Below are 113,092 nucleotides of genomic sequence, written 5' to 3' on the forward strand. Positions count from 1 at the left end.
GACGGAACGCGACCGAAAACGTCCGCCTGCCCGTCGCAGTAATACCTATCGGCGTAGTCATCATCGTCCAAACTCCGATCCCCGCGCACTGCACCAACCTGTCTCACGATCAGGCTGGCAGAGAACGCGCTGTACGCGCGCGAGTTCATCGCCGGGAGCGGCTGTGTCTCAGGCGTACAGGCGCGCGAACGGATGCCGCCGGGGCGGCGTCTGAAGACACGCCGCCGGCGCGGGGCAGGAGCGCGGGGGTCAGGGCAGGAGCGAGGACTCCCCGCGGCCCCACGCGGCGAGCATCTTCTCGGCCGCGAGCTCGTCGAGGTGGTCCAGCGCACGCATCCCAAAGACGACATCGGACGCCAGGTGCGGCTCCCGGCGCAGCAGATCCCCCACCACGTCGTGGCGCATCACCTGCTCGTGGACCGCGTCCGCCTCGACGTGCTCGGCGTAGAAGTGCACGCACTCCTGCGGCGCCCCCAGCCGGTGCAGGCCCGCGACGAGCCTGGCCGACCCCGGGGACGAGGTGATCTCGATGGCGGCGAAGTGCCCGATCGCCGCACCACGCAGGGACCGGTGGAGGCCGATCAGGGACATGAGATTGACGGTCGAGAGCGTCTCCGCCGACACCCTGTCCAGGTACCCCAGGTAGGTGGGGTCCAACCCGGCGGCGCTCATGAGGTCCGCCCACAACTGCTGGTGCACCCGCTCGCCGCGACCGCCACCGAACTCGTCGAACTCCACGGCGACGAACGAGGCCTTGGCCTGACCCTGCAGGCGCGGGATGGTGAACGCGTGGGGGTCGCCCTCCTTGAGGTGGTACAGCGACCGGTGTGCGAAGTACTCGCGCAACTGGTCCCAGGTGCCCTCCTCCTTGAAGTACCAGGACGGACCCGTGCCACTGGTCGCCTCCACGGACAGGGCGTCCATCTCGGCCACCGCGTCGTCGCCCGGCTCGACCGCATCCCGCAGATGGTCGAGGAACGGCGTCTCGAGCGCCCGCCGCAGGCGCAGGACCTCAGGATCCCATTCCAGGTCCGCGTCCACTCCCGCGAAGCCCCGGTAGTGGAGCTCGTACAGCGTGTACAGCGCGAGCTGCAGGTCGCGGCCGAGCGGATCGGTGTCCGCGGGGACGTCCGGGAGTCCGACGGTACGACCTGACGACAACGCCGTGACCACAGCCTCCGAGAGCGGGCCGCAGGCGGAGGGGAGCGACGGAGCGAGAACGGTCGGGGGCGCGGTCATGCCCCTTGTCTACCCGCTCGTCCGGTCATCATCCACCTCACGAGGTCCCGGCACCGTCGTCTCCGAGGGGCTTCCGGCGGTACGCGGCGCCGTCGCGCTCGTCGCCATCGCTGCTGGCGTCGTCGCTGCCATCGCCGCCGTCCCCGCCGCCGTTGTCGCTGGCGTTGTCGCTGCTGGCGCCATCGCTGCTGGCGTCGTCGCTGCCGTCGTCGTCGTCGCTGCCGTCGTCGTCGTCGCTGCCGTCGTCGTCGTCGCTGCCGTCGTCGTCGTACTCGCGCTCGATCCGCTCCTGCTCCTGCTGTTCCTCACGGTCGCCGTCACGGTTCTGGTAGCTGTCGAACATCTTGCGACGTTCGTGCCACCGCAGGCTGTAGGTCGATTGGCGGACCACGTCCTCGTCGTCGAAGTTCGACCCGAGCGCACCGGCGAACGCACCGAGACAACTGGACAGCCAGGCCAGGTGGACGTAGTCCGTGACATCGACGGGCCGCTCGAGCTGGCTCCCGAGATAGCCGGCGTCCATCACGACGAGTGCGAGCAGGAACATGGCCACCAACAGGCCGAGGTACATGAGGCCCACGCCGACCCCGACCGTCAGCACGGTGGCCGCGTTGTCCATCCTGCGATTGCCCGGGGTGAGCTCGTCGTCGGCGCGGGTCCACAGACCGTTGCGCAGGATGAGCCAGGTCACGAGCGTGAGAACACCCAGCACGCTGATCAGCAGCAGCCGGAGCGGGTGCAGCGCCACCGCGAGGGAGGCGATACTGCCGTAGAAGATGCCGAAGGCACCGGTGCCCGCTCCGGCGGCCACGACGCCGGACAGTGCCGTCACCATGCGGGTGGGTCTGTTGTTGAGGACCATGCCCCCGAGCAGCCGCACCCTGCCCACGAACCCGCGCTTCTGTGCAGGGGGGAGGCCTTCGGTGCCGGGCAGGCCCAGCCCGTCCCGGTCGGTGGCCGCACGCACCAGCCGCAGCGCGAGCGCCCTCACCTTCGCCCGCACCCGGACGACCCCCAGGACGGGCACGCACACCAGCGCCGCGGAGGTCGAGCCGCTGACGTCGTACAGATCCGGTGCGCCGTCGGAGTGGGTGACGAGATCGGTCAGGTAGACCACGAAGTCCCAGTCGTGCTGCTGCAGGAGTCGGGGCGCGTGCTCGGTGAGCCGGATCTCGCCGTCCGGACCGAGCGGGAGGGTCTCCTGGTCGACCTCCACCCGCCACCGCCCTCCCAGTTCGCGGCACAGGTCGTCGGCGAGGTCATCCGCGATGGCCACCGCGATCCTGCGGGGCACCCCGGGGTCGGCCATGAGTCCGACCGTCGCGCACGACCCGGCGTCGGTCGCTGTCTGCTCGTCCACCCCCGGCCCGTCAGTCCCCGCGATGGAGTCGCGCGAAGGCGTCGAGGATCCGGGCGCCGTGGGGCAGCGCCGCCTCGTCCAGGACGAACCCGGGATGGTGCAGGTCGGTCTCCTCGGACTCGCCGTTCCACACTCCCAGCCGCAGGTAGACGCCGGGGATCTCCTCGGTGTACCAGGCGAAGTCCTCACCGCCACTGGACTGGTCAGCGGTGCCCACCCCGTCGGGTCCGAGGATCTGTTCGACCGCCGCGGCCGCCAGCTCCGCGCACGTGTCGTCGTTGACCACCGGGGGCACACCCTGGACGTAGTCCACCTCGGCGCGGACGCCGTAGGTCCGGGCGATCGACTCCACGGCCTCACGGACGACCGGCTCCGCTGAGGCCCACACGTCCCTGTCGGCGCTGCGAAGGGTGCCCCACAGCTGACCCGAGTCGGGGATGACGTTGGGCGCGGACCCGCCGGCGCTGACCGAGGCCCAGGTCAGGACCGTTCCCGAGCGGGGGTCGATCGTACGGTCCACCACGGCCGTCACGCCGGTGATGATCTGCGCGAGGGCGAAGACCGTGTCCTGGGTCTCGTGCGGCCGGGCGGTGTGCCCGCCGTCCGAGTGGACGGTGATGCCGATCTTGGCGTTGGAGGAGGTGATGGCGCCGCCGGTCACGCCCACCTCTCCGACCCTGCGGTGCGGGTCGCAGTGCAGGGCGAGGATGCGGTCCACGCCGTCGACCACTCCCTCCTCGACGCAGTCCTTGGCGCCGCCCGGCATGGTCTCCTCCGCCGGCTGGAAGATCAGGCGCACCGGGCGCGGAGGCGGGTCGGCGACCAGCATCTCGGCCGCCCCCAGCAGCATCGCGCTGTGGCCGTCGTGTCCGCAGGAGTGGCTGACGCCGTCGACCTCGGAGGAGAAGGGCTCTCCGGAGTCCTCGCTCATGGCCAGCGCGTCGATGTCCGCGCGCAGCGCCACCAGATCCGTGGCGGTCGCACCGTCGGCGGCCCGCACGTCGCACCACAGACCGGTGCCGAGCTCGAATCGTCGCGGCTCCAAGCCCATCGCCCGGAGCTCACCCTCGATGTAATCGGTGGTCCGGTTCTCCTCGTACGACAGCTCCGGGTGGGCGTGGATGTGGCGCCGCCACCCGATCAGCCGTCCCTCGAACCCGTCCGCGTCCCGGGGGTCATCCTTCTTGCGTCCGAACACCGAACACCTCCTGACAGAAATCCACCACCCGGTCCCCGAGCAGTTGCCTGTTGGCCAGTTTCACGAACTCGTGACCCTCGTCCTCGAAGAGCAACACGTCCACCGGTACACCGCGGCGTCGCAGGGACTCGACCGCCTGTTCGGTCTCACTGAGCGGGACGTTGGTGTCGTGTGCACCGTGGACGAAGAGCACGGGGACGTCCACGTGGTGGTACCGGCGCAGGGGCGAGGCCTCACTGAGGAGCTCACGTTCCTGCAGCGGGTTCCCGTACTTGGGGTAGGCGGCCGCGGCGATCCACGGTTCGGTGGTGCGGAAGAAGGTCTGCAGATCGCTCATCCCACACGCGGCGATTCCCCCTCGCCACCTCCCCGGATGCCGGACCAGGGTCGCGTTGACCAGGTATCCGCCGTAGGAACGTCCCGAGACCACAGCCCTGTCCGGGTCGGCGATCCCCTCCTCGACGAGGTGCAACAGGGAGTCCTCGACGTCGTCTATCCCCGCGAAGCGGCCGTAGCGGTCGTCGGCGTGGCTGTAGAAGCGACCGGACCCCGTGGACCCGCGCACGTTGGGGGCGAAATACGTCACGCCGATGTCGAGGTACCGACGAGCGATGTCGTTGTACCCCGGCCGCGACTGGCCCTCCGGGCCGCCGTGGAGATGGACCACCGTCGGCGTGGGCTCATCGGAGGGGTCGGCCCGGTAGAGCCACCCCGAGAGCTCGAGGCCGTCACGGGCGGTGAAGCGCACCAGGACGGGGGCCGGATCCGGCTGCTTCGGAGGCTCCCCCGTCCACCTCCGCCTCTCGACGTCGTACATGACGATGCGCGGCGGCTGATCGAGGCTCTGCACGGTGAGGGCGAGCAACCGGCCGTCCGCCGTGAGCGTGGGGGCGGAGGCGACCACCTCCGGCAGCGGAGGCCGCGCGATGGTCCGGGGCCGACTCTTCCGCAGGTCCAGCACCTCGATCTCGGACAGTCCGCCCCGCACGTTCCACAGCAGGACCGCCGTCGAGCGGTCCAGGCTCACCTCCACGCGGTCGAGATCGGCGTCCTCCCGATAGGCCACCTTCCAGGACTCCGTGCTCTCCTCGTCCGCCTCCACGGCGAGCAGACCCATGCGCTCCGCGGAGTGATCGCTGCGCACGAGCATCTTCATGGGCCGGTTGTCACTCCCGGCGTCGAGGATCACGCCGGCGTCCGTGGTGGAGCCGGTGTCGACGGGCAGCAGCGGCCACCATCGGCCGTCCGACACGATGCGCAGAAGTTCCCGGTGTCCCCTGGCGCCGACCCGGAACAGGGCGGCCCCGTCGCGGGCGTGGACGAGGGCGCCGCCCATCCGGCGGTCGACCATCGTGCTCTCCCCGGTCTCCGGGTCCACGAGCCGTCCCTCGGCCAACCCCTCGGAGTCGAAGGCGGTCACCGCCAACAGGTCGCCGTCCCAACAGACGATCTGCACGGTCGCGTCGCTCCAGGTGTCGACCGGATAGACGTTCTGGTCCCCGGGGTCAGTCGTGACCAGCCAGATCCGCTCCCGCTCACCGCCGTCGGGTGCGACCTCGCAGGCCAGCCATCGGCCGTTGGGCGAGTAGGCGACGCGGCGGACCGGTCCGTTGACGGGCAGCACCACGTCGCGCTCGGGCCCGGCGCCGTCGAGGCCGCCCAGCCCGAGTGGCCGCTGGACGGCCCGCGGGTACCCGGTGCGCTCGGTGACCACGCACGCCAGCATCGACCCGTCCGGGGACAGGCAGGGCGAGGTGGTGTGGCGGATCTCGGTCGTTCCCCCGGCGGCGTCGTCGGGTGGGCCCGCGACGCCCAGGGACCCGGTCTCCTCGGTGATCTCGGTCGTGTCATGCACGGTGGATCCAGGTGTCCTTTCCCCCGCCTCCACTCGAGGCGTTGACGACCATCGTGCCCGCCGGTGCCACGCGTGTCATTGCGACTGGCGGGGCGGAGGCGAGGATCTCCCCGGAGTCGCCGGGACGGAGCATGACGAACGCCCGCATGTCCACGTGTCGGCGCTGGAGCTCGTGACCGTCGAACGTCGGCAGGGTGGACAGGGACTGGACCTCCTGTGCCACGAAGCGCTCGCCGTGCCGCCGCAGTTCGTCCCGCCGCTCGTCGAGCTCGCGGGGCGAGCACTCGGGGCCCACGGTGATGCCGGATCCCCCGTACCCGTCGATCGGCTTGACCACCAGCTCACCCAGGCGGTCGAGGACCTGCCGACGCTGCTCGGGATCGGAGCACAGGTAGGTACCCACCTGTCCGATGAGCGGCTTCTCGCCCAGGTAGAAGTCGATGATCTTCGGCACGCGCGCGTAGATCGCCTTGTCGTCCGCGGCACCGTTGCCGGGTGCGTTGACCACGGCCACGCCGCCCTCGGCCATCGCGCCGAGCAGTCCGCGCCGCAGCACGCTGCCGTCCGCTCCCGTCGAGGACAGGAGCATCTCCTCGTCCATACGGACGTAGAGGACGTCGACCGGGGCGCGCTCGTCACCCTCGACGCGCCACAGTCTGCTGTCCTCGCACACCAGGTCGTCCGGGGTGAGGAGCGGTCCGCCGATCGCGGCGGCCACCTGGCCCAGGTCGAAGGCCTCGAGCTCGTCGTCGGCGATCACCACGGCGATCGCCGGGTCGTCGACGCCCTCCGGCGCGGCGGCGCGCAGGGTCTGCAGCACCATGTCCAGCCCGGCCCGCGGGTCGTGGACCTCGGATCGCGCCCCGAACTCGGGGAACCCCTCGGTGATCCGGTCGCGCAGCGCGACCGCCATGGCCAGGCCACCCGCCATCCGGAGGTTGTCCTCGAGCACGACCCATTCACCCGGGGCGGTGGAGACGAGGTCCACCCCGCACACCGGAGCGTGCAGCGCACCTTCCGGGACGGACCGTCCGGTGGGGCGGAAACCCGGCGCCCGTTCGAGCGCCTCTGCGGGGACCACGCCCGCGCGGGTGATCTCCCCCGGCCCGTAGATGTCCCTCAGGAACAGCTCCATCGCCCGGGCACGCTGCTCGATCCCGGCCGAGATCCGGGCCCACTGGTCCGCCGGGATGATGCGGGGGACGGCGTCCAACGGGAACACCTGCGGTTCGTCCCTGCCGTACACCTTCAGGGTCACCCCGAGATCGCGGAGACGGTCGTCGACCTTCTCCTTGCGCTCGCAGAGGGTCCCGGGCCCGAGGTCGGAGACGGCCTTGAGTACGTCCACGTACTCGGGGCGGGGTTCGCCGTCCTCGGTGATCGCCTCGTCGTGCACCTCCTCGGTGACGGCCTCACCCAGGGGCGAGTACGAGGCGAGCATGGAGCGCATGTCACGGTCGTCCGCCACGTCGCGGGGCCGGATCCTGTCGACGGTCTCCGCCAGCAGGACCGCCACCACGTCCCCGCGCCTACCGCGGCGGCGGTGGGCGGCGCGTTGGCGGGTGGCCGAGGTACCGGATCCGCGGATCCCGTCGAGGAGCTCGTGGACGAGGTCGAGCTCTCCCCCGGCACCGAGCTGGTCGGTCAACTCTTCCACCAGTTCGTTCACCAGGTCCGAGGCGGGACGCGGGCGACCTGTGTGCGCGTCCACCAGGTCGCCCTCCAGGCCCGAGCGGGCCGCGCGCCAGTACGCCGCGTCGAGGACGACGGGGGAGGGGTCCTCCCAGCGTGAGTCGTGGTGGTCGCGCTCGGCGAGTATCCGGTCCACCGTGGCCCGGAAAAGTGCGGCGACGACGACGAGGGTGTCCACCGTGCTGCAGGAGTCACACGCCCACAGTTCCACCCCCGCGCCGTCCCTGGACGGGCGGATGTCGACGTCGATCGACTCTCGGTCCACCACCACCCCGGTGTCGACGAGCGCGTCCTCCACCGCGAGGACGCCGTCCGCGGTGTCGGTGGCGAACGCGGTGAAGTGTGCGGGTGACCATCGGGCCTCGAACGTCCGCGTGGAGGCGTAGCCGGAGTCGGTGCCGTCGGCCCAGTAGGGAGAGCTCGCGGCCATCGCCAGCAACACGGGGGCCACGGGGACCGCTCGCCGGGCGACGTACTGGGCCTCGTCGGCGTCGGCGACCTCGACGACCACGCGGAACCTGGCAGCCGCGCGGGTCTGGGACTCCCGACCCGGCGCGGGGTGGGGCTCCTCGGGGGTCGGGTCGAACTCGACCCCGGGGGACGCGAGCGAACCCGCCGCGACGACGCCGGTGCGGATCCCGCCCCCTGCCCGGGCGAGCCGGGCGCGTGCGCGGCGGAGGGCCTCGCCGAGCTCGGCCAGCCCGGTGTGCGCCCCCACGTCCGACACCAGGAGCGCGCCGTGCCGGGCCGAGGTCACCTCGCCCGCGGTGTCGTGGTCGGTGTCGCCTCCCGCCTCATGCGCGGCCGCGAGCACCTCGGGCGCGCGTCGTACCGGTCGTCGGGTCCGCAGGTCGACGAGGTGGAGCTCCTCGTCGATCCTGATCCATCGCTGTCCGTCGGTCATCGAGCCCACGCTAGGGGAACCCGTCCGGGTCCGCACCCGCGCGGGCGCCCGCCTGGTCAGCGCATGATCCACGTGTCCTTGCCGCCGCCCCCGCGCGAGGAGTTGACGATCAACGACCCGGCGGGGGCCACCCGGGTGAGGCCGGCGGGGACCGCGTGCGCCGTGGTCCGGCCGCCCTCGCGCCGCAGGTGGGCGAACGCGCGCAGGTCCACGTGCCGCCTCTGCATCCGGGTCCCGTCGAAGGTCGGGAGAGTGGACAGGGCCACGACCTCCTGGGCGATGTAGCCCTCGGGGCGGGTGAGCAGGTCCTCCCGGCGCGCGGCCAGCTCGGCCTCGGAGCACTCCGGTCCGATCGTGATCCCCAACCCGCCGTATCCATCGATCGGTTTGACCACCATCTCCCCCAGCCGCTCCAGGACGAGGTCCCGCTGGGTGCGGTCCGCGCACAGGTAGGTGGGCACCTGCTCGAGGACCGGCGACTCCCCCAGGTAGAAGTCGATCATCGCCGGCACGGAGGCGTACACGGCCTTGTCGTCGGCCACCCCGTTCCCGAGGGCGTTGGCCACGGTCAACCGTCCACCGGCCAGGGCGTCGAGCAGTCCGTCCCGCAGCGGCACCCCATCGATGCCCGGCGAGCTGAGCAGCATGTCCTCGTCGATCCGGGCGTAGACCACGTCAACCCGGTGCAGGCCGTCGGCGGCTCTGCGGTGGAGTACACCGTCCTGGAAGATCACCTGATCGGGAGTGACCAGGGGCAGGCCCGCCCGACGGGCGATGAGGCGGTGTTCGAACCACGCCGAGTCAGACGATCCGGAGGACATCACCACCACGTTCGGGGGGTCCCCCGCCGCCGGTGGTGCCGCGGCCTCCAGCGTCTCGCGGATCATGGGGAACGCCTGCTCGGGCGAGTGCAGGTCGAAGTCCTCCAGGACGTCACCGAACAACGACGCCGTCATCTCGCGGTGGGCGTGGGAGAAGGCGATCCCCGACGGCACCCGGACGTTGTCCTCGAGCACCAACCACCGGCCGTCGTCTGCGCACACCAGGTCGATCCCGCAGATGTGTGCCCGAATCCGGTCCGCTCCCAGCACCCGCCCGGTGCCTCTGCGGTAACCCGGGGCGCGGTCCAGAGCCTCGGGGGCGAGGTGCCCCGCGGCGATGAACTCCTGATCCCCGTAGACGTCGTCGAGGAACGCGTCCAACGCGCGGGCGCGCTGTTCGATCCCGGCGGCGAGAACCTCCCAGACCTGCGGTGTGATGATCCGGGGGACGAAGTCCATCGGGAACGCGTGTGGTCGTTCCTGTCCCGTGACACGGAACGTCACGCCGGCCATGGAGGCCTCCTGCTCCGCACTCACCTGCCGCGCCCGGAGCCGGATGGTGCCGATCCGCTCCAGGGTCGACAGGACTGGGGCGTACGCGGGCCGCGGCCGCCCGCCTGCCTCCACCGCCTCGTCCCAGCTGGGGTCCGCGTCCAGGCCCTCGATCGGCAGGTAGACGCCGAACAACCGGGCGTGCGCGTCGGGCACCGGCGAACGGGGGCCGCTCGTGCCACCCGTCTCCACCACGAGCAGGTCCACGATGTCGTGGACGTGCGCCCGCCGTCGGAGCGTCTGCCGTTGCCGGAACGCACTACTACCGTTGTAGAGCGCGTTGTTCACGAGGGCCCGCACGATGTCCAGGTCGCCCGTCGCGTCCAGCTGCTCCGCCAGGGAGTCCACCAGGTCCGTCACGACGTCGGCCGCCGGCCGGGGCCGGAACGTCACCGGATCCACGAGCGATCCCTCGAGTCCGGATCGAGCGGCGCGCCAGAGAGCCGACCGGAGTCTCGTCTCCACCGGGGCGGAGGGCTCCGCGCCCGCGGCGAGGGCGGCGGCCTCCCGCTCGACGAGCGCGCGGAACAGCGTGGCCACCAGCGCGGTGGCGTCCGCGGACGGGCACGCGTCACACACCAGGATCTCGACCGACCGGCCGTCCGGGCCGGGCTGGATCCCGAAGCCCACCATCGAGACATCGGAGATCACCCCGCTGTGCACGAGGTCGTCGACGAGCGCGTGATATTCCTGTGCCGAACAGACGCCCGCCACCGGCGCGGTAGTGGGCCACTGTGACGCCGCGACGGACCGGCAGCTGGCGTATCCCGAGTCCGATCCGTCGCGCAGGAACGGCGAGCTCGCGGTGAGCGCCAGGAACACCGGCAGGTGGTCGGCGATGCGACACGCCAGACGTACCGCCTCGTCGGTGTCCACGGCATCCACGCGGATCCGGGTGCCGCAGTAGATCTGGTCACGGGCCAGGTATTCGTAGTCGGCCAGGAGTCGGCGCATCCGGGGGCTCTCGTCGACCAGGGACGCCCCCGGGGGGACGAGCGGGACCGCGCCCGCGGCCGCCACGGTGAGGCCGCACCCCTCACCCGCTTCGCGTAGGCCCTCGCGCACGTCGTGCAGGCCGGCCCGCAGGTCGGAGGCGGTGTGGGCGGGACGCGTCCGCGTCCGGATCACACAGCTGCGCACTTCCTCGGCGACCACGTCCCCAGGACGCCGGTCGAGAAGCTCTGACGCCCCGGGCGCGAGTTCACGACTCTCCGTGTCGAGGACGTGTAGATCCTCCTCGATAACCGCGGACCTGAAATCGGGTTCCATGAAGAAAATGTAGTGCTGACGCGCGGCGTGCACATCCGGTCGGGATGTGGAATGGGTCTCAGCGGGCCCGCCAGACTGGAGCGCGCTTCTCCGCGAATGCCCGCGGCCCCTCAACCGCGTCCTCTGACGTCATGACGGTGATCATCTCCGTGTCGTTGACCCGCCAGCGCTCCTCCTCCGACGCTCGGGCACCGTCACTGATCCCCAGCGCGACGCGCTTGCTCGCCTGCACGGCCAGAGGGGCGTTGGCGGCGATCACGCCCGCCAACTCCATCGCCGCGTCGAGCAGGTCGCCGGCCGGGACGACCCGGTTGACCAGGTGCAGGTCCAGGGCGCGGCCGGCAGTGACGGGTTCGCCGGTGAGGATCATCTCCATGGCCACCCGGTGGGGCAGCTGTGCGGGCAACCGGAACGCACCCCCGGCGGCGGCGATGAGCCCACGTCTGACCTCAGGCAGACCGAAGACCGCGTGGTCGGCGGCCACCACGAGGTCACACGCCAGGGCGATCTCGCAGCCACCGCCCAGCGCGGTGCCGTTGACGGCGGCGATCACCGGCACCGAGACGTGGTGCTGCATCATGCCGGCGAAACCCCACTGGCGGTTCTCGGCCGGGAAGATGTCCTCGCCGCGGGAGATCGCCTTGAGATCCGCACCCGCGCAGAACGACTGCTCCCCCGACCCGGTGAGCACCACCACCCGGATCTCGGGGTCCGTGTCGGCCTCGTGCAGGGCCCGGCCGAGCAGCGTGCTGACCTCCCCGTTGACGGCGTTCCGGGCGTCGGGGCGGTCGAGGGTCACGAGCAGCACGTGGTCGAGGCGCTCGGTGTGGACGGCAGGGCGGGTCTCAGAGGAGGTCATCAGCCCAGTCTCACCCGGCTCATCCCGCTCCGCAGGGCGTCCGGCCGATCCGAGGCGAGGTACTCGTCGCCGGCGAGCCCGATCCGATCAGTCGTGTGGTCAGTGAATCGGGCAGCCGACCGGTGTCGATGGCGTGGCGTCGTGGTGGTCGTACGGCGTGCCCAGGATTCCCTGGCGTGCGGCGGCAGCCCGGGAGGTCAGGACATTGACGCGCCAGAACCGGTCACCCCTGAGCGCACGCCGTCGGAGACGTGCGTCCTCGAATGGCAGGGCGTCGGTGATTCGGTTCATCCGGACATTGAACCTGGCCACCACTCCGATCAACCGCACCCACCGAGCGATCGAGATGTCGTGCACCGGTGTGGTCGCGATGAGGGCACGTACTGCGGGCTCACCGCCGAAGTAGGCCATCATGCCTAGCAGGGGGCCCACCATCGAGCGCCCCTTCAGACTCAGCCGGCCGCCCTCGTCGGAGAGGTTGGCCGCGGCAGCCCCGGACATCTCTGCCGTCGCCTCGGTCGGGCCTCCGGTGTACGGCAGGAAATGGTTGAGTACTTCGATAGCGTCGTTCGCGGTGGTGGGGATGACGTCCTCGCTGACGCCGAAGACGTATGCGATGTGCGCCCAGTAGATCCACGCGTCGTCCAGATCCGATTGCGAGTACTTGCGGCCGTGTCCCTGATCAACGAGCATCGGCAGGACGCCGAACGAGATCGCGCCCATCAGCATCGCGGTGCACGAGATCGGGCAGCCGTCGCGATCGAAACTCTCTGGTTTCCAGGATCGTCGGAGTCCGGCGCGGACCTGTGAATGCATCAGGCGGACCTTCACGGTGTCCTTGAAGACAGGGGAGTACCGGTCCATGGCGCTGGCGCGGGTGACGTTCCAGAACCAGGTGTAGGTCTCGAACATTCGTCTCTGGTAGTCGTTGATGAACCTGCGCGTCGTGCCCGTGGCTGTCGAGACGTCGTTCCCGACGAAGGTCGCCAACGCGTCCATCACCGCCATGCCCGTCTTGCCTGCGAACGACACGCTGATCCACAGTTGGCGCCCACGCTCCCACCGCTCCGGATCGTGCCACGCGGGTGGGTTGTCCAGGCTGGCGACCAGTCTCTCGAGCTCCGGCGGCGGATCGACCACAGCGTCGATCCCGTTGTCCAGGGCCAGTTCGAGCATCCGCCGGCCTTCGGCCATTCCGATTCGGCGGAATGCGTGCACCACCTCGTCCATCAGCTCGTCGCCCTGCCATTGATGATCGGCCACCAGATCGATCAACGGCGACGGCGACGCGAGCCGCTCTCGCGGCACCATCGGCTCGATGAAGCGGCTGCGCGATGCGTCCCACAACTCATGGCTCTCCGTCGACCGCTCCGGCCACGGCCTCAGTGGCATGCCGGGCCGGTAGTAGTAATCGAATGAATGAGGGGAGCCGACGGGGTCATGTGTCGATGTCGACATGGCGTCGTCTCCCTCGTTCGTCCACTCTCCGGTGCGAGTGTGACCGGAATCCTGTTCAGGCTATTGCTGAGTTCTGCTCACCTTCAACTCGGTTATTGACTTTGCCCACAGGAACTGGTGGCCTTGACCAATGCCCAGTTCAGCCCGCCATAAGCCTGTCCAGAAGCGATCGCAGGCCACGATCGAGAAGATCCTGGACACAACTGCTCGGCTTTTGATCAGCAACGGCTACATCGGTTTGACGACAAATCAGATCGCCTCCGAGGCCGAAATCGGAATCGGCACGGTCTACCGGTACTTCGCCGACAAGAACGAACTGCTCATCGCGCTCCGCGATCGCACCAGCGCGGAGATGACCGACGAACTGACCGGAGTGGTGACTTCCTCGTTGTCGTTCGAGCCGACGGTTGCAGTGCGTCAGCTCTTCGCGCTTCTCGTCGAAGCAGTCGAACACAATGCGGCCATCATCAATGCGCTGGCGAACGAAGTGCCGATGGGCCTGCAGGGCAACATTCTTCCCGAGGTCGAGGGTCATTTGATGCGCCTCGGCCGGCACTTCCTGGCGTACCACCGCCCCGACCTGTCCGAAAACGAGGTGTCCGAACTGTCCTACATCGGTGTCACTGTGGGGTTTGCTGCTGCCATGCGAATCGGGGTGAAGCGCGCACCCCACATGGACAGGCAGCGCCTGATCGACTGTGCGGGTGACGCACTGACAGCCTGGATCGATCCGCAGCGTCAGCGCGTCCCGACGCCTCGGATGCCGCGGTAGTTCCGGACGCGCGCCAGGAGTCGGGCCGGGTGTGCTGCGGCTCTGCTCACCATCCCGCGGCCCGCCACTCCCGGCACGCACCTCCGCACCCACCCAGTTCGTTGACGTAGACCGCCGGCATGATCGTGCCCTGCGAGTGCCCCACCAGATCGACCTTCTCCGCCCCGGTCGCCCCGCGAACCCGGTCGACGAACTCGGCGAGCTCGGCCGCCCCTGCCGGTTGAGGAACGTGCCGTGGACGAGGACCACCGGCCGGGGTCGTGCTTCGGTCGGTTCACAGTCCCAATCGTTGGTCGCCGGGTGCTCACCGAGCGGGTTCTGGACCTCCGCGCGCAGCCCGTCGACGAACGAGGCCGGCACGGGATGCGGTCCGCGGGCCGTAGGCGCGGGTAGCGGTGCAGTGCCGGCGACCGGTGCGGGGTGGGCGGGCGGTGCCGCGACGGCGTTCCCGGCCGTGGACGGGACGACGACGAGGGCGGCGGTCGCGGGCGAGTGCGATGCGCGATGCTGTCAACGGCTCTCCTGAGGTGGGGGCGACGCGATCACCCCTGTTGGGCAATCTCCCCCGCCTCGGATATATTTGATTTCGATTATCGGCCGGGGTCCCTCGGTCGTCGGCGATACCAGGGAATGAGGTGGCGGATATGCCCGCAACACGACTCGCGCAGCGTCCGCAGCTCTCCGAGGAGGTCGCGGACCACGTCCGGACCCGGATCATGAGCGGCGAGGTACGCCCGGGCGCCTTCATCCGGTTGGACGAGACCGCAGCCGCTCTGGGCGTGAGCGTGACCCCGGTCCGCGAGGCCCTCCTGACGCTCCGCGGCGAGGGGCTGGTGGACCTGGTCCCCCGGCGCGGATACCTGGTCTCGCCGATGAGCAGGCAGGATGTCGAGGACATCTTCTGGCTCCAGGCACAGCTGTCCAAGCGGATCGTCGACCGCGCCATCGCCCGTTTCGACGCCGCCGCCCTGGACAACCACGCCCGTCTGGTGGAGGACTTCGAGGCGGCCGCCGTGATGGATGATCCGGATGGTGTGGTCGGCGCCCAGTACGCCATCCACCGCTCGATCAACCGGGCGTCGCAGTCCGACAAGCTGTCCCGGTTCCTCAACAACGCGGCCCGCTACATGCCGTACCGGCTCTACGCCGAGGATGCGGACTGGCGTGCCACCGCGCTCGAGGACAACCGCCGGATGCTCGAGGCGCTGCGTGCCGGCGACGTGGAGACCGCACACGCCGTGGTCGACGCGGAGTACTCCAACGGGGCCAGACTGCTCGTGTCCCATCTCGAGCGCGCCGGGGTGTGGGACGAGAGCCACGACGCGACGCCGGTCGCGCGGGACTGACCCCCGGGCGACCGGCCCGTGACGGGGCGGCCCGCGCGACCGCGTCCCGTCACATCAGCGGACGACCCGTTCGCAGGCGCCACTTCAGATCCAGCAGCAGCACCCGGTAGGTGAGCGTCCGGACCGAATGCGGCAGCAGTCGGTTCGCCGCCGCGGTCGCCGACAGGAACCGCTCGAACCGGCGCTGGTCCCGCGGGTCCCACGCCAGCCCCAGTGCGTCGCGGAATTCGCGGTGCAGGAAACCGGTGGTCACCCACTTGTTCAGCCGCCCGAACAGGGCGGTGGTCGGCTGCGGGAGCATCCGCAGTTCGGTCAGACCCACCAGGTGCTCGCGTACCGAGTCGTCGAAGCGGATGCGGGACTTGCCCTCGCTCCAGTAGTCGTCGAACTCGGCGCGCGTGGCCGGCCACTGCTCCGCCCGTACCTGGAGGGTCGTCCCCAGAGACGGTGCCGAGCGGTAGAAGGCCTCGCGGTCGGACTCGGTCATGGGGCCGTGCAGCCACTCGAAGACGTCCTCGAATCCCACGTACAGACAGGCGGCCACCCACATCTGCAGCTTCGGGTCGACCGCGCTGTACCTGACCGGACTGTCGGGCGTCGAGTGCACCCGCCGGTGGATGCGGGTGACCTCCTCGCGATACACGCGCTTGTCCTCGTCGCTCCCCAGGGTGGCCACCGCCAGGTACTGGAAGGTCGTCCGGGCCCTCTTGAGCGGCCGCTTGTAGACGTTTCCGGTGTCCACGCGGCTCTCGCGTACGCCCCAGCCCACCTCGGGCCACGACAGTTGCATGATGACGTTCGCGACCCCTCCGGCGGCCCCGATCGAGTCGAGGGCGTCGGGGAGCGCGGGGGGAGTGTGACGTTGGGTCGGGCTGGCGGGATTGCGGTGCAGTTCCGTGATCACGGGATCGTTCTCCTCGGGGAGTCGGTGCTCTTCGGGCGGGCGGTCGGCGGGACGGGTCAGGCGAGTTCGGCGGAGTCGAGCAGCCACCTGTTCCCGTCACGGACGAGGGTCACGATCATCCGGCTGGTGTCGACCCGGCCCTCGGGGACGGTGACGTTGCTGATCTCCTGGTCCAGGAAGACCAGGACCACTGCGCTCTCCGGGTCGACGGACTCCACGGCAGAGTGCGGGACGGTCCCCACCGAGGTCCCCTCCCCGCTGCTGAGCAGCTCGCGAAGCCCGTCGGAGACCTCGCGGTACCGCTCGGCGAACTCGGGGGTGGCCTCGGCGGTGACCGCGTCGAGGTTGGCGTCCACGTCGGTGTGGTCGTAGGACGCCAGTTGCACCACCAACCGGGAGGCGTCGTCGGCCGCGGTCCGGCGCAACTCGTCCTCACGGTGGTCCTGCCACACCAGATACCCCAGAACACCACACGCCACCAGGAGCGCCGCCACGACCGCAGCACCGAGCAGACGCCCGGCCCGTCCGCGACCTGACCCCTCGTGGGCCGAGCTGGCCCGTCGGCCGCCGGGCCCCTGTTCGGCTCGGCGGGTCACCGGATCGTCGTCCGGGGTGTCGTCGTTCCAGAGGTCCTCGTCGCGGGTGTCGTCAGCCGCCATCACGCAGTCCTTCCATCATCGCGAGCCAGTGCCCGGCGATCTCCCTGCCGGTGGGTATCAACAGCGGGTCCTCGGCCACGTCCGGTCCGATCACGGTGCCGGGCTCGGTCGCATTGACCAGGCCCTCCGCGTCCGGCCTGGGCGCAGCCCGCGAACCGCGTTGGGCCAGGTTCTGCCCGGGAGGGCAGTACATCCGGAGGTTCGTCACAGGTGGTGACTCGTCGGCCACGTCCCGCGCCTCGTACGGGTACACGCACACCGGCCCCTGGGTGGCGACCAGCTGGAAGTCCGCACGCCCGTCGCGCACCGTCCCGGCCAGGGCCCTCAGGCCGCGTTCGCCCTGGGTCAGGCCCTCTTCCCAGGCGGGACCGCGATCGCGGAACACCGGGGTGACGACGAGGGAGTTGGCGAGGAGCCCGGCCGCGGCCTCGCGGTTGGTGTCGAGCAGCTGCTGCGCCCGCAGCATCGCCTCGGGGGAGCGGTCGAGCAGGTAGACGAGCGTGTCCTCCCGCCGGGCCAGCTGACCCGTGACGTCCCGGGCCACCGAGGCGGCACCGGAGATCGGGGCGTCCCGCCCGGCGAGCGCGCGCACGGTGACCAGGCCGTCGTCGACCAGTCCTCGCAGCGTGGGCGCCCTCTCCGCGAGGACGGCGGTGAGTCGGGCGGTGTCCTCGAGCATCACCCCGAGCCGCGGACCGTGCCCCTCCAGCGCCGTGGCCACACTGTCGCCGACGGATTCCAGGGCCGCGGGATCGATCGCCCGCAGCGAGACCTCGATGCTGGAGATGAGGTCCTCCAACGCAGGGGGTTGCTCGTCCTCGGGCACCGAGAGTTCGTCACCCTCGGCGAGGTAGGGGCCGGAGTCGGATTCCGGGCGGACATCCAGGCGGTTGTCACCGAGCGCCGTGCTGGTGACCACCCGCGCGTGCGAATCGACGGGGATACGTACCCGGTCGATGATCCGCAGCCGTAGCCGGACCCCGCGGCCGTCGCTGTCGAGGACGGCGTCCTGGATCTCGCCGATGTCCACGCCCCGGTAGGTCACCCGGACCCCGGGACCGAGCCCCCGGGCGTTCTCGACGTCCGCCACCACGACGTAACCGCCGGCCACGTCGGCGTCCTCACGGACGTATCTGATGCCGTAGCCGATCGCCACCACGGAGATGAGGGCGAAGACCAGGGCCTGGATCACGACGAGGCGGTTCACGGTGCACCTCCCACGGGCGGCAGTGCATCAGGCGGTCCGGTCGCCCCCGGGGGCAGGGGCCGGCCCGCGCGCGCCTCCCCTCCGGTGCCCAGGGCATCGAGTGAGCCGGGCAGGTCCAGTGCTCCGTCGAACATCAGGTGATCGCCCCTGATCGCGGTGTCGAACCTCTCGACGAACTGCTGGAGCACCTCCAGGGTGGGGGCCACCTCGTCGCCGAAACCCGCCATGTCCCGCAGGAGGACGGTCAGCGTGCGTAGCGACGGCGACAGTCGGCCCTCGGTACCGGAGGTGAACTGCTCGACCTGCACCGTGAGGGCGGTGGTCGTGTCCATCAGGGCGGTGATCGTCTCGCGGCTCCGCGCGGCCTCGGAGACGAGGTCCGCGGAGACCTCGAGGCCCCGGTCGATGAGATCCCGCCGCTCGACGAGCGACCGGTTGACCCGGTCCAGTGCGACGACCGTCCGGTCGATGTCGTCCCGATGCGCCTCGTACAGTGCGAGCGCCCGGTCACCGCGGTCACGGATGCGGTTGATCTGGTCACCACGGCCGTCCAGAGCCACCGTCAGCTCCCTCATCACCGACCCGAGTTGGTCGATTCCGCTTCCGTTGAGCAGCAGTCCCAAGGCGGCCAGGCTGGACTCGAGATCGGGACCGACCGCCGTCCGCTCGCGCGGAACCAGTCGGGTGTCCTCGAGCAGAGCACCGGCCCCGGCCCCCTCGGGCGGGGTGAGCGCGATGAACGGGCTCCCCAGCGCCGTGGGCAACCGGATCTCGGCGAACACGCCGGCGGGGACCGAGGAGTCGCCCTCGAGGCGGACCCCCACCACCGCGTCCGTCCCGTCGGTCTCCACGGCGCGGACCCGCCCCACCAGGCGCTCGCCGTAGCGGACCTCGGCTCCCGGGGCCAGGCGGTCGGCACGTTCGAACCGCATCTCGATGTTCGTCGACCCCTGCCCGGTCGACATTCCGAGGGGCACGGCCTGGAGGGCCAGCTGAGGGGTGTTCAGCGCCACGAGGCCCGCCAACCCCAGCACGACCACACCCAGAAGGGTGACCGCGGTACGGGTGAACTTCATGGTTCATCCACCCCCCGTGATGCGCTCGAGGGCGCCCGCGATCCCGAGCGGGTCACCCTGTTCGACCGGGAACATGAGCGGGTTGGTCAGTCCCGCACCCGTGCACAGCGGGAGCGGGTGCCGGGCGCACAGCTCGCGGCCGCGAGCGAAGTGCGAGATGTTGGAGGAGATGTCGAGGCGGATCCGCGCACGACCGTCGGGGCCGACCGAATTCGCGAGGTTGCCCATCATCACGGGGTAGAGGTCGAGAAACTCGGCGAAGTCGGTGCGATGCCGTGCGAAGAGTGCGGTCACCTCACGGGTGGAGGCGGTGGTCTCCGTGAGGTCCCCGCCCCGTTCGGCCACGATCCGGTCCACCTCGTCGAGGATCACCCGCAGGTCCTCGGCGGGTGCTGCCACATCGATGTCGTCCTCGCGGAGCTGACGCCCGAGGGTGTCGAGTCCCAGGACGAGTTCGCGCATGGTCTGATCCCGGCCCCCGGCGGCGTCCATCAGGACGGCGAGATCGGATACGACGACGTCGAGGTCCTCAGCGCGCTCTCCCCCGACCGCCGAGACGGTCGACAGGTCACGGATGGCCCGGCTGAGCTTCTCCCCCCGACCGTCCAGTGCCTGCGCACCGCGGTCGAGCGCGTCGGCGACCTCCCCGGCCCCGGGGGCGAACGCCGAGCTCAACGTGTCCAGGCTCGAGACGAACTCGTCGAAGTCCAACGGCGACCGGGTGCGGTCGACCCCGATGACCCCGCCCTCGGGGAAGGTCGGGCCGCCGTCGTACGCGGGGGTGAGCTCGACGAACCGGTCAGCGATCACCGCCGGGTTCATCACCACCGCCCCCACCTCGGCGGGCAGGGTGGTCCCCGGGTCCAGGGTCAGGTGGACCCGCGCCACCGCGCCCGCGGGGTCGACCTTCTCCACCAGGCCGACCTCGACCCCGGAGATCCGTACGTGCGACCCCGCGTAGACGCCGTCGGCGGAACTGAACTCGGCGACGATCCGGACGCGATCGTGACCTCCGCGGGCACCCGACAACAGGTACGCGAGGAACAGGACGGCCACTACGACCAGCACGAGGACGATCACCGCCCTTGTCCGACTCAGTTGCATCCGTCGATCACCCCCAGTGCGCACAGTGCCGAGTCCGGGATCGGACCGGTGGGCGTCGCGACATCGGTCCACGGTCCGTTGCCCGTGGCGTCGGTGACCGAGCGCAGTCCGGGCGGCATCCTGGTGAGCACCTCGTCCATCACCGCGATGTTGCGCTCGTAGGTCTCCGAGACCGATCGCATGTTGACCAGCAGCCGGTCCACGTCGTCACCCTCCTCCTCGAGGAGCACCCGCACCCGCGCCGACAACTCCTCGAGGGAGTTCACGAGTGCGCTGAGTGCGTCGCGTCGCTGCGTGAGCACGGAGACGAGCACCCGGGCCTGTGAGGTGAGTGCACGGATGCTCTCCTCCTGGGACACCAGGACACCGGTGAGGTCGCGGGTGGTGAGGACGACCCGGGACATCCGTTCGTCCTCGCGGGCGAGTAGCCCCAGTGCGGCCGAGACGTCGTCGACCGCGCGACCGGTCCCCTCCGGGTCCTGCGGCAGGACCCGGTCGAGGTTGGCGATCATGTCACTCACGGCGTCGGTGTCAACGCCCTCGGCGAGGTCGGTGATCGCTCCGCCTATGTCATCGATCATGTAGGGCGAGGTGGTGCGCTCGATGCCGATGCGCCGCTCGGGCCCGAGGTCACCGCCCCCGAGCGGGTCGACCGCGAGGAACCGGTTGCCCAGGATCGATCTGAGCCCGACGGTCGCCGTGCTCGCCTCCCCGAGCGGCTGGCCGCGGTCGAGCCGGAAACTGACGATCGCGTGGGGGCCATCCAGGGCGAGGGAATCGACGCGGCCGCTGGGAACCCCGGCCACGAGCACTGGATCTCCTGACCGCAGTCCCCCCGCGTTGGCGAACTCGGCGGTGTAGTGCTCGGTCCGCAGCACGTACCACAGGCGCGGGAGTGCGACGCTGGCCGCGAACACCGCCAGGACGAGCAGGATGGAGACGGAACCCACGAGCACCGTGTTGCCGCGGCGCCCGTGCCGGGGGTCCCTGGCCAGGTCGAGGATGCTCTCCCGGAGGACGGTCACCGTCCGCGAGCCGAACCGGCCCTGCGTGGTGTCGTGTCGTTCGCGGGTCATCGGCAGGACCCCGAGTTCCGGTAGCCGAACAGGCTGGTCTCCCAGTCATCCCACGTGACGGTGAAGTTGCACATGTACAAGGCGAGGAACCCGCCCTTCTGGCCGGTGGCGTTGACCTCCCGGGCGAAGACCAGGGCCGCCGCCATGGCGTCGTCGAACGCGGGGGTGTGGGGGATCCACCCGTCGGTCGTGAGTCGGGCCGCGTCGATGCTCGCGCGCAGATCCGGTTCGGTCTCCCGGAGCATCGCGGCCAGCGTGGCGGTCGACCGGTCGCCGCGTTCGATGAGGAGTGCCAGGTCGTTGCCGTCCCCGTCCGCGAGGGCTCCGGAGACCATGTCCAGTCCCCGGACGAGCCGCTGCAGGTCCTCGCCGCGGTCGGTGAGGGTCTCGTTCAACGCGATGACGTTGTCCGCGAGTCGCGTGTACACCTCGTCCCTGTTGATGATGTCCCGACTGAGCAGGGCGAGGCGCGAGAGCAGGACGTCCATGGACCCGGGTTCACCCTGGAATGCGGCGACGACGGTGCGCGAGAGCGAGTTGACCTCGTCGGGCCGGACCGCCTCGAACAGCGGCTTGAAGCCGTTGACCAGCGCCGTGAGGTCGACGGGCGCGGTGGTGTGCGACAGCGGGATCCGGGAGTCCTCGGGCAGCGACTCGGGGCCTCCGACCGACGGCCGGCCGTCCTCCGTGGGGTCGAGCGAGAGATACCGGATCCCGAGCATGTCGCCGTAGCGGACCGACGCGCGCGCGCCGAGGGTGACCGGACTGCTGTTCTCGATCTCGAAGTCGACCACGGCGATGACCTCGCCTCGGGGTCCGAGCTCCCTCTCGACCCCGAGCACCCTCCCGACCCGGACGCCGGCGACCGTGACCTCCGAGCCGGGCCCCAGTCCTCCGACGTCGGTGAACTCGGCGCCGTACACCCGCGCGCCCCACCCGATCGGCACCCGGAGTGTGTTGACCACCAGAACGGTGCACAGCACCCCGAGGAGGCAGTAGACGAAGAGCTGCAGAGCCGGTCCGGTACCGCGACGGGCGTTCATCGGACCGTCACCTCCGTACCCCGCACCAGGGGACCCAACATGGTCCACGCGGCGGCGTCGGGGCCGGGGCCCGGCCCGGCCACGGTCTCGCCCGCACCGGGCTCGGGCACGGGCGAGCCGGGCTCCGAGGCGGCGGCGTCCTGGAGGGCACGGAGCACGTCCCGCTCGGCGGCCGCGTTGACCGTGAGCCCCGGGTCGCGGTCCGCGTCGGGGGCTCCACCACACGTGGATCCGGCCAGGTCGGGGTACCGCGGGCAGTCCTGCGGGCCGTAGGGCATCGGGTCCGCGAAGGACGGCACCGCGGTGATGGCGAAACGTCCCGTGGAGAACGCGGCCGAGCCGGCCTCGCCCATGGGACGCAGCGCGTAGAGGGTCCGGACCACCCCGTGCGGGTTCCGGGCGGTGCGGTCGAGGACGACACCGGTGTCCCGGACGAGGGTGATCGATCCGGAGACGGTGCGGTCGGCGAAGGCTGCCCCCGCGCCGGTCACGGCGAGGCCAGCGTCGAGGAGCGCGGACAGCGAGCCCGGGCGGTCGAGGACGATCCGGGACAGCCGCGTCGCCTCCCGGACGGTGTCGACGAGCTCCGGAGCGGCATCCGCGAGATCCTCGGCGAGGTAGGCGATCGCAGCAGAGTCCCCGGCGAGACCCTGCAGTGCCGGGTCGAGGTCCTCCCCCGCGCGGTCGGCGTCCTCGATCACCCGGCCCAGGAGTTCCCCGCGCCCGGAGAGCGCGCGGTCGAGGGCGGTGAGGGTCACCTGGAGACGGTCCGGTCTGATGGACACGAGGAGGTCGCTGGCCCGGGTGAACACGTCGTAGAGGAGGACGGCCTCCTCGGACCGGTCGGCGGGCAACCGGTCCCCGTCCCGCAGATGGGAGTCGACGCCGGCCCGTGTTCCGACCCCCGTCGACGGATCCGGCTGGACCAGGTCCAGACGGATGTCGCCGAACAACGTGCGGGGGACGGCGCGGACCACCACGTCGGCGGGGATCCGGTCGGCGTGGTCGGACGCGACCAGTATCTCGAGATCGGTCTCGGACTCTCCCGACACGCCGGGCACCCCGCCCTCGGAGCCGCGGACGTCTCCGACCTTCACCCCGAGGTGGTAGACGGGGGCGTGCACCGGTACCCGACCGGCCTGGCCGGGAAGACTCGTCGTCACCATCGCCCCCGTGTCGAGGGCGCCCGCGCCCCGGGCGACGAGCAGGACGGCGACGACGACGGCGACCACGGTCGCGATGAGACCGCGGACGGCCAGGGTCCGCTCCGGGATCGGACCCGGGAGCCGGCCCCTCATGAGATCCCCAGTGCGGGCACTTCGGGGACGAGGCCCCACAACGCGAAGGTCAGGACGATGTCGATGAAGCCGATGGCCAGGATGCTGGTGCGCAACGCGCGCCCGGCTGCGCGTCCCACACCCTCGGGACCGCCCGAGGCGTGGTAGCCGTAGCTGCAGTGGACGAGCACGATCACCGCGGCGAAGACCACCGCCTTGATGAGCGAGTAGACGACGTCCTCGGGACCGAGGGTGATGTGGAAGAAGTAGTCGTAGGTCCCGGCGGAGCCTCCGTTGACGTAGACGACGACGATGCGGGTGGCGACGTACGTCGCGACCAGGCCGATGGCGTAGAGCGGGACGACACAGATCATGGTCGCCACGAGACGGACCCCTGCGAGGTAGGGGACGGTCGGTACCGACATCGAGTCCAACGCGTCGATCTCGTCGGAGATCCGCATCGCCCCGAGCTTCGCGGTGAACCCGGTGCCGACCTTCGCGGCCAACGCGATAGAGGCGACCACCGGCGCGAGTTCACGGGTGTTGGCCATGGCGGAGAGCATCCCGGAGAGGGTGGTGAGTCCGATGAGGTCGAGGCCGCGATAGGTCTCGACGCCCACCATGACGGCCGCGACCGCGGTCATGGCCAGGACGATGCCGATCGTCCCGCCACCGGCCAGGATCGAGTTCGATCCGAAGCCGACGTCGACCACCTCACGGAGCACCTGCTTGCGGTACCGGATCACGGCGGTGGGGAGTGTGACGATCACCCGTCCGGCGAACGTGACGTGCCGACCGACCTCCGCCATTGCGCCGGCCACCCGCCCCAGGCGGCCGATGGTCCGGGTCGTGCGCACCTTCTGGACGGCCGTCGTGTCGACGACGCGGAAATCGCTCATGTCAGTACTTCCCGACCGACGGGACGATGACGCCGTACACGGTGGACATGACGGTGTTGACGACGAAGACGGTCACGAACGCCAGGACCACGGTCTCGTTGACCGCGTCCGCCACCCCGCTCGACCCGCCCCGGGCGTGGAGTCCCTTGAACGTGGCGATGAGCGAGGACACGACGGCGAAGGCGACGGACTTGACCATCGCCATCCACAGGTCGGACGGGCGTCCGTACGCGCTGAGCGTGGACAGGAACGCTCCGGCCGATTCACCCTGCCCGTAGACCTGGTACAGCAGGCAGGCCACCACACCCATCGCCGTGACGAGCGCACACATGACGACCGAGACCAGCATGGTGGCGAGGACGCGGGGCACGACGAGTCTCTCGATCACGTCGAGGCCCATCACCTCCATCGCCTCCACCTCCTCGCGGATGGTCCGCGAACCGAGATCGGCGCAGATCGCCGAGCCACCCACCCCGGCGAGCATGAGCGCACACACCAACGCGGACGCCTGGCCCACCACCACGAAGGCGACGACCGCGCCCGCGTACCCGGCGGCACCCAGGCGTCCGGCCAGCTCTCCCACCGACACCGCCACCAGGACGCCCACCGGCAGCATGAGCAACAGCGCCGGCACCGAGCTCACGCGGGCGACGAACAGCGCCTGGTCCCTCGTCTCGGGCAGCGAGAGCCGTCCGGTGACCACGGTGCGCACGCAACTGGCGAGCGTGAACACCGAGTAGCCGACGAGTGAGCCGATCTGACCGGAGAGGTCGACGACCGGGCCGCGGCCGGTGGGCAGGTGGAAGACCATGGTGATCCGGCCGTCAGACCCCGACGGAGCCGTGGTCGGAGCGCAGCGAGCCCTTGACCACCTTGCCGCTGGCGTTCCGGGGGAGCTCCTCGACGTGGACGAGGTGCTTGGGGAGCTTGAAACCCGCCAGCTTGTCCCGCAGCCAGTCGACGAGCTCGTCCAGGCCCAGGTCGGGCCCGTCCGACTCGTGCTGGGCGACGATCGCCACGGGGACCTCGCCCCACTTGTCGTCCCTGCGGCCGATCACCGCGACCTCCCGGACCCGGGGGTGGCCGGCGATGACGTTCTCCACCTCCGCGCAGTAGATGTTCTCGCCACCGGAGATGATCATGTCCTTCTTGCGATCCACCACGTAGACGAATCCCTCGTCGTCCATCCGGACGAGGTCCCCCGAGTGGAACCAGCCGCCCTCGAAGGCCGCGGCGGTCTCCTCGGGCTTGTTCCAGTAGCCGGACATGGTGGTGGGGCCGCGGTAGACGATCTCGCCGACCTCCCCGGGGGCGACGGGTTCACCGAACCCGTCGATGACCCTGGCCTGGACGGTGGGGATGACCTTGCCCACGGACCCGATCTTGCGCAGTGCGTCGTCGCCGTCGAGGGCACAGGTGATCGGGCTCATCTCCGTCTGACCGAACACGGCGCAGTTGAGCACGTCCGGGAACGTCTCCGCCATGGCCCGCAGGATCGTGTCCGTGGACGGGGCAGCACCCCAGGAGATGTTGCGCAGGACGAGGTCACGCGGACGGGCCTGCTGCTCCGCGCAGACGGCCTGCCACTGCACGGGCACCAGGAAGACGCTCGTGATCTGCTCCTTCTCGAGGGTGTCCAACAGCACGGCCGGGTCGAAGGCCTGCAGCGGGTGGACGACCGTCACGCCACCGAGCTGCAGGCTCGGGGCGATCGAACCGAGCGCGGCGATGTGGAACATGGGGGCCGCACACAGCGCGCGACCGTCGTCGTCGAACAGCCGGAAGACCCGGATGCAGGTGAGGGACTGCGCGGTGAGGTTCTCGTAGGAGAGCATCGCCCCCTTGGGCCGGCCCGTGGTACCGGAGGTGTACATGATCAGCGCCGTCGCGTCCTCGGGGACGTCGACCGTGGTGTGGGGGTCGCCCTCCTCCGCGATCGCCTCCGCGTACGTGGTCTGGCCCTCCGTGCCGGGCTCGCCACCGATGACGATGTGGGCGCCCGGCTCCTCACCGTGGGCCCGGATGGCGCCGACCAGGGGCGCCAGGAGCGAGTCGGTGATGACGACCTTGGGCGCGGCGTCGCTCACCAGGTACGCCAGTTCCGGTGGGGTGAGGCGGAAGTTCACGGGCACCGCGATGGCGCCGAGCCTGTTGATCCCGAGCACCGCTTCGATGAACTCGGGGTTGTTCAGCGTGATGAGCATGACGCGGTCACCCTGACCGACCCCGCGGCGGGCCAGCGCGTCGGCGAACCGAGTGCTGCGGTCGTGGAGCTGCTTCCACGTGGTGGACTCGCCGAGGTAACGCAATGCCTCGGCGTCGGGCATCATCTCGGCGTGGGTGGCCACCCACGTGTTCCAGTTGTTCCGACGGGCAGCGTGGAGTTCGGCGATCGGATCAGGGGTCGCGGTCGTCATGATCTGGCCTTTCGTGAGAGCGGGGTCGGCAGGGGCGGGGTCAGGAGAAATTCGGGCGGCGCTTCTCGAGGATCGAGGCGACGCCTTCGGCGAAGTCGGCGGACACCAGTAGCTCGCACTGCCCCTCGTGCTCACGGGCGAGCGCGGCGTCCAGCTCGGCGAGCGTGGCGCCGGTGACCGCACGCTTGGTCAGTTCCAGGGCACGTCGCGGGCCCCGGGCCAGTCGGCGGGCCAGCTTGGCTGCGGCGGCACGCAGGTCGGCGGCGGGCAGGACCTCGAGTGCCAACCCCACGTCCCGGGCCTCCTCGGCCGAGACGGCGTCCCCGCGCAGCAGCATCCGGGAGGCGACCGACCGGCCGACCGCCGCGGGAAGGAGCACACTGGCCCCCCCGTCCGGCATCAGGCCGATGTTGGTGAACGCGAAGAGCAGGTAGGCGTCGTCGGCCATGAGAACCAGGTCGGAGGCCAGGGCCAGCGAGACCCCCACCCCCGCCGCCGGCCCGTTGACCGCGGCGATCACCGGGACCGGGGCGGCGAGCACCGCGCGGACCAGCTCGGCGGCGCTGGTCATGGTGACGTCGGGACTGGGCGCGTCGTCCGAACCGGCCGCGTTCCCGATCGCCTGCAGGTCGGCTCCCGTGGTGAACGCCCCGCCCTCGCCGGCGAGCACGATGACCCTCGTGCCGGGGTCCCGGCTCTGCTCGGTGACGATCTCGACCAGTGCGCACACGGTCGGGTGATCGAGTGCGTTCATCCGGTCCGGCCGATTGATGCTGATCGTCGTCACGCCCAGGTCGTCTCGCTCGACTGCGACCGCGTCCCGGCCCGTGGCGGTCATCGGGCCGCCTCCGAGGTCGCGGCCATGCCCGCGAGCCGGTCGGAGATGATCGACTCGGCCTCTGCCATCATGCGGTCGACCAGCTCGGCCGCGGTCGGTACGTCGTCGATGAGTCCCTGGCACTGACCAGCCGACCAGATGCCGGCGTCGAGGTCGCCGTCCTCGAAGACCTTGCGCCCACGGGCTCCGGCGACCAGGTGCTGGATGTCGGAGAACTCCGCGCCGTCGGCCTCCTTGGCCACCACCTCGGCGGAGACGGCATTGGCGGCCACGCGCGCGGTGTTGTGGAGCGTGCGGAAGATGAGCTTGGTGTCGAGCTCGGAGTTGGCGACGATCTGCTGCTTGACCGACTCCGCCACCGGGGACTCGGCGGTGCACATGAACCGGGTCCCCATGTTTGCCCCGTCGGCGCCCAACGCCAGCGCGGCCACGAGGCCCCGGGCGTCGGCGATGCCACCGGATGCCAGCATCGGGATGGACAGCTTGGCCGCCGCGGCGGGGATCAGTACGAGGCCGGGCACGTCATCCTCGCCGGGATGCCCCGCGCACTCGAAGCCGTCGATGGAGACCGCGTCGACGCCGAGCTGCTCCGCCTTGATCGCGTGTCGCACGGAGGTGCACTTGTGGATGACCTTGACGCCCGCGGCGTGGAAGATCGGCAGGTGGTCCTTGGGATTGGAACCCGCGGTCTCGACGATCTTCACACCCGACTCGACGATCGCCTCGCGGTACTCCGCGTACGGCGGGGGGGTGATCGACGGCAGGATCGTGAGGTTGACGCCGAAGGGCTGATCCGTCATCTCACGGCAACGTGCGATCTCGCGGACCAGGTCCTCCGGGGTGGGCTGGGTGAGCGCGGTGATGATCCCCAGCGCGCCGGCCTCGGACACGGCGGCGGCGAGCTCGGCGCGGCCGACCCACATCATGCCGCCCTGGACGATCGGGTGGCGCACCCCGAACTCCTCGGTGAAACGTGTACGGATCACGGGTGAACCTCCTCGTAGGTGCCGCCCGAGGCGGCCTTGGACCGCAGGGACTCCGGCGGGGTGAAACGGTCCCCGTAGGCCGCGGCGAGCTCCTCGGCCCGGGAGACGAAGCCGCCCAGTCCACCGGGGTACTGGTCCATGTAGCGGGCCACCCCACCGGTCCATCCCGGGAAGCCGATGCCCAGGATCGATCCGACATTGGCGTCGGTGGTGGTCTCGAGCACCCCCTCGTCCAGGCACTTGACGGTCTCGATCGCCTCGGCGAAGAGCATCCGGTCGATGGCGTCCTGCAGCGGGATCTCGGTGGCCGGGCCGAAGGCGTCGGCCAGGCCCGGCCACAGGCCGGAGCGCTTGCCGTCGGAGTACTCGTAGAACCCCGTCCCGGTGGAGCGGCCCTTGCGGTCGTGCTCGTCGATCATCCGGTCCAGAACGATGTCACCGGGGTGCGGCGCGAGCTCGCGCCCTTCCGCCTTCGCGGCGGCCCGGGTCTCATCCCGGATCTTGCGGGGCAGGGTGAGTGTGAGCTCGTCCATCAGTGCGAGCACCGGGGCCGGGTACCCGGCCTGCGAGGAGGCCTGTTCGATGGTCGCCGGCGGCACGCCCTCGGCGAGCATGGCCATGCCTTCGCTGGTGAAGGTGCCGATGACGCGGCTGGTGAAGAAGCCCCGCGAATCGTTGACGACGATGGGCGTCTTGGAGATCTGCGCGACGAGCGCCAGGGCACGGCCGAGGGCGTCCTCGGACGTCTGCTCGCCCTTGATGATCTCGACCAGCGGCATCTTGTCCACCGGCGAGAAGAAGTGCAGACCGATGAAGTCCGCCGGCCGGTCGACGCCGTCGGCGAGGAGGGTGATGGGCAGGGTCGAGGTGTTGGAGCACAGCAGCGCGTCGTCAGCAATGTGCGGCGCGATCTCGGCGAAGACCTGCTTCTTGACCGCGGGGTCCTCGAAGACCGCCTCGATCACGGCCTGCGACCCGTCGGTCACCGCCGGGTCGGTCGTGGGGGTGATCCGCGCGAGGAGTGCCTCACCCTTGGCCTGTGCCTTGTCCCGGGCCTCGCCCTCGGCCGCGCGGGAGACGGTCTTGGCGACGAGCTTGGCCGAGTAGCCCTTACCTCGCTCGGCGGCGGACTGGTCGATATCCTTGAGGACGACCTCCATCCCGGCCTTGGCGCAGACGTAGGCGATCGCCGCGCCCATCATGCCGGCGCCGAGGACGGTCACCTTGGCGATCGGCTCCCGCTCGGCCGAGCCGTGCGCCTTGGCGAGACCGTTGGCCCTCTGCAGGTCGAAGAAGAAGGCGCGGATCATGTTCTTGGCGGTCTGACCGGTCGCGAGACCGGCGAAGTAGCGGGCCTCGATCTTCTGGGCGGTCTCGAAGTCAACCCCGGCGCCCTCGACGGCCGCGGACAGGATGGCCACCGGTGCCGGGTACGGCGCGCCCTTGAGCTGCTTGCGCAGGAGGGCGGGGAACGCGGGGAGGTTGGCGCCGAGTGCCGGGCTCGACGGGGTGCCCCCGGGCATGCGGTATCCCTTACGGTCCCACGGCTGAGTAGCGGCCGCGGGGTCATCGGCGTTGGCCGAGATCCACGCCTTCGCGGCGGGCAGCAGGTCGTCCGGACCGGCCACGAGCTCGTCGACCAGGCCCAGCTCGAGGGCCTTGCCTGGACGCAGGCGCTTGCCCTCCAGCAGGACCTCCATCAGCGCGGTGGACACTCCGAGCATGCGCACGGTGCGGACGATGCCGCCTCCACCGGGCAGCAGACCGAGACCGACCTCCGGCAGCCCGAGCTGCACGGCCGGCGAGTCGACGACGATGCGGCGGTGGGTGGCCAGGGCGATCTCGAGCCCGCCCCCGAGTGCGGCTCCCGCGATGGCGGCCACGACAGGCTTGCCGAGGGTCTCCAGTCGCCGCAGGGGCGCCTTGGCCCGCTCGACCGTGGCCACGGCCAGATCCGCGCCGTCTGCGGGGATCGACAGGATGTCGCCCAGGTCGCCGCCCGCGAAGAAGGTCTTCTTGGCAGAGGTCAGGATGACGCCGGCGATCTCGTCGGACTCGGACTCGAGCCGGTCGACCGCCTGCTCCATGGACGCCAGGTAGTCGGCGTTCATGGTGTTGGCGCTCTGGCCTGGATCGTCGAGTGTCAGTACCACGACCCCGTCGGAGTCCCGGTCGTAACGGATGGTGTTGGTGAATTCACTGCTCATGATGAGGTGTTTGTCCTTCGGGGCTGGAGACCGGGGCGTCAGAGACGTTCGATGATGGTGGCGATGCCCATACCGGCGCCCACGCAGAGGGTCGCCAGGGCGTAGCGGGCGTCACGGCGTTCCAGCTCGTCCAGAGCGGTACCGAGGATCATCGCCCCGGTGGCGCCGAGGGGGTGGCCCATGGCGATGGAGCCGCCGTTGACGTTGATCTTCTCCATCGGCACCCCGAGGTCCTTGGCGAACTTCATCGGCACGGAGGCGAACGCCTCGTTGACCTCGAACAGGTCGATGTCGTCGATCGTCAGACCCGCCTTGGCCAGCGCTTTGCGGGCGGCCGGGGTGGGGCCGGTGAGCATGATCGTGGGCTCCGATCCCACGACGGCGGCCGAGACGATGCGCGCCCGGGGTGTCATCCCGCCCCGCTCTCCAGCCTCGGCGCTCCCGATGAGCATGGCGGTGGCCCCGTCGACGATCCCCGAGGAGTTCCCGGCGTGATGGACGTGATCGATCCGTTCGAGCGAGTGGTACTTCTGCAGGGCGACCGCGTCGAAGCCGGCCTGGTCGCCGATGGCGGCGAACGAGGCCTTGAGTCCCGCCAGATCGTCGGCGGTGGTGCCGCTCCGGATGTGCTCGTCCCGATCGAGGACGACCTGCCCGACTTCGTCGACCACCGGGACGACGGAGTTCGCGAAGCGCCCGGCCTCCCACGCGGCAGTGGCGAGTTCCTGGGACCGGGCGGCGAACTCGTCGACATCGCGCCTGGAGAACCCCTCCAGCGTGGCGATGAGGTCGGCACCGATGCCCTGCGGCACGAACGAGGTCGCGTAGTTCACCTTCGGGTTCTGCGCCCAGGCTCCCCCGTCGGACCCCATCGGGACCCGTGACATGGACTCGACGCCCCCTGCGACGACCAGATCCTCCCACCCCGCGCGGACCTTCTGGGCGGCGAGGTTGACGGCCTCGAGCCCGGAGGCGCAGAAGCGGTTCTCCTGCACGCCGGCCACCGTCTCCGGGAACCCGGCCGCCATCGCCGCGACGCGCGGCAGGACCGCTCCCTGTTCGCCGATCGGCGAGACGATGCCCATGACGACGTCCTCGATCTGGGCCGGGTCCAGGTTCACGTTGCGCTCGACCACCGCGCGAAGCACACCGACGGCGAGGTCGATCGGGGCGACGCTGTGGAGCGAACCGGTGGACTTTCCTCGTCCGCGGGGCGTCCGCACCGCGTCGTAGATGTAGGCCTCGGGCACTGACATGGGTGGGTGTTCCCTTCCGCTGCTGTTCCGGTCCGTGATGACCGCTGCGCGATTGGCGCAGATTCGATCACATATATCTGTGAATTCGGGTTTACTATGACCTCTACGAAACCTGTTGTCAAGATCACACGACGATCCCGCGTCCGAGAGTCCGGTACCCATGACCTCCCCTCCCGTCGGTCCGCCGCCGCCACTGCCACCGCCACTGCCGCCGGCTCCACTCCCGCACACGCGGCGGGCGGAGATAGCACTGGCGGCGGCCGAGGAGTTCGCCCGCCGCGGGTACCACGCGACCAGGGTGGATCACATCGCGGAAAGCCTCGGGGTGACGCCCGGTGCGCTCTACCGACACGTGCCCGGGAAGTACGAGATGTTCACGGACGCCACCGCCCTGCTGATCCGAGATCTCGACGCCGCGACCACCGTCTCCCCCACCTCGGACGCGGGGACGGACGAGCTCGACCGCATCGTCGACTCCGTCACCCGGACGACGCTCAACCACCGGGGCCGTGCCGCGTTGTACCGATGGCAGGTGCGGTACCTCGCTCCCGACGACCGCGTGGCGGTGGAGGCGGCGGGGACCCGGATACGACGACGGGTGGCCGACGCGGTCCGCGCCCACCGGCGCAGTGCGGGTCTCGAGGACCCGGGCGGAGCGGGCTCCTGCGCCGCGGCGATCCTCGCCTGCGTCGCCTCTCTCGCGACCCACCGGATCGCGGTGACCGAATCGGAGGCGGTGGGGTTGATGACCTCGATCGCCCACGACCTCGCGACGGCGTCCCCCGGGCAACTCCCGGCCCCGCGCGCACCCCGCCGGTCCACTCCCGAGTCTCCGACGGCCGCCCCTCCCCGCCTCCGAGGAGGGGCGGCCACTCGCGAGGGCGCTATCACCGCGGCGATCGAGCGGTTTCATTCCTCCGGCTACGACAGTGTGACGATGGAGGCCATCGGGGCCGACGTGGGCGTGGCGGCGTCCGCGCTGTACCGACACTTCCCCAGCAAGTCCGCACTGCTCACCGCTTCGGTGGACCGGACCGCCGCCCTGGTGGGGGACCTACTCGACCGGCACTCCTCCCTCCACTCCGCGGGTTCGGAACCCGCCGAGGTCCTGGGGGATCTGCTCGACCAGTACGTCACGATCGCGTTCTCACACGGCCCGGAACTCATCCTGTACCACTCCGAACTCGGGGCACTGGCTCCCGAGGACCGGCGACGGATCCGCTGCGCGCAACGCCGTCAGCTGGACAGATGGGCCGGGCTGGTGCTCGACGCCGCCCGTGCGCGGACGGGGGTGGACACCGACGAGTCGACGGCCCGGATCCGCGTCCAGGCCGCCCTCGCGGTGGTGCTCGACGGCGGTCAGGGCACGGGTTTCCATCCCGCGGCCGCACCCCGGTTCGGCGAGCTGGCCGGGGTCACCCTTCTGCCCGGGTGACCCCGGACCCCGTCAGCCGGTCTTCTGCGACACCGGGCAGTCGCCCACCCGGTCACGGGGCTGGATGGGGCACGCGCCCAGGTCAGCGGGCCTGTACCCGTTCGGGTATCCCGGGTAGGTCCGGTTCTCGGTCGCACCGGACCCGAGCGCCCGGCGACGAACCGGGAGCCACCGGACCACCGCGGACCGGGCCCGAAGCGCGGCGTGCGCGGCCCTGCGTCTCGACGGCGGTTGCCACGGGAAACCGAAGGCCCGGGTCATGTCGTCGTCGACGAGCGACAGGACCACCTTGCGGACCGCGGGCCGGACCGCCTCGGGATACCACGAACACATGAGCTCGAGCGTGTACGTGCCGATGAGCTCGTTGTTCCGGTCGTAGCGGAAGGTGCGTGCCTCGTAGTCGTCACGCCACCGGCGGAACTCCCCGATGTCTTCCGGGATGTCGGCGATCTTCATCCGCTGGCCCACGCCACGGTAGAAGTGGAAGGCCGCCAACCTCTCGTTGGGGTGCAGGCGCCGCCAACCGAACGCGTCGATCCACTCGAGCGGCTCGTAGATGAACGTCGACAGCACGTAGAGCATGTCGTCGCCTGAGATGTCGTACCGCGCGTGCTGGCGGTTGATCACCCGCAGCGCCTCTTTGCCCCGAGGTGAGTCGTAGCCGTGTTCGACCAGCTCCACCATCAGCAGCGCGGTGTCGTCGTAGCGCTTCTGGGGGTTGTCGCGGAACTGGCCGGCCTCCGCCAGCACCGCCGACACCGACGGGACGCAGAACGTGCGGTACAGCGCCAGCTCGAGCGCCCGCTGGTAGTCCCACGGGAATTCGTAGGAGGTGGTGATGCGGTGGATCTCCTCCGCGTCGGCGACCGGGTCGAGGGTCGAGACGAGGTCCCGCCAGTACCACCGCCCGGGCTTGAGCGGGACCTCGGCGGTGACGGGGTGTGCGGCGCCCGCGTCCGCTACCAGCTCGGACGGGATCGGTCCGAACACCCCGGGGACGGTGACCCGGCCCGCGTCCGCGGACCTCGTCGTCGTCGTGTCCCGGAGCTCCTCCGGTGTGCTTCTACTAGAGGCGGTGGCGGTCATCGGGCGATCACAGCTTTCCCTGGACGTTGGCCAGCATCCACTTGACCACCTTGATGTCCCGCGGCTTGCGGGTCATGGTCATGAGGTTGAGCGGAGCGGCGAACTTCTGGGCCGTGATGGCCTTGGGCCGGGAGAACTCCCGCAGCCCGTCGGCGCCGTGGATGCGGCCGAAGCCCGAATCGCCCGAGCCCCCGAACGGCAGCGAGGGGATCCCGGCGAAGGCCAGGAACGAGTTGACCGACACCATGCCCACGTCGAGCTTCTCCGCCAGCGCCAGGCCACGCTTGCGGTTTCCGGTGAAGATGGCACCGCCGAGGCCGTAGCGGCTGGCGTTGGCCTTCTCGACCGCCTCCTCCAGGTCCGCGACGGCGTTGATGACCACGGTCGGCCCGAAGGTCTCCTCCGTGATCGCCGTGGAGTCCTCCGGGACGTCGACCAGGACGACGGGCTCGACCATCCTGTCGCCGATCGACTCCTCGCCGCCGATCACCGCGGAACCGCCCCGGGCCAGCGCGTCCTTGACGTGACGTCGGACGATGTCGATCTGCGCCGGCAGTGTCATCGGACCGTAGCTGGAGGTCACCGAGGTACCCGGGGTCAGCGCCCGGACCTTCGCGGTGAACTTGTGGACGAAGGCGTCCCGGACGTCCTGGTGGACGTAGATCCTCTCGACACCGGCGCAGGTCTGGCCCGCGTTGCCCATGGCACCGAAGACCGCCTGGTCGACCGCCGAGTCCAGGTCGGCGTCGGCGTCCACCAGGAACGCGTCCTTGCCGCCACCCTCGATGACGACGGGGGTCAGCGTCTCCGCGCAGGCCGCCATGACCTTGCGGCCCGTCGCGGCCGACCCGGTGAACGCCAGCTTGTCCACGCCCGCCCTGCACAGCGCGGCGCCGGTCGAACCGTCACCGGTGATGGTCTGGAAGAGAGGCTGCGACGCGCCGAGCGAATCCCACACCTCGGAGAGCCAGACGCCGACGCCCGGCGTGAGCTCACTGGGCTTGAACACGACCGCGTTGCCGGCGGCCATCGCGTAGGAGAGGGTGCCCATCGGGGTGAACGCAGGGTAGTTCCAGGGTCCGATCGCGCCGACGACCCCGTAGGGCTGGTACTCGACGTAGGCCGCCTGGTTGCTCATGAGCAGTCCTGCGGAGACCGACCGGCGCCGCAGCACCTTGTCGGCGTTCTTGGCCGCCCACTCCAGGTGGCTGACGGTGAGCATGACCTCCAGGGTCGCGTCCTCGTCCGGCTTGCCGGTCTCCGCCGAGATGAGCGAGGCCAGCTCCTCCGCGCGGGAGGAGATGGCGCGTTTGTACTCGAGCAGCCACTCCCTGCGGCCGCGCGGCCCCTGGGCGGCCCACCAGCGGGCGGCGGCGCGCGCGCGTTCGACGGCCAGCGCCACCTCCTCGGGGCCCGCGACGGGGTACCGGGCCAGCACGGCGCCGTCGCGGGGGTCCAGGCTCTCGAAGGTGGGGCCGGTCTTGTCGGGTTCGGTCGTCGTCATGTGGATCCTCCTGATTACGATCACATATATTTGATGTACCGTACGGTGATACGGGCCACGTTAGTCCACCCTGCCCGTCACCGTCACCCCCTGACAGAAAACCGAGGCCAGAAGTGTTCGACATCCTCACCGAAGAGCAGCGAGACTTCGCGAAGTCCATCGATGACTTCTGCGCACGCGAGGTCGGCAGCGTCGAGAAGAGAAGTGAGCTCACCACGGAGGGTGGCACCCACTCGCCCGAGATCTACTCCAAGATGGCCGACCTCGGCTGGTTGGGCCTGACCATCCCCGAGGAGTACGGGGGCGCCGACGCCGGAGCCGTGGAGCTCTGCCTGCTGCTCGAGCACTCCCTGCGCGGTCTCGCTCCCATCGGCGGCATCGGCCCCACCCTCATCACCGCGGCGGCCTACCAGAAGTTCGGCACGGAGGAGCAGCGCAGGCGCGCCCTCGAGCTGGTCGTCGGTGGTGGCACCCTGTCCATCTCCATGTCCGAGCCCGGCGCCGGGTCCGACGTCGCGGCGCTGCGGTGCAAGGCCGTCCGCGACGGCGACGACTGGGTCATCACCGGCCAGAAGACCTGGTGCTCCAACGCCCACTTCGCCGACCGCATCCTGCTCGTGGCGCGCACCGATTCGTCGGGTGCCAAGCACGAGGGCATCACCATGTTCGACGTCCCCGCCGACATCGAGGGCCTGCAGATCACCGGCATCGAGACCATGGGCGGCAAAGAGGTCAACGACCTGTACTTCACCGACGTGCGCCTCCCGGCGGACTCGGTGATCGGCGAGGTCGGGGGCGGCTGGAAGCAGCTCATGACCGGGCTCAACACCGAGCGGCTCATCCTGGCCGCGATGCAACTCGGCGTGGCCCAGCGCGCCTTCGACGACTGCCTGACGTTCGTCCGCGAGCGGGAGCAGTTCGGTCGCCCCGTCGGTACGTTCCAGGTCATCCGCCACCGCATGGCCGACCTGGCCACCGAGATCGAGGCCACGCGCCTGCTGGTCTACGCCGTGGCCAAGAAGATCGATGACTCCGACCCCCAGGCACTGTTCCCCCGCGAGGCCTCGATGGCCAAGCTCAAGGCCAGCGAGCTGAGCAAGCGCGTCACCCTGGAGTGCATGCAGTCGATGGGCGGCTACGGCTACGCCACCGAATACGGCATGGAACGCCTGGTCCGCCAGGCCGTGGTGTCCACCATCTACGGCGGCACCAACGAGGTCCAGCGCGACATCATCGGGAAGACGTACGGACTGTGAGCACGACACACGCCGACGAGCTGACCGCGATCCGGGCCCTCGAGACCGTCCCCGCCGACCGGGTGGCGGCGCTCTGGGACTCGCTCGAGCCCGCCGGGATCGACGAGATCGCCGGGAGCCGCTGGCGGGGCACCGGCCTCGACACCGGGCACCCGATGTTCGCGATGCTCGGCCAGATGCGCTGGTGGGGCAAGGACTTCACCGACTCCCGCAAGGTGGACCCGATCCTGGTCACCGACGACTCCGGATCGGTCGTCCCCGACACCTCCGCCACGGGCGGGGGCGGGGCCTCGCTCTGGGAGGTCTCCTTCCGCGGCCGCCCGTGCGCGTCCATGGTGTACGACCGGCTGCCGGTGATCGACCACTTCGCCGTCGTCGATCCCGACACCCTCCTGGCCGTGATGAACGGACGGGGGACCATCAACGAGGGTGAGCACTTCTGGTTTGTCCTCGAACGCGAGAAGTAGCGCGAGCCGGGTGCACGGGACGGCGATGCGGACCACACTGGTGGGCATGACCCCAGAGATCGAACGCCCGGTCCGCATCGCCGTCCAACTCCAGCCCCAGCACGCGCCCGACTACGGGCTCCTGCGCGACGCCGTCCGCCGCTCCGAGGACGCAGGCGTGGACGTGGTCTTCAACTGGGACCACTTCTTCCCGCTGTACGGCGACCCCGACGGTGCCCACTTCGAGTGCTGGACGATGCTCGCCGCGTGGGCCGAGCAGACCGAACGGGTGGAGATCGGCGCCCTGGTCACCTGCAACACCTACCGGAACCCCGACCTGCTCGCCGACATGGCGCGGACCGTCGACCACATCTCCGGGGGCCGCCTGATCCTGGGCCTGGGCAGCGGGTGGTTCGAGCGGGACTACGCCGAGTACGGCTACGAGTTCGGCACCAAGGGGTCGCGGCTCGACGACCTCGGGCACTCACTCGAGCGGATCGAACAGCGCTTCGCCAGGCTCACGCCCGCCCCGACACGGGACATCCCCGTGTTGCTGGGCGGCGGTGGCGAGAAGAAGACCCTGCGTCACGTGGCCCGCCACGCCGACATCTGGCACTCGTTCGTGGACGTGGAGACCTACCGCCACAAGTCCGAGGTGCTGGCCCGGCACTGCGCTGATGTGGGGCGCGATCCCGCCCAGATCGAGCGCTCCACCGAGATCGGCGGCGCCAGCTCGCCCGACGAGGCGAAGCGACTCGCGGAGGACCTGCACGCCGAGGGCGTCACGTTGTTCACGGTGGGCCTCAACGGCCCGGACTACCCACTGGACCTGGTGGAGTCGCTGGTGGCCTGGCGCGACGGCCGCTGACGCCCGTCGGACCACGAACTCGGATGTCACTGGTTGCCGAACCCGGAGTCGCGAACCCGGAGTCGACCGTCCGATCCTCAGCTGACTACGACACCCACGGTTCCCGCCGCGCGACTTGCTTCGGGTTGACGACAATCCGAAGTCGGGGGGCTGTCTCAGTGGCGTTCGTGGAGCTGCAACTCGGCAAGCACTCCGGCTATCGCGAATCCCCCGGCGATTGCGCAACCCGCGATTCGAGTTCGACGAGGCAGATTCGCCGTCAGCGCGAATGCACCGGTATCCCAGACGTCGACCACGACTCCGGCGCGTAGCAACATGCGCACGGAGACCGGAGCGTAGCGAGTCGCGGCGAACAGCCCTCCGCCGATGTAGATCTCGCGGACCCCGAAGGTGCGAGCTGCTGCTCGGGTGGTTGCCAGAGCCGCGTCCGGCCCGGCAAGGAGCTCGTTCGCCTTGGCAGGGGCGATCATATGGGCGATGCCGATCGCGGTCCGTCCCAGTCCTACAACCTCGGGAAGGTAGGAGAGGGTCGCGCGGAGCCGGGATGATGTAGAAGCGAAAACCATGACACTGTTCCTTACGTTGTCTGTGCGGACCACCACGGTCTTGCGGCCATCGTCGTGTGTCCGTTCGAGCACTGCGGATCCCTCGTCTATCGCCCCTTCGAGGACGGTCGGTTCGCCGAGAGCCGGAAGAGGTCCGGCGGCACCATGAGCACCGAAGCGACACGATGGTGAGGCCGGCGGAATTCCCGGTCGACGAGGGAGCAAATCCTGCTACCCGCCCGTCAGTTGCAGGCCCCCTACGACGACCTTGGCCACGCGGTCGTAGTCCGCAGTGGTCAATTCGCGATCGCTGCCGTAGATGAAATGGTCGGGTCGAACGAGGAAGCCGTGTGCACGGGCACGACGCAATTGCCTCCCGAGGATCCCCTCAGTGTCGACGTAGTGCCCGCGGGCCACCGAGTGGGAGGCGATGGCCGACGAGTGCTCCAGTTTCACTTCGGCCACCCCGGCATCGGCAAGCTGTCGGGGAATCGGTGCCGCCGGGAGGCCGACCCACGTCCACTGGTTGTCCAAGACGGTGTCCAACCGAACTGGTGTCAGATCCGATCCGACCACCCAGGGCTGTTTGATGAACGTGCCACGGGGACTGCGTAGCGACGAGGAACGGCTGAAGAAGCCTTCATCGGTGCCCAGCTTGTACACCGGTTTGGGGCCCATTCCGGTGAGCCACGGGCCGACGCCGGGAACCTTGGCGACGAGGCCCGCCGCGGAGTCGCGGAGTCGTACCGCTGCGCTGTTTCCCAGCATGACTACCCCCCCGATCCCCAGGGAGAACTTTGTCAGCTGCTCCACATTCGTGCGACGCTCCGCTTCGTAGGTCGCCAACAGGTCCGGCCGCGCGCCACCGTTCACCACTGCGTCGAGCTTCCAGCACAGATTCGCCACGTCGCGGACCCCAGAAGAAACGCCCTGCCCGGCGAAAGGCGGCATGATGTGCGCCGCGTCGCCGGCCAGGAACACTCTGCCCTTGCTCCATTGTTCAGCCTGCCGGATATGGAAGGTGTATCCCCAGCTCCGATATATCTCGACCTTGTCGTAGTCGATACCGCGTTCAGCCAGAAGGCCGCGCAGACCGGCTTCGGTCTGCAACTGCTCGACCGTTTCCCCCTCGTTCACCCGGAACTCGACCCGGTGGTAGCCCATCGGGCACGGGCAGTCGACACCCGGCCGCTTCGGATCGGAGATGAAGGTGAAATCCAAGGGTGCGTCGACGGGCAGGTCGTACCAAGCACGCAACTGGATATCGAACCAGGGTTCCTCGATGTGCTTGCCGGGCAAAGCGATTCCCAGCATCTTGCGGATCGGGCTCGAACCACCGTCGCACGCGATCACGTATCGACCTGTGATGACCTGGGCGGGCCCCCCATCGACCTGACGGAGAGAGACCGTCACCCCGTCGCCGTCCTGCTCGAGTCCGACCGCGTCAAGGCCAGGCATCAGGGTGACGGTCGAATACCTGTCCATTCCTTCGCGCAGCACACGCTCCAGTTCGGGCTGATGGTAGTAGCACATGCCCGGCACGCCCTGGTCGCGACTCTTGGAGGAGGTCATCGACAAGAAGGTTCTGTCCCCGTGTTTGAAATGCACGCGGACATCCGATGACATCGTCTTGAGCATCTCGTCGAACAATCCGAGGCCCTGCCATACGCGGTGCGCGTCCTCATCTGAGGCGATCGCACGCTGCCTCGGGTAGATGGAGGTGTCACGCTCGATGACAGCGGTCCGGATACCGCGCTGACCGAGGAGGTTCGCGGCCGTCGCACCTGTCGGGCCCAGCCCGATGACGATGACATCCACGTCAAAGTCCTTGTTCGTCGAGCGGTGACGGTCGATGTCGCTGCCGGTCATGATCTTCCTCCTTGAAAGAATTCGTCCGGCACGGGCCGGGTGCGTGACTCAGTGCCGCACGCTGCTTGGTTCCGTTCACAGCGGAAGTCGTGGAGCGAGTTGGAGTGCTCGCCCGTGGAGCGAGCGGCGTGAGCGCCGCGCCCCTGCCGCAACCACCTTCTCGAGCACTGGCCCGAGCCTCCGTGCGCATTGACTGCTGATCTCATCATGTGTGACGATACCGTCACACTAGTCGGTCACGTGGCAGATTTCACTTTTCTCCGCAACGTCGTCGGCGATGGCGCGGCAGACTTCGACTTGGACGTAGCGCATTCCACCGCCCGCCTCTGACGACCCACCCGAGGAGTTCCCCCAGATGTTTTCCAAGGTGCTTGTTGCCAATCGCGGTGAGATCGCCATCAGGGCGTTCCGCGCGTCCTACGAGCTCGGAGCCTCGACCGTGGCTGTATTTCCGATAGAGGACCGAAATTCGGTTCATCGCACCAAAGCGGACGAGGCGTACGAGATCGGCGAGGCAGGCCATCCGGTCCGCAACTACCTGTCAGTGCCGTTGATCATTGACACGGCAGTACGCGCCGGGGCCGACGCCGTCTACCCGGGATACGGCTTCCTGTCAGAGAACCCCGAACTGGCTTCCGCGTGCGCCGAGGCCGGCATCACTTTCGTCGGGCCGACTCCGGATGTGTTGGAGTTGACCGGGAACAAGGCGCGAGCGATCGCGGCCGCTCGTGAGGCTGGGCTGCCGGTACTTGCGTCCTCGGAGCCCTCCACCGATGTCGACGCTCTGATGGCTGCCGCCGGCTCGATGACGTTCCCGGTGTTCGTCAAGGCTGTGGCGGGCGGTGGTGGCCGCGGCATGCGTCGCGTGACGGACCTTGCTGACCTGCGTGAGGCCATAGAGGCCGCCGCGCGCGAGGCTGAGTCCGCGTTCGGCGACGCCACCGTCTTCCTGGAACAAGCCGTGATCGAGCCTCGTCACATCGAAGTTCAGATTCTCGCCGACACCCACGGCAATGTCATTCATCTCTTCGAGCGGGACTGCTCGGTGCAGCGGCGGCACCAGAAGGTCGTCGAACTGGCTCCTGCTCCGAACCTGGATTCGGCGCTGCGGGATCGCATCTGTGCTGATGCAGTGGCTTTCGCGAAGCAGATCGGCTACTCGTGCGCCGGTACCGTGGAATTTCTCGTCGACCGAGATGGGAACCACGTGTTCATAGAGATGAACCCGCGCATTCAGGTCGAACACACGGTCACCGAAGAGATCACCGACGTCGACCTGGTGCAGTCACAGCTGCGGATCGCTGCCGGCGAATCGCTTGCGGAACTGGGGTTGCATCAGGACGACATTCGAATTCGGGGCGCAGCCATGCAGTGCCGAATCACTACCGAGGACCCCTCCAACGACTTCAGGCCCGACACCGGACGGATCACCGCGTACCGTACGCCGGGCGGTGCCGGCATCCGCCTGGATGGTGGCACGACGTTGGGCGCTGAGGTCAGCGCGTACTTCGACTCGATGCTGGTGAAGCTCACGTGCCGTGGACGCACCTTCGAAGATGCTGCGGCCAGGTCGCGTCGAGCCCTGGCCGAGTTCCGGATCCGCGGAGTATCGACCAACATTCCGTTCCTGCAGAGCCTGCTCGATGATCCTGACTTCCGAGGCGGACGAGTGACCACCTCGTTCATCGCTGAGAGGCCGCATTTGTTGGCCTCTCGCTCCTCCGGTGACCGCGGCACCAAAATTCTGAGCTACCTCGCCGATGTCACGGTGAACAAGCCGCACGGCGACCGGCCGAGCACGGTGTACCCCCAGGACAAATTGCCCGATCTCGACCTCTCCGTGCCACCGCCCGCCGGATCGCGACAACGACTGCTCACACTCGGACCCGAGGGTTTCGCACGAGACCTCAGAGACCAGAGGGCTGTCGGAGTCACCGACACCACCTTTCGCGATGCCCACCAATCTCTGCTTGCGACGCGGGTGCGAACGTCCGGATTGCTGATGGTGGCGCCGTACGTGGCGCGAGCGACTCCGGAACTGCTGTCCGTCGAATGCTGGGGCGGAGCCACCTATGACGTGGCGCTTCGATTCCTTCACGAGGATCCGTGGGAGCGACTGGCCGCGCTGCGCGAGGCGATACCGAACATCGCTCTGCAGATGTTGCTGCGCGGCAGGAACACCGTCGGGTACACGCCCTACCCCGAGCGCGTCACTACTGCGTTCGTCAACGAGGCCGCCGCCACCGGTGTGGACATATTCCGGATCTTCGATGCGCTGAACAACGTCGATCAGATGCGTCCTGCCATCGACGCGGTCCGGTCCACCGGAACGACCGTCGCCGAGGTTGCCATGTCGTACACCGGTGACCTGTCCGACCCCAACGAATCGCTGTATACCCTCGACTACTACCTACGGCTGGCCGAGCAGATCGTCGACGCCGGCGCCCACGTCCTGGCGATCAAGGATATGGCCGGACTGCTCCGTGCCCCAGCTGCCACAACGCTGGTCACCGCGCTTCGCAAGAACTTCGACCTACCCGTCCACGTGCACACTCACGACACCCCGGGCGGTCAGCTCGCCACCTACCTCGCAGCGTGGCAGGCCGGCGCGGACGCGGTCGACGGTGCATCGGCTGCTATGGCGGGAACCACCAGCCAGCCGGCACTGTCGGCAATAGTCGCTGCGGCTGCACACACCGATCACGACACCGGGCTCGACCTCCGAGCGGTGTGCGACCTCGAACCCTATTGGGAGGCACTCCGCAAGGTCTACTCGCCGTTCGAATCCGGGCTCCCCGCCCCGACAGGCCGGGTCTACACCCACGAGATTCCGGGCGGTCAGCTCTCCAATCTCAGGCAACAAGCCGTTGCACTCGGTCTGGGCGATCGCTTCGAAGCAATCGAGAAGGCGTACGCCGATGCCGACCGCCTGCTGGGCCGGCTGATCAAGGTCACTCCGTCCTCGAAGGTGGTGGGCGACCTCGCTCTTCACCTGGTAGGCGCCGGAGTGTCCGTGGAGGAATTCTCCTCGGACCCAGCGCGGTTCGACATTCCCGATTCGGTGATCGGATTCCTGCGCGGAGACCTCGGCGCCCCGGCCGGAGGCTGGCCTGAGCCGTTCCGCAGCACAGCACTCCACGGACGCAGTCCAGGCCGGGGCGAGGCGCCCTTGACATCGCAGGACGAAGCGCTTCTGTCGGGAACCTCAGCCGAGCGCCGAGATCGCTTGAACCATCTCCTCTTTCCAGGGCCGGCCAGGGAACTGGACGAGCATCGACACAGGTTCGGCGACACCTCGGGATTGTCCGCCAACCAGTTCTTCTACGGTCTGCGTCAGGGTGACGAGCACCGCGTCCGCTTGGAGAAGGGCGTGGAACTGTTGATCGGCTTGGAAGCGATCTCCGAACCCGACGACGCCGGTATGCGGACGGTCATGTGCATCCTCAACGGTCAGCTTCGCCCCGTGGCTGTGCGAGACAGGTCGATCGCAGCGGAAGCTCCTGTCTCCGAGAAGGCGGACCGTACCGATCCCTCGCACCTGGCGGCACCATTCGCGGGCGTGGTCACCATGACCGCAAGTGAGGGACAGACAGTGTCCAAGGGCGATGCCGTCGCCACTGTCGAGGCCATGAAGATGGAGGCGGCCATCACCGCTCCTCGCTCGGGAACAGTCAGACGCATCGCCATATCCGATATCGCCCAGGTCGAGGGCGGCGACCTCATCGCCGTCATCGCGGTCGGAGATACCACCGACCAGTCGTGAACTCCCGCCCCAGGCAGCCGCACCTGCGGTCATCACCACCGTCGTCTCGGCGGTCTACGTCGTTGCCCAGGGGTTGGCGATCTAGGCGAGCGGTGGTCTCACCCGCGGTTGACGGCGCGATCGGCGCGCCGCCACACGCGGAAGGTGTACCAGGACGCCCCGAGCATCAGGACCAGCACGAACGAGGCCAGCATCGACGGCCGCCCGGCCACGATCAGCCCGGCGGCGTTGACCAGCGCCAACACGGTGAAGAAGCCGACGAACCCGCCCAGGACCTCCAGCCGCTGCCGGGTCCCGAGCGCGTCGCCACCGCTGCGGGCCACGATCAGCTCTTGAGCCCGCCGGCGGTGAGGCCGGAGACGATGCGCCGCTGGAAGATCAGCACCATGATCACCAGCGGCACGGTCACGAGCGCTCCAGCCGCCATGATGGCTGCGTACGGCGGGGTGTACGGGTTGACGCCGGCGAACCGGGCGATCGCCACCGTGACCGGCTCCGTCGCGGTGGTGGACAGCTGCTGAGACAGCAGGAATTCGTTCCAGGTGATGATGAAGGCCAAAATCGCGGTGGTGAACAGCGCCGGGGCGGCGAGCGGCAGGATGATCTTGATGAACGCCTGGCCGCGGGTGGCGCCGTCGACGCGCGCTGCCTCCTCCAACTCCCACGGGAGGTCGTTGAAGAACGACGTCAGGGTGTAGATGGTCAGCGGCAGCGCGAACGAGATGTTGGGGATGATGAGCGCCTGGTAGGTGCCGATCCAGCCGATGTCGGTGAACAGCTGGAACAGCGGTGTCACCAGCGCGACACCGGGGAACATCGAGGCGGCGAGGATGATGCCGGTGACCAGGAACTTGCCCCGGAAGTCGACGCGGGCCAGCGCGTAGGCCGTGAACACCCCGAACAGCAGGGCGACGGTCGTGGTGACCGCGCCGATGATCAGCGAGTTGATGATTGCGCCCAGGAAGTCGTTCCCCGCGGAGGTGGACAGCGCCTCGCCGAAATTGTCCAGGGTGACGTGGGAGGGCAGCGGGTTGGCCGAGAACGCGAACTGATTGTCGCGGAACGCGGTGACGAGCATCCAGTAGAACGGCGCCAACCCCCAGATCAGGATCAGCACGGCGCCGACGTAGGTGCCGACGGTCCGGCCGAGGGGCTTGCGGGGCGCGCGGAGATCGTCGTTGTTCACGTCGCTGTGCGCGCCGGGGAGGGACGACGACGAGGTGGACGACCCCCTGGCCGGCGAGGAACTCGGTTCGGACGCGCGGTGACTCACCGGATCTCCTCCTTCTTGCCGGTGCGGTCCTCCACGACGTTGGCGCCCAGGAACCTCACCATGATGAACGCCACGGCGAAGATCAGGAGGAAGACCAGGGTCGATATCGCTGAGGCGCTGTTGAAGTTGCCCATCCGCATCTCGTTGACCACCAGCATGGAGATGGTGGCCGTGGGCGAGTTGGAGTTGGCCGACACCAGGATCACCGGCAGGTCGTACATGCGCAACGCGTCGAGGGTGCGGAACAGGATCGCCACCATGAGGGCGGGGCGGACCAACGGGAGGGTGATCTTCGTGAACTGCTGCCATCTGGACGCCCCGTCGACGCGGGCCGCCTCGTAGACGTCCCCGGGGATCATCTGCAGACCCGCGAGGATGAGTAACGCCATGAAGGGAGCAGTCTTCCAGGTGTCCGCCACGATGATGGCGATGCGGGCGTAGAAGGGGTCCGTGGTCCACGCGATGTCGGCGCCGAGGAGCTTGTTGGCGATGCCCTGGTCGGCGAAGATGAACGCCCACAATTTGGCGGTGACCGCAGTGGGGATCGCCCACGGGATCAGTACCGCCGCGCGCAGTAGCGAGCGGCCCCAGATGCTCTTACCCATGACCACGGCCATCGCGAATCCGAGCACGGTCTCGAGCGAGACTGTGGTGACCGTGAAGAGCATGGTGTTGCCCATGGCCGGCCAGAAGTCCGTGGCCGAAACGCCCGGTGGGCAGGTGACGGTGCCGTCGCCGGTCGGCGCGGGGCACGCCTGGGTGAGCCAGTAGAGGTAGTGCTTGATACCGACGAAACCGCCGGCGGAAAACATGCCGGTGGATGGATCCAGGCCGCGGTCGGCCATGAAGGACAGGTAGACCGCGCGGACGATCGGGTAGCCGATCACCACCGCGAGGATGACGAGCGCGGGGCCCACCATCCAGACCGGCCGCCAGTCGAACCTCTTGCGGACCAGCGGAGCGGGAGCTTTCTCGCTCGTCGTCATTCGTCAGCTCCTCGTCGGATCACGCCGGCCTCCACCCAGTGAGGCCGGTGGGCCCCGGAGAACGTTACCCGGGGCCCACCGGCCGCATGTCAGGAACCAGCGGTCACTCGGCCTGCTGGATCGCGGCGCTCATGTCGGTGAGCGCCTGATCGATGCTCTTCTGATCCTTGAGTGCGGCGTAGGTGTTGTCCTGGATCGCCTTGGTCACCTCCGGGTAGAACGGGGTGACCGGACGGGGCTCGGCGTTGTCCAGGGCCGCCTTGAGTGCGCCCATGTACGGGAACTCCTGCTGCAGTGCCTCGTCGTCGTAGATCGAGGACAGCACCGGGGGGAACGACTCCTGGGCGAAGCCCATCTGGACGTCCTCGGAGATGACGTACTCGAGGAAGGCCTTCACCGTGGCCTTGTTCTCCGAGTAGACGTTGATGGCGTTGTTGTAGCCGCCGAGGGTGGACTTGCCCGGCCCGTCCGGTCCGACGATGGGCGCGACGTCGAAGTTGCCCTGGACCTCCGAGGTGGGGTCGGTCTGGGCCGACTCGTACATGTACGGCCAGTTGTAGGCGTACATGGTGCGGCCGCCGAGGAACGCCTGCGCGGTCTCCTCCTCCGTGAAGCCGTCAGACTTCATGGCGATGACGTCGCTCTTGTAGGCATCGACCAGCGCGGTCAGGCCGGCGCGGGTCTCCTCGCTGTCGAGCTCCGGGGTCTGGCCGTCGTCGCCGACGACCTGGCCGCCCCAGCTGTTGATGAACTCGGTCGCCGCGACGGTCAGGCCCTCGTACTGCTTGAGCTGCGTGACCATGCAGTCGATCGCGGCCTCTGCGGCGGCGCCGCAGGACTCGACGAGCGCGCCCCAGTTGGCGGGCGCCTCGGGCTGGAGATCGGTGCGGTAGTAGAGGAGCTGGGCGTTGGTGTTCTGCGGAACGGCGTACAGGGTGCCGTTGTAGGTGGCCGAGTCGACCGCGGCGTCGATCAATCCGCTGGTGTCGACCTCGGTCTCGCCCTCGATCGGCTGCAGCCAACCGTTGGCGGCGAAATAGGCCGTGTCGGTGACGTCGAGCGCGAACGCGTCGTACTCCCCGCTCTCCGTCTGCAGGGACTGCACCAGCGTGTCGCGCTGGGCGTCCGCCTCGCCGGCGAGCTCGTGGAGGGTCACCTCCTGGTCGGGGTTGTCCGCGTTCCACTGCTCGATGACCGGGCGGAGCTTGTCGGTGTCGTTCTTGCCCATCGCGAAGGTGATCGGACCGACGCCCGAGGTGCCGGCATCCGCCTGCTCGTCGCCCTCTCCTCCACCGGAGGAACAGCCCGCGGATACCACCGCGACGATGGACGCGGCCGCCGCCGCCTTGAGGAACCTGCCGTGAACGGCCATGTGCCTTCTCCTACTGTCGTGTCTCGACTCCCATCGGCGTGTGCCGACGGTCAGTGGACCGGCATCGGTGTGACACGGGTCTCACTGAGGACCTGCTGAGCGTAACCCACGCGAGGGCGGTGGCGACGGACCATCTGCGTCCACGGCGCCGATTCCCCGTGACCCCCGCGCCGCGAGCGTTACGAGAGCCAGGTCACACGCGACACTCTAACAACAACAGATGTCGGGTTCGCGCGCACTCCCTGGCGTGGCGGGGAGTGACGGGGATACCCGCGTTCTCAGCGCAGCCGTGCCCCGGTCTCCACGTCGAAGAAGCGGACCTCGCCGTCGTGCGCCTCCAGGTGCAGGGTCTCACCCTTGCGCGGGTGGACGCCCTGTTCGGCGCGGTAGACCACCGGGTGACCGTCGTCGGTGGAGCAGTGCAGGTAGCTGTCAGCACCCAGCTCCTCGACCAGGTCGACCGTCACCCGCAGCCCGTCGCCGTCGGCGGCGATCCGCAGGTGCTCGGGGCGGACACCGACGGTCACCCGCCGGCCCGCCCCGGGCGGCACCGGCTCGCCGAAGCCCCGGAGGTCGACCCTGCCGTCCGCGACGGGTGCCTGGAAGAGGTTCATGGCCGGGGAGCCGATGAATCCGGCGACGAACGCGTTGACCGGATTGTGGTAGAGCTCGCGGGGCGTGTCGACCTGCTGCAGGATGCCGTCCTGGAGCACCGCCACCCGGTCCCCCATGGTCATGGCCTCGACCTGGTCGTGGGTCACGTAGATCATGGTGGTGTGCAGGTCACGCTGCAGTTTGGCGATCTGGGAGCGGGTGGCCACGCGGAGCTTGGCGTCCAGGTTCGACAGCGGCTCGTCCATGAGGAAGACGCGGGGGTCGCGCACGATCGCCCGGCCCATGGCCACCCGCTGGCGCTGGCCACCGGAGAGCTCTTTGGGTTTGCGGTCCAGGTAGTCGGTCAGATCGAGCATCCGCGCCGCCCGGTCCACCCGCTCGACGATCTCCGTCTTGGGCACCTTGGCCAGCTTCAGCGCGAAACCCATGTTCTCCCGGACCGTGTAGTGCGGGTAGAGCGCGTAGTTCTGGAACACCATCGCGATGTCCCGGTCCCTGGGTTGGGTGCCGGTGACGTCCCTGTCGCCGATGAGTATGCGCCCGGCCGAGACGTCCTCCAACCCGGCGAGCGCGCGCAGCGTGGTGGATTTACCGCAGCCCGACGGCCCGACCAGGACGAGGAACTCGCCGTCGGCGATCTCCAGATCGAGTCGGTCCACGCTACGCCGCGCGGCGCCCGGGTAGACGATGGACACGTTCTCGAAGGTCACCGAAGCCATGCGAAATTTTCCCTTCACCGGCGTCGAACGTGCCGGGCGATCCGAGATAGAGGGCGAACACGACGACTGTAGCGCCACCACTCCGTAGTTCACCCACACTGCGCGCACAGTTCATCCCCGCGTGTCCCCACCACGCCCGGCCCGTAGCCCGGGCTCCCTAGGGTCACAGCGTCCTCGTGCGCCCGCGCGGGGCCCACACGTCTTCAGGGAGACCCGTTGTCAGTCCGTCGTCTGCTTCCGCTCGCCAGCCCCGGCATCTCCAACCGTCAGCACGTGACCTGTCTGTACAAGTGCGGTGACCAGTGCGCGGCACCCGTCCCCAACACCAGTGACAACCCCTACTTCGGCGATGTCGCCACCGGGATCAGCCGCCGGGGCGCGCTCAAGGCCGCCGGCGTCGTCGCACTCGCCGTCGGCGGGGCCCACGCCCTCCCCGCCACGGTGGCCGCTCAGGGATCGCTGGGCACCGGCTCCGCGGGCGCGCTCGGGTCCTCGGGCGGCGGAACGCTCGATACCGGTTTCACTCCGGTGTCTCCCAACACCGCGGACGCCGTCACGGTCCCGGCCGGGCACTCGAGCCAGGTGGTGATCCGCTGGGGCGACCCGGTGATCCCCGGTGCGCCCGCCTTCGACTTCGAGAACCAGTCGGCCGCGGCGCAGGCCCTGCAGTACGGCTACAACTGCGACCTCGCGGTCCTGTACCCCATGGACGACCGCGACGGCCGGTTCCTGCTGATCGTCAACCACGAGTACACGACCGAGCCGTCGATGTTCCGCGGGTACGACCCGGACGCGCCCACCCGAGCGCAGGTCGAGACCGCATGGGCCGCACACGGGCTGACCGTCGTCGAGCTCGCGAGCCGCGCAGGCGACGGTGGACTCGACCCCGTGATGGGCTCCTACAACCGCCGCATCACCGCGACCACTCCCTTCGAGCTCCGCGGCCCCGCCGTCGGTGCGCTCACCCGTACCACCGCCGACCCGACCGGCACCCGCGTGCTGGGGACCCTCAACAACTGCGCCGGGGGACACACCCCGTGGGGGACCGTGCTCTCCGGGGAGGAGAACTTCAACCAGTACTTCGGTACCTCCTCCGGCGTCACCGATCCCACCCGGCTGGCGGCCTACAGCCGGTACGGCATCTCCGTCTCCACCTCCGGCCGCCGGTGGGAGGAGTTCGACGACCGCTTCGACCTGGCCGCCGAGCCCAACGAGGTCAACCGGTTCGGCTACGTCGTCGAGGTGGACCCCTGGGACCCGAACTCGACCCCCGTCAAGCACTCCGCGCTCGGCAGGTTCAAGCACGAGGGCGGCACCGTCCACGTGACCGCCGACGGGACCGTCGTGCTCTACTCGGGCGACGACGAGCGGTTCGACTACCTGTACAAGTTCGTCTCCAGCCGCAAGGTCGTACCCGGGCGGACCGCCGCGGCCCGGGCCCAGAACATGAAGATCCTCGACGAGGGGACCCTGTACGTGGCCACCTTCACCGGGAACTCCCCGGAGTCCGAGATCGACGGCTCGGGCTCACTCCCCTCCGACGGCGCGTTCGACGGGACCGGTGCCTGGATCCCGCTCATGACCGTGGACCCCGCCGGCAACGCCGTCTCCCACGTCACCGGCATGACCGCGGAGCAGGTGGCCGTGCACACCCGCATGGCGGGCGACGCGGTCGGGGCCACCAAGATGGACCGCCCCGAGGACGTCGAACCCAGCCCCACCACCGGCAAGGTCTACATGGCGCTCACCAACAACTCCCGTCGCACGGTCGACCAGGTCGACGAGGCCAATCCCCGGCATACCAACAAGCACGGTCAGGTCGTCGAGATCACCGACGACCACGCCGGAACGGCCTTCGGGTGGAATCTGCTGCTGGTGTGCGGTGACCCGGCCGCCGCCGACACCTACTTCGGCGGCTTCGACAAGTCCAAGGTCAGCCCCATCTCATGCCCGGACAACGTGGCCTTCGATCCGGCCGGCGGCCTGTGGGTGTCCACCGACGGCAACGCACTCGGGTTCAACGACGGCCTGTACTCGGTGTCCACCGAGGGACCGAACCGGGGCGAGACCAAGCTGTTCCTCACCGTGCCGGTGGGGGCGGAGACCTGCGGCCCGCTGCTGTTCGAGAACCGGGCGATCGTCAACGTCCAGCACCCGGGCGAAACGGACGGCGCCTCGATCGAGAACCCCTCCTCCTACTGGCCGGACGGCGGGACCTCTCAGCCGCGACCGTCGACGGTCGTGGCGTGGAAGGACGGGTTCACCGGCGGCTCCGGTTCTCTCGCGACGGGTTCCCTGGGCTCCTGATCGGTCATACGCGGGGCCGGTCAGACCCGGCTTCCCGGCCCCGCGTATGCGAGCCCTCGCTCGACGGTCGCGGCGATCGAGGCGGCGACGCCCTCCGGATCGTCCGACATCGGAACGTGCCCGTCGGCCGCGATCTCCACCCGTGCCTGCGGGAACAACCGCGCGGCGAGCTTGGCCTGCCGCACCGGCAGGACCAGGTCGAACCTCCCCCACCGGATGGTGATCGGCAGGTCCTCGTCGACCGGCGCGGTGAACAGGAACGTGCCGCGGTCTGCGCGTTCCAACACGGTGTTGGTGACGATCGCCTCACCGTCGATCGCCGCGGCCTCGGCCGGATACCGCCACGGCCTGGCGCAGAACACGCCCATCATCACCGCGCGGCCGGCAGCCCGCTCGGTGAGCGTGGGGATGTGTCGTCCCAGTTTTCCGGCAACCCGCTGCAGGCCGCGGAAGACGGTCACGGTGTAGCGGAAGTCCGCGTCGGAACGGAAGAACCCGGCCGGCGAGAGCGCGGTGACGCTGCTCGCCAATCCACGGGCGCCCAGCTCCAGGGCCAGGAAGCCGCCGAGGGAGTTCCCTGCGACGTGCGGACGTTCCCCCTCCGGCACGACCTCCCCGATGAGCTCCACCATTTGATCGATCATGTACTCGAGCACGTCGCCCGCGTCCGGGAGCGCCGCCGACTCCCCGTGCCCGGGCAGGTCCACCACCACCACCCGGAAACGGTCCGTGAGCAGCGGGACGACCGGATCCCACGCGTGAGCGCGATGACAGACGCCGTGGATCAGAACGACGGTGGGACCGGAGCCGGAGACCTGGTGATACAAACCCATGCCGACAGTATCCCCCACGGGCCCGGGATGACGCCCCATGACCGCGCGGGAACGTGCTTACATTCCACTCATGCGGCTGTGGGGGACGCGCTCGTCAGGGGGCACCGGATGGGCACTCTGGAATGAACCCTGCGGAATGGGCCCTGTGGAATGAACCCTGTGGAATGAACGCCGAGGAATGAACACCGTGAAACGGACACAGTGACATGGACACCGTGACGAGCGGCCTGGCGACGGAGTTCCGTCCCCTTCTCCTGCGACTGGACCTGCTGGCCAGGCGGCAGAGCACCCGGTACGCGCTCAGTCGGGCGCAGACCTCGATCCTGCACACGCTCGCCTGCCACGGCCGGCTCCGGATGAGCGACCTGGCCCGGTTGGAGAACGTCCGGATCCCCACGACCAGCAATTCTGTGACCGTCGTCGAGAGCATGGGTTACGTGCGGCGGGTGCCGGACGAATCCGACGGACGCGGGGTCTGCGTGGAGCTCACCGACTTCGGTCGCGCCCGCATCGACCAGGTGCTCCGGGCCCGCGACCGGGATTTCGCCGAGCAACTGTCCCGACTGTCCCGGGAACAACGGGAGACCCTCTCCGCGGCGGTCCCGGCCCTCACCGCGCTGCTCGACGCCTTCGACCGAACCGACACCACTCGTTGAGGCCCCCCGGGCGTCTACCGTTGCCCGGCATGAGCACAGTTGTCGTCACCGGAGCCTCCCGCGGAATCGGCGCGGCCACCGCCAGGGCGTTGCAGTCCCGACACGACCTGGTTCTGGTGGGCCGCGACACCGACGCACTGGACTCGGTGGCCCGGGCCTGCCGATCCGCCAGGGTCGTGACCGCCGACCTCACGACAGTGGACGGGGTCGCGCTGGCCGCCGGCGGGATCGACACCCTCGACGGGCTGGTCCACTGTGCCGGGGTCGCCGAGCTCAGCAGTATCGAGAAGTCCGACGCGGCCCAGTGGCGCCGCGCGTTCGAGGTCAACGTGCTGGCGGTGGTCGAGCTCACCCGGGTGTTGCTCCCGGCGCTCCGCGCGGCCCGGGGCCACGTCGTCGTCGTCAACTCCGGCGCGGGGACCACCGCCAAGCCGGGCTGGGGCTCCTACAGCGCCTCCAAGTTCGCGGCCCGCGCCGTCACCGACACCCTCCGCGGGGAGGAACCCGCCCTGCGGGTCACCTCGATCCACCCCGGCCGGGTGGACACCGACATGCAGCGCGCGATCATCGCCCGGGAGGGCGGGACCTACGACCCGTCGGACCACCTCGCCGCCGACTCGGTGGCCACCGCGATCCGGCAGGCGCTCGAGGCGAACCCCGACGCCCACCCGACCGAGATCGTGCTCAGGCCGAGACCCCGCTGAGAACCCCCGCGCGACCCGTGCCGTCGCGGTGACCCCGCCGCGCGAACCCACCGCCGCATAGGCGAAGGTGTCGTAACGTCAGCGGCACCATGACCGGCTCGGACTCCCCCCTGCGCATCACCGTCATCGGCGCCGGCGTGGTCGGTTGCTATCTGGGCGGCCGACTCGCCCGCCACGCCGACGTGACCCTGGTCGGGCGCCCCCACGTCCTCGACCCGATCCGGGCGGTGGGTCTGACAGTGGAATCGGGGGAGGGCGAGGGCGACCGGCTGCACGTACCGGCCGACGCCCTGACCCTGGCCACGACCCCCGAATCCGTACGGCGCTCGGACGTGATCCTGGTGTGCACCAAGGCCGGCCAGACCGCCGCGGCCACCGAGGAACTCGTCCCGTTCCTCCGGCCGGGCACGATCGTGGTGGGGATGCAGAACGGGCTGCACTCGGCGGATCAGATCCGGGACGGGGTGCGGTCCACGCCAGTGATCGCGGGGGTCATCCCCTTCAACGTGGCCCGGACCGGGCCCGCCACCTATCGCCGGACCAGCCGCGGTGAGATCCGGGTCGCCGAGCATCCCCTGGCCGCGCCCCTCATCCGCGTGATGACGGAGGCCGACCTGCGGGTCCGCGCCACCGACGACATCCAGGCCGTGCTGCACGGCAAGGTGCTGCTCAACCTCAACAACGCCGTCCAGGCCCTGTCCGGCCTGCCGCTGCGCACCGAGCTCCTGGAGAGGGACCTGCGACGATGCGTGGCGCTCTGCCAGATCGAGGCCAACCGGGTCTTCACCGCCGCCGGCGTGGTGCCACGGGTGCCCGTCGCGGTCCCCGCCGGGATGTTGCCGTTCGTCATGCGGCTGCCCACGCCGGCCTTCCGCCGGCTCGCCAGGGCTGTCATGCGGGTCGACGCGGACGGGACGTCGTCCATGAACGACGACCTGGTCCGGGGACGGCCCACCGAGATCGACGTCCTCCAGGGTGAGGTGGTGAGCATGGCCCGCCGTCTCGGGATGGAGGCGCCGGCCTGCGCACGCATGGTCGAGCTGGTCCACGAGGCCGAGGAGGCCGGGACCGCCCGCCGGCGGTGGACCGGCAGGGAGCTGCTCGCCGATCTGCAGCGCGCTCGGCGCCTGGCCCGGCGGCTCGGTCATGGGCGCTACGGCTAGGACCCCGCCGCGGGGCCGGCGGGGCGCGGGCGCTTCGGATCAGGTGCGGCGCAGGAGCCCGGCGTGCCGGTCGGCGGGGGTGCGCCGCGGGCAGCTCACGCACTTGTCCCCGGAGGTCGCGGCGTAGATCAGACAGCAGGAGCCGCGGCGCACGAACCGCCGGGTGGCGCGGGGCCCCTCAACGTCGGTGTAGCGCGCCGGTAGCAACGGCGGTCGCGAGACCGCGCGGGCCAGCTCACAGCCACGCCCGGTGTCACCGAAGGCACGACCCGCGTCCAGCGCCCGGCCCGCGATCGAGTCCGAGGCGATCGCCCACAACGCACGCGGTGCCGCACCGGAGACGCCGGCGAGCGGGGAGATCACCGCCTCGTGGGCCCGGCCCAGAACTCGCGAGAACGAGCTCACCGACGTCACGAGCCGGTCCGAGCGCGCGGCCCGGAGATACCCGTTCGCCTGCAGGGACACGGTGAGACACTCCGGCCGGGGATCGGGCGCGACCCCCTCGGCGAGCAACATCGCCAGCGGGGCGGCGACCAGGGTGGAGCTGGCCGAATACCACCACAGGGTCGCGTTGACCCGCGGATCGTCGTGTACCCACCGACGTCCGGTGTCCGCGACGCGCTCCGCGAGCCACCCGGGGTCCGTCAGCAGGGTCCCGGGCAGGACCTCGGAGCCGTGCTCGATGGTGCGGGCGAACTCGCCGAGCGGTGCCGCGATGCCCGCGTACACGGCGGCGACGGGACCCGGGGGGTGCATCACCTCGTCGTCGTCGCCGACCCCGGTGGACTTCTCAGGCATCGGCGAGCCCCCAGACGTCAAGGGTCCGGCCCCCGGCCGGCCCCGGTCGCACCTGCCCGCGGACCCCGAACACCTCGGCCAGCAGCCCGGGGGCCAGAACGTCCTCCGGCGCACCGGTCGCCACGACCCTGCCCTGGTGCAGGACCGCCATCGCGTCGCAGTACTCGGTGGCCATCCGCAGGTCGTGGAGGGTCAGCAGCACGGCCAGGCCGCCGGCCGCCAGTTCCCGCAGCAGCATCAGGACGGACAACTGCTGGTGCAGGTCGAGGTGGTTGGTGGGCTCGTCCAGCAGCAGCACCTCGGGTTGCTGGGCCAGTGCCCGCGCGATGGACACGCGTTGCCGTTCACCCCCGGACAGCGCCAGGACGTCGCGCTCCGCCAGGCTCGTCAGACCGACCCTCGCGAGAACGGAGTCCACCACCTCGGCGTCGTCCGGGGCGAGCGGCTCGAACAGTCCGCGGGTGACGGTCCGTCCCAGGCGCACCGATTCGCGGACCGTGACCCCGCCCAACGAGACCGGTTCCTGCGTGCTCACGCCCACCGCGCGGGCCAGGGTCCGCCTGCGCAGTGAGGTGATGTCCCGGCCGTCGAGACTCACCATTCCCGCCGTGACCGGCAGCGCCCGATAGCAGGTCCGCAGCAGGGTCGTCTTGCCGCTGCCGTTGGGGCCCACGAGAGCGGTGACCCGGCCGGGCGCGATGGTCAGCCCCACCCCGTCCAGGACCTGTCGGCCCCCCAGGTGAGCCGAGACGTCGGAGGCGGTCAGCGAGCTCATCGGGCCGCCTTCCCGTAGCGCCGCCACAGCATGATGAGGAACACCGGTCCGCCCACGATGCCGGTGACCACCCCCACCGGGAGCTCGGCGCCCTCGCTCACGGACCGGGCGGCGATGTCGGCCAGTACCAGGGCCACCGCGCCGAGTACCGCGGCCGTGGGGAGCAGCCGCGCGGACGTGCGACCCGTGATGTACCCCGCCAGATGCGGGATGAGCAGACCGATGAACCCGATGGTCCCGGACACCGCCACCGCACCCGCCGTGAGCGCCGAGACCAGCAACAGCATGAGGATGCGGAACCGCGGGACGTTCATACCCATCGCCGTGGCACCGTCGTCGCCGGTCAGCAGCAGGTCCAGGTGGCGGCCGGACACCATCACGACGGTCCCGGCAACGGCGAGGATGGTGACCGGGGCGAGCAGCATGGTCCACCCCGCGTCACCGAACCCGCCGGCGAGCCAGCGCATGACGGTGCCCAGTTGGTGGTCGTCGCCCAGCACCAGCAACGTGAAGGTGTTGAGTGCCGAGAACACCATCGTCAGGGCCGCACCCACCAGCACGATGGCGGTGGTGTCGTGCGCGCGTCGCGCCACCAGGATGACCCCGGCGAGCGGCAGGAGGGCACCGAGGAAGGCGGCCATCGGGAGGGTGAACACGCCCCACACCCCGGCACCCACGCCCAGGACGGTGAGCAGGACGACACCGAAGCCGGCCCCGGACGACACCCCCAACAGGTACGGGTCGGCCAGGGGGTTGCGCGTCACCGCCTGGGCGACGCCACCGGCCACCGCGAGGGATGCGCCCACCGCGGCCGCCATCAGGGCGCGCGGGAGCCGGGACTCGATCACGATCGCCTCGCGCGCGTCCGACCACCACGGCGTGAACGACCCCGGGGCCAGACGGTGGGCGACGATCGCCCAGACGTCCCCCAGGGGGATCGACACCGACCCCAGCGAGACCCCCGCCGCCACCGAGAGGGCGAGGAGCGCCAGCAGCGGCATGAGGATGACGCCCAGCGGCCGCCTGACGTGGCGCCGGGCCGGGGGGCGGGGCCGGGCCGGTGGACCGTGTGGCGCGTCGTCGCGCACCCGACGGGAACCGTCGTGGACGACCGTCGCCATGTCAGCCCCCGAACGCGGCGGGGTAGAGCTCGCGGGCGATGGTCTCGACCGAGGTCGCCATCCGGGAACTCTCGAAGAAGTCGGCGAGGGGCACCACCACGATGCGGTCCTGCCTGATCGCCGGTGTGGTGGACATGATGGGCTGGTTGCGCAGGTAGGCGATCTTGTCCTCGGCACTGGTGGCGCCGTAGTCGAGCACCACGATCGCCTCGGGCCGGCGTTCGCCGAGGATCTCCCACGTCGTCTTGAGGTAGGGGCGCTCGCCCTCGGTGAAGATGTTGTCCGCTCCGGCGTACTCGCCGATCAGCTGGCCGATGCCGACGCCACCGATCGTCATCGGTTCCGCCTCGCCGCTGTCGTAGAAGAACGTGGGCGTCCCCGGGATGCCGGCCTCGTCCAGCGTGGCACGGACCGCCTCGATCTGGTCGACGATCCCGTCGGTGAGCGCCCGGGCACCGTCCTCCAGGTCGAGGACGCGACCGAGTTGCGAGAAGTCCGTCTCGAGCATGCTGACGTCGGGGAAGCCCTCGCCGCAGTACTCGGAGAACAGGAAGGTGTCGATGCCCGCGGCTTCCAGGGCGTCTCGGCTACGGCCCTCCTTCTCGTCGAACGCGCTGCGCATGCCGGCCACCACCAGATCCGGTTCCAGATCGACGATCTGCTCCCAGGTGGGATACTCCTCGGCCAGCCCGGGTATCGCCTCGAGCTCCTCGGCGACCTCCGGGAGGACGTCCTCACGGTCGTCGTATCCCCGGCCGACGATCCGGTCTCCCGCACCCATCTGGACGAGGGTCTCCGTGACGTGGGCGTTCATGGTGACGATGCGCTGGGGTGGCGCCTCGTAGGTCGTGTCCCGATCACAGTTGCTGATGGTGACCGGTTCGGCGAACGCCTCCCCGGTGGCGGTGCTCTCCTGCGCCTCGCCGCGGGAGCAGCCGGCGGCGAGGACCCCTGTGGCGAGGAGCGCGGCGAGCGCGATGGTGGACCTGGACTGGCGACGGAACATGATCAGACCTCGGATCGTGTCGTGTGCCCGCGAACACACGAGACCCGCAGGTGGGCGACCGTCGACGACGGTCGCCGACCGTGCAGGACTCCGGATCGCAGACCGCGGCGATTGACGTGGAGTCGCGAATCCCCGGGCAGGTAATCGGGCTCGTCGTCACCAGGGTGACGACACACCGTTGCGGGTCAGCGCCGGATTCCCACCGGTCTTCCCCTGCGTTTCCGAGAGTTCAGCTAGTCGTGGTGTCAGTATGCACATCCGTGGCGCAGGCCGTGGCGGCACCTCCCTGGAACACCGGCGCACGGGGGACACCGGGGGCACCCGGGACACCAGGCCGGTGCCTACTCGTCGTACCCCAGGGAGAACGCCGCCTCGAGGTCGTGCTTGGACAGCGCCCGGAACGCGATGTGCGTCTCGGTGTCCACCACGCCCGGCACCTTGTTCAGACGGTCCGAGACGATCTCGGCCACCTCCTCGTTCCGGCGGGCCCGCACCAGCACGATGAGGTCGATGGTGCCGGTGACCGAGTAGACCTCGGAGACCCCGTCGATCTCGGCGATCGACTCGGCGACCTCGGGGATGCGCGCCGTCTCGGCGTGGACAAAGACGATGGCGGTGATCATGGCCTCAGATTAGTGCAGCAGGCGTAGCGTCTGCCTCATGATCCACGGGGACCTCTTCCAGACCGCGCGCGAGACCCAGACCGACCGCCCGTTCGCCCTGCAGAACTCCAAGCTGCTCAAGGTGACGGTCCGCGACCAGACCGTCATGGCCCGCACCGGGTCGATGGTGGCCTACCAGGGACGGATCGGATTCGAGAACGCCGGTAGCGGCGGCATCGGGAAGATGTTCAAGTCCGCCGCGACCGGGGAGGGCGTCCCTCTGATGCGGTGCACCGGGCAGGGCGAGCTGTTCCTGGCCGACCAGGCCTCGGAGATCCAGGTGCTCTACCTGGAGAACGACATGATCTCGGTCAACGGGGCCAGCGTCCTGGCGTTCTCCGAAGGGATCCAGTGGGACATCCACCGCATCGCCGCGAAGAGCGCCCTGATGACGGGCGGTCTGTACAACGTCTCCCTGCGCGGAACCGGGTTCGTGGCAGTGACCAGCAAGGGCCAGCCGGTCGCACTCGACGTGGCCTCCGCGCCGACCTTCGCCGACGCTCAGGCCGTGGTCCTGTGGACGGCCGGGGTGACGATGGACGTGAAGGTCGACACCGGTGGCATCAAGTCCATGATCCGTGGCGGTAGCGGCGAGACGTTCCAGCTGGCGTTCGGCGGCCAGGGCCTCGTGGTGGTGCAGCCGTCGGAGAACGTGCCCCAGGGCGCCGGGAGCCAGAGCGGCTCGTAGGCGGCCCGGGCCAGCCCCGGGGTCAGCGCATGTTCTCCGGGGTCCAGTAGGCGCGCATCGCGCGGACCTTGCCCTGCTCGTCGTGGGTCATGAGGTCCCACACGTTGATCGTCGCCTTGGAGTCGGCGTCGAAGTGGGTGGTGATCTCGAAGTTGAACAGCAGGTCGTCACCGCACACCCTCGCCTCGAGCACCTCGGCGTCGATCTTCAGCGCCACCACGGAGGAGTAGAACTCGCGGATCGCGGCCTTGCCCTCGTGGACGGTGCCGCTCCCGACCGGGTCCTCCACCGTGGCGTTCTCGGCGTAGAGGTCCAGCACGGCCTCGAGGTCGCCGGCGATCAACCCTGCGATGTACGAATCTGCGGTGGCTCGGATCTGCTCGGGGGAGGCGCTCACGGTGGTGGCCCTTTCGGTATGACGACGAGACTTCTCGAGCCTAGAACGTGTTCTCGCTCCGTGGGTCCGTACGCCACAACCGGCGCCGTAGGCGTGTGACTTGCGCCACATTCGTCACGGGCCTACGCTCCCTTCACCAACGGCAGGACGTCCGACCGGTCCGGGAGCGGGGTACGCCATGTCCACACAGAACGTCTCGTCGAAGAGTTCCGACGAGGAGTCCTTCCACACCGGCCGAGTGGTGATCATCTCCCTGGTGGCCGCGCTCGGCGGCTTCCTGTTCGGCTTCGACACCGCGGTCATCAACGGCGCGGTGGACGCCGTCCAGGAGACCTTCGGGATGAGCCCCGGCCTCACCGGGTTCGCCGTCTCCTCGGCGCTGCTCGGCTGCATCGCCGGCGCGTACCTCGCCGGTCGTCTCGCCGACCGCTGGGGGCGCACCCGCGTCATGATCCTGGCTTCGGTGCTGTTCACCATCAGCTCGGTCGGGTCCGGGTTCGCCGTCGGCCCCTGGGACCTCATCCTGTGGCGGGTGATCGGCGGCCTGGGCGTGGGGGCGGCCTCCGTCATAGCGCCCGCGTACATCGCGGAGGTCGCCCCGCCGTCGATCCGCGGCCGACTCGGTTCGCTCCAGCAACTCGCGATCGTCTCCGGCATCTTCGTGGCCCTGCTCTCCGACGCCTGGCTCGCGGGCGTGGCCGGCGGCGCGATCGAGGAACTCTGGCTGGGGGTGCAGGCCTGGCGCTGGATGTTCTGGACCGAGCTGATCCCCGCGGTGACCTACGGCGTCCTGGCGCTCATGATCCCCGAGTCCCCCCGCTACCTGCTCGCCAAGGGACTGGTCGGCGAGGCCAGGAACGTCCTGCGCACCATCCAGTCCGGCGGCATCGACAACCGGATCAAGGAGATCCGGGCGACCGTCCGCGAGGACAGGAAGCGGTCGTGGCGCGACATGCTCACGCCGACCGGCACCAACCTGCTGCCGATCGTGTGGATCGGCATCGTCCTGTCGGTCTTCCAGCAGGCCGTGGGCATCAACGTGATCTTCTACTACTCCACCACGCTGTGGCAGTCGGTCGGCTTCACGGAGGAGAACGCGCTCACCCAGACCGTCATCACCTCGGTCACCAACATCGTGGTGACGATCATCGCCATCGCGCTGATCGACAAGATCGGTCGCCGCAAGCTGCTCATCACGGGGTCGGCGGGCATGACCGTCTCGCTCGCCGTGATGGCCTGGATGTTCAGCACCTCCACCATGGGCACCGGCCCGGACGGCGAACTCGCACCCCAGCTCGGCGACACCCAGGGTCTGATCGCGCTGATCGCGGCCAACGGGTTCGTGGTGTTCTTCGGTATGTCGTGGGGCCCGGCGGTGTGGGTCCTGCTGGGCGAGATGTTCAACAACCGCATCCGGACCGCGGCTCTGGGCCTGGCCGCGGCCGCCCAGTGGTTGGCGAACTTCGCGGTCTCCACCGCCTTCCCGCCGATGGCCGAGTTCAGCCTGACCTTCACCTACGGCTTCTACGCCGTCTCCGCGGCACTCTCGCTGCTGTTCGTGGCCAAGTTCATCCCGGAGACCACCGGCCGCACGCTGGAGAGCATGAAGTAGCTCGGCGCCGGTGCCGCCCGGCCGGCGCCCGCCGCCAGGTCAGCTCGCTGCCCGGCCCACGGGCTGTCAGCGGTGACGGGCGCGGTGGCGGCGGACGGAGTCCCTACTTCCACAACGTGGGGAACAGTATCGTTGAGTGCCGTTACGTGACACGTCCACGATGGCATTCGTGCACGGGGTCGCCGCGCATCGACCGACCCGTGTCATCCCGCGGGTGGTGAGGTGCAAGGCGGTCCCGACACTGAATACAGCCTGCAGGACGCGAGGCAGGTCATCGTCGACGTCGCGGTAGTGCAGGTGCCACCCCTCCCCGTTGTGGTCGGTCAGGCGTGGAAACGCCGAGGCCGCGGCCATCTGGGCATTGAGGACTGCCGCACGCGCGTTGGGCGTGGGCGCATCAACCACCTGAAGCCATGCATCGACGGCTGCACGGCACCGCTCGTGATCACCCGGCTTCTCAGGGAAGGGCATCGTCATCCCGAACTCTCGAGTGCGGGCGACCACGCCGTGGCGCTCGTCGGGCCAGTTGTTGGCCAGTGAGGCCGCGAGCAGGACGGCGTACTCGCCGTAGGGGTTGAGATGCATAAGGGCATTACATCAGGATCACAGCCATGACACTCGTCGACACGTTCTGGCCCGTCTCTCTGGGCGCTGCCTGTGCGATGGCTCTAGCGTCGCTGGGGATGGTTCTCACCCCAGGGCCGAACATGGTGTATCTGACCTCGCGCAGCATCAGCCAGGGACGGCGTGCCGGCCTGGTGTCGTTGGCCGGGACCGGGGTGGGGTTCGGCATCTACATGCTCGTGGCCAACCTCGGGCTCGCAGTCGTGTTCATCGCCGTGCCGTGGTTGTTCATCTGTCTCAAGGCCGGAGGCGTGGTCTATCTCGCGTACTTGGCATGGATGGCACTGCGGCCGGGCGGGCATGGCGTATTCGAGGTGCAGTCCCTGCCGCGCGACAGCGACGCGAGCCTGTTCCGGATGGGATTGCTGACGAACCTGCTCAACCCCAAGACCGCGATCATGTACTTGACTCTGATCCCGCAGTTCATCGATCCGCAACGCGGCCACCAGGTGGCACAGGGACTCACACTGGGGTCGGTTCAGATCTTCGTGAGTCTGATTGTCAACGCCGCCATCGTCTTCTCGGCCGGAGCTATCGCCACGTCCTTGGCACGACGCCCCGGCTGGGCCACATGGCAGCGTCGGATAACCGGAACGCTGCTGGGCTCCGTGGCGCTTCTGCTAGCGCGAGACGTCCCGGCGAAGGCTCACGCATGAACGGCCGCACCCACCCGCACTTTTTTGGCGGGTCAGGCGGCGTCGTCGGGGGTCCGCACCGGGCAGAACAGGTCGGTGCGCAGCGTCGCGGGATCGATGTCCGGCGACGGTTCGGTGACGTACGACTCCCAGAACGGGCTCGACGGCGAGTGGCCCAGGGCGCTGATCTCGGCCATGAACCTCCCCCACGCCTCGCCGAGTCCGTCGTAGGGCCCCACATGGCTGGTCACCGCGACCGCACCGGCCGGTAGTTCGGACGGCACCACGCGCAGCCCCTCCACCTCCCCCGGCTCGTCGCCGAGCTGGACTGTCAGCGGCGCGGCCACCGGGAACCCGATCTCCAGGTCCGCCTCGGGCTCCGGGCTCTCCGCGATGCGGGTGTACAGCGCGAACGCCGCGGCGACCGGCGTCATCCCCGCGGCGAACAGGGCGGGGAACGCCTCACCGAACGCCGAGTCGAAGAACTCGCTGATGGTGGCCATGGGCACGGCCGTCGCGCGGACGACCGCCGTGGGAACCGCGGGCACGGTGAACACGTGGATGCCGTCCAACGGCTCCGGACCGAGGTCCGGGTAACCGGGTGGGGGGCCCTGTGACTGATCCCGGGGCGGGACCGGGGACGACGACATGATGAGACCTCCTCGACTGGCAACGCTGCTACCCAGTCTGCTCGGCGTCACCGGGGCCCGGGAGGTTTTCGCCGTCAGCCACGGGGACGGGGCGTAGACCGCGTGTCGGGGGTCACGACAGATGCGGCCGTCGCGCCGGGCGAGGACACTGGCGGTATGTCCACATTCCGTCTCCGCACGCCCGACCGCACCATCGAGCTGGGCGAGTTCGACAACGCCCAGGAGGCGCTCGAGTACGCCGTCACGCTCCAGCCCGAGGCCGAGCCGGTCAACGGTGATCTCGAGGTCCGGGTGGGAGACGGATGGCACCCGGTGGCCCTGGAGGGGGACATGCCATGACCTCAACGGACACCGTCACCCAGTGCGCCACCTGCGGGGTCGAACACGCCGAGCCGCTGCCACAGGTCTGCGCGATCTGCGCGGACGAACGCCAGTACGTCCCCGCCGGGGGCCAGCGGTGGACCCGGCCCGAGGAGTCGGCGTCGCGGGGCGCGAGCATCGAGTTCACCGAGCGCGAGGTGGACGTGATCAACCTGGTCCACCGGAATTGTCCCGGGATCGGCCAGAAGCCCGCGCTCATCCGCACCGATCACGGAAATGTGCTGGTCGAGGTCCCCAATCACATTAACGACGAGGCCGTGGCAGCCGTCCGCGGGTGGGGCGGGATCTCGGCCATCATCGCCTCCCACCCACACATGTACGGCGTCCAGTCGCTGTGGTCCGCCGCGTTCGACGACGCTCCGGTCTACGTCTCCGCCCCGGACGAGCAGTGCCTGGGCCTGCGCCCGCGCAACACCGTGGTGTGGGGCGGGGGCCACGGGGGTGCGGAGATCGAGCTGGTGCCCGGAGTGCGTGCCTCGCAGCCCGGCGGGCACTTCCCCGGCAGCGCGGTGGTCCACTGGACCGCGCCGGACGGCCGGGGCGTGCTGTTCACCGGCGACACCATCGGCTCCGTCGCCGATCCGGGCTGGGTCACGTTCATGCGGTCGTTCCCCAACTGGATGCCCTTGTCCGGGGCGGTGGTCCGGCGAATCGCCGAGCACGTCTCGCGGTACGACTTCGACCGGATCTACAGCAACTTCGGCGGCTGCGTCCCACACGGCGCCCGAGCGGCCGTCCAGCGGTCGGCCGACCGGTACGCCAAGTGGGTGGACGGCGAGTACGACCACCTCACGTGAGGCGCCGACCTGCACGTCGGGTGCCCGCGCGACGCCGCTCCCGGAGAGCGACGGGCCGGCGCGGCCACTAGCATCGACACGTGGAGATCCACCTGGAGGGCCTGGGCCTGAGTCTGGCCGTCCTCCTCCCCGGTCTGCTGTTGCCGTTGGTCCCGCCACGGGATCCGATACCGCATGTGGTGGCGCCCGGCCCGGTGCGCTGGGCGGAGCGCGCCGGACAGGCGTCGTGTCTGGCGGTTCCGGCGCTGGCCGCGTCGGGCACGGTCGTCTGGTGGTGGGGTGTCCTCGTGTCGGGCGCGCTGGGCGGCTACTACGCGCTGTGGGTCCGGTATCTGGTGACCGGTCGCCGCGCCGCCTCCTTGTACTGGTGGCGGTGCATCCCGGTGCCGATGGCCGTACTGCCGGTGGTGGTGTTCCTCGCGACTGCGGGATGGCTGGACAGTGCGTGGATCGCCGCGGCTGCCGTGGTGCTCGCGGTGGGGCACATCCCCGTGTCCTGGACGACCGCCCGGGCCGTGAGGGAGTCGGTGTGAGCGAGGCGCAGGTGGCGTTGTGGTGGCTGCCGGTCGGTGCAGGTGGACACGTAGTGATTCACACCAGCCGCTGGTGGGAGCTGTATCGGGCGCGTCGAGAGGGTCGCCCCCGGCGTCCGTTGTTCCACGCCGCGTTGGAGGTCTTCACCGGGCAGGGCCGTCATGTCATCGAGATGGCGCCGGCCTGGGGACGATCTGCCGGGTCGGGCGGGGTCGTGGCCACCGGACCGGTCGGCCTGGACTGGCTGGGGCGATCGCGCCTGTTCCGCTACGAGGTCCGCTGTCTGCGGGACGGCGAGATCCCCGACCGCGCGTGGGCACCCACACCACCGACCCTGCTTTCTCTCGCAGCTCCCGAGGCGGATGCGCTACTGCGGCGCGTCGCCTCGGTCCCGTGCCACACCTGGGGGCGCGATGCGGTGGGTGTCGGCGAGATGTGGAACTCGAACTCGCTGGTGTCCTGGCTCCTACAGACGTCGGGGATCGACGCGTCGGCGCTCGTCCCCCCGGACCACGGGTCAGCGCCCGGGTGGGCGGCCGGCATCGAGGCCGCGCGGCCCGCACACCCGGGCGCACCGATGGAGCCGGACGAGGGCTGAGGGGCCGCCCCCGGGCGGGCTCCCGTCAGGCGCCGGCGGTCTCGGCCTCCGCGAACTCCCACAGGCGATCCGCGACCGCCGGATCCGAGGCCTCGGCACTGCGGCCGATCAGCGTGGGCATCCCCCGCAGGTTCCGGAAGGCGTCGGGCCCGACGTAGCTACACGGCGGCAGCGGGCGGGTCGCGGCGAACATCGTGGTCAGCGCCGCCTGGGACGCGGGTTGGGCGAACACCGAGCAGACGCCGGTGATCATCTTGTCCACCACGGCGTTCCCACTGGCGTTCGAGATCCCGGTGGCCGCCCACCCGGGGTGCGTCAGCTGCACGTCCACCCCTGCCACCGCGGCCTCGGCCCGGCCGTCCCGCAGTCGCTGGTCCAGTGCGAGGCCCCACAACATGTCGCCGAGCTTGGACTGCGCGTAGGCCGACGCGGGAGTCCAGCGCCGCCGGCGGCCGTGGGCATTCCGGAAGTGCGGATCGTCGAAGTCGAAGGTCGCGGCCTTGTGGGCGTTGGAACCGACGATCACCACGCGACGCCGCACACTCCCCAGGAGGAGGTTGGTCAGCAGGAACGGGCCGAGCACGTTGACACCGAGCAGTAACTCGGATCCGTCCGCGGTCTCCTGGCGACGCGTCGTGATGGCCCCGGCGTTGTTGACCAGAACGTCGATCGGCTCGGGGTCCCCGCTCCGGAGCTCGTCCGCCGCGGTTCGCACACTGTCCAGCGACGACAGGTCCAGTTCCACCACCCGCGACGGGCCGGGCAGCGCCGCAGCCACCTCGCACCCCCGGACCGTGTCCCGCACGGCGAGGACGACCCGGGCGCCGCGGTCCGAGGCCGCGCGCGCGGTCTCCAGGCCGACTCCGCTGGTCGCGCCGGTGATGAGCCAGGTCTGGCCGGTCAGATCCGGGATCTCGATAGTCTTCTGAGCCACGGGCCACAGGTTACGTGCCGACCTCGGGACGGCCGACACTTCTGACGGGACGAGCGATGAGCAGGCCGATCCGTGGTGGAGCGGACGCACCCGGACCTATCCTCCGGTCATGCGTCCCTCAGCCACCCGCTCCCGCCGCCCGCTGGCCTCGGCGATCGTCGCCTTCGTCGTCGTCCTGGCGGTTGTCGTCTCCTCCGCGGTCCTCGCGCCGGCCACCGCCTCGGCCCGGCCGGCGCCGCGGTGGTCAGGCCTCGACACCCGCCAGTGGAACCAGCCGATCCCGGCGCCCGGTGTCACCGCCGCGACCGTCCCGCTCGACCCCGCCCTCTCGCTGCCGGACGCCGGGCGCGCGGTTCGTCAGGCGTACGGGACCATCGACCAGCACGGGCGCACCGCGATCGCCACCTCGGCGGTGTTCCTCCCCCACGGCGCTCCCCCACCGGGCGGCTGGCCGGTGGTGGCGTGGGCGCACGGGACCACGGGGCTGGGCGACGACTGCGCGCCGTCGACCCAGCCGCGTTCCGAGCGGGACGCCGACTACCTGGGCCACTGGCTGCGCCAGGGTTACGCCGTGGTGGCGGCCGACTACGTGGGCCTGGGGACGCCAGGCCTGCTCAGCTACCTGAACGGGCAGGTCGCCGCCCACGGGATCGTCGACGCTGTCAGTGCCGCGCGGGCCGACGGGCTCCCGCTCTCCCCGGCGTGGGCTGTGGTGGGTCAGTCGCAGGGTGCGGGCGCCGCGCTCGTCACCGCCACCCGCGCCACCGAGCTCGGCGGGCCCGCGGGCCTGGACTACCGGGGCGTGGTGGCCACCGGTGCCCCGGCCAACATCGAGCAGCTGTTCCAGTGGGGCGGGCCCGGGTTCCCACCGGTGGCGCTGCCCACCGGTCTCAACCTCTACGCGTTCTACATCCTCGCCGGTTTCCGCGACCAGCATCCCGAGCTCGGCGTGGACGCGCTGCTCACCCCTCGGGGCCGTCAGATGGTCGACGCCGCCGAACACCTCTGCTACCAGGACATGCGCGAGGCGGTGGGAGAGTTCCAGGTCTCGCAGGCGCTGATCCGGCCGCTCAAGGACATCCCGGACGTCTACGGTCACCTCCGCCGGTACATGGGCACCCCGGCGGCCGGCTACGACCGACCGGTATTCCTGGGGCAGGGCCTGCTCGACCTGGACGTGCCGGCGCCGTCGGCACTCTCGCTCGCCGCGGAGATGACGCTCAACCGGCAGCCACTCGAACTGCACGTCTACCCCGATCGGGACCACAGCGGGACCGTGTACGCGGCGATCCCGGATGCCACCGCGTTCGCGAGCCGAGTGATGGGGTGACCCGACACCGCCCAACTGGACGCACCGTCAACATCTCGGGGGACGTCGCTCGCGGCAGCACCCTGTCGGAGCCACATCAACGATGTGACGGAACCCACAATCGTTACCTGCTTGTCACCTGAGAAATATCTAGTAACGTTCTGCTCATCGCCGCGCGGGGATGTTCAGGGACTCCCCGCGCGGCTGACTTCTTTTCAGCCAATGCGCACGTATTTCGGTCGAGGCACCGGCCTCTAGAACGTGTTCTAGTAACGTGGCCTCCATGAGCGCCCTCGACTTCGAGTCCACCAGCAAGACCATCACCGCCGGCCGCTTCGAGCTGCACTTCCACGAGGCGGGCGAGCAGAGCCTCGCCGAGCCCGAGAACGCGGTCCCCGTCCTCTTCCTGCACGGCTCGGGCCCGGGCGTCACCGCGTGGTCCAACTTCGCTGGCAACTTCCCGGTCTTCGCCGAGCAGTTCCACACCATCCTGCTGGACATGCCGGGCTTCGGCAAGAGCTCCGACCTCGAGTGGGAGAAGGCCTACCCGCTGATCGCCGCCGAGGCGATCGACGCCTTCTGCGAGGCCAAGGGCTTCGAGAAGGTCGACATCATCGGCAACTCGATGGGCGGCAACGTCGCCTGCGAGACGGCCCTGGCCTACCCGGGTCGCGTCCGCAAGATGGCCCTGATGGGCCCCGGCGGTCTGGCCGCGCCACTGTTCACCCCCGAACCCAGCGAGGGCTCGCGCCGACTGTTCGACTTCCTCGCCAAGCCGTCCGACGAGTCCATGGCGGCCTGGGTCGACACGATGGTCGGCAACAAGAAGGTCGTCTCCGACGAGCTCATCCGGACGCGCACCGAGGCCGCCACCGCGCCGGGCGCCGTCGAGCGGATGTACGCCATCTTCGGCTCGATCCTCAAGCCCGAGAACGCGTACACGCCGCTGTACGCCCGCGCCTCCCAGATCCGCCAGGAGACGCTACTCATCTGGGGCCGCGACGACCGCATGCTGCCCTACGAGCAGGCGCACTTCGCGTTCCGCCAGCTCCCCCGCGCCGAGCTCCACGCCTTCTCGCGCTGTGGCCACTGGGCGATGATCGAGCAGAAGGACAAGTTCGAGCGCCTGGTGATCGACTTCCTGCTCAACTGACCCGCTAGCCTCGGGACCATGAGCGAGACGCCGCAGCCGGAACCGCCCGCCGTGGACCCGCGGACGGGCGAGGACCTGTCCTGGAAGCACACTCCGCTCGCGATAGTCCTGCTCGACCGGCCCGCCCCGGGACACCGCGAGGTCGGCGAGCTGCTAGCCGAGATCTTCGAGGGCGCCTACGAGGTCGACCCGGGCACGGACTCGGACCCCGCGACAGGCGTGTCGATCGAGGACGCCACGGTCATCGTCACCCCGATCGACGGGCCCGTCGCCGACGGCGAGGCGTCCCGGTACACCGCCAACCTGGCCATCTGGAACGGCGGGGAAGCGGTGGTGGACTCACATCGGTCCCAGGTCGTCGTGGCCGCCTTCCGATTCGGCCCGGAGGGGGACGACGGCGAGCCGGGCGAACCCGACTACCTGGACCCCAGGCTCGACACGCTCCGGTGCGAGCTCGCGGTGACCACCGTCGCCGCCGCGCTGACCGCCCTGCCCGGAGCCGTCGCGGTGAGCGTGGGGGGCGCGGCCGCCACCCTGCCGGCCGGCCCCTACCGCGATCTCGTCGCCGGCAACCCGCTCCCGGTGCCCGCGCTCGTGGGCGTGAGAGCGGGCATGCAGACCGAGACCACCTCGTGCGTCTACACCAGTGGGCTCGGCCGGTTCGGGCGCATGGACCTGGAGCGGCTCGACGTGGACGGCCCCCCGGGCGCGGTCTACGGCCAGATGTGCGATTTAGTCGCGTACTCGCTGGGTTCCGGCACCGTGTTCCAGCCCGGTCAGGCCCTCGAGGTGGGCGCGCCGCAGCCCCTGGTCACCAGCGTCGAGACCTCCCCGTTCACCGGACAGCAGGTCCTGCGCCTGACTCCCGGCTGAGAACCGCCCGCACCAGGTGCACCGCCCGGCTAGGGCCGGCGGTTGGTGGTCCGCTCCACCACCAACCGGGTGGTGGCGGCGAGCTGGAACGGCCGGACGACGGGCTCGATGCGACTGGTCAGGCGTTCCTTCTTGAGCTTGGCGATCACGCTGCGCACCAGCTCGGGGAGCGGGTTACCCGAATGGTCGACCAATGGGTAGATGCGGACCTCCGGGGCCACCCTCGCCATCTCCACGATCGCGTCGACGTGATCCTCCTGGCTCATCCGGTCCGCGTAGGTGAAGAGCAGGTGGGAGCACAGCACGAGGTCCGCGGAGTCGGAGGCCAACGGCAGGGCCGGCAGGGCGCCGGCGATATACCGGCCGGGAACCGCGTCGAGGTCGGCGAGCATCAGCTCGGCCGCGGTCCGGCGGACGGACTCGTGGCCGACCACCCCGCCACGGACGTCCCAGTCGTAGTCGAGGTCGCGGGCATGCGAGTGCGCGATGGACCTGTCCAGGTCCGCGAGGACACGCTCCCGCAGCTCGTCGCCACCGAGCGCGTACTGCGGGTCCACGGCGACCGCGTCGCCCCCGTCGGCGCAGATCTCCGCCACCGCGCTCGCCGCGCCACCGGGACAGTCGACGATCCGGCCCGCCAGGTCCGAGGCGTCCAGGTCGAACATGTCGGTGTACTCCCCCAGCGAGCGCGCGCTGACCAGGACGTCCGATTCCGTGAGCGGAAGGTGGATGGTGTGAGGACTTGCGGTCACTCGAATGCTCTCCTCGATCAGGGTGGGCTCGTGTGGTCCGAGCCGCCGGGGTCGTCGTTCTGTCGACCCGTGGTCCGGTGTGGACCGCTCTCCTGCCGATCGGTCGGTCCACCTGCTCCCGGTGGTCCGTGACAGCCGTACTACGTCATGACGGCGGCGCGGAACCCCACGGGGTCGCGTCGCCAACACATGAGTACGTCCATAGGCACGAGATCACGGTAACAGCGGCCACCGACACCGGCTACCGCATTCGGTGCCGGCGAGCCGCCTCCTCCAGCCACGTTCCGTGCGTGACCTGCCCGCCACCGAAACAGACACACGTTGTAGTTTTGTCCGGAGCGGTCCGCCGTCAGAGCCGGTCCCGCAGTACCGACACCACTGGAGAACACGTGAGAACACCGTCATCCGACCGGGCTGCCGCGCGCCGCCTGTCCACCCCCGGCCTGTCCACGATCGCCGGGGCTCTCGCGGTGGGTCTGGTGGTGGCCCTGGCGCCTGCGATCGCGCCCGCCGCGGCCCCGGAGGCCGCCGCGCAGGGTCCGCTCGACCCGGGCTCGTTCGATCCCGGCTCGTCCACCCAGGGTTCGACCAACGCCCCGGACCGGACCGCGTTCTACGCCCCACCGGCGGAACTGCCCGCGGACCCCGGAGCAGTGATCCGCACCGAACCCATGACCATCACGCCGAGCGTGCCGGACCTGGCGGCGGGCGGTGCCCTGCCCGCGGACGCGCAGCGGATCATGTACCGCTCCACCGGCGCGGCGGGCGGCCCGATCGCTGTCACCGGCACCTACCTGCAACCCAAGGCCCCCTGGGCCGGCCCGGGTCCGCGGCCGCTCGCCGTGGTCACCCCGGGAACGCAGGGTCAGGGCGACCAGTGCGCGCCCTCCAAGTCCATGGAGGTCGGGCTCAGCGCCCAGACGGCCCCTCCCTCGCTGGCGGCGGGGTACTCGCTGATCGACGCGTACTCGATGCTCGCCGAGGGCTTCGCCGTCGTCGTCACCGACTACGAGGGGCTGGGCACGCCCGGTCACCACCCCTACGTCAACCGCGACTCCCAGGGCCGCTCGGCCCTCGACGCCGCCCGCGCGGCGCTGCGCCTGCAGGGCACCGACCTCGACCCCGGCTCCCCCACCGTCGTGAGCGGGTACTCCCAGGGCGGCGGCGCGGCCGCCGCTGCCGGCGAGATGCAGCCGGACTACGCACCGGATCTCAATCTGGTCGGGATCGCCGCGGGCGCCCCGCCGTCGGACATGCTCGGCACGCTCGAGCGCGTGGACGGTGGCGTGCTCACCGGTGCCGTCGGATACGCGATCAACGGGATCCTGCAGGTGCACCCCGAACTGCGCGAGGCGTTCGACCGCCAGCTCAACGACGAGGGCCGGCGCATGCTCGAGGTGACCTCGACCCAGTGCGTCGCCGAGACCGCGTTCGCCTACGGCCTGCGTCGTACCACCGAGTTCACCGTGCACGGCAACTCGCTGGCCGACGCCGCCCGGTCCGAGCCCGAGATCCTGCGGGTCCTCGAGAGCTACAACCTCGGCGCGGTGGCGCCAACGGTCCCCGCGCTGGTCCTGATCGGTCGCAACGACGACGTGGTCCCACACAACACCGCGGTCGACCTGGTCCGCGACTGGTGCGCCCGGGGCACCACCGTCGAGTTGCGCACCGCCGAGCTCCCGGCTCTCGCCCCGGGCCTGGTGATCGACCACGCCCTACCGATGCTGTCCGAGGTCTCCACCAACGCGCGCTACCTCATGGACCGCGTGCACGACCGTCCCGCGCCGAACTCCTGCGGCACGGTCTGACACCGGACGATCGAGGGGCCCGCCGGGTGGCGGGCCCCTTCGTCGTCCGTCAGGGCAGGTTGTGGTGGAACGCCTGCTGCTGGGACAGCCGGGCGATCCGCCAGCCCTCACCGGTCCGGACGAACTCGAGCAGGTACCAGAGCCCGTAGAAGAACACCTGCTGGTCCTTCTCCTCCACCGATTTGAGCGCCATCGGGTTGAAACACATGCAGCGCCCGGTCGCGGCGTCGCCGTCCAGGCTCACCTCGAGGTTGCCCATGAGGTGTTGGGTGGCCGCGAAGATCGGCAGCATCTCGGCCAACCACGCCCGCACGGCCGGATAGTCGTCCACCGGGCCGCCCGAGGCCTCGAAACTGACCCGCGCGTCCGGGGTGAACACCCGGTCCAGCCCGTCGAAGTCCTTCGAATCGATGCAGGTCGCGTACCTGGTCATCAGGTCCTGCAGATCCCAGCGATCGGATAGTTCGACCAGTGTTCGCGTCATGGCTCCTAGGCTAACGTTGCCGGTATGGAGTACGAGGTGGAAAGCCGAGCCCGCGACGCGATCGAGCAGTTGAAGTACCGGTACTGGCGGGCCTGCGACGCCAAGGACCCGGAGGGGTTCCGGTCGTGCTTCGTGACCTCCGGTGGCGTGTTGGACTTCGGCCCCCTCGGGCGCACCGACCCGGACACGATGGTGGGCATCTTCCGCCAGATCGCGTTGGCCACGGCCTCCGACGGTGGCCCCCGGATCCTCGACATGCACCACGGCTTCATGCCCTCTATCTCCGTAGAGGACCCAGCCGACGGTGGCCTGCCGCGGCGCGCCACGGGCACCTGGACCCTGCAGTTCCGCCAGGTGGACCGCGAGAAGGGGACCGAGACCGTCTCCACGGGCGAGTACACGGATCGCTACGAGACTCAGGACGGTCACTGGGTGATGGCCGAGTGCCTGTTCACCCCGGGCTGGTCGGTCACCCGCACGCTCGACGACGCGACCGTGACGCACCCCGAGGTCGCCACCGTCCCCGATGCCGCCACTGCGGGGGCGGACTCGTGACCGCACGCGTCGCGCTGGTCACCGGCGGCAGCCGCGGCGTCGGCAGGGGCGTGGCCACCGCGCTCGCCGAGGCGGGCTGGACGGTTTATGTCACCGGCCGCTCGGCCGAGCGGTTGCAGTCCACGGTCGACGCCGCCTCCGACGCCCCCGGCCGGGTGCGCCCCCTCGAGTGCGATCACGCCGATGACGCGCAGATCGTCGCCGTCGTCGCCCGCATCGTCTCCGAGGCGGGACGCCTGGACCTGCTGGTCAACAACGTGTGGACCAACCCCAAGGGCTTCATGGGCTTCAACGGCAAGTTCTGGGAGCGCCCTGCCGCGGACTGGGACGCACTCATGGGGATCGGGCTGCGCGCGCACTACGTGGCCAGTTGCGAGGCCGCCAAGGTGATGGTCCCCCAGGGGTCGGGCCTGATGGTCAACATCTCGTCCTTCGGTTCGCGCGCCCCGTTCCACACCGTCCTGTACGGGATGAGCAAGACCGCCCTGGACAAGATGGCCTCGGACATGGCCCACGAGCTCGCCGGGACGGGGGTGTCCACCCTGTCGCTGTGGCTGGGGCTCATCCGCACCGAGTTGATCCTGTCCCTGGGGATGGACGACTTCAACGGCTTCCCCCTGGACCGCGCCGAGGACCCGACGTTCGTCGGCCGCGTGATCGCCGCGCTGGCCGACGACCCGGCGCTCGGTGAGCTGAGCGGGTCCACCGTGATCACCGCCGAGTACGGCCGGGAGCACGGGGTGAGGAACGACGACGACGAGGTGCCGCTGTCCCACCGGGGCGCCTTCGGCGGGGGTCCGCTCTTCCCGCCGGTGACGGATGAGCAGTTGGGGATCGCCACGGTCGACGAGGTGGCCGCGGCCGGCGGTCACAACGGATTCGCCGGGGAGTAGTCATGTCAGCCAGCGAGTTCAACGACACCGAGGACCCCCTGGAGCGCCTCGAACGTAACGAGCGCCAGGCCAGCCAGGCCATCCGCTTCGTCCTGCTCTCGGCCTCCGCGGTCATCGCACTGGCGGTGGTGATCGTCGCGCTCGGGGGCGGCGGCGGGGAGTGCACGGAGCCCGGAGGCACGTGTCTGACCGCTGACCGGGTCGAGGTGGTGCTCCTGCCGTTGCTGCTGTCGGTGGGCCTGTCCGTGACGGCGGGCGTGAAGACGTACCGCCGGTGGAATCGGCACATCCGGTGGCGGCCGTGGCTGTTCGCCAGCTACGCCATGTGGATGATCACCACCGCGTATCTGATCGGGTCGTCGTCGGCGGTGTTCGTCGAGGTGGGCTGACGGCCCTCACCCCGACCTACGCGTCCTCTTCGCACGCGGTCCGTCTGGTTGCGCGCCCGCACTGGACCATTCCGAGCGCGCAAGCCTCGGAGGTTCTGGCGCGCAAGCCTCGGAGGGGCGGCCCGGCCTACGTCAGGGGACGATGTTGACCATTTTCCCCGGCACCACGATGACCTTCTTGGGAGCCGCGCCACCGAGGTTCTCCTGCACCTTCGCATCCGCCAGGGCCGCGGCCTCGACGTCGGCCGGCGTGGCGTCCGCGGGGACGGTGATGCGCGAGCGCACCTTGCCCTTGATCTGCACCGGGTACTCGACGGAGTCCTCGACCAGGTAGGACGCGTCGTGCTCGGGGAACGGGCCGTGGGCCAGCGACCCGGTGTGCCCGAGCCGCGACCACAGTTCCTCCGCCAGGTGCGGGGCGACGGGGGCCACCATGAGCACCAGCGGCTCGACCACCGAGCGCGGCGCGCCCGGCCCCTCGGTGGGATAGGCCTTGGTCAGGTAGTTGACGTATTCGATGAGTTTGGCGATCGCCGTGTTGTCGCGCAGGCCCGCGAAGTCGTCGCGGACGCCCGCGATGGCCTTGTGCAGGGCCTTGAGCACGTCGTCGTCGGCCTCGCCGTCGGTGACGCGGGCCTCGCCCGTGGTCTCGTCGATCACCACACGCCACAGCCGCTGCAGGAAGCGGTGCGCGCCCACGACGTCCTTGGTGGCCCAGGGCCGGGAGGTGTCGAGCGGCCCCATGGACATCTCGTACACGCGCAGGGTGTCGGCGCCGTAGGCGTCGCAGATCTCGTCGGGGGAGACGGAGTTCTTGAGCGACTTGCCCATCTTCCCGTACTCCTGGAACACCTCGGCGCCGTCCCCGCCGCCGCCCGTCCAGAAGAACTTCCCGTCCCGCTCCTCTACTTCTGCAGCGGGCACGTAGACGCCGCGCGCGTCGGTGTAGGCGTACGCCTGGATGTACCCCTGGTTGAACAGGCGGCGGTAGGGTTCTTCGCTGGTCACATGGCCGAGGTCGAACAGGACCTTGTGCCAGAACCGCGAGTAGAGCAGGTGCAGGACGGCGTGCTCGACTCCACCGACGTAGAGGTCCACCCCACCGGGGTCGCCCTCGCCGTGGATCTCGGGCCGCGGACCGGTCCAGTACCGCTCGTTCTCCAGGGCGCACAGCTCGTCGGGGTTGGTGGGGTCGATGTAGCGCAGCTGGTACCAGCTCGAGCCGGCCCAGTTGGGCATGACGTTGGCGTCGCGGGTGAACGTGCGGGTGCCCAGTCCGTCATTGAGATCCAGCTCGACGGTCATCCACTCGGTGGCCTTGGCCAGGGGCGGGGAGGGCATCGAGTCGGCGTCGTCGGGGTCGAAGGAGACGGGTTTGTAGTCCTCCACCTCCGGCAGCTCCACCGGCAGCAGCTCGTCGGGCAGGGCGTGGGGGACGCCGTCGGAGTCGTAGACCACCGGGAACGGCTCGCCCCAGTAGCGCTGGCGCGCGAACAGCCAGTCGCGCAGCTTGTACTGGACGGTCCCCTCGCCGGCGCCCTCGCCCTCCAGCCAGGCGATGGTCGCGGCCTTGGCCTCGTCCACGCCCATACCGTCGAGCGACAGCCCGCGCTCGTTGACCGAGTTCACGGCCACGCCGTCTCCCGCGTAGGACTCGGCCTGCACGTCCAGCTCGCGCCCGTCGGCCGGAGCCACGACCTGGACGATCGGCAGGCCGAAGGCGGTGGCGAACTCGTGGTCGCGGGAGTCGTGGGCGGGCACGGCCATGATCGCGCCCGTGCCGTACCCCATGAGCACGTAGTCGGCCACGAACACCGGCACCTGCGCGCCGTTGACGGGGTTGACGGCGTAGGCGCCGGTGAAGACCCCGGTCTTCTCCTTGTTCTCTTGACGCTCCAGGTCGGACTTGGTGGCGGCACGGCGGCGGTATTCCAGCACCGCCTCCGCGGGCGAGGAGAACCCGCCGGTCCAGCGCTCGTCGAGCCCATCCGTGCCCACCCCGGCGTCGGCGTCGGCCTCCGGCCAGAACGGCCCGGCCAGCTCGTCGACCAGCGGGTGCTCGGGCGACAGGACCATGTAGGTGGCGCCGAACAGGGTGTCGGGGCGGGTGGTGAACACCTCGATCGCCGTCGAGGCCACGGCGAAGCGCACGCGGGCGCCCTGCGAGCGGCCGATCCAGTTGCGCTGCATGGACTTGACCTTGTCGGTCCAGTCCAGCCGGTCCAGGTCGTCGACCAGCCGGTCGGCGTACTCGGTGATGCGCATCATCCACTGGGAAAGGTTCTTGCGGAAGACGGGGAAGTTGCCGCGCTCGGAGCGCCCCTCGGCGGTGACCTCCTCGTTGGCCAGCACGGTGCCCAGGCCCGGGCACCAGTTGACCTGCGAGTCGGACAGGTACACCAGTCGGTGCGAGTCGAGGATCTTCTCCTGCTCGGCCGCGGTCAGCTCGTCCCAGTCGCGGCCGGCGAACTCTCCGGGCAGGGCGCGGGTGCCGCCCGAGAACTGTTGGCGCAGCTCGGTGATGGGACGGGCGCGGCCGGTGCGCTCGGGGTGCTCCCCGCCGTCGGTGGTGAGGGCGGGGGCGTCCGGGTCGTACCAGGCGCCGTGGATCTGCAGGAAGATCCACTGCGTCCAGCGGTAGAAGTCGGTGTCGGTGGTGGCGACCACGCGGCGGCGGTCGTGACCCAGTCCCAGGCGCCCGAGCTGGCGCTCCATGTTGGCGATGTTGGCCTCGGTGGTCACCCGCGGGTGCTGACCGGTCTGTACGGCGTACTGCTCGGCGGGCAGGCCGAACGCGTCGTAGCCGAGGGTGTGCAGCACGTTGGCGCCGAGCATGCGGTTGTAGCGGGCGAAGACGTCGGTGGCGATGTACCCCAGCGGGTGTCCGACGTGCAGGCCGGCGCCCGAGGGATAGGGGAACATGTCCTGGACGAAGAGCTTGTCGGTGGGCAGGGCCCGGCCGTCCGCGGCGGCGAGCGGCCCGACGGGATTGGGGGCCTCGAACGTCCCGCGCTCGGACCACTCCCGCTGCCAGCGGGACTCGATCCGACCGGCGAGTTCGGCTCCGTAGCGGTGGGCGGGCCCCGTCTGCTCGGACTGCACGGCGGTCTCCGACTGCGTCCGGGTGTCGGTCTCGTCGCTGCTGCTCACGGTTGTCTGCTCTCCCTGATCCTCGCCGGTGCCCACACGCAGGCGTCAGTCAAGCCTAAACCCTGGAGCGGGTGGGGCCACGTCAGCGTGTGGGCACCGTGGGTGACCAGGCCGTGGGTGATCGGGCCGTGGGTGATCAGGCCGTGGTCGTCCGGGTCCGGCTCGTGCGGCGCCCGGCGATCAGGGCGTCCAGGCTGAAGCGACCGGCGCCGACCAGGCCGAAGACCACGACGGACAACGCGATCACGGCGACGAGCTCCCAGCCCCCGTTCGTGGCGAAGATCCCGGCGCCCTGATGGACGAAGAGGTAGGCGCCGAACATGACGACCGCGACGAGGACGGCCACAATCGGCGTGAGCAGACCCAGGACCAGCAGGATCCCGCCGGCCAGTTCGACCACACCCGCGAACACCGCGGCGGCCTGGGCGGCCGGGACGCCGACGGAGTCGAAGAACTCGCCCGTGCCGCCGGCCCCGTTGGTCACGAGCTTCTCCCAGCCGTGGGCGATCAGAATGACACCCAGGAGGACCCGCGCGAGGAGCAGGCCGAGGTCGCGGACGATCCCGGGAACGGGAAACAGCCGGGTCTCGGTCTCCGCGGTACGGGATGAGGGGGCGGTCGTCGTGGTGCTCATGTCAGTAGGTCCTTTCGGGTCGCACATCCGGATGATGCGTCACACATTTCTATCCCTGCACTAGGTGTCGTGTCAACTATGAGCGTAGAGTGGCTCTATGAGCGAACCTGTCCGGACTGAACACGTGAGATGGCTGACCGACGAGGAGAAGGCCCTGTGGCGCGATTACCTCGCCATCCAGGGGCGCCTTCACCTGGCGATCCAGCGCGACCTCAAGGCCTCGACGAGCCTCACGGAGCCCGAGTTCGAGGTCCTCGTCTACCTCAGTGAGGCCGATCGCCCCCTGCGGATGACCGCGCTGGCCGACGTCCTGCAGTGGGAACGCAGCCGCCTGTCGCACCAGGTCACCCGCATGGTCAAGCGTGGCCTGGTGGAGCGGACCAGCTGCCCCACCGACGGCCGCGGGGCGTTCGTCTCGGTCACCGCCGAGGGGATGCGGGAGATCGAGAAGGCCGCGCCCGACCATGTCGCCACCGTGCGCCGGGTGTTCCTGGACCGGCTGAGCGAGCAGGACAAGCGCGAACTGGCCCGCCTACTCGCCCTGGTGGAGGGGTCGGCCGGGGGCTCTCCCGGGGACGGGTCGAATCGGAGTCGCGAGCCCGCGGGCGTATCCTCGGGGGCGTGAACGCAGTGCTTCCGGTAGTCGTGGTGCTCCTCGTGGGGTTCGCCCTCGTGGTCGGGGGCACCGGCCTGCTGGGCGTGCTCGGCCGACTGCCGGGCAACGGCGTCCTGGGCGTCCGCACCCCGGAGACCCGCCGCTCCCCCGAGGCCTGGACGCTCGCCAACCGGGCCGCCGGACCCGGGTTCCTCGGCTCGGGCCTGATGCTCCTGCTCGGCGCGCTCGGCGTGGGGCTGATCGGGGGCTGGGTCGGTGGCCTCGTCGTCGTCGTCGCCCTTCTCGGTTCCCTCGCCCTGCTCAGCGTCGCCGGACTCGCCGGATCCCGCGCCGCGGCGGTCTGGGAGGCCACGCAGGAGGACGACCAGGGTGGGTGCGGTTGCTCCACCGAGGGTGGTTGCGCGGGCCATTCCTCGGGTGATTCCGCCGACGACCCCGCTGATCCGGCCGCCGACTGCGGCGTGACCGGCGGCTGCGGATCGTGCGCACTGCAGGGAATGTGCGAGACGGACGGCACCACCACCCGCTGACCCTCGCGTCACGATCCACCTGACCTCGCGTCCCGATGCGCTGAGCACCTACGTCCTCCCGCGGCCCGGCCGACCGGTGGCCCCGTCCCGTGGATCTGCTTACCGTCTCAAGGTTCATCCGTCTGGATAGCGCGAAGGAGATCGTCATGGCACAGAACCGAACTGCGGACGCCGGCGGGGACGTCGTCGACATCCTCACCGCAGACCACCGCGAGATGATCGGGCTCATCGAGATGATCGAGGAGGCCACCGACCCGAAGGAACGCCGGTCACTCGCCGACTCCGTGATCGCCGAGGTCATGCGCCACTCCGTGGCCGAGGAGCTGTTCGTCTACCCCGAGTACGAGCGCAGCATCCCCGACGGCACCGAGGAGGTGGAGCACGACAAGGAGGAGCACCAGGAGATCGAAGAGGTGATGAAGGAGCTCGAGGGCCTGGACGCCGAGGGCGCGGAGTTCCTCGCCACGGTGAAGCGGTTCAAGGAACTCCTCGACCATCACGCCGACGACGAGGAATCCGACCAGTTCCCGAAGATGCGTGAGCACCTGTCCGCCGAGACCCTGGTCGACATGGGACGGAAGGTTGAGGCCGCCAAGCAGATCGCGCCCACCCGTCCGCACCCCGGCTCGCCCCACTCCGAGCTGTTCCACATGACCCTCGGCCCCGGCGTCGGCATGGTCGACCGACTCCGCGACGCCCTCAGCGGTCGCATCAAGAACACCTGAGGCTGCCCGCTCAGTCCTGCGGACATCCGCTCCCGCGCCTGCGAGTCTCAGCCACAGGCGCCCCCGTCGATTACCTCCCGATCGCGCCGGGGCGCACGGGGGTGTTCATCGACGGGGGCGTATCTGCCCTCGCCCGATGGGCCGAGGCCCGTGGGAGGCGTCACCGGCGCCGGTCCTCAGGACAGGACCCGGACCAGGACGGCGACCAGACCCGACGTCGCCATCACCATCACCATCACCACCAGCCCGATGTTGTATCGCATCTGGGTCTGCTGGACCTCTCCCGCCCGGACGAAGCGACCCACCCGTTGTTCGTGGTGGAGCTGCACCCTGAGCAGCGCCAGGAGCGGGACGACCAGCAGTAGCGAGAAGCCCGCCGCCCACATCCACGAGGTCTCGGCGATGAGCTTGGTCACCAGGATGATGTTGACGGCCACCACGGCCCAGGTCCGGGCCCACGACAGACTCGTGCGCTCGGCCTGCAGACCGGAATCCGGGGGGACCGCCTCCGGACGCACCCCGATCCGCCGCCGCGGGGTGGTGCTCATGCGAAGGTGCCACCGAGGATCGCCACGACGAGCAGGACCGCGCCCGTCGCGATGCCCAGCACCAGCAGGATCGACGCCTGCGGGACGGGCAGCGGCCGGTTGTGGCGCATCGAGGCCTCGATCCGGATCCACCTCCGGAACGACACGATCGCCAGTAGCGCCGCCAGAACCAGGAGCAGGCACGCCAGCGGGGTCCTGACGATCTCCGGGATCTCGTCCCCGGCGAAGGCCTCCATGGCCACCGCGCCGGCCATCAGCCCCAGACTCGTGCGGATCCACGCCAGGAAGGTCCGCTCGTTGGCGAGCGTGAACCGTGGGTCCGGTTCCTCACCGTCACGCAACGACTTCGGCCGCCAACCCTGCCCCACGTGCTCAGTCATACCCCGAGCCTATCCGCCTCCCCCGCGGGCCTCGTCCGGACCTCGGGCGGGCCGGGGTGATGCAATGGACCGATGAATTTCCTGCGTCGCCTCCGGATCGAGCCGTTCATCCTGGCGATCCTGGCCGCGGTGGTCGTCGCCGCGTTCGTGCCGGCCACGGGCGGGGCGGCCGATGCGCTCGACTGGGTGACGACGATCGGCATCGCGGCGCTGTTCTTCCTCTACGGTGCGCGGCTCGAGCCCCGCGAGTTGCTGGTCGGCCTCGCGCACTGGCGGCTGCACTCGGTCGTCCTGGCCGCGACGTTCCTGCTCTTCCCGGCGCTCGGCCTGGTGGGCAGGTGGGCACTGACGCCGCTCCTCGGGGCACCGCTGGCCACCGGCTTCCTCTACCTGACCCTCGTGCCGTCGACAGTGCAGTCCTCCATCACCTTCGTGGCGATCGCCCGCGGGCACGTGAGCGCGGCGGTGGTCTCGGCATCCGTGTCGAACCTGCTCGGGGTGGTCATCACTCCCCTACTGGTCTTCGCGCTGATGACCACGGACGGGTCGGTGGTCATCACGTGGGGCTCGGTGGGCACGATCGCCCTACAGCTGCTCCTGCCGTTCGTGCTGGGCCAGCTGCTGCGCCGGTGGGTCCTGCCGGTCACCAGGAGGATCAGACGACTGGCCCTGTTCGACAAGTCCGTGATCGTCCTGATCGTCTACGCCGCGTTCTCCGAGGGCGTCGCCGACGGCATCTGGTCGAAGGTCGGGCCCGCCCAACTGGCGTGGTTGATTGCCGCGTGCTGCGTCCTGCTGGCCGTGGTTCTGGGACTGACCGAGCTGGTCTCCCGCACGCTCGGTTTCGAGGAGCGCGACAAGCGGGTCGTGCAGTTCTGCGGCTCCAAGAAGTCGCTGGCCACGGGCCTGCCCATGGCCGCGGTGCTGTTCGTCGGACAACCCGTGGGGCTCCTGGTCCTGCCGCTGATGCTGTTCCACCAGATCCAGCTGATCGTGTGCGCGTGGTTGGCCGGCCGGTACGGGCGGGCCGCTGACGCGCAGGAGGCACCGGGGGCGTGACGACCCCGCCGCGGGCTAGTGCGGCGGTGGCCTGCCCGCCCCCAACTCCACCACTGCGCCGGGGTCGCCCAGTCGCGGCCCGAGGACGACCAGGACGGCGAACACCACCGCGGTGGTGAGCGCGAGTCCGATCCACACCGGGTAGAGGCGACGGCCGCAGCCGCGTGCGATGAGGGCGCCCGCCATGGCCCCGACGGTGTTGAACAGCAGGTCCGTGACGTCGGAGTGTCCCAGGGCGAGGACGTACTGGAGGATCTCCACCGCCGCGCTGATCGTCGCTCCTGCGACGACGACGACGAGGACCGCCCGGGCCCGGCTCTCCAGCAGGATGTACAGAAGCACCCCGAGTGGCACGAAGAAGCCCAGGTTGCCGAGTGAGTCGAACACCGGGCCGAACCAGGTCTGGGCGTCCCGGAACTGTGCGAACGGTATCCACTCCACCGAGCGGCCGCGCTGGGATTCCGGTCGCCACAGCAGGCCGATCACGAAGAAGGCCTTGAGCATGGTCAGCGCCACCACCACGGCGCCGTAGGCGACCACTGCCAGCGCGGCCCAGCCTCTGACCCTCGGATCTGTCGGTTGGTTCACGGGCACAGTCTTAACACGGACACTCGGCGATAGAGCCCTCGGCGATAGAGGAGGTCCCGGGTATGGCCGGGACCCCCGAGCTCGCGGTTCGGTCAGCCCGGTCGACTCCGGTGGCCCTCGAGGAATCCCCGGAGTGCCGCAGCCACCTCGGCCGGGCGTTCCTCCGGCGCGAAGTGGCCGCAGTCGTCGATCACGTGGAGCGCGCTGCCCGGAATCGCCCGCTGCAACCGGTGGGCGTGGTCGATGACCTGCCAGGTGTCGTCCGCGCCCCAGATCAGCTGCACCGGGACCTCTCCCAGCGTGGGCAGCTCGTCGCTGATCTCCAGGGTGTGCACGGGGTCGTAGTGCGCCACCTGGTGCTGGAACAGGCTCGGCTGGCCGATCGGTCCGCTGATGAGGTCCACGTACACCCGCAGCGCCTCGGGGTCGAAGCCCTCCGGATCACTGTGGGTCGACAGCAGCCACTCCCGGAAGTGCTCCCGGTGCTCGTCGTCGGGCTTCCTGGCCAGCACCTCCAGGCCGTCGGCCATCTGCTGCCGGGTCCGCTCGGAGGGGTAGGTGCCAAAGCTCACCACGTCGATCAGCGTGAGCGTGCGCAGGCGCTCGATCGAGCGGACCCCGAACCGCTGGGCGATCCCGCCGCCGATGTCGTGGGCCACCATGTGGAACGAGTCCAGTCCCCACAGGTCGAGCAGCCCGTCCAGGATCGCGACGTTGCCGGTGATCGACGTGTCCACGGCCGGGTCCCACGGCCGTTCCGAGAGCCCGTACCCCAGCAGATCGAACACGTGCGTCCGGTAGCCGGCGTCGACGAGCCGGGGCACGACGTTCCGCCAGATGTACGACGACGACGGGGTGCCGTGCACCAACACGACAGGCTCTCCGGCTCCGTGGACGCCGTGGGCTATGCGGTGGCCGCCGATGACGGCGTGGCGATCGACGACGTGGTTCATCCCGAACCCCCGGTACGGCTGTTCTCCGGTCACGTGAGGCGATCTCGCCCCAGGCTCAGCCGGCGAGGTCCGCGACGAGCCGCTCGGCCAGTTTCGTGGACGACTGCGGGTTCTGACCCGTGTAGACGTTGCGGTCCACCACGACGTGCGTTCCCCACGGCTCGGCGGCCGAGGAGTACTCGGCACCCAACTCGACGAGCTTGTCCTCGAGCAGCCAGGGCGCGTTGGCGGCCAGCCCGGCCTGCTCCTCCTCGACGTTGGAGAACCCGGTCATCTTGTATCCCGCGAAGGGCGACGACCCCGCGTCATCAGACGCGGCGAGGACGGCCGCGGGGGCGTGGCACAGCAGGGCGACGGGCTTCTCCGCGCTGACGCGTTCGGTGAGGATCGCGCCCGAGGTCTTGTCCGTGGCGAGATCTTCCATCGGGCCGTGACCGCCCGGGTAGAACACCACGTCGAATTCGGTGTGGTCGACGCCGGCAAGGTCGACGGGAGAGTCGAGGACGGGAGCGAGCCGGTCGAGCGAGGCCTTCACCTTGTCGAGCGTGTCCGGATCACCGGCGCCCTCGCCGAGGCTGGCCTGGTCCACCGTGGGGGCGCGGCCCCCGGGTGTGGCCACCGTGACGTTCCAACCGGCCCCGGTGAAGACCTCGTAGGGGGTGACGAACTCCTCGGCCCAGAATCCGGTGGGGTGCGAGGAGCCGTCCTTGAGGGTCCAGTGGTCGGCGGCGGACATGATCATGAGGACGCGTGTCATGGCACAACTCTACGGAGGTCCTGCTGAAGCGGGACTGAGCGAATTTCGGGTGTTCCGGGTCACAGAAGCCACCACATAAGCAAATACTGTCCGAGCTTCACATTCCGCGTTGCGTGTCCCCTCCGGCCGCGCTACCAGCGACAACTCGCAGCCCGCCATGTTGACGATGTATCAGCAGGTCAGAGCCCTCTGTTCTCGGCTGGCTGATTAGCCAGGGAAGCAATTGAGAGCCGCTCATCGTTTGCTTAACCTCTGGTGCGCATTGATTGCGACCAACTGGAACCCGACCATCCCCACACACGGAGTCACCATGGACCTCTACTTCGGAAGCATCTCAAGCCCACTCTGGGTAATGGCCAACGCAGCACTAGCCGGGGTCATCAACATGATTCCGGGAGCGCAAGCGGCGTCGACCGATCTCTACCGCACTCAGCACGCATTGGGTGTCGAGGCTGGCCTCCCCGCGTACCAGCTGGACATCCTCAAGAACAATGCCATTGCCTACGGCTGGTGGTGAGATGAAGGCCCGCTGGCAGCGAACCGGGGCGTTCTGGCTCGCGGGCGGTGCGCTTTCCCTCACTGGCATCTCATGCGGAGTGATAGTTGGAGTCCTGACTCACGCTCCCGCGAAAGCCGACAGCTCGACGGTCGGTAGCGGCGAGTTCGCACAGGGTGGCCTCAACTCGCAGCGACCCCCAGCGGAACCACGGGGGACGGCAGCGGTCACGTCGGTCACGACGTCGCTTGCAGCGATGCCCGCTACTCCCCCAGATGTGAGGCCACCCGGCGTTGAGCCGCCCGATTCACCCAGTGTGCCCGTTCCCCCGTCGGCGCCTGTACCAGCGGTCCAGCTTCCTACTCCGCAACCCCCAGCTCGAACGATTCCGCCGGTACTACCTGCGCCTGCACCAATCCCGGCCCCCACTGTGGCGCCCTCGTCAGCGCCCCCAACTCGAGTTGAGCTCCCACTGATTCCGCTCAAGCCCCAAGAACCAGTTCGACCTGGACAACTCCAAGTCGGTTGACTACAAGCCACACCTGAAGAATGGAGACAAAACAATGGGCATCATCGAAGGTCTCGCTCTGATCGGCGCAGTCCTCCTAGGTCCGGCGGCGGCCGCCGCTGCAGCAATCGGCTTGACGCCGCCCTTGGTCGGAGGAATCGCAGTGGGAGCCGGAACCGCCGCAGTAGTCGGCGGAGCCGGAGCCGCTGCTTCTGTGTCAAACCCATTTGTGATGGATGGTGTTGAGAACGCCGCGTTCAAAGGCCACAACGATCTCGTCGCAGGATCAGCCAACTTGCTCAATGGACTCCAGCTCCCCGGCATACCGGAGTTCCACGTCAACTGAACTTCGGCCGCTCCTCATTGCTAGCTATTGCTAGCTCATCCACCCGCAACCCTGCTACGGCCCGACTCCGGTTGGGTCGCCGCAGGGTTACGGTGCTTGAATGGCGCGATGACCAGCGTGACCTTTCTTGAGCAGACCGAGGCGTCGTGGCTGCGCCCGGCCCGCCGCGCGGACCTGACGATCTCCCGGATCTTCCCAGCCGAGCCCGCCTTCAACTCGCAGATGTACCGCGAGATCGGCGCCGACTGGAAGTGGACCGACCGACTCGACTGGTCGGACGGACGCTGGGCCTCCTACTGCGCGGATCCCTGCGTCACCACCTTCCGGGCGACCCGGGGTGGCGAGGTCGCGGGGTTCGCCGAACTCCGCATGAGCCCGTGCGGGGATGACCCGGACGTAGGCCCCGGCAACCCGACAGACGGGGTCGATGTCGAGATCGTCTACTTCGGCCTGCTCCCCCGCTTCGCCGGCCTGGGCATCGGCGGATGGTTCCTCTCCGAGACCGCCCGGATCGCCTGGCAGGTCCCGGGATGCCGCCGGGTCTGGCTCCACACCTGCGACGACGACTCCCCCGCCGCGATCCCCAACTATCTGTCGCGCGGGTTCGTCGAGTACGCCCGTGAGGACACCGGCTGCGCCGCCTGCACGGCCTGATTCACCGCTCGGCCAGTCGACTCAGTGCGCGTCCACTCATCCGGGAGACCAATTTCTCGGAGATCGCACCGAAGGCCTGCAGCTCGTCGTCGTCGAGTCCCTCGAACAGCCACTCCGCCAGGGCCACGCGCGCCGACACCACCTCGTCCACGATCCGACGCGACTCGTCGGTGAGGTTCACCAATCGCACCCGACGATCGTCCGGCGGCATCGTCCGGACCACGTGGCCACTGGCCACCAGGCCGTCGACGAGTGCGGTGATCTGGCGCGGAGAACAGTCCAGGAACGTGGCGAGCTCCACCTGTTTGCACTCGCCCTCGAGGCCCAGGACGAACAGCAATTCCAGTCGCGGGACGGTGAGCCCGTAGTTCGCAGCTGCGCGGGCGATCGACCCCGACATCTCCTCGGACAGCATCAACGCGCGATCGAGAATCTCACTCCCAGACAGTGCCACCTGTATATAGTTACCACTATTCACCTTTCCCACACCTGCCGACCCCGGCAGGGGACGAGGCGCAGGAGACATCGTGGACGTAACCATTCCGGCAGGATTCGACTTCACCGACCCGGACCTGTTCGAGAAACGACTCCCGCACGACGAATGGCGCCAGCTACGCCGGTCCGAGCCGATCCACCGCGTCGACAAGCGCGCGGGGTCAGACGGGTTCGATGACGACCACTACTGGCTGGTCACCAAGCACGCCGACGTCAAGGAGATCTCGCGCCTGACCGGGGAACTGTTCTCCGCCGGCGAGAACACGATGATCCCGCGGTTCTCGGAGGGCACCGATCGCTCGATCATCGAGGCCCAGCGCGCGATGCTGGTCAACGAGGACGGCGAGATCCACAAGAAGCACCGCCGGATCATCTCCCGCGGCTTCACCCCCCGCGGAGTCGCCGGGATGAGGGACGAGCTCGCCGACCGGGCGCGCAAGATCGTCACCGCCGCGGCCGAGTCGAACGCCGACGACTTCGTGTCCGCCATCGCCTCCGAGCTGCCGCTCCAGGCGATCGCCGATCTGCTCGGTGTTCCCCAGGAGGACCGCCACAAGATCTTCGAGTGGTCCAACATCATGACCAGCTATGACGCCGGCGGTGACCCCGACGCCCCCGCCATCGCGTCCATGGAACTCATCGGGTACGCGAACACGATGGCCGAGGACCGTGCGGCCAACCCGCAGGACGACATCGTGACCAAGCTCGTCCAAGCCGACGTCGACGGCGAGCACCTCTCCGCCGAGGAGTTTGGCTGGTTCGTCACCCTCCTGGCAGTGGCCGGCAACGAGACCACCCGCAACGCCACCACCCACGGCATGGTCGCCATGCTCGAGCACCCCGAACAGTGGGAACTGTTCAAGCGCGAGCGGCCCGAGACCGCCTACGACGAGATCCTGCGATGGGCGTCACCGATCACCCAGTTCCAGCGCACCGCCATGGAGGACACCGAGATCGACGGCGTGTCCATCGCGAAGGGTGACCGCGTCCTGATCTGCTACGGGTCCGCGAACTTCGACGAAGAGGTCTTCGACGACCCGTTCAGCTTCGACATCCTCCGCGATCCGAACCCGCACGTGACCTTCGGCGGTCAGGGCCCGCACTACTGCCTCGGTGCCAACCTGGCGAAGATGCAGCTCGAGCTGATCTTCAACGCCGTCGCCGACTACTTCCCCGACCTGACCGCGCTCGGCGACCCCACGCGCCTCCGGTCGGGGTGGCTCAACGGCCTCACCGAGTGGAAGGTCGACCTGGGCGCCTGTCCCGTCGCCCGCTGACCTGTCCGAAGCGACCGGGACGGCCTCCCCACGGGCTCCGCTCCCGCGGATGTCCGGACTGCGGTCGCCCGGCCGTCGCGAGCCGGGCTCACGCCAGCCAGACCTGCAGCACCATGTAGGTCGCGGTACCCAGCACGATGCTCAGCGCTGCGCGTCGAAATACCAGGTGGACAGCCAGTGTGAGCGCCAGCGCGGTGAACGCCGGCAGCCAGGAGCCGAGGTCCGCAGTGGTGTCGCGCAGGGTGTAGACCACCAGCACCACCATCACGCCAGCGGGCATCGTGCGGCCCAGATAGCGCACGACCTGCGAGTCGCGGAGCCGGGTGAGTGCGACGAACGGGGCCGCACGCAGGGCCATTGTCACGACGAACATCACACCCAGCCCGGCGAGCAGATAGCCGGTTCCCGGCACCGGCGCGTTCACTCGACATCCCGCCCCTCGCGGGTCGCCCAGGCGAACCGCGCGATCAGAAGAGCCACGAACGCACACAACCCCGCGATCAGCATCTGCTCCGGCGCCAGCCACGCCGCCACCAGGCCGCAGACCAGGCCGATCACAGGGGCTGGAAGGTCGCCGGACGCCCGCCACGCGTCCACCGCCAAGACGGCGAACAGCGCGGTCAGGGCGAACTGCAGTCCGTCCAGACCATCGGGCAGAGCCGCCCCCACCAGCGCGCCGACGATGCCCGGAACCACCCACAACGTCTGACAGGTGATCGAGATGGTCAGCGTCCGCGCCCCGGTCATGTCCTTGCGGCGCTTTGTGGCGGTGATCGCGTACACCTCGTCGGTGAGCGCGTAGACGGCGTAGAGGCGGCCGACCCGCGAGCGGACGGCCTCCAGCGGGAAACTCAGCCCGTAGAAGACGTGGCGGAAGTTGACCAGGAACGCCGCAGCGGCCAGCGAGTACAGGGGAGTGACCGCCGTGAGCAGTCCGATCGCAAGGAACTCCATGGACCCGGCATAGATCACCACGGAGAAGACCGGCGCCCACCACCACGCGAATCCCGCCTGGGTGAGCAGTACCCCGAACGCCAGTCCGAGCGGTACCAGACCCAGTCCGACGGTCGAGCAGTCGGCCAGACCCTTGCGGATCTCTGCGCTGGTAGAGGGGGTGGACGGCACGCGGAGCAGTGTATCGACCGCTCGGGTCTGGCCACCCCCGACGGGACGGGGCAGACTGGGAACGTGAGCGTGCGCGAGTCCACGCCGCCGCCCGGGGTCAGGCGGCTCTTCTCGTATGCCGTGGAGGGGACCGGACCGCGGTCCGAGCGGCCGCCGCACCGGGGTCTGCCCTCCTCCACCTTGACCCTGGTCGTCGCGGCGGACTCTCCGCTCCTGTGCTCCTACTCCGTCGAGGAGTGGAGCCGACAGGAGGGGATACGCCACGACGTGTGCATCGGCGGGTTCCACACACAGCCCGTCTACCTGCAACGGCCCGACCGCGAGGAAGGCGTCCAGGTCGCGGTGCATCCCCTCGCGGCGCGCCGCCTGTTCGGAGTGCCGGCGGCGGCTCTCTCCGAGCTCACGCACGAGGGTGAGGACGTCCTCGGCTCGCGGATCCGGTCGCTCCACGCGCGGGTCGCATCGGCGCATCCCCGTGACCGCGCGGGCCTCGTGGCCGAAGGCCTGGCCTCGGCGGCGGGCAGGTACGACCGCGTGTCCGGCCCGCGCAGGGAGGTGGTGGGCGCGTGGCGACTACTTGAGAACTCCGGTGGCCGGATGCGGGTGACCGACGTGGCCTCCGAGGTCGGGGTGACGACGCGCCATCTCTCGACGCTGTGCAAGGCCGAGTTGGGGATCGGCACCAAATCGCTCGCCGACCTGCTGCGCTTCGAGGCGGCGCACTCGGCCCTGCGGGAGGCCGTTCGCGGGGCCTCGGGGCCGCGGCCGGCCGGGATCCGACTGGCTGACCTGGCCCACGACCACGGATACGCCGACCACGCGCACCTCGACGCTGCCTACCGGCGGTACACGGGAACGTCGCCGACAGGCTGGATCGCCGAAGAGTTCCGAAACATCCAAGCCGAGGTCCCGACCCGCGGAGAAGACTCACCGGTATGACCACACACAACCCCGGATCCCCACCCGCCCCGACCGTCTGGCACTGCCTGCAGTGCACGGACGCACGACGAGTGATCGACTGGCTCGTCGAGACGTTGGGCTTCGTCGAGACCGTCTCGCACGCCGAGGACGGTCGGATCGCCCACGCCGAACTTCTCTGGCCCGAGGGCGGCGGCGTCATGCTCGGCGACCGCCAGCGCGACCCCGACGACCCACACGCCACGCCGGTGGGCACCGGCCTCGCCTACGTGGTGACTGCCGATTCGGACGCGGTCTACGGCCGGGCCCGGGCTGCAGGGGCCGAGATCGTCATGGAGATGCGCGACACCGACTACGGCGACCACGGCTTCACGGTGCGCGACCCCGAGGGCAACGTGTGGTCCGTGGGCCAGTATCGCGGCGAGCCCGCCCCGGACTCCCTCACATGACGCAGGCACAGCCGCTGCTCGTGGTCTCCGATGTTCCGACCTCGAGCCGCTGGTGCCAGCATGTCCTGGCGGCCGAGAGCGGCCACGGAGGCGACACGTACGAGCAGATCGTCACCTCCGGTCGCCTGCTACTCCAACTCCACTCCCGAGCCGGCGACCGGAACCACGGGCCGCTCGCCGACGCGTCCGAGCCGGTGGGCAACGGGGTGGTGATGTGGTTCGAGGTCACCGAGTTGGACGCCGCGCTGGCGCGGATCGAGGAGTCCACCGTCGAGGTCGAGCATCCCGTCCGCCTCAATCCTGACGCCGACCATCTCGAGATCTGGTTGCGGGATCCGGACGGATATCGCGTGGTCCTCGCGGGGGAGTCCGGCGCGGGCGCCCACGCCTGACCGGGAGCACTGAGTATGGACACCGAGTAGGGATCACCGGACCCGGTCGCTGCGCGGCACGATCGGTACCGCGAGCGCGGCGACCACCGCGGCTCCGGCGAAGACCGGCCCGTAGCCCCATCGGTCGATCCCCGCGGCGAACACCGGGGTGATCGCCGAGAGCGCGAGGAACTGGGCCGTGTTCTGGACACCGAGTGCGCGCCCGCTCCAGTGGGGTCCGGCGTGTTCGGCGACCGCGGTGAAGGCCAGGCCGTTGTCCGCCACGGACAGCACCGTCGCGATCACGGCGAGGGCCACCGCGACGACCCCGGGAGCACCGAAGGCCTCTGCTGCCGCCAGGGCGACCAGACCCACGGAGACCGAGACGGCAACGGCGCGAAGCGGTGTCATCCTCGAACCCACGCGGTCGGAGATCACGCCGACGACGATGCGCCCGAGCGCGCCCAACAGCTGCGCGACCGTCACCACCGCGCCCGCCGAGACCGGGGACCAGCCGTGGCCGAGGACCAACCACGCGAGCATGAACGACTGCATGAGCGCCTGGGGGAGCACCAGCAACACCGACACACCGTGAATCCGGTGGAGATAACCGGAAGCCCGATAGGGCGATGTGGCCAGCGTGGTGGACGCCGGGTCGTGGCGATCCGGTCGGGGAGGATCGCGGACGACGACGAGCGCGGCGACCGCTGAGACCACCGCCATGGCCAGGGGTACCGCCAGCGCTGCACGGAGGCCCTGCGAGGCCGCCAGGGCGGGCATCGCCATCGCCGCGACCGCTGCTCCGAGGGGTTGCGACATCTGCCGCACGCCCATCGCCATCCCACGGCGCTGCGCTGGGAACCAGCCCACCACCAGTCGACCGCTAGCGGAGGCCGCCGAGGCCGAGGTCGCTCCCGCCAGCAGGAAGAACGCTGCCAGCAGGCTCAGTGACGGGGTGAGGAGGGCGCCTGCCAGGGCGGCCGAGGTGAGCACGGACCCGCTCACCAGCACGATCCGCTCCCCGGCGCGGTCGACGAGCCAGCCCCACGCCACGAGGGTGAGCGCGGTCCCGACCGAGGGCATCGCCACGAGAGCGCCCGCCGCTGTGAGGGAGAGTCCGGTCTCCGTGTGGAGGTAGGGCAACAGAAAGGCCACGCCGGCCACGAACGCCGAGGCGGAGGACGCGGCAAGCGTGCCGACGCCGAGGATCGCCCACTGCCGTGGTGCCACACGGGTCTCGTCAGCGCTTCTGGCCCTCACCGGGGCGAGAGTACTCCCGATCCTACTATATGACTACCTAATCTCACTGTTTAGGATCGCCGCCCTTCGGTGATCGCCGTGTGCTGCTGGGCGAGCAGACGCAACGAGGCGAGGACGGGCTCGACGAGCACGGTTCCGAGCACCACCTGTCGCACGGCCGCCGCCGGCTCCGGCGGGACCGAGGTCACGTCGATGCGGGCGATCCGCTCGACGGCATCGGCGTAGGCGTCCAGACGAACCTCGTCCAACCCGATCCCGGCGTCGTCGCAGGCACTCCACGACGCGGCGAGTCGATCGAGGGCGGCGTCGCGTGGATCGACCTGCCAATCACGGGCGGCGATCCACGCGCGCGTGCGCTCATCACCCCGGGGCGGGTCCTCGCCGTCGCCAGGGCCCTCGCCGTCGCCAGGGCCCTCGCCCTCACCCCGGCCCTCGCGCTCGCGTGGTCCCGACAGCGCGTGCTGGGCGGTGGCCATGACGTCCAGCCGTCCGATATCCGGGCTCTCGATGGCCTCCAGCACCCGGCCCACCGCCGCCAGGTCCAGGCCACCCACCTCGGACAGCGCCCTGACCAGACGGACCCGCTCGACGTGCTCGGCGTCGTACTCGGCCTGGGTGCGGGTCACCACACGTCCAGGTGGGAGCAGTCCTCGTCGCAGATAGAACTTCAGGGTGGTCACGGTCGTGCCCGTGACCTCGGCGAGTTCCGAGATCCTCACGCATCACCTCTCGAATTGATACTTGACTACTAGAGAGTAGCAGTATCCAATAGTAGATATCCGCAGTATCCAATGGTCGTCGGCACGACGCCGAGACAGCATCCCGAGGAGTCGACATGCCCACGAGCACGCCCACCGATCCGGCCCGGAAGCGTTCCCTGCCCGTCACCCACGCCCGCGACGGCGGCGTTGTCGTCTTCCACATCGGCATGACCATCCACCGCCCCTTCCGTCCCGACCTGTGGCTTCCGGTGTTCCGAGCGATGCCCAGGATGCTCGCCGAACTGGGGCGCAACCGCGCCGCGGCCGACAGGGGAGAGGCCGAGGACCTGGGGTTCCTCGGGTCTCAAACCCTGTTCGGCGCAGCGGGCCCCTGGGTCGTCCAGTACTGGAACTCGGTCGATCAGCTCTACGCGTATGCACGAGACACCGGCAGAGCGCACATGCCTGCGTGGCGGGACTTCAACGCCAAGGCCCGGACGAACCCCGGCGCCGTCGGGATCTGGCACGAGACCTACGTCGTAGACGAGGGGGGCGTCGAGACCTTCTACGGAAATGGCGCCCGTGCGGGGCTCGCCACGGCGACCGGGACCGTCCCACTCGGCCGGCGCGGCGTCACCGCGCGCGAGCGGTTGAGCAGCCGGACGGCGTCACCGTCCGACGGCTGACCAGTCAGTTCACGTCCCCGTCGTTCACGTAGGTGGCGTAGAGCGGAAGGGGCATCTCCTGCCTGCGGAGCACGGTGCCCCAGATGTCGACGTGCGCGGGCGCCACCAGGTCGCTCGGCAGACTGGGGGCCACGTACCAGTCGCCGCGGTCCAGTTCTCCCTGCAGCTGCCCGGGCGCCCAACCGGTGTAGCCGACGAACACCCGCATGCCCTCGACATGGTCGCGCAGCAGGTCGGGGTCGCTGTCGAGGTCCACCACGTGGACCCGGCCCTCGATCTGCTGCAACCCGGAAGCCGTGTCCCCGTCGACTCCCGATGCGAGTACCACCAGCGCGATCCCGGTGTCCGGTTTGACCGGACCGCCGATATGGAACACCGACGGCGCCGCGCACATGTCCGCCCAGGCGGGGAGGATGGTCTCGACCGGTGTCTCGCTACGACGGGTGATCACCACCCCGAGCGAACCGGAATGGTCATGCTCGATCATGTAGATGATGGCCCGCTGGAAATTGGGGTCCGGCATGTCGGGCGCCGCGATGAGCAGCGAGCCGGCGACGGGATCCCGCTTGTCCATCGCGTCGTAGAGGCGGTCCCCGAAGAGGCCGCCCCCACTCAGATCGTCCGGTCCGGTGTCCATGCCCCCATGATGCCCCCGCTGCCGCGGACCCACATCCGCGTCCCCTCGATCGGGTCTCGCTACGGTGGCTCCTGTGACCTTCCTGTCCGCCGAGGCGGCCGATCCGACCCGCGGACGACTGGCCACCGCCTTGCGTGAGTCCGACGGCCTCGGTCGCCTGTCCACCGCGCGCCTGGCCGCTCTGCTCAGCGAGGGGATCCACCAGGCCGCGCTCGGCGGGGTCGTGCTCTTCAGCCCGGAATCCGCCACCACCCCGGCGGCGATCGCGGGCGGGTTCGCCGTACTGCTGCTGCCGTATTCGATCGTCGGGCCGTTCGCCGCCGCCGCGCTGGACCGATGGGACAGGCGTGTCGTGGTGGCGGTCGCCGCGCTGATCAGGACTCTGGCCATCCTCGCGACGATCGTGCTGGTCGCCGCCGGTGCCGTGCACTCGGGGCCGGGCCTGGCCACCCTCTTCGGCCTGTCCCTGGTCGCGATCGGCCTCGGTCGGCTCATCAACACCGGTATGACCGCGGCGATGCCCCGGGTGGTGCCCGACCGGATACTCGCGGCCACGAACTCGGTGTTGGTCACGGTGGGCTCGATCGTGACGGCGGTCGGGGCGGTGGCGGCGTTCGCGGTGCTGGCCGTGCTCGGCGCCGGCGACGCGGCGGTCTCGTGGACTCTCGTGCCCGCGGTGGTCACCGCGGTCCTGGGGGTGTGGGCGGTGCTCGCCCTGCCTTCGCGGCACCTCGGGCCCGACGACGACGAGCTCCGCACGGGCCCCGGACCAGGCGTCACCCGGGACGGCGTGAGGCTCTTCGCCGGCGGGCTGGCCGACGGCATCCGGGCCGCCCGCTCCACGGCCCTCGTCTGGGTCGCGTTGGCCGGGGTCACGCTCGGCCGGGCCGCGTTCGGGATCACCACCATGCTCGCGATCCTGCTGTTGCGCGATGTCGAGTCCGGCGGGGGAGGTGGCCCAGTGGTGGCCGGGATGGGCGGGTTCGGTCTCCTGTCCGCCGCGGTCGCCACCGGGATGGGCCTCGCCGCCGTGGTGACCCCGTGGGCCCTCACACGGGTCCGCCGGATCCTGGTCGTGGCGGCGGGGGCGGCGGTGTCCGCACTGGCCCAGTCCGCCGTGGGTCCGACCCTCGATCCCACCGCACTGGTCGCGGGGGCCGTCGCGCTGGGACTCGGGGCACAGGTGGTCAAGCTGGTCGCGGACAACGCTATGCAGACCGATGTCCCGGACGCCCGCCGCGGTGGCGTGTTCGCCCTGCAGGACGCCCTGTTCAACTCGGCGTTCGTCGCCGGGATGGTCGCCGTCCTGCCGTTCGTGCCCGCGGACGGCCGGTCCGTCCCGCTCATGCTCGTCCCGGTCGCCCTGTACGCCGTCGCCGCTGTGCTCGCCGTGGCCGTGGGCCTTCGGTCAGGATCCCGTTCCCAGCGATCCGGCGGCCACTGACCCGCCGCCGACCGAGCCAGCACCGATCGAGCCCCCTCCGACAGAACCCATACCGACAGAGCCCGTTCCAGCGGAGCCGCCGACAATCGAGCCCCCGCCGATCGAACCGGCTCCGGCCGACCCCGCACCCGCGGAACCCGCCACGGCGGAACCCGCGGCTGCCGAGCCCGCGCCCAACGCACCGGCGTCGATGACCCCCACGTCGACCGATCCGTGAGGCAGCGCGAGGTCGAGGTGCCCGTCCCCGTCGACGTCCACCACGGACGTCACGCTGCTGCCGGTGTCCACGGTGAGCGAACCATCGGCCTCCAGTACCGGGGGAGCGGGCTCGGGCGCCGTCCCGCCCTGAACGGGACCCGGCGGTACGGGCGAGGGCGCCGGGATGTGATCGACAGGCGCAGGCGCCGGCGCCGGCTCGACGACCGGGGGAGCTGTCCACCGGGACCACTCGGACTCGAGCGAGCCGTGGTCGAGCGCACCCACCGCGTCCGAGAGCATCGCGCCCCAGTCCGGCAGCGCCCCGAGGGCCTCCGAACCGGCCGATACCGCCCCGTCCACGAGACCGCCGGCCCCTGCTGCACCTGCCAGCAACGAACCCGCGGCCAGCGGCCCGCCGCCCACCGAACCACCACCCACAGAACCGCCACCCACAGAGCCGCCACTCACGGAGCCGCCACCGATCGAACCGAGACCCACCGAACCCGAACCAGCAGAGCCCACACCAGCAGAGCCCGACGCGGCGAATCCGGAACCGACGGATCCGGCCGCCAGAGCACCGGCACCACCTGCGAAGACGTTCCACACCCCGCGGCCGGCCCGGTCCGAGTACGCCTCCTGAATCGGGGTCCCCACGTCGGTCACCACGCGGTCGCCGACACCGTCGAGATCCGAGTCCCACACCGCGTCATCGGCGTACCCGTCACCGTCAAAGTCTAGCCACAGCGCGTCCGCGGCACCGGTTCCGAGGGTGAGATCGGGCGCACCCTGCCACTGCGTCGGTTCACCGACGCCGTCTCCGAAGAAGTAGTCCATGCACCAGATCGTGCCGCCGGGGATGCCGCCGCAACAGACCCGATCGCCCGGTTGTGGAGAACCGGATCGTTCTCCACAGGTCGGCCTGCGCCCTTGACAGCCCCCGTCAGTGGACGCGGGGCCCGGCGAAGAGGGCGGGCCGGACGGGGTCCCCACCCAGGTCGGGCCTTCCGAGGCGGGCGGCGCGGAAACCGACGACCACCAGGAAGGCCAGCGCCCAGAGCAGATAGGCGTTTCCCACCAGATGCTCGACCGGCCCCCAGTCGAGCTCGCGGTTCTCGCTGTGGGGAACCCACCACTGCGGTGTGGCCAGGAAGATCAGGATGCCGCTGCCGGCCAGTGCGAGCCAGCCGCGCTCGTCGTCGTCGCCCCTCCCGGCGGCACGGGCCGCCCACACCAGCGTGAGCACGACGGCAGGCACCGCCCACACCCAGTGGTGTCCCCACGACACCGGCGAGCAGAACAGGGCCACCCATCCCACCACGACCGCGGCGGCGACCTCGTGACCGAAGCGCAGCAGCCGCCACGCCACCCACGCGATACCCAGCCCCACCAGGGCGGACACCACGAACCACAGCACCGACGCGGCCGTGTCCTCGAACCCCAGGCGGTGGACGAATCCGTTGACCGACTGGTTGGACGAGAACGCCAGGCCACCGATGCGGGCGGGGTCCCGGATCGCGAACGTCCAGTAGCGGACGGAGTCGCCGGGGGCCAGAAGGTGCCCGATCCCGGTGAAGGCCAGCGCCGCGACGACAGCGGTCGCCAGGCCCCGCCAGTCGCGCCGCAGAACGAAGTAGAGCAGGAACACCGCGGGGGTGAGCTTGATGGCCATCGCCAGACCGGTGAGGGTCCCGCCCCACCAGCGCCCCCGGCCGCGGATCACATCCACCAGCACCAGCGCCATCAGGAACACGTTGACCTGGCCGAAACTCAACGTCTCGCGCACCGGGCCGAACCACAGTGCCACCGCCATCACCGCGACCGTGATCCACCACAGCTCACGGGCCGATCGGTCGCAGGTACGGGTGAGGACCAGTTGCACCACGTACGCCAGCACCGCGATGGTGGCCACCGTGATGATCGTCGAGGCCACCGGCAGCGGGACCAACGTGAACAACGAAAATAGTTGCGCGGACAGCGGGGGATAGGTGAACGGCAGGGTGGCGCCCTCCGCGAGCCGGGGCAGTTCGCCGTAGATGTCCCCACCGTCCCGGAAGACCTGTCCGCCGACCCGGTAGACGTCCAGGTCGATGCGATACGGGGGGATCTGCTGCAGGCCCGGGACCCCGACCGTGTGGAGCAGGGTGCCGAGCAGGGCCAGGACGGCGGCGACCATCCGGCCGGCGGTTGAGGCGAGGTAACGGTCGACCGCGCGGACGATCACGCCGGATCGCCGTTCTGCAGCTGGTCGTTCTGTTGCGGGTCGTTCTGGCCCGCCCACCAGCGCAGGAGTTCGGCCTCGGCCTCGTCCCGGTCGAGCGGGCCGCGGTCCAGGCGCAGCTCCTTGAGATGGGCCCACGCCCGGCCCACGTCCGGCCCCGGCGACAGACCGAGCAGCGTCATGATCTCGTTGCCGTCGAGATCCGGCCGGACCCGCGCCAGGTCCTCCTTCTCCTCGATCTCGGCGATGCGGTTCTCCAGCGAGTCGTAGCTGGCCTGCAGCTTGGCCGCACGGCGCTTGTTCCTGGTCGTGCAGTCGGCCCGGACCAGGCGGTGGAGACGGGGGAGGAGGTCGCCGGCGTCGGAGACGTACCGGCGCACGGCCGAATCGCTCCACTGACCCTCGCCGTAACCGTGGAAGCGGAGGTGGAGGAACACCAGACCCGAGACGTCCTCGATCATCTGGCGGGAGTACTTGAGGGCACGCATCCGCTTGCGCACCATCTTGGCGCCCACCACCTCGTGGTGGTGGAACGTCACACCACCGCCGGGCTTGGCCGCCCGCGTGGCCGGCTTGCCCACGTCGTGCAGCAGCGCCGCCCAGCGCAGAACCAGGTCCGGCCCCTCGGGCTCGAGGTCGATGGCCTGCTTCAGCACGGTGAGCGAATGCCAGTAGACGTCCTTGTGCTGCATGTGCTCGTCGCGCTCCAGCTTCATCCCCGGGACCTCGGGGAGCACGCGGTCGGCCAGCCCGGCCTCACACAGCATGTTGATCCCGTCGATCGGGAAATCACCGAGGACGGTCTTGTCGAGCTCCACCCGGACGCGCTCGACGGTGATCCTGTCGATCTCGGCGGTCATCTCCGTCATCGCCTGGAACACCCGGGGCGCGAGGGAGAAGCCCAGCTGGGAGACGAACCGACACGCGCGCAGCATGCGCAGCGGATCGTCGGCGAAGGACTGCTCCGGGGCGGCAGGGGTGTCCAGGACCCCCGCAAGCAGTGCGTCCATCCCGCCGAGTGGGTCGCAGAACTCCTGCCGACCGTCGGGGTGCAGCCGCACGGCCATGGCGTTGACCGTGAAGTCACGCCGGACCAGGTCGCCGCCGAGGGTGTCACCGAAGACCACCTCGGGGTTGCGGGAGACCCCGTCGTAGGAGTCCGCACGATAGGTGGTGATCTCGATCTGCTGCTCGATCCCGGCGACGTCGCGCTTGACCGCGGAGAGAGTGCCGAACTCGATCCCGGTGTCCCACACCGTGTCCGCGTAGGTCTCGAGGATGCCGCGGACCGTGTCGGGGCGTGCGTCGGTGGTGAAGTCCAGGTCCGTCCCCAGCCGCCCGAGCACCGCGTCGCGCACGCTGCCGCCCACCAGGTAGAGCTCGTGGCCGGCCTCACCGAACGCGGTCGCGAGCGGGGCCAGCACGTCCGCGAGGTCGTTCAGGGTGGTCTGGGCGCCCGCCAGGAGTCGGACCCGCCGCGCCTCGACCTCCGCCGGATCCGGCGGGGTCCCCGGCCCGTCCTGCAGTTCCGAGAACATCGCGGCGGCGTGTCGGTCCGAGGAGGCGCGCGGATCTGGGTGCGGGTTGCGGGCTGTCACAGCGGAGACCTTACCGAGTCGGTCCGACCGTCTTGGACCACAGCGGCTCCACGGTCTCGACCTCCGGTGGACCGGTCAGCAGCTCACCGGACTCCCGCAGGTACGCCAGGTACGCGGGGTTGCCCAGGAACGCCTGGGCCGCCGTGGCGTCCCGGTACTGCTGGAACACCAGGAGCACGTCGGGGTCGGCGTGGGACGCGCAGATCACGTACGTCTGGTGACCGTCGTTCGCCTGCACCGCTTCCGGCATGTGTCTGAGCCACACCTCGACCAGCTGGTCACGCAGCCCCGGCTTGGCCCGGTGACGGAGTACCAGGGCGTGGCCTGCGGATCCTGAGCTCATGCTGCGGACTCTAGCCGCGGCCCGGCCGACGCCGGTCTGCTCCGCGGGCGGCACGCCGACGATTTACGGAACACGCGACACCGGCCGGTAGCATCAATGGGTGTCCGAAGCCGAACGCCCCGTCGAACCGCGCGCCAACCCGCCGCGGCGTCGACGTGCACGTCGGCCCGCCGGATCCGCCGTGAACACCCACAATCCCACTGGTCAGAGCGCCGATCGCGGCGCCGGGCAGGGTTCCGACGGCGGGCGGTCCACGCAGGCGCAGAAAAAGAGCCAGGCCAGCCGGAACCCCCAGGGTGGCCAGAACCAGCGAACCGGTCAGTCCGGTCAGTCCGGTCAGTCCGACCGGACCGGGCACCCCGCCCAGTCCGGCAAGCCCACCCAGACCGGTGAGGGCCAGGCCCGTCAGGGGCGCCGCCGACGCCGTGGCGGCCGGGGTCGGCGGGGCGGCCAGGGCAGGACGACCGAGGCCCAGCGGCAGAACCCCGGTACGGACGGCGGGGCCCCCACGCAGGCCACCCAGACGGTCAGGTCCGGAGACGGCACCGCCGGCGCCACCTCGGCACGCCAGTCCCCACGCCATCCCCGCAACCAGAACAGGTCCCGGTCCTCCTCGGGCCAGGCCGCGTCCGCGGGCACCACCCGCGCCGCGGCGTCGGCCAAGAGCGGGGCGGGATCGGGCTCTGGAGCCAAGAACGCCGCCAAGAGCGGCACCAAGCCGGGCGGCAAGTCCGGCGCGAAGGGGTCCGGCAACAAGACCCCCCGGGGTGGTCGCGGGGGGTCGCGTCACCCGCGGAACGGACAGCGTCTGCGCACGGTGCTCGAGACGTCCGCGGGCGGTCTGGTCGTCCGCGGTCTGGCGCAGGCCGCCGGCGGGGGTTCGGCACCCGATCTGTCTGGTCTGGAGGTGGCACTGATCGGCCGTCTCGACCGGCGGGGCCGCATGCTCTGGTCCATGCCCAAGGGGCACATCGAGCCGGGCGAGACCGTGGAGGAGACCGCTCGCCGCGAGGTGCTCGAGGAGACGGGAGTCGACGGCACGGTGCTCGCCCCGCTCGGGACCATCGACTACTGGTTCGTCGCCGAGGGCCGTCGCATCCACAAGACGGTCCATCACCACCTCATCCGCTACGACCATGGCGATCTGTGCGACGAGGACCCGGAGATCACCGAGGTCGCGTGGGTGGCGTTCGACCAGCTGCCCAAACGTCTGGCCTATCCGGACGAACGTCGGTTGGTGGAGGCCGCACGGACCCTCCTGCCCGACCTCGCGCGCGCCGAGAAGGCAGGTGAGTCGCCCGTGCCACAGAACTCACAGGTGGTCGACCCGTCCCGACGCTCGGGCGGCCCCGAACCGATCCGGAGATCAACGGGCGGGGCGCCGTCGAGCGGACCCCGACGGGACCCCGCGCGCGGGGACGGTCCGGAGGAGTCACGGCCGTGAACCGGCGGCCGGGTGGGCGGCTCGTCCGGGCGGTCGTCCCGATGACGGTGTGCGCCGCTCTCGCATCCGCCCCGCTGTGGGGGGTCCAGCCGGCCCGCGCGGTCACCCCGGAGCAGGCGACCGCGGCGGGATACATCCCGAACCCGGCTCCCGCCCTCGCCCGGATCACCATCGACGACATCACGCCCCGGGTCCTCGACGGCACCGGGGCCGGCGGGCAGGTGGCCGTCGGCACCGAGGCCGGGGTCCCCACCGTGACCGTGTCGGGCACGGTCACCAACGTCGGCGACCTGACACTGGAGTCCGTGGACGTCCGCCTCCAACGCGGCCCCCGGGCGGCCGGGGCGGAGTCGGTGCGCGAACCCCTGGTGTGGTCGGAACCGTCGTTCCCCGTCCAGGGCGAGTTCCTGCGGGCGGCGGGCACCCTCGCCCCCGGTGAGTCGGTGCCCTACCGGGTCTCGATGCCGGCACGCGAGGTGCCCGGCAAACCGGGCCCTGACCTGCAGCTCACCGAACCGGGCGTCTACCCGGTGCTGGTCAACGTCAACGGCACCCCCGAGGGCGGGTCGCCGGCGCGGCTCGACGACGCGCGCACCCTGCTCCCCGTCCTGGAGGCGCCACCTCCCGCCCCGCTCCCGGGTGTCGACGACGACGAGACGGGCGCCGACTCGCCGGCGGACGGGCCGGGCCCGGCACCCGTACCACTGACCGTGCTCTGGCCCCTGGCCTCGGCCCCCTCGCGGATCGCCCTCGTACCCGGCGAGTACGGACCGGAGCCGGTGGTGGCCCTGACCGACAGGTCGCTGCTGGACGATCTCTCCGACGAGGGCAGGCTCACCGGGCTGGTCCGGGCGGCGTCGGACGCCTTCGACGGCCCCGGGGGTCAGGAGCTGCGCCGGGCCACGTGCCTGGGGGTGGACCCCGACCTGTTGGGGACGGTGGCCGAGCTCGCGGACGGACGGACGGTGGTGCTGGACGACGGCCCCGGCGCCGGCGCGGCGGGCGGGGACCGGATCGAGGACGGGCCCCGGCCCGCTCCCCTGGACCAGGGTGTGGCCGAGGGGGTGGCCGAGGACGCCTCCCGCTGGCTGGACCAGCTGCGCACCCTGGCCGACGGTGGCTGCGTGGTGGCCCTGCCGGCCGCGCAGGCCGACCTCGACACGGTCGCCGCCGTCGGCGACTCCACGCTGACCTCGGCGGCGCTCGAGCGCTCCGACACGGTGGAGCGGGTCCTCGACGTGGACCCGGTCTCCGACGTCCTCGTCCCCGCCTCGGGCACACTGGCGCCCGCGACCGCGCGGTCGCTGCTCGGTGCCGGCGACACGGCGATCGTCGCCGCCCCGTCCACCCGGACCGACACGGGGGAGGTCCCACCGGCCGGGCTCGTCGGGCTCGCGGGGACCGACAACGGACGGGCGCTCACCTATTCGTCCACCGTCGGGTCCGCACTCGCCGCGACCGGTGAGATCCCGGAGAACCCCCGCTACTCGGACCCGGACACCCGGTACTGGCTCGCCGCGGATTCCCCGGCCGCCCGCCTCCAGGACGCCCGTGCCGCCCTCCTGGCCCCGCTGATCGACGCCGCGGACGTGGCCGCGACGGCGCCGACCGCCACCACCGCCTCGCCACAACCGGGCCCCGACGGTGCTGCCGACCCCCGCGTGGCAACCTCCGCCGACCAGGGGGTCCTCGCCGTCCCACCCCAGGTCTGGACAGTCGACGAGCAGGCCGCGAGCTCCCTCCTCGAGTCACTCGGCACCCAGCTCTCCGCCGGCCGCATGCAGGCGGTTCCGCTGACCGATCGGCTGGCCGGCCCCGTCACGATCCCCGAGGGGAGCCTGGCCGAGTTCCCCACCGGCGCGGCGGACCCCGGGTTGGTGGATCCGCTGGCGGGCGACCCCGGGGGAGACACCGTCGGGCGCCTGACGGCGGCCCTCGAGGGGACGGCCACCCTCCGGTCCCTGGTGGACACCTCCGACCCGACCTCGGTCGAGGCGGCCGCACACATCGAACCGCTGGTCGGTGACGCCCTACGGGTGATCTCGGAGACCGGTCGACGCGCCGGCGGCGACGGTGCCACGCTCGACTCCGGGACCGGTGCGGCCGCACGGGTGCGCTCCGCGACCCGGCTGGAGCGACTCGGCGAGACGGTGTCCGCATCGCTCGCGCGCGTCGATCTGCTGACCCCCGGCAGCGTGTTCACCATGGCCAGCCCCAACAGCCCGCTCATGCTGGTGACCCGCAACGCGCTGCCGTTCCCCGTCCGCGTCGACGTCAAGGTCACCGCTCCCGCAGACATCCGGGTCGACCCGGTCGGCCTCATCCAGATCCCGGCAGCGGGTTCCCGCACCCTCCAGGTGCCCACGCAGTCCGACTCCGAGGGCGGGGTCCGGCACACCGTGACCTTCGCCCTCCACGGGCCCGGGGGGACGCCGCTGTCCGACCCGGTCGAACTGTCGGTGCAGTCGGGCGGGTATCCGGTCGCGCAGGGTTTCGCGATCGCCGCGGCGGCCCTCGCCCTCGTCCTGGGGGGCCGTCGGTACCTGCGCTACCGTCGGGGCATCCTCGACCCCGCGGACGAAGGGCACCGACCGTGAACGACGAGCAGGGTTCTCGCGAACCCGAGCTGCGCACACCGGACCCCGGGTTGCGGGGCCGCAGGCGCGAGTCGGGCAGCTGCGTCTCGACCGGCCCCGTCTCGCCGCCGCCGGTCGCCGACTCGTTCGCGCCGGACTCGGTCGTCCAACCGATGGTTCCGGTCGCGGTCGACCCTGCGGTCCGGGGAGGGGGGACCGGCTCCACCACCCGGGACTCCTCGGACGCGTCGGTGATGCGGTCCACGGGGTCGATGGCCGTGGCCAACCTCGCCAGCCGGATCACCGGTTTCGTCCGGATGATCCTCATCCTCACCATTCTCGGCCCCGCCGTGGCCTCGGCGTTCAACACCGCCAACACGCTTCCCAACATGATCACCGAGCTCGTCCTGGGATCGGTGCTCACCGCCATGTTCATGCCCCTGCTCGCGCGGGCCGCCCAGGAGGACCCGGACGGGGGGGTGTCGTTCATCCGGCGCCTGCTCACGGCCACGTCGGTGTTGGCACTGGTCGCGGCGGTGGTGGCGGTGGCCTGCGCACCCCTCCTGACCGAACTCAACCTCGGCGACGGCGAGGTCAACACGGACCTGGCCACGGCCTTCGCCTTCCTGCTGCTACCGCAGATCTTCTTCTACGGTGTCTTCTCCGTCATGCTCGCGGTGCTCAACTACAACGGGATCTTCCGACCCGGCGCGTGGGCCCCGGTGTGGAACAACCTCGTCGCCATCGCGACCCTCGCCCTGTTCGCGGTAGTCGGTAGCGGCATCGATCCCGATGCCCCGGTCAACCTGCTCAGCACCCCGATCCTGCTGCTCGGCCTGGGCACGACCCTCGGCGTGGTGGTCCAGGCCGCGGTCCTCCTGCCCGCGTTGCGCCGTGCGGGCGTGGTCCTGCGCCCGCAGTGGGGCCTGGACCCCCGGATCAGGCAGTTCGGCGGCAACGCCCTCGCCGGGCTGGCCTACGTCTTCATCTCACAGATCGGTCTGGTCATGACCAACCGGATCGGCTCCGCGGCGGACGAGGCCGCCATCGCCATCTACGGCACGTACTGGCTCCTGCTCCAGGTGCCGTACGGGATCATCGGTGTCACCCTCCTGACGGCCATCAACCCGCGGTTGGCGGACAACGGGATCGCCGGGCGGACGGACGCGGTCGTACGGGACATCTCACTGGGGACCCGACTGTCCATGTTCGGCCTGCTGCCGATCATCGCCTTCATGACCGCCTTCGGCCCGACGATCGCGACGGGCCTGTTCCGCTACGGCAACTTCGACGCCCAGAACGCCGACATCCTCGGCCTCACGCTGGCCTTCGGCGCGTTCACCCTGGTCCCGTACGCCGTGGTCCTGCTGCAGCAGCGGGTGTTCTACGCACGCGAGGACTACTGGACCCCCACGGTGATGATCCTCGCGATCACCGTCGTCCGCGTGGTCCTGTCGCTCATCGTCCCGTTGGTCGCCGAGGAGCGATCGCACGTCGTGATCGGCCTCGCCCTGGCCAACGGGATCGGCTGGGTCGTGGGAGCGGTCGCCGGATACGTGCTGCTGCACCGGAGACTCGGCTCCCTGCGCGGACGGGAGACAGCGAAGTCGGCGGTGTGGACACTCGGCGCGTCGGTCGCCGGGGCACTGGTCGCGCTCGCCGTCGACACTCTGCTCCCCCTGGACGCACTGACGGACGCCGTCGGCAGCATCGGCTACGTGGTCCGAGCCGCGATCGCCGCGATCATCACCCTCGTGGTCACCGGGCTGATCCTGTCGCGGTCACGCCTGCCGGAACTGGACTCGGTCGCGCCCGTCGTCCGCGGCCTCGTGGGGCGTCTGAGGCGATAGTCGGGTCCCGGGACGGGGGAACCGTACAATCAAGGAGTCAGGAGCGGTCCGATCTGGTGGACCACCGCGTCATCGAGGAGGTCAACGGGTGGGCGATGGCAACGGAGCTCCCGCACAGGGATCCCTTCCGACTCCACCGCGTCTGACCGCCGGGGGCCTGGTCTCCGGCGGGCGCTACGAACTCCTCGAACCCCACGGCGGCGTCGCCGGTCAGATCTTCTGGCGCGCCCGGGACAAGCGACTCGGCCGCGAGGTCGCCCTGACGTTCGTCGACCCGTTGCCCGGCGAACAACCCCCGGGGTCGGCGACCGGGGTCCTCGACCGCACCGTGGCCCTGACCCGCGTGTACTCGGACGGTCTCGCCCGCGTCCTCGACGTCATCCGGGGCCGCGCCGGGGGCATCGTGGTGAGCGAATGGGTCCCGGGGCGCAGCCTCGCCGCGGCCGCCGGCGACCCCGATCCCGAGACGGCCGTGGCCGCGATGTGGGGCCTGGCCGACGCCGCCGCCCGGGCAGCCGAGAACGGGCTCGTCCTGGGTCTGGATTCCCCGGACCGGATCCGCGTCACCGAGGACGGGCGCGCCCTGCTGGCGTTCCCCGGCATCGCGGGGGACCGCGACACCAGGAGTGACGTGCGCGGACTCGGGATGGTCCTCTACACCCTCCTCACCGGCAGGTGGCCGGGGACCCTGCCCGAGGGGTCGCAGCTGCACGAACCACGGGACGGACGTCCCGCAGCCGCCCCGGTGGACGACGACGACGAGCCGCTCGACCCCACTGTCGTCGGGTCCGGGGTCCCACCCGAATCCGCCGTGCTGGCCATGCGGTCCCTCGACGGCTCGACGGTGAGCTCGGCCGCCACCGTGCGGTCGATGATCGCCGACCGCGTCGGTGGGCCGGTTCTCCCCGCCCCCGCGCCCCACAGCGCGCCCCACAGCGCGCCCCACAGCGCGCCCCACAGCGCGCCCCACAGCTCGCCCCACAGCGGTAGCCACGGATCCTCGTACGACGCGCCGTACACCCCGCCGGACGAGGCCACTCAGAAGCGACGCTGGCAGATCATGGCCGGGACGGGGGCCGCGGCGGTGGTGGTGGTGGCCCTGCTGTCCGCGTGGTTGCTCGGCGCGCTCTCGGGCAGTCGGGACGAGACGCCGTTGTCCCAGCAGCTGGACGCGATCGAGCGTGCCGCCCAGGCCAGCCGGTCAGCCGCGGCGACCGAGCCCGCATCGACGGAGACCGAGCAGGAGCCGCCCGAGCCGACCCGCGAGGCGCCGTCGACGCCCATTTCCGTCTCCGATGTCGTCTCCTGGCAGCCCGCGGATTCTCCGGGGGTCGCCGAGAACTCCGCCGGCGCGCCCGACGTCGTCGACGGGGACAGGTCGACGGCGTGGTCCACCGACACCTACCGCAACCAGTTCGGGGACAGCGGAGCCGCGTACAAACCCGGGTTGGGGCTGGTGTTGTCCCTCGACGGCGAGCAGGAGACCCGTCGGGTGGTGGTGTATTCGGACGACGACGGCGTGGAGTTCGAGATCCGCTCCTCCGACAGCGCCTCGCCGGAGTCACTGGACGACACCACGGTGCTCGGCGAGGGGACGGTCCGCGACGGCTCGGGAACCGCGACGATCTCCGACCCCGCGGCGTCCCCGTACGTGATCGTGTGGATCACCCGCCTGGGCACCTCCGGACCCGAGGCCTACGACGCGTCGATCACCGAGGTCGAGCTCTTCCGCTGACCGGGGACCGTCGCGCCCGGGCGGACACCGGGCGCCCGTTCCCGGCCCGGCGAGGTGACAGCCCCACGGTGGACCGGGGCGCGTTAGCGTGACGCCCGTGAACACCAGTGTCGTCGACGACCACGCCACGGACATGGAACGCCCGCCGCTCACCGCCGGGTCCCCGCTCACGGACGTCGAACTGCTCGACGCGCACATCGCGGGCGACCGGGACGCGTTCTCCGCTCTCGTCCGGCGCCACTACGACTACCTGTGGCGGCTGGCGATCCGCACCAGCTTCAATCGCGAGGACGCCGCCGAGGCCCTGCAGGAGGCGCTCATCGCGGCGTACCGGAAGGCCGACACCTTCCGCCACGCCTGCCCCGTCCAGGGTTGGCTCTACCGCATCGTGGTCAACGCCTGCCTGGACAAGATGCGATCGCAGCGCCTGCGTACCCACACCGAGCTCACTCCCAGACTCCACGAGGAGGTCTCGCTACGCGAGCACTTCTACCAGGATCCCGCCTACGCGATCATCGTCGCCGAGGCCCTGGCCGAGCTGCCGACAGAACAACGGGACGCCGTGGTCGTCGTCGACATGTTGCGATGCACGGTGGCGGAGGCGTGCCACCTGCTCAACGTGCGGCCCGGCACCATAAAGAGCCGCTGTTCTCGCGGTCGGGCCAAGCTCAGCGTCCTCCTCGAGGGTGTGACGCTCACCGACTGAGGGAACAACACCGACCCGCCGGGTGTTGTCGCCTTAGTAGATCCGCAGATCTTCTCAGTCAGCGTCATCCCCGCTAAGGAGCCTGAAGAACCCATGAGCGACACCCTCCACGACGTGATCATCGTCGGATCCGGCCCGGCCGGGTACACCGCCGCCATCTATTCCGCCCGGGCCGAGCTGCGGCCGGTGGTGTTCGAGGGTTCACAGTTCGGCGGCGCCCTCATGACCACCACGGAGGTGGAGAACTTCCCGGGTTTCGCCGAGGGGATGATGGGCCCGGACCTGATGATGCAGATGCGGGAGCAGGCGGAGCGCTTCGGAGCCGACCTCCGCATGGAGGACGTCACCTCGATGGACCTGGCCGGCGAGGTCAAGATCGTCCGGGTGGGGGAGGAGGAACACCGCGCCCGCGCCGTGATCCTCGCCATGGGCGCCGCGGCCCGCTACCTCGGCGTCCCCGGTGAGCAGGAGTACCTCGGCCGCGGTGTGAGCTCCTGCGCCACCTGCGACGGCTTCTTCTTCCGTGACAAGCCGATCGTCGTGGTGGGTGGCGGGGACTCGGCGATGGAGGAGGCCACGTTCCTCACCAAGTTCGGGTCGTCGGTGACCATCGTGCACCGTCGCGAGGAGTTCCGCGCCTCCAAGATCATGCTCGAGCGGGCCAAGGAGAACGAGAAGATCTCCTTCATCCTCGACACCACGGTCGACGAGGTGCTCTCGGGAGCCAGCGGCTCGGTGGAGAAGCTCCGCCTGCGCAACACGGTCACCGGCGAGACCAGTGAGCTGGACACGGCGGCGATGTTCGTCGCGATCGGGCACGACCCCCGCTCCGAGCTCGTGCGGGACCAGGTCGAGGTCGACGAGGACGGGTACGTGCTGACCGGTCAGACCACCGCGACCTCGATCCCGGGGGTCTTCGCCTGCGGCGATCTCGTGGACCACCGCTACCGGCAGGCCATCACCGCGGCAGGATCCGGTTGCGCCGCCTCGATCGACGCGGAGCGCTGGTTGGCCGAGCAGTCCTGATCCTCTCGCCCACCCCACACACCCCTCACCACCCCGAAAGGACCGACACCATGGCTCCCAACACCCCGAACATCATCGACGTGACCGAGGCCGACTTCGCCGACGCAGTCCTCGCGGCGAGCGGGTCCAAGCCCGTCCTGGTGGACTTCTGGGCCACCTGGTGCCGCCCGTGCACCATGATGGCACCCGTCCTGGACGAGCTCGCCGGCGCGGAGTCCGACAAGCTCACCGTGGCCAAGGTGGACGTCGAGGCCAACCAGGAGCTCGCCGCCGAGTACCAGATCACCGCCATCCCGGCGCTGCTGCTCTTCTCCGAGGGGCAGCCGGTCAAGCGCATCACCGGTGCCAAGTCCAAGTCCGCCCTCCGTACCGAGCTCGGAGACGTCCTCTAGGGACCCGCCCCCCTCGGGTGCGCTCCCGGCATGTCCGCGCCGGAGGCGGTAAGTTCATCCGGGTACCTGGTCGATCCGAGTACGCAGTCGAGTGGAGCGGGAGGAGAACCATGGCGTGGCGACGTGGCGACCGTGGGCCCGAGGTGGCCGCTATCCGGGCCACCCTCGCGGGCATGGGTCTGTTGCACCACATCGATTCCGTGGGGATCACCGAGCCCCAGACCGGGTCGATCCTGGCCCGGACCGATGCCGTCTTCGACGCCGACCTCGAGACCGCTGTCCTGGCCTTCCAGCAGGCCCGTGGACTCATCTCGGACGGCATCGTGGGCCCGTCGACCCAGGCGGCGCTCCATGACGCCACGCACGTACTGGGGACCCGCGACCTCAGCTACATCGTCTCCAGACCGATGGCCGGTGACGATGTCGCGCAGTTCCAGCGTCGGCTCGGTGAACTCGGGTTCTACGCGGGTCTGGTGGACGGGACCTTCGGCCCTCTGACCCACGCGGCCGCCACGGACTTCCAGCGCGACTGTGCGCTGCGCGCCGACGGCGTCGTGGGCGCGGAGACCCTCGACACCCTCGACCGGTTCTCGACCCTGTTCAAGGGCGGGGACGTGTCCTCTCTCGTCGAGCGGGAGCGGGCACGGACCTCCGGACCCATGCTGGCCGGCAAGCGCATCGTTCTGGACCCCGGTCCCAGCGGTTCGGAGAACCCGGTCCGGATGGACACCCCACTCGGGACGATCACGGACGCCGAGTTGCTGTGGGACATCACCCGCCGGTTGTCCGAGCGGATGAACCAGGCAGGGGTCGAGGTGTACCTCTCACGGCCGGAGGCCATGATCCCGACCGATCCCGAGCGGGCCGAGATCGCCAACGCGTTCAACGCCGACCTCATGATCTCGCTGCGGCTCGACCGTCATCCCAACCCCGTGGGCAACGGGGTCGCCACGTTCTACTTCGGCAACTCTCTCGGTGCCGAGTCGATGCTCGGTGAGGCACTGTCCGGGTTCATCCAGCGCGAGATCATCAGTCGTACCGACCTCCGTGACTGCCGGACCCACGGTCGGAGCTGGCCACTCCTGCGGATGACCCGGATGCCCTCGATCCAGATCGTTCTGGGATACGCCTTCAACGCCCGCGATCTACGTATCCTCGGGGACCGGACCGCCCAGGACACCATCATCGACTCGATACTGGTGGGGGTGAAGCGCCTCTACCTTCTGGACGAGGACGACCATCCCACCGGTTCGATGTCCGTCAACGACCTGATCGACTACGAGCAGCGTCAGCGGGACTGACTTCCCACCCCGGTAGTCGCTCGCAAGGACGCGACACCGGCACGCGCCGACGCCCCGGACAACACACCGAGCCGGCGGGTGGCGAAGCCACGCTCCGCGAAGAGCTGGTCGAGCGCCCTCTCCACGTCAGCCTTCCAGAGATGCTCGCTCTCGATGTCCAGCCGCAGGCGCGGGTGGGTCTCGTGCTCGGCCACCACCGTGAACCCGTGCTCGACGAGAAATCCCGTCGGAGCGATACACGAGCCCGATCCGCAGCTGTCACGTGACATTACGTCCCCGGTGTCTCCGGACGTCAC

The 113,092-nt window shown here is 70.0% G+C and carries 108 protein-coding genes and 1 riboswitch (1 of these 109 cut by a window edge); of the genes, 46 read left to right on the plus strand and 62 right to left on the minus strand.

From position 1 onward, the window contains the following. Positions 1-249: 249 nt before the first annotated feature. The 8 genes from NJE57_RS11335 to NJE57_RS11370 all read right to left on the minus strand — a co-directional run bounded on the left by NJE57_RS11335 (position 250) and on the right by NJE57_RS11370 (position 13,207). A complete protein-coding gene (locus tag NJE57_RS11335) occupies positions 250-1,239 on the minus strand; it encodes an iron-containing redox enzyme family protein (RefSeq protein WP_319028529.1) in 990 nt (329 codons plus the stop codon). A 37-nt stretch (positions 1,240-1,276) separates the two neighbouring features. After that, entirely contained in the window at positions 1,277-2,599 is a 1,323-nt protein-coding gene (locus NJE57_RS11340; protein ID WP_319028530.1) for a hypothetical protein, read from the minus strand. Positions 2,600-2,609: 10 nt separating this feature from the next. Beyond that, on the minus strand, positions 2,610-3,797 hold the full coding sequence (locus NJE57_RS11345) for a M20 family metallopeptidase (RefSeq protein ID WP_319028531.1): 1,188 nt from the start codon (positions 3,795-3,797) through the stop codon (positions 2,610-2,612). Further along, positions 3,775-5,652 (minus strand): alpha/beta hydrolase family protein, encoded by a 1,878-nt coding sequence (locus NJE57_RS11350; protein WP_319028532.1) that lies wholly within the window; start codon positions 5,650-5,652, stop codon positions 3,775-3,777. Before NJE57_RS11350 ends, NJE57_RS11345 begins: the two co-directional genes overlap by 23 nt. Then, positions 5,645-8,248, minus strand: coding sequence for a carboxylate--amine ligase/circularly permuted type 2 ATP-grasp protein (locus NJE57_RS11355; RefSeq protein ID WP_319028533.1), 2,604 nt, complete (start codon positions 8,246-8,248; stop codon positions 5,645-5,647). The genes NJE57_RS11350 and NJE57_RS11355 overlap by 8 nt, the downstream gene beginning before the upstream one ends. 56 nt (positions 8,249-8,304) lie before the next feature. Beyond that, positions 8,305-10,890, minus strand: coding sequence for a carboxylate--amine ligase/circularly permuted type 2 ATP-grasp protein (locus NJE57_RS11360; RefSeq protein ID WP_319028534.1), 2,586 nt, complete (start codon positions 10,888-10,890; stop codon positions 8,305-8,307). A 58-nt stretch (positions 10,891-10,948) separates the two neighbouring features. Further along, positions 10,949-11,749, minus strand: a complete 801-nt coding sequence (locus NJE57_RS11365) for a crotonase/enoyl-CoA hydratase family protein (protein ID WP_319028535.1) — start codon at positions 11,747-11,749, stop codon at positions 10,949-10,951. 99 nt (positions 11,750-11,848) lie between these two features. Beyond that, the gene (locus NJE57_RS11370) at positions 11,849-13,207 is read right to left on the minus strand and encodes an oxygenase MpaB family protein (RefSeq protein ID WP_319028536.1); all 1,359 of its coding nucleotides are present in this window, start codon (positions 13,205-13,207) and stop codon (positions 11,849-11,851) included. A 130-nt stretch (positions 13,208-13,337) separates the two neighbouring features. On the opposite strand from NJE57_RS11370, the gene NJE57_RS11375 reads away from it, so the two are divergent. Further along, positions 13,338-13,979 (plus strand): TetR/AcrR family transcriptional regulator, encoded by a 642-nt coding sequence (locus tag NJE57_RS11375; protein ID WP_319028537.1) that lies wholly within the window; start codon positions 13,338-13,340, stop codon positions 13,977-13,979. Between the two features lie 644 nt (positions 13,980-14,623). Continuing rightward, positions 14,624-15,325, plus strand: a complete 702-nt coding sequence (locus NJE57_RS11380) for a GntR family transcriptional regulator (protein WP_319028538.1) — start codon at positions 14,624-14,626, stop codon at positions 15,323-15,325. A 49-nt stretch (positions 15,326-15,374) separates the two neighbouring features. On the opposite strand, the gene NJE57_RS11385 is transcribed toward NJE57_RS11380, so the two are convergent. Genes NJE57_RS11385 through NJE57_RS11455 form a run of 15 tightly spaced genes read right to left on the minus strand, consistent with a single transcriptional unit; the run spans position 15,375 to position 32,274 of the window. Beyond that, positions 15,375-16,229 (minus strand): oxygenase MpaB family protein, encoded by an 855-nt coding sequence (locus tag NJE57_RS11385; RefSeq protein ID WP_319028539.1) that lies wholly within the window; start codon positions 16,227-16,229, stop codon positions 15,375-15,377. Positions 16,230-16,285: 56 nt separating this feature from the next. Next, positions 16,286-16,888, minus strand: coding sequence for a hypothetical protein (locus NJE57_RS11390; protein WP_319028540.1), 603 nt, complete (start codon positions 16,886-16,888; stop codon positions 16,286-16,288). Continuing rightward, entirely contained in the window at positions 16,878-18,095 is a 1,218-nt protein-coding gene (locus NJE57_RS11395; RefSeq protein ID WP_319028542.1) for an MlaD family protein, read from the minus strand. The genes NJE57_RS11390 and NJE57_RS11395 overlap by 11 nt, the downstream gene beginning before the upstream one ends. Then, a complete protein-coding gene (locus NJE57_RS11400; protein ID WP_319028543.1) occupies positions 18,092-19,171 on the minus strand; it encodes an MCE family protein in 1,080 nt (359 codons plus the stop codon). Before NJE57_RS11400 ends, NJE57_RS11395 begins: the two co-directional genes overlap by 4 nt. Before the next feature lie 3 nt (positions 19,172-19,174). Continuing rightward, positions 19,175-20,275, minus strand: a complete 1,101-nt coding sequence (locus NJE57_RS11405; protein WP_319028544.1) for an MCE family protein — start codon at positions 20,273-20,275, stop codon at positions 19,175-19,177. Next, positions 20,266-21,351: an MlaD family protein gene (locus tag NJE57_RS11410; RefSeq protein ID WP_319028545.1), complete on the minus strand. Its 1,086-nt coding sequence runs from the start codon at positions 21,349-21,351 to the stop codon at positions 20,266-20,268. The genes NJE57_RS11405 and NJE57_RS11410 overlap by 10 nt, the downstream gene beginning before the upstream one ends. Further along, positions 21,348-22,394 carry an MCE family protein gene (locus NJE57_RS11415; protein ID WP_319028546.1) on the minus strand — a complete coding sequence of 349 codons (1,047 nt, stop codon included), beginning with the start codon at positions 22,392-22,394 and terminating at the stop codon, positions 21,348-21,350. The genes NJE57_RS11410 and NJE57_RS11415 overlap by 4 nt, the downstream gene beginning before the upstream one ends. After that, entirely contained in the window at positions 22,391-23,692 is a 1,302-nt protein-coding gene (locus NJE57_RS11420; protein WP_319028547.1) for an MCE family protein, read from the minus strand. The genes NJE57_RS11415 and NJE57_RS11420 overlap by 4 nt, the downstream gene beginning before the upstream one ends. Then, positions 23,689-24,570 (minus strand): MlaE family ABC transporter permease, encoded by an 882-nt coding sequence (locus NJE57_RS11425; RefSeq protein ID WP_413464404.1) that lies wholly within the window; start codon positions 24,568-24,570, stop codon positions 23,689-23,691. The genes NJE57_RS11420 and NJE57_RS11425 overlap by 4 nt, the downstream gene beginning before the upstream one ends. Position 24,571: 1 nt before the next feature. Next, entirely contained in the window at positions 24,572-25,381 is an 810-nt protein-coding gene (locus NJE57_RS11430) for an ABC transporter permease (protein WP_319028549.1), read from the minus strand. Between the two features lie 13 nt (positions 25,382-25,394). Further along, positions 25,395-26,987 carry a fatty-acid--CoA ligase FadD5 gene (gene fadD5 / locus NJE57_RS11435; protein ID WP_319028550.1) on the minus strand — a complete coding sequence of 531 codons (1,593 nt, stop codon included), beginning with the start codon at positions 26,985-26,987 and terminating at the stop codon, positions 25,395-25,397. 40 nt (positions 26,988-27,027) lie between these two features. Then, a complete protein-coding gene (locus NJE57_RS11440) occupies positions 27,028-27,825 on the minus strand; it encodes an enoyl-CoA hydratase-related protein (protein ID WP_319028552.1) in 798 nt (265 codons plus the stop codon). After that, on the minus strand, positions 27,822-28,808 hold the full coding sequence (locus NJE57_RS11445) for a nitronate monooxygenase family protein (protein WP_319028803.1): 987 nt from the start codon (positions 28,806-28,808) through the stop codon (positions 27,822-27,824). Before NJE57_RS11445 ends, NJE57_RS11440 begins: the two co-directional genes overlap by 4 nt. Further along, positions 28,808-31,018: a 3-hydroxyacyl-CoA dehydrogenase NAD-binding domain-containing protein gene (locus NJE57_RS11450; RefSeq protein WP_319028553.1), complete on the minus strand. Its 2,211-nt coding sequence runs from the start codon at positions 31,016-31,018 to the stop codon at positions 28,808-28,810. Before NJE57_RS11450 ends, NJE57_RS11445 begins: the two co-directional genes overlap by 1 nt. Positions 31,019-31,056: 38 nt before the next feature. Further along, positions 31,057-32,274, minus strand: a complete 1,218-nt coding sequence (locus NJE57_RS11455) for an acetyl-CoA C-acetyltransferase (protein ID WP_319028555.1) — start codon at positions 32,272-32,274, stop codon at positions 31,057-31,059. A gap of 160 nt (positions 32,275-32,434) precedes the next feature. Between NJE57_RS11455 and NJE57_RS11460 the strand changes: the two genes are divergently transcribed. Further along, entirely contained in the window at positions 32,435-33,709 is a 1,275-nt protein-coding gene (locus NJE57_RS11460; RefSeq protein ID WP_319028556.1) for a helix-turn-helix domain-containing protein, read from the plus strand. Positions 33,710-33,721: 12 nt separating this feature from the next. Here the strand turns inward: NJE57_RS11460 and NJE57_RS11465 are convergent, their stop codons facing one another. After that, positions 33,722-34,795, minus strand: coding sequence for an oxygenase MpaB family protein (locus NJE57_RS11465; RefSeq protein ID WP_319028557.1), 1,074 nt, complete (start codon positions 34,793-34,795; stop codon positions 33,722-33,724). Between the two features lie 7 nt (positions 34,796-34,802). Then, the gene (locus NJE57_RS11470) at positions 34,803-36,299 is read right to left on the minus strand and encodes an aldehyde dehydrogenase family protein (RefSeq protein ID WP_319028558.1); all 1,497 of its coding nucleotides are present in this window, start codon (positions 36,297-36,299) and stop codon (positions 34,803-34,805) included. Between the two features lie 113 nt (positions 36,300-36,412). Here NJE57_RS11470 and NJE57_RS11475 point away from each other — a divergent pair, with 113 nt between their 5' ends. The 3 genes from NJE57_RS11475 to NJE57_RS11485 are packed head-to-tail and all read left to right on the plus strand — an operon-like array spanning position 36,413 to position 38,869. After that, complete coding sequence (locus NJE57_RS11475; RefSeq protein WP_319028559.1) at positions 36,413-37,555, plus strand: acyl-CoA dehydrogenase family protein; 1,143 nt, start codon at positions 36,413-36,415, stop codon at positions 37,553-37,555. Continuing rightward, positions 37,552-38,022, plus strand: a complete 471-nt coding sequence (locus tag NJE57_RS11480) for a DUF4334 domain-containing protein (RefSeq protein ID WP_319028560.1) — start codon at positions 37,552-37,554, stop codon at positions 38,020-38,022. Before NJE57_RS11475 ends, NJE57_RS11480 begins: the two co-directional genes overlap by 4 nt. Before the next feature lie 46 nt (positions 38,023-38,068). Further along, complete coding sequence (locus NJE57_RS11485) at positions 38,069-38,869, plus strand: LLM class F420-dependent oxidoreductase (RefSeq protein WP_319028561.1); 801 nt, start codon at positions 38,069-38,071, stop codon at positions 38,867-38,869. A 155-nt stretch (positions 38,870-39,024) separates the two neighbouring features. Here NJE57_RS11485 and NJE57_RS11490 read toward each other — a convergent pair whose 3' ends face one another. Continuing rightward, complete coding sequence (locus tag NJE57_RS11490; RefSeq protein WP_319028562.1) at positions 39,025-39,435, minus strand: hypothetical protein; 411 nt, start codon at positions 39,433-39,435, stop codon at positions 39,025-39,027. Positions 39,436-39,645: 210 nt separating this feature from the next. After that, positions 39,646-41,283: an FAD-dependent monooxygenase gene (locus NJE57_RS11495; RefSeq protein ID WP_319028563.1), complete on the minus strand. Its 1,638-nt coding sequence runs from the start codon at positions 41,281-41,283 to the stop codon at positions 39,646-39,648. A gap of 355 nt (positions 41,284-41,638) precedes the next feature. On the opposite strand from NJE57_RS11495, the gene NJE57_RS11500 reads away from it, so the two are divergent. Beyond that, positions 41,639-45,046, plus strand: coding sequence for a pyruvate carboxylase (locus NJE57_RS11500; protein ID WP_319028564.1), 3,408 nt, complete (start codon positions 41,639-41,641; stop codon positions 45,044-45,046). A gap of 98 nt (positions 45,047-45,144) precedes the next feature. Here NJE57_RS11500 and NJE57_RS11505 read toward each other — a convergent pair whose 3' ends face one another. The 5 genes from NJE57_RS11505 to NJE57_RS11525 form a co-directional block, all read right to left on the minus strand. Continuing rightward, complete coding sequence (locus tag NJE57_RS11505) at positions 45,145-45,369, minus strand: hypothetical protein (RefSeq protein ID WP_319028565.1); 225 nt, start codon at positions 45,367-45,369, stop codon at positions 45,145-45,147. Positions 45,370-45,371: 2 nt separating this feature from the next. Further along, positions 45,372-46,232 carry a carbohydrate ABC transporter permease gene (locus NJE57_RS11510; RefSeq protein WP_319028804.1) on the minus strand — a complete coding sequence of 287 codons (861 nt, stop codon included), beginning with the start codon at positions 46,230-46,232 and terminating at the stop codon, positions 45,372-45,374. A gap of 83 nt (positions 46,233-46,315) precedes the next feature. After that, positions 46,316-47,305 carry a sugar ABC transporter permease gene (locus NJE57_RS11515; RefSeq protein WP_319028566.1) on the minus strand — a complete coding sequence of 330 codons (990 nt, stop codon included), beginning with the start codon at positions 47,303-47,305 and terminating at the stop codon, positions 46,316-46,318. A gap of 103 nt (positions 47,306-47,408) precedes the next feature. Further along, complete coding sequence (locus NJE57_RS11520; protein ID WP_319028567.1) at positions 47,409-48,677, minus strand: ABC transporter substrate-binding protein; 1,269 nt, start codon at positions 48,675-48,677, stop codon at positions 47,409-47,411. A 278-nt stretch (positions 48,678-48,955) separates the two neighbouring features. Continuing rightward, a complete protein-coding gene (locus NJE57_RS11525; RefSeq protein ID WP_319028568.1) occupies positions 48,956-50,011 on the minus strand; it encodes a sn-glycerol-3-phosphate ABC transporter ATP-binding protein UgpC in 1,056 nt (351 codons plus the stop codon). Positions 50,012-50,227: 216 nt separating this feature from the next. Here NJE57_RS11525 and NJE57_RS11530 point away from each other — a divergent pair, with 216 nt between their 5' ends. Continuing rightward, positions 50,228-52,318 carry a PhoX family phosphatase gene (locus NJE57_RS11530; RefSeq protein ID WP_319028570.1) on the plus strand — a complete coding sequence of 697 codons (2,091 nt, stop codon included), beginning with the start codon at positions 50,228-50,230 and terminating at the stop codon, positions 52,316-52,318. A 20-nt stretch (positions 52,319-52,338) separates the two neighbouring features. On the opposite strand, the gene NJE57_RS11535 is transcribed toward NJE57_RS11530, so the two are convergent. After that, positions 52,339-53,151 carry an alpha/beta fold hydrolase gene (locus NJE57_RS11535; protein ID WP_319028571.1) on the minus strand — a complete coding sequence of 271 codons (813 nt, stop codon included), beginning with the start codon at positions 53,149-53,151 and terminating at the stop codon, positions 52,339-52,341. Between the two features lie 206 nt (positions 53,152-53,357). Here NJE57_RS11535 and NJE57_RS11540 point away from each other — a divergent pair, with 206 nt between their 5' ends. From NJE57_RS11540 to NJE57_RS11550, 3 genes are all read left to right on the plus strand, one after another. Then, positions 53,358-53,807, plus strand: a complete 450-nt coding sequence (locus NJE57_RS11540; RefSeq protein WP_319028572.1) for a MarR family transcriptional regulator — start codon at positions 53,358-53,360, stop codon at positions 53,805-53,807. Between the two features lie 29 nt (positions 53,808-53,836). Further along, positions 53,837-54,511 (plus strand): SDR family oxidoreductase, encoded by a 675-nt coding sequence (locus NJE57_RS11545; RefSeq protein ID WP_319028573.1) that lies wholly within the window; start codon positions 53,837-53,839, stop codon positions 54,509-54,511. An 89-nt stretch (positions 54,512-54,600) separates the two neighbouring features. Beyond that, the gene (locus tag NJE57_RS11550) at positions 54,601-55,674 is read left to right on the plus strand and encodes a 2-dehydropantoate 2-reductase (RefSeq protein WP_319028574.1); all 1,074 of its coding nucleotides are present in this window, start codon (positions 54,601-54,603) and stop codon (positions 55,672-55,674) included. Between the two features lie 39 nt (positions 55,675-55,713). Here NJE57_RS11550 and NJE57_RS11555 read toward each other — a convergent pair whose 3' ends face one another. From NJE57_RS11555 to NJE57_RS11575, 5 genes are all read right to left on the minus strand, one after another. Beyond that, positions 55,714-56,472, minus strand: coding sequence for a (2Fe-2S)-binding protein (locus NJE57_RS11555; protein ID WP_319028575.1), 759 nt, complete (start codon positions 56,470-56,472; stop codon positions 55,714-55,716). Continuing rightward, a complete protein-coding gene (locus NJE57_RS11560) occupies positions 56,465-57,247 on the minus strand; it encodes an ABC transporter ATP-binding protein (protein WP_319028576.1) in 783 nt (260 codons plus the stop codon). Before NJE57_RS11560 ends, NJE57_RS11555 begins: the two co-directional genes overlap by 8 nt. Next, on the minus strand, positions 57,244-58,368 hold the full coding sequence (locus NJE57_RS11565; RefSeq protein ID WP_413464405.1) for a FecCD family ABC transporter permease: 1,125 nt from the start codon (positions 58,366-58,368) through the stop codon (positions 57,244-57,246). The genes NJE57_RS11560 and NJE57_RS11565 overlap by 4 nt, the downstream gene beginning before the upstream one ends. A gap of 1 nt (position 58,369) precedes the next feature. Then, entirely contained in the window at positions 58,370-59,374 is a 1,005-nt protein-coding gene (locus NJE57_RS11570) for an ABC transporter substrate-binding protein (protein WP_319028577.1), read from the minus strand. Between the two features lie 117 nt (positions 59,375-59,491). Beyond that, positions 59,492-59,627, minus strand: a riboswitch (cobalamin riboswitch). Positions 59,628-59,715: 88 nt separating this feature from the next. Continuing rightward, a complete protein-coding gene (locus NJE57_RS11575) occupies positions 59,716-59,997 on the minus strand; it encodes an Lrp/AsnC ligand binding domain-containing protein (protein WP_319028578.1) in 282 nt (93 codons plus the stop codon). Between the two features lie 37 nt (positions 59,998-60,034). On the opposite strand from NJE57_RS11575, the gene NJE57_RS11580 reads away from it, so the two are divergent. Beyond that, positions 60,035-60,724 carry an AIM24 family protein gene (locus tag NJE57_RS11580; protein WP_319028579.1) on the plus strand — a complete coding sequence of 230 codons (690 nt, stop codon included), beginning with the start codon at positions 60,035-60,037 and terminating at the stop codon, positions 60,722-60,724. Between the two features lie 22 nt (positions 60,725-60,746). On the opposite strand, the gene NJE57_RS11585 is transcribed toward NJE57_RS11580, so the two are convergent. After that, positions 60,747-61,121, minus strand: a complete 375-nt coding sequence (locus tag NJE57_RS11585; RefSeq protein WP_319028580.1) for a nuclear transport factor 2 family protein — start codon at positions 61,119-61,121, stop codon at positions 60,747-60,749. A 178-nt stretch (positions 61,122-61,299) separates the two neighbouring features. Between NJE57_RS11585 and NJE57_RS11590 the strand changes: the two genes are divergently transcribed. Beyond that, positions 61,300-62,733, plus strand: coding sequence for a sugar porter family MFS transporter (locus NJE57_RS11590; RefSeq protein ID WP_319028581.1), 1,434 nt, complete (start codon positions 61,300-61,302; stop codon positions 62,731-62,733). 66 nt (positions 62,734-62,799) lie between these two features. Here NJE57_RS11590 and NJE57_RS11595 read toward each other — a convergent pair whose 3' ends face one another. Further along, a complete protein-coding gene (locus tag NJE57_RS11595) occupies positions 62,800-63,318 on the minus strand; it encodes a CGNR zinc finger domain-containing protein (protein WP_319028582.1) in 519 nt (172 codons plus the stop codon). 26 nt (positions 63,319-63,344) lie between these two features. Between NJE57_RS11595 and NJE57_RS11600 the strand changes: the two genes are divergently transcribed. After that, positions 63,345-64,013 carry a LysE family translocator gene (locus NJE57_RS11600; protein ID WP_319028583.1) on the plus strand — a complete coding sequence of 223 codons (669 nt, stop codon included), beginning with the start codon at positions 63,345-63,347 and terminating at the stop codon, positions 64,011-64,013. A 32-nt stretch (positions 64,014-64,045) separates the two neighbouring features. Here the strand turns inward: NJE57_RS11600 and NJE57_RS11605 are convergent, their stop codons facing one another. Further along, positions 64,046-64,642, minus strand: a complete 597-nt coding sequence (locus NJE57_RS11605) for a GyrI-like domain-containing protein (protein ID WP_319028584.1) — start codon at positions 64,640-64,642, stop codon at positions 64,046-64,048. A 156-nt stretch (positions 64,643-64,798) separates the two neighbouring features. Here NJE57_RS11605 and NJE57_RS11610 point away from each other — a divergent pair, with 156 nt between their 5' ends. The 4 genes from NJE57_RS11610 (at position 64,799) to NJE57_RS11625 (ending at position 66,952) form a co-directional block, all read left to right on the plus strand. Continuing rightward, positions 64,799-64,981: a hypothetical protein gene (locus tag NJE57_RS11610; RefSeq protein ID WP_319028586.1), complete on the plus strand. Its 183-nt coding sequence runs from the start codon at positions 64,799-64,801 to the stop codon at positions 64,979-64,981. After that, positions 64,978-65,820 (plus strand): hydrolase, encoded by an 843-nt coding sequence (locus NJE57_RS11615; RefSeq protein ID WP_319028587.1) that lies wholly within the window; start codon positions 64,978-64,980, stop codon positions 65,818-65,820. The genes NJE57_RS11610 and NJE57_RS11615 overlap by 4 nt, the downstream gene beginning before the upstream one ends. 80 nt (positions 65,821-65,900) lie before the next feature. Then, entirely contained in the window at positions 65,901-66,353 is a 453-nt protein-coding gene (locus tag NJE57_RS11620) for a hypothetical protein (protein WP_319028588.1), read from the plus strand. Beyond that, positions 66,350-66,952, plus strand: a complete 603-nt coding sequence (locus NJE57_RS11625; protein WP_319028589.1) for a hypothetical protein — start codon at positions 66,350-66,352, stop codon at positions 66,950-66,952. Before NJE57_RS11620 ends, NJE57_RS11625 begins: the two co-directional genes overlap by 4 nt. Positions 66,953-66,977: 25 nt before the next feature. Here NJE57_RS11625 and NJE57_RS11630 read toward each other — a convergent pair whose 3' ends face one another. Next, the gene (locus NJE57_RS11630) at positions 66,978-67,886 is read right to left on the minus strand and encodes an SDR family NAD(P)-dependent oxidoreductase (RefSeq protein WP_319028590.1); all 909 of its coding nucleotides are present in this window, start codon (positions 67,884-67,886) and stop codon (positions 66,978-66,980) included. A 109-nt stretch (positions 67,887-67,995) separates the two neighbouring features. Between NJE57_RS11630 and NJE57_RS11635 the strand changes: the two genes are divergently transcribed. The 3 genes from NJE57_RS11635 to NJE57_RS11645 all read left to right on the plus strand — a co-directional run bounded on the left by NJE57_RS11635 (position 67,996) and on the right by NJE57_RS11645 (position 71,221). Next, positions 67,996-69,216: a lipase family protein gene (locus NJE57_RS11635; RefSeq protein WP_319028591.1), complete on the plus strand. Its 1,221-nt coding sequence runs from the start codon at positions 67,996-67,998 to the stop codon at positions 69,214-69,216. Between the two features lie 262 nt (positions 69,217-69,478). Then, a complete protein-coding gene (locus NJE57_RS11640; RefSeq protein WP_319028592.1) occupies positions 69,479-70,348 on the plus strand; it encodes an alpha/beta fold hydrolase in 870 nt (289 codons plus the stop codon). An 18-nt stretch (positions 70,349-70,366) separates the two neighbouring features. Then, on the plus strand, positions 70,367-71,221 hold the full coding sequence (locus tag NJE57_RS11645) for a hypothetical protein (protein WP_319028593.1): 855 nt from the start codon (positions 70,367-70,369) through the stop codon (positions 71,219-71,221). A 29-nt stretch (positions 71,222-71,250) separates the two neighbouring features. On the opposite strand, the gene NJE57_RS11650 is transcribed toward NJE57_RS11645, so the two are convergent. After that, a complete protein-coding gene (locus tag NJE57_RS11650; protein ID WP_319028594.1) occupies positions 71,251-71,973 on the minus strand; it encodes a hypothetical protein in 723 nt (240 codons plus the stop codon). Between the two features lie 389 nt (positions 71,974-72,362). Between NJE57_RS11650 and NJE57_RS11655 the strand changes: the two genes are divergently transcribed. After that, entirely contained in the window at positions 72,363-73,781 is a 1,419-nt protein-coding gene (locus NJE57_RS11655) for a lipase family protein (RefSeq protein ID WP_319028595.1), read from the plus strand. A 49-nt stretch (positions 73,782-73,830) separates the two neighbouring features. Here NJE57_RS11655 and NJE57_RS11660 read toward each other — a convergent pair whose 3' ends face one another. Beyond that, the gene (locus NJE57_RS11660) at positions 73,831-74,265 is read right to left on the minus strand and encodes a nuclear transport factor 2 family protein (protein WP_319028596.1); all 435 of its coding nucleotides are present in this window, start codon (positions 74,263-74,265) and stop codon (positions 73,831-73,833) included. 24 nt (positions 74,266-74,289) lie between these two features. Here NJE57_RS11660 and NJE57_RS11665 point away from each other — a divergent pair, with 24 nt between their 5' ends. Genes NJE57_RS11665 through NJE57_RS11675 form a run of 3 tightly spaced genes read left to right on the plus strand, consistent with a single transcriptional unit; the run spans position 74,290 to position 76,102 of the window. Further along, a complete protein-coding gene (locus NJE57_RS11665; protein WP_319028597.1) occupies positions 74,290-74,820 on the plus strand; it encodes a nuclear transport factor 2 family protein in 531 nt (176 codons plus the stop codon). Next, the gene (locus tag NJE57_RS11670) at positions 74,817-75,713 is read left to right on the plus strand and encodes an SDR family NAD(P)-dependent oxidoreductase (protein WP_319028598.1); all 897 of its coding nucleotides are present in this window, start codon (positions 74,817-74,819) and stop codon (positions 75,711-75,713) included. The genes NJE57_RS11665 and NJE57_RS11670 overlap by 4 nt, the downstream gene beginning before the upstream one ends. 2 nt (positions 75,714-75,715) lie before the next feature. Beyond that, positions 75,716-76,102: a hypothetical protein gene (locus NJE57_RS11675; protein ID WP_319028599.1), complete on the plus strand. Its 387-nt coding sequence runs from the start codon at positions 75,716-75,718 to the stop codon at positions 76,100-76,102. Positions 76,103-76,234: 132 nt separating this feature from the next. On the opposite strand, the gene NJE57_RS11680 is transcribed toward NJE57_RS11675, so the two are convergent. Continuing rightward, positions 76,235-79,204, minus strand: a complete 2,970-nt coding sequence (locus NJE57_RS11680) for a leucine--tRNA ligase (RefSeq protein ID WP_319028806.1) — start codon at positions 79,202-79,204, stop codon at positions 76,235-76,237. 184 nt (positions 79,205-79,388) lie between these two features. Beyond that, positions 79,389-79,886, minus strand: coding sequence for a DoxX family protein (locus NJE57_RS11685; RefSeq protein ID WP_319028600.1), 498 nt, complete (start codon positions 79,884-79,886; stop codon positions 79,389-79,391). Positions 79,887-79,983: 97 nt separating this feature from the next. Between NJE57_RS11685 and NJE57_RS11690 the strand changes: the two genes are divergently transcribed. The 3 genes from NJE57_RS11690 to NJE57_RS11700 all read left to right on the plus strand — a co-directional run bounded on the left by NJE57_RS11690 (position 79,984) and on the right by NJE57_RS11700 (position 81,757). Then, positions 79,984-80,511 (plus strand): MarR family winged helix-turn-helix transcriptional regulator, encoded by a 528-nt coding sequence (locus NJE57_RS11690; RefSeq protein WP_319028601.1) that lies wholly within the window; start codon positions 79,984-79,986, stop codon positions 80,509-80,511. Further along, a complete protein-coding gene (locus NJE57_RS11695) occupies positions 80,508-81,032 on the plus strand; it encodes an SdpI family protein (protein ID WP_319028602.1) in 525 nt (174 codons plus the stop codon). The genes NJE57_RS11690 and NJE57_RS11695 overlap by 4 nt, the downstream gene beginning before the upstream one ends. Before the next feature lie 146 nt (positions 81,033-81,178). Next, positions 81,179-81,757 (plus strand): hemerythrin domain-containing protein, encoded by a 579-nt coding sequence (locus NJE57_RS11700; RefSeq protein ID WP_319028603.1) that lies wholly within the window; start codon positions 81,179-81,181, stop codon positions 81,755-81,757. A 176-nt stretch (positions 81,758-81,933) separates the two neighbouring features. Here the strand turns inward: NJE57_RS11700 and NJE57_RS11705 are convergent, their stop codons facing one another. Both NJE57_RS11705 and NJE57_RS11710 read right to left on the minus strand, forming a co-directional pair. Beyond that, positions 81,934-82,305: a DUF202 domain-containing protein gene (locus tag NJE57_RS11705; protein WP_319028604.1), complete on the minus strand. Its 372-nt coding sequence runs from the start codon at positions 82,303-82,305 to the stop codon at positions 81,934-81,936. Then, on the minus strand, positions 82,302-82,685 hold the full coding sequence (locus NJE57_RS11710) for a YidH family protein (RefSeq protein ID WP_319028606.1): 384 nt from the start codon (positions 82,683-82,685) through the stop codon (positions 82,302-82,304). Before NJE57_RS11710 ends, NJE57_RS11705 begins: the two co-directional genes overlap by 4 nt. Positions 82,686-82,757: 72 nt before the next feature. Between NJE57_RS11710 and NJE57_RS11715 the strand changes: the two genes are divergently transcribed. Then, on the plus strand, positions 82,758-83,744 hold the full coding sequence (locus tag NJE57_RS11715) for a bile acid:sodium symporter family protein (protein ID WP_319028607.1): 987 nt from the start codon (positions 82,758-82,760) through the stop codon (positions 83,742-83,744). Positions 83,745-83,759: 15 nt separating this feature from the next. Here NJE57_RS11715 and NJE57_RS11720 read toward each other — a convergent pair whose 3' ends face one another. From NJE57_RS11720 to NJE57_RS11730, 3 genes are all read right to left on the minus strand, one after another. Beyond that, positions 83,760-84,332, minus strand: coding sequence for a VanZ family protein (locus NJE57_RS11720; protein ID WP_319028608.1), 573 nt, complete (start codon positions 84,330-84,332; stop codon positions 83,760-83,762). A 92-nt stretch (positions 84,333-84,424) separates the two neighbouring features. Then, complete coding sequence (locus NJE57_RS11725; RefSeq protein ID WP_319028609.1) at positions 84,425-85,318, minus strand: alpha/beta hydrolase; 894 nt, start codon at positions 85,316-85,318, stop codon at positions 84,425-84,427. A 22-nt stretch (positions 85,319-85,340) separates the two neighbouring features. After that, the gene (locus NJE57_RS11730) at positions 85,341-86,042 is read right to left on the minus strand and encodes a type 1 glutamine amidotransferase domain-containing protein (protein WP_319028610.1); all 702 of its coding nucleotides are present in this window, start codon (positions 86,040-86,042) and stop codon (positions 85,341-85,343) included. Between the two features lie 310 nt (positions 86,043-86,352). On the opposite strand from NJE57_RS11730, the gene NJE57_RS11735 reads away from it, so the two are divergent. From NJE57_RS11735 to NJE57_RS11745, 3 genes are all read left to right on the plus strand, one after another. Then, positions 86,353-86,559, plus strand: coding sequence for a hypothetical protein (locus tag NJE57_RS11735; RefSeq protein WP_319028611.1), 207 nt, complete (start codon positions 86,353-86,355; stop codon positions 86,557-86,559). Positions 86,560-87,101: 542 nt separating this feature from the next. After that, a complete protein-coding gene (locus NJE57_RS11740) occupies positions 87,102-87,392 on the plus strand; it encodes a hypothetical protein (protein ID WP_319028612.1) in 291 nt (96 codons plus the stop codon). A gap of 108 nt (positions 87,393-87,500) precedes the next feature. Then, on the plus strand, positions 87,501-88,046 hold the full coding sequence (locus NJE57_RS11745) for a GNAT family N-acetyltransferase (RefSeq protein ID WP_319028613.1): 546 nt from the start codon (positions 87,501-87,503) through the stop codon (positions 88,044-88,046). Between the two features lies 1 nt (position 88,047). Here the strand turns inward: NJE57_RS11745 and NJE57_RS11750 are convergent, their stop codons facing one another. Beyond that, positions 88,048-88,500: a MarR family winged helix-turn-helix transcriptional regulator gene (locus NJE57_RS11750; protein ID WP_319028614.1), complete on the minus strand. Its 453-nt coding sequence runs from the start codon at positions 88,498-88,500 to the stop codon at positions 88,048-88,050. Positions 88,501-88,573: 73 nt separating this feature from the next. Between NJE57_RS11750 and NJE57_RS11755 the strand changes: the two genes are divergently transcribed. Next, the gene (locus NJE57_RS11755) at positions 88,574-89,818 is read left to right on the plus strand and encodes a cytochrome P450 (protein WP_319028615.1); all 1,245 of its coding nucleotides are present in this window, start codon (positions 88,574-88,576) and stop codon (positions 89,816-89,818) included. Positions 89,819-89,906: 88 nt separating this feature from the next. Here NJE57_RS11755 and NJE57_RS11760 read toward each other — a convergent pair whose 3' ends face one another. After that, complete coding sequence (locus tag NJE57_RS11760; protein WP_413464408.1) at positions 89,907-90,191, minus strand: branched-chain amino acid transporter permease; 285 nt, start codon at positions 90,189-90,191, stop codon at positions 89,907-89,909. A gap of 47 nt (positions 90,192-90,238) precedes the next feature. Then, on the minus strand, positions 90,239-90,943 hold the full coding sequence (locus NJE57_RS11765; protein ID WP_319028617.1) for an AzlC family ABC transporter permease: 705 nt from the start codon (positions 90,941-90,943) through the stop codon (positions 90,239-90,241). 63 nt (positions 90,944-91,006) lie between these two features. On the opposite strand from NJE57_RS11765, the gene NJE57_RS11770 reads away from it, so the two are divergent. From NJE57_RS11770 to NJE57_RS11780, 3 genes are read left to right on the plus strand one after another with little or no spacing between them, the layout of a single operon-like run. Further along, the gene (locus NJE57_RS11770; protein ID WP_319028618.1) at positions 91,007-91,882 is read left to right on the plus strand and encodes a helix-turn-helix domain-containing protein; all 876 of its coding nucleotides are present in this window, start codon (positions 91,007-91,009) and stop codon (positions 91,880-91,882) included. Next, positions 91,879-92,310 carry a VOC family protein gene (locus NJE57_RS11775; protein WP_319028619.1) on the plus strand — a complete coding sequence of 144 codons (432 nt, stop codon included), beginning with the start codon at positions 91,879-91,881 and terminating at the stop codon, positions 92,308-92,310. Before NJE57_RS11770 ends, NJE57_RS11775 begins: the two co-directional genes overlap by 4 nt. Further along, the gene (locus tag NJE57_RS11780; protein WP_319028620.1) at positions 92,307-92,702 is read left to right on the plus strand and encodes a VOC family protein; all 396 of its coding nucleotides are present in this window, start codon (positions 92,307-92,309) and stop codon (positions 92,700-92,702) included. Before NJE57_RS11775 ends, NJE57_RS11780 begins: the two co-directional genes overlap by 4 nt. Positions 92,703-92,735: 33 nt before the next feature. Here the strand turns inward: NJE57_RS11780 and NJE57_RS11785 are convergent, their stop codons facing one another. Continuing rightward, a complete protein-coding gene (locus tag NJE57_RS11785; RefSeq protein ID WP_319028621.1) occupies positions 92,736-93,941 on the minus strand; it encodes an MFS transporter in 1,206 nt (401 codons plus the stop codon). 50 nt (positions 93,942-93,991) lie between these two features. Further along, positions 93,992-94,660, minus strand: coding sequence for a MerR family transcriptional regulator (locus NJE57_RS11790; RefSeq protein WP_319028622.1), 669 nt, complete (start codon positions 94,658-94,660; stop codon positions 93,992-93,994). Between the two features lie 116 nt (positions 94,661-94,776). Between NJE57_RS11790 and NJE57_RS11795 the strand changes: the two genes are divergently transcribed. Beyond that, positions 94,777-95,328: a DUF4188 domain-containing protein gene (locus NJE57_RS11795; protein WP_319028623.1), complete on the plus strand. Its 552-nt coding sequence runs from the start codon at positions 94,777-94,779 to the stop codon at positions 95,326-95,328. A 4-nt stretch (positions 95,329-95,332) separates the two neighbouring features. Here the strand turns inward: NJE57_RS11795 and NJE57_RS11800 are convergent, their stop codons facing one another. Further along, entirely contained in the window at positions 95,333-95,965 is a 633-nt protein-coding gene (locus NJE57_RS11800; protein ID WP_319028624.1) for a YqgE/AlgH family protein, read from the minus strand. Positions 95,966-96,038: 73 nt separating this feature from the next. Here NJE57_RS11800 and NJE57_RS11805 point away from each other — a divergent pair, with 73 nt between their 5' ends. Next, positions 96,039-97,409: an MFS transporter gene (locus NJE57_RS11805; protein WP_319028625.1), complete on the plus strand. Its 1,371-nt coding sequence runs from the start codon at positions 96,039-96,041 to the stop codon at positions 97,407-97,409. On the opposite strand, the gene NJE57_RS11810 is transcribed toward NJE57_RS11805, so the two are convergent. From NJE57_RS11810 to NJE57_RS11825, 4 genes are all read right to left on the minus strand, one after another. Next, positions 97,374-98,441, minus strand: a complete 1,068-nt coding sequence (locus NJE57_RS11810; protein ID WP_319028626.1) for a hypothetical protein — start codon at positions 98,439-98,441, stop codon at positions 97,374-97,376. The genes NJE57_RS11805 and NJE57_RS11810 overlap by 36 nt on opposite strands. A 106-nt stretch (positions 98,442-98,547) precedes the next feature. Next, entirely contained in the window at positions 98,548-99,828 is a 1,281-nt protein-coding gene (locus NJE57_RS11815; RefSeq protein WP_319028627.1) for a glycosyltransferase 87 family protein, read from the minus strand. Then, positions 99,825-101,363: a CCA tRNA nucleotidyltransferase gene (locus tag NJE57_RS11820; RefSeq protein WP_319028807.1), complete on the minus strand. Its 1,539-nt coding sequence runs from the start codon at positions 101,361-101,363 to the stop codon at positions 99,825-99,827. The genes NJE57_RS11815 and NJE57_RS11820 overlap by 4 nt, the downstream gene beginning before the upstream one ends. Before the next feature lie 70 nt (positions 101,364-101,433). Then, positions 101,434-101,766 carry a putative quinol monooxygenase gene (locus tag NJE57_RS11825; protein WP_319028628.1) on the minus strand — a complete coding sequence of 111 codons (333 nt, stop codon included), beginning with the start codon at positions 101,764-101,766 and terminating at the stop codon, positions 101,434-101,436. Between the two features lie 100 nt (positions 101,767-101,866). Between NJE57_RS11825 and NJE57_RS11830 the strand changes: the two genes are divergently transcribed. From NJE57_RS11830 to NJE57_RS11865, 8 genes are all read left to right on the plus strand, one after another. Next, a complete protein-coding gene (locus tag NJE57_RS11830) occupies positions 101,867-103,210 on the plus strand; it encodes an NUDIX hydrolase (RefSeq protein ID WP_319028629.1) in 1,344 nt (447 codons plus the stop codon). Further along, a complete protein-coding gene (locus NJE57_RS11835) occupies positions 103,207-105,807 on the plus strand; it encodes a hypothetical protein (RefSeq protein WP_319028630.1) in 2,601 nt (866 codons plus the stop codon). Before NJE57_RS11830 ends, NJE57_RS11835 begins: the two co-directional genes overlap by 4 nt. Continuing rightward, complete coding sequence (murJ, locus tag NJE57_RS11840; protein ID WP_319028631.1) at positions 105,804-107,636, plus strand: murein biosynthesis integral membrane protein MurJ; 1,833 nt, start codon at positions 105,804-105,806, stop codon at positions 107,634-107,636. The genes NJE57_RS11835 and murJ overlap by 4 nt, the downstream gene beginning before the upstream one ends. 88 nt (positions 107,637-107,724) lie before the next feature. Further along, a complete protein-coding gene (locus tag NJE57_RS11845) occupies positions 107,725-109,371 on the plus strand; it encodes a protein kinase family protein (RefSeq protein WP_319028632.1) in 1,647 nt (548 codons plus the stop codon). Positions 109,372-109,468: 97 nt separating this feature from the next. Next, positions 109,469-110,077, plus strand: coding sequence for an RNA polymerase sigma factor SigM (gene sigM, locus NJE57_RS11850; protein WP_319028633.1), 609 nt, complete (start codon positions 109,469-109,471; stop codon positions 110,075-110,077). 93 nt (positions 110,078-110,170) lie between these two features. Beyond that, positions 110,171-111,103 (plus strand): thioredoxin-disulfide reductase, encoded by a 933-nt coding sequence (trxB, locus tag NJE57_RS11855; protein WP_319028635.1) that lies wholly within the window; start codon positions 110,171-110,173, stop codon positions 111,101-111,103. A 50-nt stretch (positions 111,104-111,153) separates the two neighbouring features. After that, positions 111,154-111,495, plus strand: coding sequence for a thioredoxin (gene trxA, locus NJE57_RS11860; protein WP_319028636.1), 342 nt, complete (start codon positions 111,154-111,156; stop codon positions 111,493-111,495). A gap of 110 nt (positions 111,496-111,605) precedes the next feature. Further along, positions 111,606-112,796, plus strand: a complete 1,191-nt coding sequence (locus tag NJE57_RS11865) for an N-acetylmuramoyl-L-alanine amidase (RefSeq protein WP_319028637.1) — start codon at positions 111,606-111,608, stop codon at positions 112,794-112,796. Here NJE57_RS11865 and NJE57_RS11870 read toward each other — a convergent pair. Then, positions 112,784-113,092 carry the end of a hypothetical protein gene (locus NJE57_RS11870; protein ID WP_319028638.1) on the minus strand. The gene runs 402 nt beyond the window's last position, so only the last 309 of its 711 coding nucleotides appear in the window; its start codon lies beyond the right edge, outside the window — the gene reads right to left on this strand; the stop codon is at positions 112,784-112,786. The two genes, NJE57_RS11865 and NJE57_RS11870, sit on opposite strands and share 13 nt — an antisense overlap.

It is taken from the genome of Dietzia sp. PP-33 (genome assembly GCF_033790845.1).
GTDB lineage: Bacteria > Actinomycetota > Actinomycetes > Mycobacteriales > Mycobacteriaceae > Dietzia.

Excerpts from the sequence above, each read along its gene's own strand:
- NJE57_RS11485 (WP_319028561.1), top strand. The coding sequence starts at position 38,069 with ATGACCCCAGAGATCGAACGCCCGGTCCGCATCGCCGTCCAACTCCAG.
- NJE57_RS11460 (WP_319028556.1), top strand. The coding sequence starts at position 32,435 with ATGACCTCCCCTCCCGTCGGTCCGCCGCCGCCACTGCCACCGCCACTG.
- trxB (WP_319028635.1), top strand. The coding sequence starts at position 110,171 with ATGAGCGACACCCTCCACGACGTGATCATCGTCGGATCCGGCCCGGCC.
- NJE57_RS11615 (WP_319028587.1), top strand. The coding sequence starts at position 64,978 with ATGACCTCAACGGACACCGTCACCCAGTGCGCCACCTGCGGGGTCGAA.
- NJE57_RS11550 (WP_319028574.1), top strand. The coding sequence starts at position 54,601 with ATGACCGGCTCGGACTCCCCCCTGCGCATCACCGTCATCGGCGCCGGC.
- NJE57_RS11700 (WP_319028603.1), top strand. The coding sequence starts at position 81,179 with ATGGCACAGAACCGAACTGCGGACGCCGGCGGGGACGTCGTCGACATC.
- NJE57_RS11545 (WP_319028573.1), top strand. The coding sequence starts at position 53,837 with ATGAGCACAGTTGTCGTCACCGGAGCCTCCCGCGGAATCGGCGCGGCC.
- NJE57_RS11365 (WP_319028535.1), bottom strand. The coding sequence starts at position 11,749 with ATGACCTCCTCTGAGACCCGCCCTGCCGTCCACACCGAGCGCCTCGAC.
- NJE57_RS11425 (WP_413464404.1), bottom strand. The coding sequence starts at position 24,570 with ATGAGCGATTTCCGCGTCGTCGACACGACGGCCGTCCAGAAGGTGCGC.
- NJE57_RS11335 (WP_319028529.1), bottom strand. The coding sequence starts at position 1,239 with ATGACCGCGCCCCCGACCGTTCTCGCTCCGTCGCTCCCCTCCGCCTGC.
- NJE57_RS11560 (WP_319028576.1), bottom strand. The coding sequence starts at position 57,247 with ATGAGCTCGCTGACCGCCTCCGACGTCTCGGCTCACCTGGGGGGCCGA.
- NJE57_RS11610 (WP_319028586.1), top strand. The coding sequence starts at position 64,799 with ATGTCCACATTCCGTCTCCGCACGCCCGACCGCACCATCGAGCTGGGC.
- NJE57_RS11525 (WP_319028568.1), bottom strand. The coding sequence starts at position 50,011 with ATGGCTTCGGTGACCTTCGAGAACGTGTCCATCGTCTACCCGGGCGCC.
- NJE57_RS11565 (WP_413464405.1), bottom strand. The coding sequence starts at position 58,368 with ATGGCGACGGTCGTCCACGACGGTTCCCGTCGGGTGCGCGACGACGCG.
- NJE57_RS11810 (WP_319028626.1), bottom strand. The coding sequence starts at position 98,441 with ATGGACTACTTCTTCGGAGACGGCGTCGGTGAACCGACGCAGTGGCAG.
- NJE57_RS11575 (WP_319028578.1), bottom strand. The coding sequence starts at position 59,997 with ATGATCACCGCCATCGTCTTTGTCCACGCCGAGACGGCGCGCATCCCC.
- NJE57_RS11535 (WP_319028571.1), bottom strand. The coding sequence starts at position 53,151 with ATGGGTTTGTATCACCAGGTCTCCGGCTCCGGTCCCACCGTCGTTCTG.
- NJE57_RS11595 (WP_319028582.1), bottom strand. The coding sequence starts at position 63,318 with ATGCATCTCAACCCCTACGGCGAGTACGCCGTCCTGCTCGCGGCCTCA.
- NJE57_RS11405 (WP_319028544.1), bottom strand. The coding sequence starts at position 20,275 with ATGCAACTGAGTCGGACAAGGGCGGTGATCGTCCTCGTGCTGGTCGTA.
- NJE57_RS11685 (WP_319028600.1), bottom strand. The coding sequence starts at position 79,886 with ATGAGCACCACGACGACCGCCCCCTCATCCCGTACCGCGGAGACCGAG.
- NJE57_RS11420 (WP_319028547.1), bottom strand. The coding sequence starts at position 23,692 with ATGAGGGGCCGGCTCCCGGGTCCGATCCCGGAGCGGACCCTGGCCGTC.
- NJE57_RS11355 (WP_319028533.1), bottom strand. The coding sequence starts at position 8,248 with ATGACCGACGGACAGCGATGGATCAGGATCGACGAGGAGCTCCACCTC.
- NJE57_RS11380 (WP_319028538.1), top strand. The coding sequence starts at position 14,624 with ATGCCCGCAACACGACTCGCGCAGCGTCCGCAGCTCTCCGAGGAGGTC.
- NJE57_RS11555 (WP_319028575.1), bottom strand. The coding sequence starts at position 56,472 with ATGCCTGAGAAGTCCACCGGGGTCGGCGACGACGACGAGGTGATGCAC.
- NJE57_RS11515 (WP_319028566.1), bottom strand. The coding sequence starts at position 47,305 with ATGACGACGAGCGAGAAAGCTCCCGCTCCGCTGGTCCGCAAGAGGTTC.
- NJE57_RS11415 (WP_319028546.1), bottom strand. The coding sequence starts at position 22,394 with ATGAACGCCCGTCGCGGTACCGGACCGGCTCTGCAGCTCTTCGTCTAC.
- NJE57_RS11375 (WP_319028537.1), top strand. The coding sequence starts at position 13,338 with ATGCCCAGTTCAGCCCGCCATAAGCCTGTCCAGAAGCGATCGCAGGCC.
- NJE57_RS11820 (WP_319028807.1), bottom strand. The coding sequence starts at position 101,363 with ATGTTCTCGGAACTGCAGGACGGGCCGGGGACCCCGCCGGATCCGGCG.
- NJE57_RS11645 (WP_319028593.1), top strand. The coding sequence starts at position 70,367 with ATGAGCGAGACGCCGCAGCCGGAACCGCCCGCCGTGGACCCGCGGACG.
- NJE57_RS11570 (WP_319028577.1), bottom strand. The coding sequence starts at position 59,374 with ATGTTCCGTCGCCAGTCCAGGTCCACCATCGCGCTCGCCGCGCTCCTC.
- NJE57_RS11580 (WP_319028579.1), top strand. The coding sequence starts at position 60,035 with ATGATCCACGGGGACCTCTTCCAGACCGCGCGCGAGACCCAGACCGAC.
- NJE57_RS11780 (WP_319028620.1), top strand. The coding sequence starts at position 92,307 with ATGACGCAGGCACAGCCGCTGCTCGTGGTCTCCGATGTTCCGACCTCG.
- NJE57_RS11710 (WP_319028606.1), bottom strand. The coding sequence starts at position 82,685 with ATGACTGAGCACGTGGGGCAGGGTTGGCGGCCGAAGTCGTTGCGTGAC.
- NJE57_RS11450 (WP_319028553.1), bottom strand. The coding sequence starts at position 31,018 with ATGAGCAGTGAATTCACCAACACCATCCGTTACGACCGGGACTCCGAC.
- NJE57_RS11730 (WP_319028610.1), bottom strand. The coding sequence starts at position 86,042 with ATGACACGCGTCCTCATGATCATGTCCGCCGCCGACCACTGGACCCTC.
- NJE57_RS11470 (WP_319028558.1), bottom strand. The coding sequence starts at position 36,299 with ATGACGACGACCGAACCCGACAAGACCGGCCCCACCTTCGAGAGCCTG.
- NJE57_RS11430 (WP_319028549.1), bottom strand. The coding sequence starts at position 25,381 with ATGGTCTTCCACCTGCCCACCGGCCGCGGCCCGGTCGTCGACCTCTCC.
- NJE57_RS11635 (WP_319028591.1), top strand. The coding sequence starts at position 67,996 with ATGCGTCCCTCAGCCACCCGCTCCCGCCGCCCGCTGGCCTCGGCGATC.
- NJE57_RS11465 (WP_319028557.1), bottom strand. The coding sequence starts at position 34,795 with ATGACCGCCACCGCCTCTAGTAGAAGCACACCGGAGGAGCTCCGGGAC.
- NJE57_RS11745 (WP_319028613.1), top strand. The coding sequence starts at position 87,501 with ATGACCAGCGTGACCTTTCTTGAGCAGACCGAGGCGTCGTGGCTGCGC.
- NJE57_RS11660 (WP_319028596.1), bottom strand. The coding sequence starts at position 74,265 with ATGACGCGAACACTGGTCGAACTATCCGATCGCTGGGATCTGCAGGAC.
- NJE57_RS11600 (WP_319028583.1), top strand. The coding sequence starts at position 63,345 with ATGACACTCGTCGACACGTTCTGGCCCGTCTCTCTGGGCGCTGCCTGT.
- NJE57_RS11495 (WP_319028563.1), bottom strand. The coding sequence starts at position 41,283 with ATGACCGGCAGCGACATCGACCGTCACCGCTCGACGAACAAGGACTTT.
- NJE57_RS11390 (WP_319028540.1), bottom strand. The coding sequence starts at position 16,888 with ATGGCGGCTGACGACACCCGCGACGAGGACCTCTGGAACGACGACACC.
- NJE57_RS11740 (WP_319028612.1), top strand. The coding sequence starts at position 87,102 with ATGGGCATCATCGAAGGTCTCGCTCTGATCGGCGCAGTCCTCCTAGGT.
- NJE57_RS11865 (WP_319028637.1), top strand. The coding sequence starts at position 111,606 with ATGGCGTGGCGACGTGGCGACCGTGGGCCCGAGGTGGCCGCTATCCGG.
- NJE57_RS11760 (WP_413464408.1), bottom strand. The coding sequence starts at position 90,191 with ATGTTCGTCGTGACAATGGCCCTGCGTGCGGCCCCGTTCGTCGCACTC.
- NJE57_RS11410 (WP_319028545.1), bottom strand. The coding sequence starts at position 21,351 with ATGACCCGCGAACGACACGACACCACGCAGGGCCGGTTCGGCTCGCGG.
- NJE57_RS11640 (WP_319028592.1), top strand. The coding sequence starts at position 69,479 with ATGAGCGCCCTCGACTTCGAGTCCACCAGCAAGACCATCACCGCCGGC.
- NJE57_RS11400 (WP_319028543.1), bottom strand. The coding sequence starts at position 19,171 with ATGAAGTTCACCCGTACCGCGGTCACCCTTCTGGGTGTGGTCGTGCTG.
- NJE57_RS11520 (WP_319028567.1), bottom strand. The coding sequence starts at position 48,677 with ATGGCCGTTCACGGCAGGTTCCTCAAGGCGGCGGCGGCCGCGTCCATC.
- NJE57_RS11370 (WP_319028536.1), bottom strand. The coding sequence starts at position 13,207 with ATGTCGACATCGACACATGACCCCGTCGGCTCCCCTCATTCATTCGAT.
- NJE57_RS11605 (WP_319028584.1), bottom strand. The coding sequence starts at position 64,642 with ATGTCGTCGTCCCCGGTCCCGCCCCGGGATCAGTCACAGGGCCCCCCA.
- NJE57_RS11775 (WP_319028619.1), top strand. The coding sequence starts at position 91,879 with ATGACCACACACAACCCCGGATCCCCACCCGCCCCGACCGTCTGGCAC.
- NJE57_RS11590 (WP_319028581.1), top strand. The coding sequence starts at position 61,300 with ATGTCCACACAGAACGTCTCGTCGAAGAGTTCCGACGAGGAGTCCTTC.
- NJE57_RS11440 (WP_319028552.1), bottom strand. The coding sequence starts at position 27,825 with ATGACCGCCACGGGCCGGGACGCGGTCGCAGTCGAGCGAGACGACCTG.
- NJE57_RS11825 (WP_319028628.1), bottom strand. The coding sequence starts at position 101,766 with ATGAGCTCAGGATCCGCAGGCCACGCCCTGGTACTCCGTCACCGGGCC.
- NJE57_RS11715 (WP_319028607.1), top strand. The coding sequence starts at position 82,758 with ATGAATTTCCTGCGTCGCCTCCGGATCGAGCCGTTCATCCTGGCGATC.
- NJE57_RS11540 (WP_319028572.1), top strand. The coding sequence starts at position 53,358 with ATGGACACCGTGACGAGCGGCCTGGCGACGGAGTTCCGTCCCCTTCTC.
- NJE57_RS11490 (WP_319028562.1), bottom strand. The coding sequence starts at position 39,435 with ATGGTTTTCGCTTCTACATCATCCCGGCTCCGCGCGACCCTCTCCTAC.
- NJE57_RS11455 (WP_319028555.1), bottom strand. The coding sequence starts at position 32,274 with ATGTCAGTGCCCGAGGCCTACATCTACGACGCGGTGCGGACGCCCCGC.
- NJE57_RS11675 (WP_319028599.1), top strand. The coding sequence starts at position 75,716 with ATGTCAGCCAGCGAGTTCAACGACACCGAGGACCCCCTGGAGCGCCTC.
- NJE57_RS11500 (WP_319028564.1), top strand. The coding sequence starts at position 41,639 with ATGTTTTCCAAGGTGCTTGTTGCCAATCGCGGTGAGATCGCCATCAGG.
- trxA (WP_319028636.1), top strand. The coding sequence starts at position 111,154 with ATGGCTCCCAACACCCCGAACATCATCGACGTGACCGAGGCCGACTTC.
- NJE57_RS11735 (WP_319028611.1), top strand. The coding sequence starts at position 86,353 with ATGGACCTCTACTTCGGAAGCATCTCAAGCCCACTCTGGGTAATGGCC.
- NJE57_RS11705 (WP_319028604.1), bottom strand. The coding sequence starts at position 82,305 with ATGAGCACCACCCCGCGGCGGCGGATCGGGGTGCGTCCGGAGGCGGTC.
- NJE57_RS11360 (WP_319028534.1), bottom strand. The coding sequence starts at position 10,890 with ATGGAACCCGATTTCAGGTCCGCGGTTATCGAGGAGGATCTACACGTC.
- NJE57_RS11665 (WP_319028597.1), top strand. The coding sequence starts at position 74,290 with ATGGAGTACGAGGTGGAAAGCCGAGCCCGCGACGCGATCGAGCAGTTG.
- fadD5 (WP_319028550.1), bottom strand. The coding sequence starts at position 26,987 with ATGACGACCGCGACCCCTGATCCGATCGCCGAACTCCACGCTGCCCGT.
- NJE57_RS11690 (WP_319028601.1), top strand. The coding sequence starts at position 79,984 with ATGAGCGAACCTGTCCGGACTGAACACGTGAGATGGCTGACCGACGAG.
- NJE57_RS11800 (WP_319028624.1), bottom strand. The coding sequence starts at position 95,965 with ATGGACACCGGACCGGACGATCTGAGTGGGGGCGGCCTCTTCGGGGAC.
- NJE57_RS11795 (WP_319028623.1), top strand. The coding sequence starts at position 94,777 with ATGCCCACGAGCACGCCCACCGATCCGGCCCGGAAGCGTTCCCTGCCC.